Origin of the sequence: Enterococcus sp. AZ048 (assembly GCF_051715125.1) — a bacterium.
Taxonomy (GTDB): Bacteria; Bacillota; Bacilli; order Lactobacillales; family Enterococcaceae; genus Enterococcus_A; species Enterococcus_A gilvus.
In genome coordinates this window covers 1,428,700-1,544,042 of the sequence record NZ_JBIOTD010000001.1, presented here as the reverse complement: position 1 = coordinate 1,544,042, position 115,343 = coordinate 1,428,700, and the positions used below count along the sequence as shown (strand labels likewise).

General features: G+C 40.9%; 103 protein-coding genes and 2 riboswitches (2 of these 105 only partly in view). Of the genes, 71 read left to right on the top strand and 32 right to left on the bottom strand.

What is annotated here, in order from left to right; all coding sequences use genetic code 11:
* Positions 1-445, bottom strand: partial view of a magnesium transporter CorA family protein gene (locus tag IGI66_RS07555; RefSeq protein ID WP_438848324.1) — the start only. The gene continues 473 nt to the left of window position 1, outside the view; only the first 445 of its 918 coding nucleotides appear in the window; it begins with the start codon at positions 443-445; the stop codon falls past the left edge of the window.
* Positions 446-690: 245 nt separating this feature from the next.
* Positions 691-788, top strand: a riboswitch (purine riboswitch).
* A 76-nt stretch (positions 789-864) separates the two neighbouring features.
* Between IGI66_RS07555 and IGI66_RS07550 the strand changes: the two genes are divergently transcribed.
* The 5 genes from IGI66_RS07550 (at position 865) to purB (ending at position 5,951) form a co-directional block, all read left to right on the top strand.
* Positions 865-1,446, top strand: coding sequence for a xanthine phosphoribosyltransferase (locus IGI66_RS07550; RefSeq protein ID WP_010780670.1), 582 nt, complete (start codon positions 865-867; stop codon positions 1,444-1,446).
* Between the two features lies 1 nt (position 1,447).
* Positions 1,448-2,734, top strand: coding sequence for a nucleobase:cation symporter-2 family protein (locus tag IGI66_RS07545; protein WP_438848322.1), 1,287 nt, complete (start codon positions 1,448-1,450; stop codon positions 2,732-2,734).
* Positions 2,735-2,977: 243 nt separating this feature from the next.
* Positions 2,978-3,466 (top strand): 5-(carboxyamino)imidazole ribonucleotide mutase, encoded by a 489-nt coding sequence (gene purE, locus IGI66_RS07540; RefSeq protein ID WP_438848320.1) that lies wholly within the window; start codon positions 2,978-2,980, stop codon positions 3,464-3,466.
* Positions 3,459-4,580, top strand: a complete 1,122-nt coding sequence (purK, locus tag IGI66_RS07535; RefSeq protein ID WP_174293644.1) for a 5-(carboxyamino)imidazole ribonucleotide synthase — start codon at positions 3,459-3,461, stop codon at positions 4,578-4,580. Before purE ends, purK begins: the two co-directional genes overlap by 8 nt.
* A 75-nt stretch (positions 4,581-4,655) precedes the next feature.
* A complete protein-coding gene (gene purB / locus IGI66_RS07530) occupies positions 4,656-5,951 on the top strand; it encodes an adenylosuccinate lyase (protein ID WP_086303735.1) in 1,296 nt (431 codons plus the stop codon).
* A 37-nt stretch (positions 5,952-5,988) separates the two neighbouring features.
* Here purB and IGI66_RS07525 read toward each other — a convergent pair whose 3' ends face one another.
* Entirely contained in the window at positions 5,989-6,360 is a 372-nt protein-coding gene (locus IGI66_RS07525; RefSeq protein WP_438848317.1) for a hypothetical protein, read from the bottom strand.
* A gap of 257 nt (positions 6,361-6,617) precedes the next feature.
* On the opposite strand from IGI66_RS07525, the gene purC reads away from it, so the two are divergent.
* From purC to nifJ, 40 genes are all read left to right on the top strand, one after another.
* Positions 6,618-7,334 (top strand): phosphoribosylaminoimidazolesuccinocarboxamide synthase, encoded by a 717-nt coding sequence (gene purC / locus IGI66_RS07520; RefSeq protein ID WP_086303737.1) that lies wholly within the window; start codon positions 6,618-6,620, stop codon positions 7,332-7,334.
* 2 nt (positions 7,335-7,336) lie between these two features.
* On the top strand, positions 7,337-7,591 hold the full coding sequence (gene purS / locus IGI66_RS07515) for a phosphoribosylformylglycinamidine synthase subunit PurS (protein WP_010780677.1): 255 nt from the start codon (positions 7,337-7,339) through the stop codon (positions 7,589-7,591).
* Between the two features lies 1 nt (position 7,592).
* Entirely contained in the window at positions 7,593-8,273 is a 681-nt protein-coding gene (purQ, locus tag IGI66_RS07510; RefSeq protein ID WP_301516324.1) for a phosphoribosylformylglycinamidine synthase subunit PurQ, read from the top strand.
* On the top strand, positions 8,273-10,492 hold the full coding sequence (purL, locus tag IGI66_RS07505; RefSeq protein WP_438848315.1) for a phosphoribosylformylglycinamidine synthase subunit PurL: 2,220 nt from the start codon (positions 8,273-8,275) through the stop codon (positions 10,490-10,492). The genes purQ and purL overlap by 1 nt, the downstream gene beginning before the upstream one ends.
* On the top strand, positions 10,477-11,916 hold the full coding sequence (gene purF, locus IGI66_RS07500) for an amidophosphoribosyltransferase (protein ID WP_010780680.1): 1,440 nt from the start codon (positions 10,477-10,479) through the stop codon (positions 11,914-11,916). The genes purL and purF overlap by 16 nt, the downstream gene beginning before the upstream one ends.
* Positions 11,917-12,021: 105 nt before the next feature.
* Positions 12,022-13,065 carry a phosphoribosylformylglycinamidine cyclo-ligase gene (gene purM, locus IGI66_RS07495; protein ID WP_438848312.1) on the top strand — a complete coding sequence of 348 codons (1,044 nt, stop codon included), beginning with the start codon at positions 12,022-12,024 and terminating at the stop codon, positions 13,063-13,065.
* A complete protein-coding gene (purN, locus tag IGI66_RS07490; protein WP_438848310.1) occupies positions 13,062-13,634 on the top strand; it encodes a phosphoribosylglycinamide formyltransferase in 573 nt (190 codons plus the stop codon). The genes purM and purN overlap by 4 nt, the downstream gene beginning before the upstream one ends.
* Positions 13,635-13,803: 169 nt before the next feature.
* Entirely contained in the window at positions 13,804-15,336 is a 1,533-nt protein-coding gene (gene purH / locus IGI66_RS07485; RefSeq protein WP_438848308.1) for a bifunctional phosphoribosylaminoimidazolecarboxamide formyltransferase/IMP cyclohydrolase, read from the top strand.
* 15 nt (positions 15,337-15,351) lie between these two features.
* On the top strand, positions 15,352-16,599 hold the full coding sequence (gene purD, locus IGI66_RS07480) for a phosphoribosylamine--glycine ligase (RefSeq protein ID WP_438848306.1): 1,248 nt from the start codon (positions 15,352-15,354) through the stop codon (positions 16,597-16,599).
* 211 nt (positions 16,600-16,810) lie between these two features.
* Positions 16,811-17,239 carry a DUF3788 family protein gene (locus IGI66_RS07475; RefSeq protein WP_314580739.1) on the top strand — a complete coding sequence of 143 codons (429 nt, stop codon included), beginning with the start codon at positions 16,811-16,813 and terminating at the stop codon, positions 17,237-17,239.
* Between the two features lie 276 nt (positions 17,240-17,515).
* Complete coding sequence (guaC, locus tag IGI66_RS07470) at positions 17,516-18,493, top strand: GMP reductase (protein ID WP_086303744.1); 978 nt, start codon at positions 17,516-17,518, stop codon at positions 18,491-18,493.
* Positions 18,494-18,609: 116 nt separating this feature from the next.
* Entirely contained in the window at positions 18,610-20,031 is a 1,422-nt protein-coding gene (locus IGI66_RS07465; RefSeq protein ID WP_438848304.1) for a PLP-dependent aminotransferase family protein, read from the top strand.
* On the top strand, positions 20,032-20,763 hold the full coding sequence (locus tag IGI66_RS07460) for a nitroreductase family protein (protein WP_010780689.1): 732 nt from the start codon (positions 20,032-20,034) through the stop codon (positions 20,761-20,763).
* Positions 20,764-20,800: 37 nt separating this feature from the next.
* A riboswitch (M-box (ykoK) riboswitch) is annotated at positions 20,801-20,965 on the top strand.
* Between the two features lie 530 nt (positions 20,966-21,495).
* Positions 21,496-24,102 (top strand): magnesium-translocating P-type ATPase, encoded by a 2,607-nt coding sequence (gene mgtA / locus IGI66_RS07455; RefSeq protein ID WP_438849283.1) that lies wholly within the window; start codon positions 21,496-21,498, stop codon positions 24,100-24,102.
* Between the two features lie 392 nt (positions 24,103-24,494).
* Positions 24,495-25,604: a pyruvate dehydrogenase (acetyl-transferring) E1 component subunit alpha gene (gene pdhA, locus IGI66_RS07450; protein ID WP_010780691.1), complete on the top strand. Its 1,110-nt coding sequence runs from the start codon at positions 24,495-24,497 to the stop codon at positions 25,602-25,604.
* Positions 25,605-25,606: 2 nt separating this feature from the next.
* Positions 25,607-26,584 (top strand): alpha-ketoacid dehydrogenase subunit beta, encoded by a 978-nt coding sequence (locus tag IGI66_RS07445; protein ID WP_010780692.1) that lies wholly within the window; start codon positions 25,607-25,609, stop codon positions 26,582-26,584.
* Positions 26,585-26,719: 135 nt separating this feature from the next.
* Positions 26,720-28,375 carry a dihydrolipoyllysine-residue acetyltransferase gene (locus IGI66_RS07440; RefSeq protein ID WP_438848301.1) on the top strand — a complete coding sequence of 552 codons (1,656 nt, stop codon included), beginning with the start codon at positions 26,720-26,722 and terminating at the stop codon, positions 28,373-28,375.
* A 7-nt stretch (positions 28,376-28,382) separates the two neighbouring features.
* Positions 28,383-29,789: a dihydrolipoyl dehydrogenase gene (gene lpdA / locus IGI66_RS07435; RefSeq protein ID WP_010780694.1), complete on the top strand. Its 1,407-nt coding sequence runs from the start codon at positions 28,383-28,385 to the stop codon at positions 29,787-29,789.
* Positions 29,790-30,022: 233 nt separating this feature from the next.
* Complete coding sequence (locus tag IGI66_RS07430; protein ID WP_288226287.1) at positions 30,023-30,292, top strand: UPF0223 family protein; 270 nt, start codon at positions 30,023-30,025, stop codon at positions 30,290-30,292.
* A gap of 74 nt (positions 30,293-30,366) precedes the next feature.
* On the top strand, positions 30,367-31,122 hold the full coding sequence (locus IGI66_RS07425; RefSeq protein WP_438848298.1) for an inositol monophosphatase family protein: 756 nt from the start codon (positions 30,367-30,369) through the stop codon (positions 31,120-31,122).
* 120 nt (positions 31,123-31,242) lie between these two features.
* A complete protein-coding gene (gene typA, locus IGI66_RS07420) occupies positions 31,243-33,084 on the top strand; it encodes a translational GTPase TypA (protein WP_010780697.1) in 1,842 nt (613 codons plus the stop codon).
* Between the two features lie 288 nt (positions 33,085-33,372).
* Positions 33,373-33,762 (top strand): hypothetical protein, encoded by a 390-nt coding sequence (locus IGI66_RS07415; protein WP_438848296.1) that lies wholly within the window; start codon positions 33,373-33,375, stop codon positions 33,760-33,762.
* A 48-nt stretch (positions 33,763-33,810) separates the two neighbouring features.
* Positions 33,811-34,830, top strand: coding sequence for a DUF2922 family protein (locus IGI66_RS07410; RefSeq protein WP_438848294.1), 1,020 nt, complete (start codon positions 33,811-33,813; stop codon positions 34,828-34,830).
* A gap of 454 nt (positions 34,831-35,284) precedes the next feature.
* Complete coding sequence (locus IGI66_RS07405) at positions 35,285-35,587, top strand: YlaN family protein (protein ID WP_010780700.1); 303 nt, start codon at positions 35,285-35,287, stop codon at positions 35,585-35,587.
* Positions 35,588-35,590: 3 nt separating this feature from the next.
* Positions 35,591-36,781, top strand: a complete 1,191-nt coding sequence (locus IGI66_RS07400) for an FtsW/RodA/SpoVE family cell cycle protein (RefSeq protein ID WP_086303753.1) — start codon at positions 35,591-35,593, stop codon at positions 36,779-36,781.
* A gap of 5 nt (positions 36,782-36,786) precedes the next feature.
* Positions 36,787-40,209, top strand: coding sequence for a pyruvate carboxylase (locus IGI66_RS07395; protein ID WP_316406699.1), 3,423 nt, complete (start codon positions 36,787-36,789; stop codon positions 40,207-40,209).
* Between the two features lie 21 nt (positions 40,210-40,230).
* Entirely contained in the window at positions 40,231-41,340 is a 1,110-nt protein-coding gene (locus tag IGI66_RS07390; RefSeq protein ID WP_438848291.1) for a CAP-associated domain-containing protein, read from the top strand.
* A gap of 1 nt (position 41,341) precedes the next feature.
* Positions 41,342-41,767 carry a YlbF family regulator gene (locus IGI66_RS07385; RefSeq protein ID WP_010780704.1) on the top strand — a complete coding sequence of 142 codons (426 nt, stop codon included), beginning with the start codon at positions 41,342-41,344 and terminating at the stop codon, positions 41,765-41,767.
* Positions 41,754-42,101 (top strand): YlbG family protein, encoded by a 348-nt coding sequence (locus tag IGI66_RS07380; RefSeq protein ID WP_174293652.1) that lies wholly within the window; start codon positions 41,754-41,756, stop codon positions 42,099-42,101. Before IGI66_RS07385 ends, IGI66_RS07380 begins: the two co-directional genes overlap by 14 nt.
* 138 nt (positions 42,102-42,239) lie before the next feature.
* On the top strand, positions 42,240-42,794 hold the full coding sequence (rsmD, locus tag IGI66_RS07375) for a 16S rRNA (guanine(966)-N(2))-methyltransferase RsmD (RefSeq protein WP_316406697.1): 555 nt from the start codon (positions 42,240-42,242) through the stop codon (positions 42,792-42,794).
* A 1-nt stretch (position 42,795) separates the two neighbouring features.
* Entirely contained in the window at positions 42,796-43,290 is a 495-nt protein-coding gene (gene coaD, locus IGI66_RS07370) for a pantetheine-phosphate adenylyltransferase (RefSeq protein WP_010780707.1), read from the top strand.
* The gene (locus IGI66_RS07365; RefSeq protein WP_044926157.1) at positions 43,280-44,323 is read left to right on the top strand and encodes a SepM family pheromone-processing serine protease; all 1,044 of its coding nucleotides are present in this window, start codon (positions 43,280-43,282) and stop codon (positions 44,321-44,323) included. The genes coaD and IGI66_RS07365 overlap by 11 nt, the downstream gene beginning before the upstream one ends.
* 121 nt (positions 44,324-44,444) lie before the next feature.
* Entirely contained in the window at positions 44,445-45,053 is a 609-nt protein-coding gene (locus tag IGI66_RS07360; RefSeq protein ID WP_314580767.1) for a helix-hairpin-helix domain-containing protein, read from the top strand.
* Positions 45,054-45,082: 29 nt separating this feature from the next.
* Positions 45,083-45,571: a ComE operon protein 2 gene (locus IGI66_RS07355; RefSeq protein ID WP_010780710.1), complete on the top strand. Its 489-nt coding sequence runs from the start codon at positions 45,083-45,085 to the stop codon at positions 45,569-45,571.
* 68 nt (positions 45,572-45,639) lie between these two features.
* On the top strand, positions 45,640-47,796 hold the full coding sequence (locus tag IGI66_RS07350) for a DNA internalization-related competence protein ComEC/Rec2 (protein WP_438848288.1): 2,157 nt from the start codon (positions 45,640-45,642) through the stop codon (positions 47,794-47,796).
* A 128-nt stretch (positions 47,797-47,924) separates the two neighbouring features.
* Positions 47,925-48,953 carry a DNA polymerase III subunit delta gene (gene holA, locus IGI66_RS07345; RefSeq protein ID WP_438848287.1) on the top strand — a complete coding sequence of 343 codons (1,029 nt, stop codon included), beginning with the start codon at positions 47,925-47,927 and terminating at the stop codon, positions 48,951-48,953.
* Between the two features lie 405 nt (positions 48,954-49,358).
* On the top strand, positions 49,359-49,808 hold the full coding sequence (locus IGI66_RS07340) for a flavodoxin (protein WP_010780713.1): 450 nt from the start codon (positions 49,359-49,361) through the stop codon (positions 49,806-49,808).
* Positions 49,809-49,837: 29 nt separating this feature from the next.
* On the top strand, positions 49,838-50,674 hold the full coding sequence (locus tag IGI66_RS07335; RefSeq protein WP_438848285.1) for a sulfide/dihydroorotate dehydrogenase-like FAD/NAD-binding protein: 837 nt from the start codon (positions 49,838-49,840) through the stop codon (positions 50,672-50,674).
* A complete protein-coding gene (gene gltA, locus IGI66_RS07330) occupies positions 50,667-52,076 on the top strand; it encodes an NADPH-dependent glutamate synthase (RefSeq protein ID WP_438848283.1) in 1,410 nt (469 codons plus the stop codon). Before IGI66_RS07335 ends, gltA begins: the two co-directional genes overlap by 8 nt.
* An 11-nt stretch (positions 52,077-52,087) precedes the next feature.
* On the top strand, positions 52,088-55,621 hold the full coding sequence (gene nifJ, locus IGI66_RS07325) for a pyruvate:ferredoxin (flavodoxin) oxidoreductase (protein WP_438848281.1): 3,534 nt from the start codon (positions 52,088-52,090) through the stop codon (positions 55,619-55,621).
* Between the two features lie 84 nt (positions 55,622-55,705).
* Here nifJ and rpsT read toward each other — a convergent pair whose 3' ends face one another.
* The 5 genes from rpsT to IGI66_RS07300 all read right to left on the bottom strand — a co-directional run bounded on the left by rpsT (position 55,706) and on the right by IGI66_RS07300 (position 60,686).
* Positions 55,706-55,960 (bottom strand): 30S ribosomal protein S20, encoded by a 255-nt coding sequence (gene rpsT / locus IGI66_RS07320; RefSeq protein ID WP_010780717.1) that lies wholly within the window; start codon positions 55,958-55,960, stop codon positions 55,706-55,708.
* Between the two features lie 207 nt (positions 55,961-56,167).
* A complete protein-coding gene (locus tag IGI66_RS07315) occupies positions 56,168-58,051 on the bottom strand; it encodes a heavy metal translocating P-type ATPase (RefSeq protein ID WP_438848279.1) in 1,884 nt (627 codons plus the stop codon).
* A 319-nt stretch (positions 58,052-58,370) separates the two neighbouring features.
* Positions 58,371-59,204 carry an undecaprenyl-diphosphate phosphatase gene (locus tag IGI66_RS07310; protein ID WP_010780719.1) on the bottom strand — a complete coding sequence of 278 codons (834 nt, stop codon included), beginning with the start codon at positions 59,202-59,204 and terminating at the stop codon, positions 58,371-58,373.
* A gap of 127 nt (positions 59,205-59,331) precedes the next feature.
* Positions 59,332-60,036, bottom strand: a complete 705-nt coding sequence (locus tag IGI66_RS07305; protein WP_010780720.1) for a histidine phosphatase family protein — start codon at positions 60,034-60,036, stop codon at positions 59,332-59,334.
* A gap of 23 nt (positions 60,037-60,059) precedes the next feature.
* A complete protein-coding gene (locus tag IGI66_RS07300) occupies positions 60,060-60,686 on the bottom strand; it encodes an MBL fold metallo-hydrolase (RefSeq protein ID WP_010780721.1) in 627 nt (208 codons plus the stop codon).
* Positions 60,687-60,993: 307 nt separating this feature from the next.
* Here IGI66_RS07300 and IGI66_RS07295 point away from each other — a divergent pair, with 307 nt between their 5' ends.
* A complete protein-coding gene (locus IGI66_RS07295; RefSeq protein WP_438848276.1) occupies positions 60,994-63,345 on the top strand; it encodes a helicase C-terminal domain-containing protein in 2,352 nt (783 codons plus the stop codon).
* A gap of 150 nt (positions 63,346-63,495) precedes the next feature.
* Here IGI66_RS07295 and IGI66_RS07290 read toward each other — a convergent pair whose 3' ends face one another.
* Complete coding sequence (locus IGI66_RS07290; RefSeq protein WP_010780723.1) at positions 63,496-63,987, bottom strand: YajQ family cyclic di-GMP-binding protein; 492 nt, start codon at positions 63,985-63,987, stop codon at positions 63,496-63,498.
* A gap of 257 nt (positions 63,988-64,244) precedes the next feature.
* Between IGI66_RS07290 and IGI66_RS07285 the strand changes: the two genes are divergently transcribed.
* The 5 genes from IGI66_RS07285 to IGI66_RS07265 all read left to right on the top strand — a co-directional run bounded on the left by IGI66_RS07285 (position 64,245) and on the right by IGI66_RS07265 (position 67,182).
* Entirely contained in the window at positions 64,245-65,144 is a 900-nt protein-coding gene (locus IGI66_RS07285) for a YitT family protein (RefSeq protein ID WP_114524454.1), read from the top strand.
* Positions 65,145-65,239: 95 nt separating this feature from the next.
* Positions 65,240-65,581, top strand: a complete 342-nt coding sequence (locus IGI66_RS07280) for a metal-sulfur cluster assembly factor (protein WP_010780725.1) — start codon at positions 65,240-65,242, stop codon at positions 65,579-65,581.
* Between the two features lie 74 nt (positions 65,582-65,655).
* Positions 65,656-65,877, top strand: coding sequence for a hypothetical protein (locus IGI66_RS07275; RefSeq protein ID WP_314580808.1), 222 nt, complete (start codon positions 65,656-65,658; stop codon positions 65,875-65,877).
* 86 nt (positions 65,878-65,963) lie between these two features.
* Complete coding sequence (locus tag IGI66_RS07270) at positions 65,964-66,869, top strand: helix-turn-helix transcriptional regulator (RefSeq protein ID WP_438848273.1); 906 nt, start codon at positions 65,964-65,966, stop codon at positions 66,867-66,869.
* A gap of 13 nt (positions 66,870-66,882) precedes the next feature.
* Positions 66,883-67,182 carry a YciI family protein gene (locus tag IGI66_RS07265; protein WP_431380595.1) on the top strand — a complete coding sequence of 100 codons (300 nt, stop codon included), beginning with the start codon at positions 66,883-66,885 and terminating at the stop codon, positions 67,180-67,182.
* A 31-nt stretch (positions 67,183-67,213) separates the two neighbouring features.
* Here IGI66_RS07265 and IGI66_RS07260 read toward each other — a convergent pair whose 3' ends face one another.
* Entirely contained in the window at positions 67,214-67,780 is a 567-nt protein-coding gene (locus IGI66_RS07260) for a hypothetical protein (RefSeq protein ID WP_431380594.1), read from the bottom strand.
* Positions 67,781-67,905: 125 nt separating this feature from the next.
* Here IGI66_RS07260 and IGI66_RS07255 point away from each other — a divergent pair, with 125 nt between their 5' ends.
* From IGI66_RS07255 to IGI66_RS07230, 6 genes are all read left to right on the top strand, one after another.
* Entirely contained in the window at positions 67,906-69,441 is a 1,536-nt protein-coding gene (locus IGI66_RS07255) for an ABC transporter permease/substrate-binding protein (protein ID WP_010780730.1), read from the top strand.
* A complete protein-coding gene (locus IGI66_RS07250) occupies positions 69,442-70,395 on the top strand; it encodes an ABC transporter ATP-binding protein (protein WP_010780731.1) in 954 nt (317 codons plus the stop codon). It abuts the gene before it with no gap.
* Between the two features lie 4 nt (positions 70,396-70,399).
* Entirely contained in the window at positions 70,400-71,725 is a 1,326-nt protein-coding gene (locus tag IGI66_RS07245) for a dihydrolipoyl dehydrogenase family protein (protein WP_438848270.1), read from the top strand.
* Between the two features lie 74 nt (positions 71,726-71,799).
* Positions 71,800-72,486, top strand: a complete 687-nt coding sequence (locus IGI66_RS07240; RefSeq protein ID WP_438848268.1) for a hypothetical protein — start codon at positions 71,800-71,802, stop codon at positions 72,484-72,486.
* Positions 72,487-72,490: 4 nt separating this feature from the next.
* Positions 72,491-73,408 (top strand): sce7725 family protein, encoded by a 918-nt coding sequence (locus IGI66_RS07235; protein WP_438848266.1) that lies wholly within the window; start codon positions 72,491-72,493, stop codon positions 73,406-73,408.
* Positions 73,392-74,051: a GNAT family N-acetyltransferase gene (locus tag IGI66_RS07230; RefSeq protein ID WP_438848264.1), complete on the top strand. Its 660-nt coding sequence runs from the start codon at positions 73,392-73,394 to the stop codon at positions 74,049-74,051. The genes IGI66_RS07235 and IGI66_RS07230 overlap by 17 nt, the downstream gene beginning before the upstream one ends.
* Here IGI66_RS07230 and IGI66_RS07225 read toward each other — a convergent pair.
* Complete coding sequence (locus IGI66_RS07225) at positions 74,031-74,573, bottom strand: guanylate kinase (RefSeq protein WP_438848262.1); 543 nt, start codon at positions 74,571-74,573, stop codon at positions 74,031-74,033. The genes IGI66_RS07230 and IGI66_RS07225 overlap by 21 nt on opposite strands.
* A gap of 67 nt (positions 74,574-74,640) precedes the next feature.
* Between IGI66_RS07225 and pbp4 the strand changes: the two genes are divergently transcribed.
* The 7 genes from pbp4 to IGI66_RS07190 all read left to right on the top strand — a co-directional run bounded on the left by pbp4 (position 74,641) and on the right by IGI66_RS07190 (position 84,648).
* On the top strand, positions 74,641-76,665 hold the full coding sequence (gene pbp4, locus IGI66_RS07220; RefSeq protein ID WP_438848260.1) for a penicillin-binding protein PBP4(5): 2,025 nt from the start codon (positions 74,641-74,643) through the stop codon (positions 76,663-76,665).
* A gap of 55 nt (positions 76,666-76,720) precedes the next feature.
* Positions 76,721-76,903: a hypothetical protein gene (locus tag IGI66_RS07215; RefSeq protein WP_010780738.1), complete on the top strand. Its 183-nt coding sequence runs from the start codon at positions 76,721-76,723 to the stop codon at positions 76,901-76,903.
* A gap of 204 nt (positions 76,904-77,107) precedes the next feature.
* Entirely contained in the window at positions 77,108-78,145 is a 1,038-nt protein-coding gene (locus IGI66_RS07210) for a DUF1002 domain-containing protein (RefSeq protein WP_010780739.1), read from the top strand.
* A 216-nt stretch (positions 78,146-78,361) separates the two neighbouring features.
* Positions 78,362-79,210, top strand: a complete 849-nt coding sequence (locus IGI66_RS07205) for a hypothetical protein (RefSeq protein ID WP_314580834.1) — start codon at positions 78,362-78,364, stop codon at positions 79,208-79,210.
* A complete protein-coding gene (locus IGI66_RS07200) occupies positions 79,211-80,239 on the top strand; it encodes a hypothetical protein (protein ID WP_316406674.1) in 1,029 nt (342 codons plus the stop codon).
* Between the two features lie 233 nt (positions 80,240-80,472).
* Complete coding sequence (asnB, locus tag IGI66_RS07195; protein WP_438848257.1) at positions 80,473-82,353, top strand: asparagine synthase (glutamine-hydrolyzing); 1,881 nt, start codon at positions 80,473-80,475, stop codon at positions 82,351-82,353.
* 402 nt (positions 82,354-82,755) lie between these two features.
* The gene (locus tag IGI66_RS07190; protein WP_438848255.1) at positions 82,756-84,648 is read left to right on the top strand and encodes an endonuclease MutS2; all 1,893 of its coding nucleotides are present in this window, start codon (positions 82,756-82,758) and stop codon (positions 84,646-84,648) included.
* A 38-nt stretch (positions 84,649-84,686) separates the two neighbouring features.
* On the opposite strand, the gene IGI66_RS07185 is transcribed toward IGI66_RS07190, so the two are convergent.
* The gene (locus tag IGI66_RS07185) at positions 84,687-86,786 is read right to left on the bottom strand and encodes an LTA synthase family protein (protein ID WP_086303786.1); all 2,100 of its coding nucleotides are present in this window, start codon (positions 86,784-86,786) and stop codon (positions 84,687-84,689) included.
* Positions 86,787-87,039: 253 nt separating this feature from the next.
* Here IGI66_RS07185 and IGI66_RS07180 point away from each other — a divergent pair, with 253 nt between their 5' ends.
* Positions 87,040-87,429, top strand: coding sequence for a tautomerase family protein (locus tag IGI66_RS07180; RefSeq protein WP_438848253.1), 390 nt, complete (start codon positions 87,040-87,042; stop codon positions 87,427-87,429).
* Between the two features lie 30 nt (positions 87,430-87,459).
* Positions 87,460-88,257 carry an ankyrin repeat domain-containing protein gene (locus IGI66_RS07175; protein WP_438848251.1) on the top strand — a complete coding sequence of 266 codons (798 nt, stop codon included), beginning with the start codon at positions 87,460-87,462 and terminating at the stop codon, positions 88,255-88,257.
* A gap of 501 nt (positions 88,258-88,758) precedes the next feature.
* Here IGI66_RS07175 and IGI66_RS07170 read toward each other — a convergent pair.
* A complete protein-coding gene (locus tag IGI66_RS07170; protein WP_438848249.1) occupies positions 88,759-89,379 on the bottom strand; it encodes a hypothetical protein in 621 nt (206 codons plus the stop codon).
* 160 nt (positions 89,380-89,539) lie between these two features.
* Positions 89,540-90,163 (bottom strand): NAD(P)H-binding protein, encoded by a 624-nt coding sequence (locus tag IGI66_RS07165; RefSeq protein WP_438848248.1) that lies wholly within the window; start codon positions 90,161-90,163, stop codon positions 89,540-89,542.
* Between the two features lie 196 nt (positions 90,164-90,359).
* Here IGI66_RS07165 and IGI66_RS07160 point away from each other — a divergent pair, with 196 nt between their 5' ends.
* The 3 genes from IGI66_RS07160 to IGI66_RS07150 are packed head-to-tail and all read left to right on the top strand — an operon-like array spanning position 90,360 to position 92,207.
* Positions 90,360-91,157, top strand: coding sequence for a bifunctional hydroxymethylpyrimidine kinase/phosphomethylpyrimidine kinase (locus tag IGI66_RS07160; RefSeq protein ID WP_438848246.1), 798 nt, complete (start codon positions 90,360-90,362; stop codon positions 91,155-91,157).
* Positions 91,154-91,648 (top strand): ECF transporter S component, encoded by a 495-nt coding sequence (locus tag IGI66_RS07155; protein ID WP_438848244.1) that lies wholly within the window; start codon positions 91,154-91,156, stop codon positions 91,646-91,648. Before IGI66_RS07160 ends, IGI66_RS07155 begins: the two co-directional genes overlap by 4 nt.
* Before the next feature lie 16 nt (positions 91,649-91,664).
* Positions 91,665-92,207 carry a TIGR01440 family protein gene (locus IGI66_RS07150; RefSeq protein ID WP_438848242.1) on the top strand — a complete coding sequence of 181 codons (543 nt, stop codon included), beginning with the start codon at positions 91,665-91,667 and terminating at the stop codon, positions 92,205-92,207.
* Positions 92,208-92,266: 59 nt separating this feature from the next.
* Here IGI66_RS07150 and IGI66_RS07145 read toward each other — a convergent pair whose 3' ends face one another.
* From IGI66_RS07145 to IGI66_RS07070, 16 genes are all read right to left on the bottom strand, one after another.
* Positions 92,267-94,498 (bottom strand): AAA family ATPase, encoded by a 2,232-nt coding sequence (locus tag IGI66_RS07145; protein WP_438849282.1) that lies wholly within the window; start codon positions 94,496-94,498, stop codon positions 92,267-92,269.
* Between the two features lie 23 nt (positions 94,499-94,521).
* Complete coding sequence (locus tag IGI66_RS07140; protein WP_010780753.1) at positions 94,522-95,001, bottom strand: DUF6530 family protein; 480 nt, start codon at positions 94,999-95,001, stop codon at positions 94,522-94,524.
* Positions 95,002-95,159: 158 nt separating this feature from the next.
* Entirely contained in the window at positions 95,160-96,005 is an 846-nt protein-coding gene (locus IGI66_RS07135) for a DegV family protein (protein ID WP_438848241.1), read from the bottom strand.
* A 79-nt stretch (positions 96,006-96,084) separates the two neighbouring features.
* Positions 96,085-97,284, bottom strand: a complete 1,200-nt coding sequence (locus IGI66_RS07130) for an LCP family protein (RefSeq protein WP_438848239.1) — start codon at positions 97,282-97,284, stop codon at positions 96,085-96,087.
* A gap of 96 nt (positions 97,285-97,380) precedes the next feature.
* The gene (gene pheA / locus IGI66_RS07125) at positions 97,381-98,229 is read right to left on the bottom strand and encodes a prephenate dehydratase (RefSeq protein ID WP_438848237.1); all 849 of its coding nucleotides are present in this window, start codon (positions 98,227-98,229) and stop codon (positions 97,381-97,383) included.
* The gene (locus IGI66_RS07120; protein ID WP_010780757.1) at positions 98,229-98,738 is read right to left on the bottom strand and encodes a shikimate kinase; all 510 of its coding nucleotides are present in this window, start codon (positions 98,736-98,738) and stop codon (positions 98,229-98,231) included. The genes pheA and IGI66_RS07120 overlap by 1 nt, the downstream gene beginning before the upstream one ends.
* Before the next feature lie 73 nt (positions 98,739-98,811).
* The gene (gene aroA / locus IGI66_RS07115) at positions 98,812-100,083 is read right to left on the bottom strand and encodes a 3-phosphoshikimate 1-carboxyvinyltransferase (RefSeq protein WP_438848235.1); all 1,272 of its coding nucleotides are present in this window, start codon (positions 100,081-100,083) and stop codon (positions 98,812-98,814) included.
* 4 nt (positions 100,084-100,087) lie between these two features.
* The gene (locus IGI66_RS07110) at positions 100,088-101,161 is read right to left on the bottom strand and encodes a prephenate dehydrogenase (RefSeq protein WP_438848233.1); all 1,074 of its coding nucleotides are present in this window, start codon (positions 101,159-101,161) and stop codon (positions 100,088-100,090) included.
* A 16-nt stretch (positions 101,162-101,177) separates the two neighbouring features.
* On the bottom strand, positions 101,178-102,338 hold the full coding sequence (gene aroC / locus IGI66_RS07105) for a chorismate synthase (RefSeq protein ID WP_438848231.1): 1,161 nt from the start codon (positions 102,336-102,338) through the stop codon (positions 101,178-101,180).
* Between the two features lie 3 nt (positions 102,339-102,341).
* Positions 102,342-103,400 carry a 3-dehydroquinate synthase gene (gene aroB / locus IGI66_RS07100; protein WP_314580903.1) on the bottom strand — a complete coding sequence of 353 codons (1,059 nt, stop codon included), beginning with the start codon at positions 103,398-103,400 and terminating at the stop codon, positions 102,342-102,344.
* A 16-nt stretch (positions 103,401-103,416) separates the two neighbouring features.
* Positions 103,417-104,457 (bottom strand): 3-deoxy-7-phosphoheptulonate synthase, encoded by a 1,041-nt coding sequence (gene aroF / locus IGI66_RS07095; RefSeq protein ID WP_438848229.1) that lies wholly within the window; start codon positions 104,455-104,457, stop codon positions 103,417-103,419.
* Between the two features lie 21 nt (positions 104,458-104,478).
* On the bottom strand, positions 104,479-105,357 hold the full coding sequence (gene aroE / locus IGI66_RS07090; protein ID WP_438848227.1) for a shikimate dehydrogenase: 879 nt from the start codon (positions 105,355-105,357) through the stop codon (positions 104,479-104,481).
* A gap of 477 nt (positions 105,358-105,834) precedes the next feature.
* A complete protein-coding gene (locus IGI66_RS07085; RefSeq protein ID WP_114524425.1) occupies positions 105,835-106,617 on the bottom strand; it encodes an ABC transporter ATP-binding protein in 783 nt (260 codons plus the stop codon).
* 4 nt (positions 106,618-106,621) lie between these two features.
* Positions 106,622-107,503 (bottom strand): ABC transporter permease, encoded by an 882-nt coding sequence (locus IGI66_RS07080; protein WP_086303802.1) that lies wholly within the window; start codon positions 107,501-107,503, stop codon positions 106,622-106,624.
* A gap of 4 nt (positions 107,504-107,507) precedes the next feature.
* A complete protein-coding gene (trpX, locus tag IGI66_RS07075) occupies positions 107,508-108,521 on the bottom strand; it encodes a tryptophan ABC transporter substrate-binding protein (protein WP_010780766.1) in 1,014 nt (337 codons plus the stop codon).
* A gap of 454 nt (positions 108,522-108,975) precedes the next feature.
* On the bottom strand, positions 108,976-109,536 hold the full coding sequence (locus tag IGI66_RS07070; RefSeq protein WP_438848224.1) for a hypothetical protein: 561 nt from the start codon (positions 109,534-109,536) through the stop codon (positions 108,976-108,978).
* Between the two features lie 173 nt (positions 109,537-109,709).
* Here IGI66_RS07070 and IGI66_RS07065 point away from each other — a divergent pair, with 173 nt between their 5' ends.
* Entirely contained in the window at positions 109,710-111,377 is a 1,668-nt protein-coding gene (locus IGI66_RS07065; RefSeq protein ID WP_010780768.1) for a phosphoenolpyruvate carboxykinase (ATP), read from the top strand.
* Between the two features lie 91 nt (positions 111,378-111,468).
* Positions 111,469-113,172: a fibronectin-binding protein EfbA gene (gene efbA, locus IGI66_RS07060; protein WP_438848222.1), complete on the top strand. Its 1,704-nt coding sequence runs from the start codon at positions 111,469-111,471 to the stop codon at positions 113,170-113,172.
* Here efbA and IGI66_RS07055 read toward each other — a convergent pair.
* From IGI66_RS07055 to pyrF, 3 genes are all read right to left on the bottom strand, one after another.
* Positions 113,169-114,200: an AI-2E family transporter gene (locus IGI66_RS07055; RefSeq protein ID WP_438848220.1), complete on the bottom strand. Its 1,032-nt coding sequence runs from the start codon at positions 114,198-114,200 to the stop codon at positions 113,169-113,171. The two genes, efbA and IGI66_RS07055, sit on opposite strands and share 4 nt — an antisense overlap.
* Before the next feature lie 163 nt (positions 114,201-114,363).
* Entirely contained in the window at positions 114,364-114,993 is a 630-nt protein-coding gene (pyrE, locus tag IGI66_RS07050) for an orotate phosphoribosyltransferase (RefSeq protein WP_288227817.1), read from the bottom strand.
* Positions 114,994-115,343, bottom strand: partial view of an orotidine-5'-phosphate decarboxylase gene (gene pyrF, locus IGI66_RS07045; protein WP_367377929.1) — the 3' portion only. The gene runs 367 nt beyond the window's last position; the window shows 350 of its 717 coding nt (coding positions 368-717); its start codon lies off the right edge, out of view; the stop codon is at positions 114,994-114,996.

Below are 115,343 nucleotides of genomic sequence, written 5' to 3'. Positions count from 1 at the left end.
CGATGGTTTTTCGTTGTTCCTTCAAAAATGTCAGATAGTGCTGGTTGATGGTTTGCAGCAAGTGAAGGATCAGCCCAGCCTTAGTAAAGATTTCCGATTGATAGGCCTGCAATACTTCATCCATCAGCGATTGTTCACTCACGGTGATCAAGACATCCGAAGTGAGGAACACAGTAACGGTCGAAGAGAGGGATTCTGGTTCGTCGATAGACTCAATATTAACAAACAGCATCAAGCAGAGAGGGGTATCATTTTCTGTCTGGAATTTCTTGAAAAAGGACACATTGGAATACTTTTCACCCAATGAGAAAAAGTTTCCAGGCAGGTTATAATCCTTCCGCAAACGGTTTTTTTCTTCGTCTGTAGGATTGGAGACAGATAACCAATTTTTTTCGGTGGTACTTTCTTGTATGCCTTTATTTGAAATGGAAAAGAAATTAATCAATGGAAAAGCCTCCTTGTCTCTTTCTGATAGTGATCTAATCATCTCAAATTGAGGAATGAATGCCAATTATTTTGAATCGATTCCTTGTTTCACTCGTCTTTCTTCCATCAAAGAATAGGAAAATACTTTTTTTAAAGTGAGACAGTCATGGAATTCAACTATCAATCTTCTCATTTAAAGCAATTCCAGTTTACAGATCGTTTCAATCTGCTATAATATTTTCATATTTCATAAACTTCAGTGAAAATTTTCATTAGAAGTGAACTTATATATCGTCATAATATGGATGACAGTTTCTACCTTGTGCCGTAAACGCAAGACTATAAGTAAAAATCGTACGGTTACGTACCTTTTTTGCTTTGCAGATGAGGTGCGTTTTTTGTATTAATCAAAAAACGACAAGAAAAGGAGAAATAATAATGAGAGAATTGACAGATCGCATCAAGGAAAATGGCCGCGTTTTAGGTGAGGGCGTATTGAAAGTGGATGAGTTTGTGACACACCAAGTTGACCCTGAATTGATGGATGCCATGGGCAAACGTTTAGCAGAAGTGTTTGAAGAGAAAAACATCACTAAAGTAGTGACGATCGAAGCTTCAGGGATCGCACCTGCTGTATACGCCGCTCAAGCATTAAAGGTGCCAATGATCTTTGCTCGCAAATCGAAAAGCTTGACGATGGATGAAGAGCTGCTGACAGCCTCGGTTTATTCATTTACAAAACAAGTAACCAGCACGATTTCGATTTCTCGTAAATTCCTTTCTGCAGAGGACAATGTCTTATTAGTCGATGATTTTTTAGCCAACGGACAAGCCGCTAAAGGATTGATTGAACTGTGTCAACAAGCTGGAGCAACTGTTGCCGGAATTGGTATTTTGATTGAAAAATCCTTCCAAGACGGCCGTCAGCTGATTGAAGACATGGGCATCCCAGTTGTTTCCTTAGCGAGAATCGCTTCCTTACATGACGGTAAAGTAACGTTTATCGAGGAGGACGCATAGAGTGACAAGTGAAACAGGAAATGGAAAATCAGCAGTTTTAGGTTTGCAGCATCTTTTAGCCATGTATGCTGGCGCGGTCGCAGTACCCCTTTTGATCGGAACAGGTTTGGGATTCAATGAAGCCCAAATGACGTATTTGATTTCGATCGATATTTTTATGTGTGGCGTAGCAACGCTCTTACAATTAACAGTCAACAAGTTTTTTGGGATCGGCTTACCAGTTGTTTTAGGATGTGCGATTCAAGCAGTTGCGCCGTTGATCCTGATTGGTCAAACACATGGGGTAGGAACGGTTTACGGATCGATCATCGCCGCAGGGATATTCGTTGTTCTAATTTCCGGTTTCTTTTCAAAGGTAGAAAAATTATTTCCGCCAATCGTGACGGGTACGGTCATTACGACGATCGGGCTAACATTGATTCCCGTAGCAATCACTAAAATGGGCGGCGGCGATGCTGCGGCGAAAAGTTTTGGCGATCCGACAAACTTGATTTTGGCATTTGTAACGATCCTATTGATTTTAGCCGTGCAAGTCTTTGGTCGCGGATTTATCCGTTCGATCGCTGTATTGGTGGGATTAGTCGGAGGCAGTGTTTTAGCTGCGCTGTTAGGTCAAGTGGACCTGACAGCTATCGGACATGCGCCGATGTTCCATGTTCCGCAACCTTTTTATTTTGGCACACCCAAATTTGAGCCATTTTCTATTTTATTAATGATTATTATTTCAATCGTAAGCATGGTTGAATCAACTGGGGTGTACTTTGCATTAGGAGATATCGTCGGGAGAGAAGTAAAAGAAGACGATTTGAAACGCGGCTATCGTGCTGAAGGATTGGCTGTCATTTTAGGTGGGTTATTCAATACCTTCCCGTATACAGGCTTTTCACAAAATGTGGGATTGGTTCAATTGTCTGGCATCAAAACACGACGTCCCATTTATTTCTCCGCCATCTTTTTAATTATCTTGGGACTATTCCCGAAAGTCGGGGCATTAGCTCAAATCATCCCTGAGCCTGTTTTAGGCGGGGGCATGCTGGTCATGTTCGGTATGGTAGCTGTTCAAGGAATGAAAATGCTGTCGAAGGTCAATTATAATGATGAAAAAAATCTCTTGATCATCGCCATCTCCATTGGATTCGGCTTAGGCTTCAACGCTATGCCAATGCTGTTTTCAAAACTCCCTGAAACAGTTCAAATGTTTACTGGGAACGGCATCGTGATGAGCAGCGTATCTGCCATTGTTTTGAATTTGCTCTTTCATGGCTACAAAAGAGAGAAAAACGACTGAATAAAACACAGCTTCGGCTGTGTTTTATTTTATCCGATAAAAACACGAACAATATATTAAAAAACTCTATTAATATTCGAATTGTCTTTTGACTTCATACATTGGACTTGCTAGAATAAACGTGAATAATAAAAGAACAATTGCTCATCGAGTCTCTTATTTTGATCTGTCAGGAAAAGTGAATGACAGAACTTGAAGTAAACAGCTCGGAGCAGGTAGTTAGTGACTAGAAGGGAGCAATTTATGAAGCCGGAAATTGCAGTTATTATGGGGAGTACCTCAGATTGGGAAACAATGAAGCACGCGTGTGACAGCTTAGATGAATTGGAGATCTCTTATGAGCAGCGTGTTGTTTCAGCGCATCGCACACCCGACTTAATGTTCGACTTTGCGGAAAAGGCACGAGAACGCGGCATCAAGGTGATTATTGCTGGAGCAGGGGGCGCCGCTCACTTGCCAGGAATGGTCGCTGCAAAAACAACCTTGCCAGTGATCGGTGTGCCGGTTCAATCGAAGGCGTTGAACGGATTGGATTCCTTATTGTCTATTGTTCAAATGCCTGGAGGCGTCCCCGTGGCTACCACAGCGATCGGAAAAGCTGGTGCAACAAACGCAGGACTACTTGCGGCTCAGATGCTTTCAATGTATGATAAAAAAGTAGCTGATCGTTTAGAAAAAAAACGTCAGCAAATGACAGAAACTGTATTGGAAAGTAGTGAGCAACTTGGTTAAATCGTTAAAACCAGGCTCTACGATTGGTATCGTAGGCGGAGGACAATTAGGCCGAATGATGGCTATCAGCGCAAAGGAAATGGGCTTTCGCACAGGAGTGATCGATCCGACGGAGGATTGTCCGGCTGCGCAAGTATCCGATTGGCACATTGTGGCCGATTATGATGATCAGATGGCATTGGAAGAAATGGCCCGCAGATCACAGGTAATTACGTATGAATTTGAGAATGTGGATGTGGATACGATCAACCATATTCAACATTACGCAAACATTCCTCAAGGGACAGATTTGTTAGCGATCAGCCAAGATCGTTTAATGGAAAAATCCTTCTTGGAAAACAACAATATCGTTATCGCACCGTATGCAACAATTATTAGTCCGACAGATATTCAAGATGCCATCGAAGGGATCGGCTATCCTTGTGTCCTAAAAACGACGCGCGGAGGATACGACGGCCATGGACAATATGTCTTAAAAAGTACGGCCGATTTGGCTCCTTCAATGAACCTTTTACGTCAAGGAACCTGCGTCTTGGAAGCGTGGATTCCTTTTGAAAAAGAATTGTCTGTCCAGGTAGCAGGAAATAATATTGGCGATTACGTCACATTTCCAGTAGTTGAAAATGTCCATCGAAACAATGTTCTCCATGAAACGATCGCACCGGCTGGGATCGATGCAGCCGTTGCAAAAGAGGCGAGCCGGATCGCGAAAGTAATCGCTCGTGGGGTAGATCTTGTAGGAACGCTTTGTGTGGAGTTTTTCTTGACCAAAGCAGGCGCGTTGTATGTAAATGAAATCGCCCCTCGTCCACACAATTCAGGACACTACACGATTGAAGCTTGTACCATGAGCCAATTCGATGCGCATATTCGCGGGATCTGTGGGTGGCCTTTAAGCGAACCAAAATTATTATCAAACGCTGTAATGGTCAATGTCTTAGGCGAGAATCTCTTGAAAACCTATGAATTGATCGATCTATGGCCAGACTGGCACTTTCATTATTATGGTAAAGCCATGCCGAAAAAGGGTCGTAAAATGGGGCATGTCACTATCTTGACTGAAAGCATCCAACGAACACTAGACGATATCAAGAAAACGGAAACGTGGGATTAAACCAGTTGTAAAAGGATTACGAACGTTACGTAAAAAAAGTATCGAAATAACAAGTATGTTAAAAGGGAGAATACAATGATAGATCGCTATACAAGAGCTGAAATGGGAAATATCTGGAGTGACGAAAATCGCTATAAAGCATGGCTGGAAGTTGAAATCTTAGCCGACGAGGCATGGGCAGAGCTTGGTGAGATCCCGAAAGAAGATGTTGAAAAGATTCGCGCAAACGCGGGGTTCGACATTGATCGTATCTTAGAGATCGAGCAATCGACAAAACATGATGTCGTTGCCTTCACACGTGCCGTTTCGGAAACATTGGGCGAAGAACGGAAATGGGTTCATTATGGATTGACCAGCACCGATGTCGTGGATACGGCGTATGGGTACTTGTATAAACAAGCCAATGATATTTTACGCCAAGATTTGCAAGACTTTTTGACTATTGTCGGCGAAAAAGCGAAAGAGAACAAGAACACAGTAATGATGGGACGGACCCACGGTGTTCATGCCGAGCCAACTACGTTTGGTCTGAAATTAGCGACGTGGTATTCAGAGATGAAACGCAATATCGAGCGCTTTGAGCATGCGGCTAAAGGGGTAGAAGCTGGGAAAATCTCAGGGGCTGTAGGAACATTCGCGAACATCCCGCCTTTTGTTGAAGAATATGTCTGTGAAAAATTAGGTATTCGTCCGCAAGAAGTATCGACTCAGGTATTGCCTAGAGATTTACACGCGGAATACTTTTCAAGCTTAGCTTTGATCGCTACGTCAATTGAGCGCTTTGCGACAGAAATTCGTGGTCTGCAAAAATCTGAAACCCGTGAAGTGGAGGAATTTTTCGCAAAAGGACAAAAAGGTTCTTCTGCTATGCCTCACAAGCGCAATCCGATTGGTTCTGAAAACATGACTGGGTTGGCCCGTGTTGTAAGAGGTCACCTGATCACTGCCTTTGAAGACGTGGCTTTATGGCATGAACGAGATATTTCACATTCATCAGCAGAACGGATCATTACTCCAGATACAACGATTCTTGTGGATTATATGCTGCATCGCTTTGGCACGATCGTTAAAAATCTGACCGTGTTCCCAGAAAATATGAAGCGCAACATGCAGGCGACATTCGGGTTGATTTATAGCCAACGCGTGCTATTGAAATTGATCGATAAAGGAATGACTCGAGAAGAAGCCTATGATCTAGTGCAGCCGAAAACAGCTTACGCATGGGATCATCAAGTGCAATTCCGTCCGTTGCTTGAGGAAGATGAGAAAATCACGAAGGTATTGTCCGAATCTGATTTAGACGATGCATTTGACTATAATTATCATTTGAAAAATGTCGATAGCGTATTTGAACGTGTAGGTCTTAAATAAAAAAAATCTCTTGCCGAAGGGCAAGAGATTTTTTGTTTCACGCATAAGAGTAAACATCTACGAAACAACTTTCATGAAGTTCCTGTAATAAGCAATCCACCAACTGATACTCATAAGAATGGGTGTTTAATAGAATCTCGATCCGATAAGAATTCTTCAAAAACGAATGATCCTTAAATTGTTTGATCACTAAGGTATCTTGTGCTTGATTAGAGAAATTTAAACATTGCATCGCTTGAGATTGCTTTGGATGCAACATTTTTTTTAAATTTCGGTATGAGTAAAAACTGGTTCCTTGATTGAGATTGTGTGTAGTATCTAGTCCCAATAAGACATTAAGCAATTGTTGTTTTTCTGTTTCTTCCATTGAATTAAGAAATGTATGAGCTGCTGCACCCGCGTCTAGCATAAGCGATTCCTCCATCTAATTCATTCGAGTTTAATATAGCATCATTTGCTTAAAATGTAAACGTTATCTCTTAGTGGTTAAGATAATTCCAAGTGATAGGATCAACTAAAACACGAACGTTATACAGTTTTTATGGTTATAATATCCGATAAATCGTTGAAAAAGTGAGGGGCAGTTGTTACACTAAAGATGAAGTTGATAAACGAACGATTTAAACATTATGTTTCATAATGTTCAGAAAAAAGGGGCGCACGAACGTGGAAAAAACGACTTTATTGTATGAAGGCAAAGCAAAAAAATTATTTAAAACAGACGATCCAGCGATTGTTTGGGTCGAATACCTCAATCAGGCAACTGCTTTAAACGGTGCAAAAAAAGATCAAATTAGCGGTAAAGGCGAACTTAATAACCAAATCACTGCTCAAATTTTTAATTTTTTAAAAAGTAAAGGAATCAACAATCACTTTATCGAACTACTGTCGGAGAAGGAACAATTGATTCAGACGGTCGAGATCATTCCATTGGAAGTAGTGGTAAGGAATGTTGCAGCGGGAAGTTTTTCAAAACGATTGGCGATACCAGAGGGAACCCCACTGAATAGACCCATCGTAGAATTTTATTATAAAAACGATGCGCTGGACGATCCAATGATCATTGAGGACCATATTGAATTCCTGCAACTTGCAACGACGGATGAGATTGCCCAGTTGAGAAAAATGGCTTTAGAAGTCGACGAAGCATTGACGGCGCTATTTGACTCGATGGATATTACGCTGATTGACTTTAAATTAGAGTTTGGTCGTCAGAAAGATGGGTCGATTTTACTAGCAGATGAAGTTTCTCCGGATACTTGCCGTTTATGGGACAAGAAAACGAAGGAACATTTAGACAAAGATATTTATCGTCGTGACTTAGGAGATATTATCCCGGTATACCAAGAAGTACTAAATAGATTAGAAAAGCGAGGAGAATAAGAATGTATTTTGTGAAAGTTTATGTTACGTATAAGGATTCTGTGTTAGACCCCCAAGGAGAAGCAGTAAAGGGTGCGGTTCATCGTTTAGGCTATGATGAGATCGAAGAAGTACGTATCGGGAAATATTTTGAAATCAAAGTGGCGAAAAATGACCGCCCTGTAGAAGAAATGATTGAAGAAGTTTGTGACAAATTATTAGCCAACGTAAACATGGAGACGTATCGCTACGAAATTTTGACAGCGGAGGAAGTGTAGCATGAAATTTGCAGTCATTGTATTTCCCGGTTCAAATTGTGATTTGGATATGTACTGGGCAATGAAGGAAATCATGGGAGCAGATTGCGAGTATGTTCGATATGATTCCGACAGTCTAGAAGGGTTTGATGGCGTATTGCTTCCAGGCGGATTCTCTTATGGAGACTACTTACGCTGCGGTGCAATCGCTCGGTTTGCGTCGATCATGTCGGAGGTTATTCGGTTTGCTGAAGAAGGAAAGCCTGTTTTTGGGACCTGTAATGGGTTTCAGATCTTGACAGAAGCTGGTCTTTTACCTGGTGCGCTGCGTCGCAATGATTCCTTGAAATTTATCAGCAAGATCACACCACTCACTGTTGTGAATAACCAAACAAAATTTACTTCTGAATATGAAGCGAATGAAACGATCCAAATTCCTGTTGCCCACGGTGAAGGAAGCTATTATTGCGATGAAGAAACTTTGGCTGAGCTAAAGGCGAACGATCAAATCGTCTTCACTTATGAAGGTGAAAACATCAACGGAAGTGTCGCAAATATCGCAGGGATCACGAACAAGGCAGGAAATGTCTTAGGGATGATGCCGCATCCAGAACGAGCAATGGAGACATTACTGGGTTCTGATGACGGAAAGAAATTCTTCGCTTCAATACTAACTAATTTTGGAAAGGTGACTGCAAACTAATGATGAAAGTTGAACCTACAGCTCAAGAGATCAAAGATCAGCGCATTTATGCTGGATGGGGGTTGACTGATGAGGAATATCGCCTGATTTCCGAGGACATCCTTGGCCGCCTTCCAAATTATACAGAAACGGGCTTATTTTCAGTTATGTGGAGCGAGCATTGTTCGTATAAAAATTCGAAGCCTGTATTACGCAAGTTCCCAACAGAGGGGGCGCAAGTGTTGCAAGGACCCGGAGAAGGTGCTGGGATCGTAGATATTGGTGATGGACAAGCGGTTGTTTTTAAAGCAGAAAGCCACAATCATCCTTCCGCAGTCGAACCATATGAGGGGGCAGCAACAGGTGTTGGCGGGATCATTCGCGACATTTTCAGTATGGGTGCCCGTCCGATCGCTATTTTAGATTCATTGCGTTTCGGTGAGTTAACTACCGCACGTACGAAGTATTTATTAGAAGAAATCGTTGCAGGAATCAGTGGTTATGGAAATTGTATCGGTATTCCGACTGTCGGCGGAGAAGTGGCATTCGATGCTTGTTATGAGGGGAATCCATTAGTCAATGCGATGTGTGTGGGCTTGATCGACCATAAAGATATCCAAAAAGGCCAAGCAAAGGGCGTTGGCAATTCGATCATGTACGTTGGGGCTAAAACGGGTCGAGATGGTATTCATGGCGCAACGTTTGCTTCTGAAGAATTTGTTGAAGGGGAAGAACAACAGCGTTCAGCCGTTCAAGTTGGCGATCCCTTCATGGAAAAACTTTTATTAGAGGCATGCTTGGAATTGATCTTAGAGCATTCGGATATTTTGGTCGGAATCCAAGACATGGGAGCGGCCGGCTTGGTTTCTTCCAGTTCAGAGATGGCTTCAAAAGCCGGCTCTGGGTTAAAACTGTATTTGGATGATGTCCCGCAGCGAGAAACACAGATGACCCCTTACGAAATGATGCTTTCGGAATCACAGGAGCGGATGCTGATTTGTGTGGAACAAGGACACGAAGAGGAAGTTGTGGCATTGTTCAAACGCTATGAGTTGGATGCAGTGACTATCGGTGAGGTAACGGATGACGGGATGTACAGCTTGTATCATCACGGAGAGGAAGTCGCGAATTTGCCCGTTGATGCATTGGCTGAAGATGCGCCTGTGTATGAAAATGAAAAACGCGAACCCGCACGTATCCAAGAATTCGCAGCGATGGCTGATTTTAAACCAGAGGTTTCCGATGGGACAGAAACATTATTGGCGTTATTGCAGCAGCCGACGATTGCTTCAAAGAGAATGATCTATGAGACCTATGATTCTCAGGTTCGAACAAATACGGTTGTCAGACCCGGGAGTGACGCCGCTGTTTTACGGGTTCGTGGAACAAATAAAGCCTTGGCGATGACGACTGACTGTAATGCCCGGTACTTGTATTTGAACCCTGAAGTAGGCGGTCAAATCGCAGTTGCAGAAGCGGCACGTAATATTATTGCTTCTGGCGGACAGCCTCTGGCGATCACAGACTGTTTAAATTACGGTTCTCCAGAAAAACCAGAAGGCTTCTGGGAATTGTGGACTTCGGCAGACGGTATTTCAGCGGCTTGTCGTACATTGAATACACCAGTTATTTCAGGAAATGTGTCTATGTACAATGAGACGAACGGGAAAGCGATTTACCCAACACCAATGATTGGTATGGTGGGCTTGATCGAGGACTTAGCTCACATTACGACTCAGGAGTTCAAGAATGCGGACGACTTGATCTATATTATTGGCGAAACAAAGGCCGATTTCAATGGAACTGAAATTCAAAAAATGCAAACAGGAAAAATTGAAGGAAAATTGATGGACTTTGATCTCGCTGTCGAAAAAGCAAATCAAGACTTCGTTCTTGCTGCGATCAAAGCGGGTCTCATTGAAAGTGCTCATGACTGCGCAGAGGGCGGATTGGCAGTAGCCATCGCTGAGTCAGCATTCACGAATCATTTAGGTGTTGAGATTACTGTAGATATGCCTATCGAAACTCTTTTTGCAGAAACTCAATCTCGTTTTGTTCTATCGGTAAATCCAGAGAAGCAAGCGGACTTTGAGGCTTTAGCAGGGAAGAAAGCTTTGAAGGTCGGCAAGGTGACGAATTCCGGGAACTTATGCATGAGCGCTGTGGGCGGTGAGATCACAGTCGCTACAGAGGAAGCTGAAAAATTATGGGAGGAAGCCATTCCATGTCTAATGAAGTAAAAAGTTTAAATGAAGAGTGTGGCGTTTTCGGCATCTGGGGTCACCCAGATGCTGCACGCGTCACTTATTTTGGCTTGCATAGTTTGCAGCACCGTGGTCAAGAAGGTGCTGGAATCGTTAGTAATGACAGCGGCAAATTAATGAGTACTCGTGGTCTAGGATTGTTGTCTGAAGTCTTTAAAGATGAGCGCCAGTTAAACCAGTTAACAGGGCAAGCAGCGATTGGTCATGTGCGCTATGCGACGGCAGGAAACAGCAGTGTCGATAATATCCAGCCTTTTTTATTCAATTTCTATGATGGGGATTTTGCGTTAGCTCATAATGGAAATTTGACCAATGCAAAAAGTTTGCGAAAGGAATTGGAAATTGATGGAGCTATCTTCCATTCAAACTCTGATACTGAAATTTTGATGCACTTGATTCGCCGCAGTCAAAAGGAAACGTTGTGTGAACGAATGAAGGAGGCCCTGAACACGGTCAAGGGCGGCTTCGCTTACCTGATGCTGACAGAAGAATCGATGGTGGCGGCACTTGACCCTAACGGCTTTCGCCCGTTGTCTATTGGACAAATGGTCAATGGCGCGTATGTCGTAGCATCGGAAACGTGTGCGCTGGAAGTCGTTGGGGCCACGTTTATTCAAGATGTGAATCCAGGCGAGATCATCACGATCAACGATGAAGGCCTAAAAGTCGAACACTTTACGAAAGAGACACAACACGCCATTTGTTCAATGGAATATATTTATTTTGCCCGTCCCGATTCAAACATTGCTGGCGTGAACGTTCACAGTGCGCGCAAAAACATGGGGCGCATTTTGTCACAGGAAGACGGCATTGATGCAGATATGGTGGTGGGTGTCCCAAATTCATCCTTATCAGCGGCAAGCGGCTACGCAGAAGAGTCAGGCATCCCTTATGAAATGGGGTTAGTAAAAAATCAATATGTCGCCAGAACGTTTATCCAGCCAACTCAAGAATTGCGGGAGCAAGGGGTGCGGATGAAGCTTTCAGCTGTCCGAGGTGTCGTTGAGGGGAAACGAGTTATTATGGTGGATGACTCGATCGTCCGCGGGACAACGAGCCGCCGCATCGTAAACTTATTAAAAGAAGCAGGTGCGAAGGAAGTTCACGTGCGCATTGCTTCGCCTCCTTTGCGCTATCCTTGTTTTTACGGGATTGACATACAAACCCGCAAAGAACTGATTGCGGCCAATCATTCAATTGAAGAAATTCGCGAACTGATCGGTGCAGATTCTCTTTCTTTTTTAAGTGAAGAAGGACTGATCAACGCTATTGGGTTACATTTTGACGCACCCTATTCAGGGTTGTGCATGGCCTATTTTAACGGAGACTATCCGACACCGTTATACGATTATGAGGCACATTACCAAGCAACACTGAAGGAAAAGACTTCGTTTGTCTAAAGCGGCTGATATCGAAGGGCCAGGCGCATGATAGATGCGGTAAAGGGTCTATAAATTTTCTGTTTTTCTAAATGAACCAACTAAAACGAATAAGGGGCGAAACGAGTGGGAAATGCATATTCCAGAGCTGGTGTAGATGTTGAGGCCGGTTATGAAGTAGTGGAGCGTATCAAAAAGCATGTGAAAAGGACCGAAAGATTAGGCGTCATGGGTGCCATCGGCGGATTTGGCGGCTGTTTTGACTTGAGCCAATTCGATGTAAAAGAGCCTGTTCTAGTCTCAGGAACAGACGGGGTCGGAACAAAATTGATGGTAGCGATTCAGGCGGACAAACATGATACGATCGGGATCGATTGTGTCGCTATGTGTGTGAACGATATCGTAGCACAAGGAGCAGAACCGCTATACTTTCTAGATTACATCGCAACAGGAAAAAATGTACCTGCGCGATTGGAACAAGTGGTTGCTGGTGTTGCGGAAGGCTGTGTGCAAGCAGGAGCAGCCTTGATCGGTGGAGAAACTGCTGAGATGCCGGGAATGTATGGTGAAGACGATTATGATCTTGCAGGGTTTACAGTGGGAATCGCTGAGAAAAGCCAAATGATCACCGGCGAGAAAATTTCGGAGGGCGACATCTTAGTTGGTTTGCCTTCTTCAGGAATTCATTCAAATGGCTACTCCTTAGTTCGGAAAATTTTCTTTGAAACGAATCATTTTTCATACGACGAGAAGCTGCCGGAGCTTTCTGGCACTCTCAGCGATGAAATTTTGAAACCAACAAAGATTTATGTTGACGCAGTAATGCCTCTGATCAAAAAGAAATTAGTGAATGGGATCGCCCATGTGACGGGTGGCGGCTTTGTAGAAAATTTACCAAGAATGCTGCCGGACGCATTGGCTTGCGAGATCCACTTAGATGCGTGGCCTGTTTTACCGATCTTTGACGCGCTGGCAAAGTATGGAAAAATTCCTGAAATGGAAATGTACGAAATTTTCAATATGGGCATTGGAATGGTCTTGGCTGTTTCTCCAGAAAAATTAGACGCTGTCAAAGCAGATCTCACTGAACGAAACGAAGCCTTCTTTCTAATCGGCAAAGTGACGAAAAAAGAGGAAGCAGCGATTCTTTTCAAAGGGAAAAAAATATGAGAATAGCCGTTTTAGCTTCAGGAAATGGGTCGAATTTTGAAGTGATCGCTCAGGCCGTCAAAGATAAAGAAATCCCGGCCGAGTTGGTTTTGTTGTTTTCTGATCATCGCGATGCCTATGTGTTAGAACGAGGTAAGAAATTTTCGATTCCTTGTGAGAGCTTCGAGTTGAAAGAGTTTCCTGATAAGAAAAGTTACGAGGCAGCCCTGTTAAAGGAATTGAAGGCTTACGAGGTTGAATTGGTCGTATTAGCGGGGTATATGCGCATTATCGGCGAAGACTTGTTAACAGCATTTCCGAATCGGATCGTCAATATCCATCCAGCCCTGCTCCCTGATTTTCCAGGTTTACACGGGATCAGAGATGCCTATGAGGCAGGGGTAAAGGAAACAGGCGTGACGATTCACTATGTCGATCGCGGCGTGGACACAGGACCGATCATTGCTCAAGGAAAAGTATCTGTCGCTGAAACAGACAGCTTGAGTGATTTAGAAACGAAGATCCATGCAGTTGAACACCAGCTTTACCCTCAGATTTTAGCAGAAATTGTAAAAGAATCTGACAACTGAGAAGTTTACACATACTAAGCGAATCGCTCTAAAACTTTACAAATGTAAAGAAAAAGCGAGAAAAACTTTTCAATTGAAAAGTCCAATGCTTAATTGCTTGGTATTCGATACACGTATTTAATCGTTCACAAACAAAATGAATTCATTACTATGAATAAGGAGAATCATAATGACAAGAGCATTGATTAGTGTTTCAGATAAAACCGGAATTGTAGAATTTACTAAAGGATTGATTGACGCAGGGATTGAGATTATTTCTACTGGCGGGACTAAAAAAGTACTAGACAATGCCGGACTATCGACCTTGAGTATTGACGAAGTTACTGGTTTTCCAGAAATGATGGACGGCCGCGTGAAGACGCTGCATCCAAAAATCCATGGTGGGTTATTAGGCCGCCGCGATCTAGCAAGTCATTTAGAGGCAATGCAGGCGCAGGATATTCTGCCGATTGATTTTGTTTGCGTAAATCTCTATCCATTTAAAGAAACGATCTCTAAAGCAGACGTCACGGAAGCAGAAGCGATTGAGAACATTGATATCGGCGGGCCAAGCATGCTTCGTTCCGCTGCGAAAAACTTCGCATCGGTAACGGTCGTTGTTGATCCAGAAGATTATTCACTTGTGTTAGCGGAAATGCAAAGCAATCAGGTGACTACGTTAGAAACGCGGAAACGTTTAGCGGCGAAAGTTTTCCGTCACACTGCGGCCTACGATGCCTTAATCGCAGAATACTTAACGAATCGTGTAGAAGAGCTGGAACCAGAAAAAATGACGTTGACCTATGAGCTGAAGCAAACGCTGCGGTATGGGGAAAATAGTCATCAAACGGCTGCTTTTTATCAAAATGCCCGACCGGTTCCTTATTCGATTGCCAGTGCGGAACAATTACACGGGAAAGAATTGTCCTACAATAATATTAAGGATGCCGATGCGGCTATTCGTATTGCCAGAGAATTTTCCGACCCTACTGTAGTGGCACTGAAGCATATGAATCCATGTGGGATCGGTAGCGGCCGAACGATTGCAGAGGCGTATCAATTTGCATATGAGGCAGACCCTACTTCTATCTTTGGCGGTATCTTAGTCGCGAATCGTGAAATCGACGTAGAAACAGCAGAAGAAATGCACAAGCTATTTTTAGAAATCATTATTGCTCCAAGCTTCAGCAAGGAAGCCTTTGACGTATTATCAAGCAAGAAAAACCTGCGTTTAATGACGTTGGATTTCAGCAACACGAACAGCGATCAGCAAGAAGTGGTGTCTGTTCTAGGCGGCTTGCTTGTTCAAGAGCAAGATGTTGTGACAGAAATTCCAGAAGAATGGGAAGTAGCCACAGATCGGAAACCAACAGACGAAGAGCTGAAGGCATTGGCATTTGCTTGGAAAGCCGTGAAGCATGTAAAATCGAATGCGATCGTTGTCGCAAACGCTCATCAAACCGTCGGCGTTGGTGCAGGTCAAATGAATCGAGTAGGCTCCGTAAAAATTGCTCTTGAAGAGGCAAAAGGCCGGATGGAAGGGGCAGTTTTAGCGAGTGATGCTTATTTCCCAATGGATGACAGTGTAGAATACGCGGCACAGCATGGAATCAAGGCGATCGTTCAGCCGGGTGGAAGTATTCGTGACAAGGATTCAATCGCGATGGCTAATAAATATGGCGTAGCGATGGTCTTCACGGGCGTTCGTCATTTCAAACATTAATTTGAGGAGGATTCAATGAAGGTATTAATTATTGGCAGCGGCGGACGTGAACATGCGATTGCGAAAAAAATGCTGGAAAGTCCGCAGGTAACAGATGTCTTTTGTGCAAAGGGCAATCCTGGCATGAAAAAGGACGGGATTCAGCGCGTCGATATTGCAGAAGATGATCACGAAGCGCTGATCGCATTTGCAAAAGAACAGGGCATCGCTTGGACCTTTGTAGGACCTGAGATTCCGCTATTAAATGGGATCGTGGATGATTTCCAAAAAGCTGGATTAAAAATATTTGGTCCGAATAAAGCAGCCGCAATGATCGAGGGTTCCAAGGAATTCGCGAAAAAACTCATGGTGAACAATCAAATCCCGACAGCGGAGTATGAAGCCTTTACTGACTATGAGGCAGCGTGCGCGTATGTCAGAGAAAAAGGCGCACCCATCGTCATTAAAGCGGATGGGTTGGCAGCGGGCAAAGGCGTTACTGTTGCACTCACCTTAGACGATGCGCTGCAAGCATTGAAAGAAATGATGACGGATCATCGCTTCGGTGAGAGTGGTGACAAAGTCGTGGTGGAAGAATTTTTAGCGGGGGAAGAATTTTCACTACTCGCATTTGTAAAGGACGAAGAAGTCTATCCAATGGTCATCGCTCAGGACCACAAACGTGCTTATGACGGCGATCAAGGTCCAAATACTGGTGGGATGGGGGCCTATTCACCAGTCCCGCAAATTTCTTCAGAGATGGTAACGTCTGCGTTAGAAAAAATAGTCAAGCCAGCCGCTTTAGGAATGATCAAAAACGATACGCCCTTTACAGGAATCTTATATGCTGGACTGATCGCGACAGAAAAAGGGCCAAAAGTCATTGAATTCAATGCTCGCTTTGGTGATCCTGAAACACAGGTTGTCCTTCCTCGACTGACAAGTGATCTTGCACAGATCATTGATGATTTGCTGAACAATCGTAAGCCAGAGCTGACTTGGAGCGAACGAGCGTCAGTGGGCGTCGTATTGGCGGCAGAAGGCTATCCGAATGACTATAAAAAAGGGATGGACATACCAACCTTCAATGACCAAGTGACCGTCTATTATGCAGGAGTCGCTGAAAAGAATGAGGCAACCGTGGCTTCAGGCGGACGAGTACTCTTAGTAGAAGCAGAAGCCGACACGATTGAAGCAGCGCAAAAGAAAGTATACCAAGCGTTGGATGAAGCTACTACCAAAAACTATTTTTATCGCCGGGATATTGGTGATAAATCAAAATAATTAAAAAAGGCCGACGGGTCTTTTTTTTTGGTTATAGGAGTAACCGGATTAAAAAAATGACAGTTTTCATTAAAAATGGTAAACTGAATATGAAAAAAACGTTAAAAGAATATATGAAATTGAAGAAAAATAAAAAGAATTTAACTCATACAACCATTGCATTAGTTAGAATTATTTTTCGTTCCACAGCGTATTGAAAGAGGCGAGGACTATGGAAAGAAAACGATCCAAGGCTGATGATGAAAAGAGAGAACTCCAGACGATCTTATCAGGATTGCCAAATTCCCAATATCTAAAAATCTTATTAGCTCAGATCATGAGACATTATGATCCGAAAATCACATACATATTCCAAAAAAAATCAGGCTGGCAATTAGTGATCGAGCAATACAACGGTCTACTTTGTCAAATCAAGATCCATGAAAACTATTTCTCCGTGAGCACTCCCTTCCCAGACTTTGGTATAAGCTATTTGACTCCGATGGTAAAGGTGATGTCGAAGGAGTTTAAGGAAAAATTTGAAGACGTGTCAAAAAACACGCAGAAAATCGAAATGAATGTGACAAACGAAGAAGAAATGGAAGATGTTATCTTTTTAATCAGTCTACAAGCGAAAAAATTAAGAAGTGCTTTAGTATAAAAGGTAATGTTCGTGTTTTTTGCGATAAAATTTAAAATCAGCTTGCTTTTTAACCGGATATGTTGTAAATTACATAGGGCGATACTGCCCTATGTTTTTTTATTGTTCGCGATTTACACGTATCAGGTACTGTTAAGAGGGCATGTATGCATCGACTGACAGTTGTAACGTTTGTTTTGTGTAAAGCTTCGCGCGACGAGAACACGGTCATTTTTCATAAGTAAAAAAATGACGAGAATAAAACGAGATAGCTAAGTTATCCATTGGAGGCCATTTATGAAAGTATTTGATTATGAAGATATTCAGTTGATCCCCAACAAATGTATTGTGAACAGCCGATCAGAATGTGACACGACTGTTAAACTAGGGAAATTCAGTTTTAAAATGCCTGTTGTACCAGCCAATATGCAAACGATCATCGATGAAACGATTGCTGAATTTTTGGCAGAAAATGGGTATTTCTATATTATGCATCGTTTTTATGAAGAGGAGCGAATTCCTTTCATTAAAAAAATGCAAGCGCGCGGGTTGTTTACATCAATCAGTGTCGGCGTCAAAGGCTACGAATATGATTTTGTAAAACAGTTAGCTGAAGAGAAGTTGAACCCTGATTTTATCACGATCGATATTGCTCATGGTCATTCAGATGCGGTCATCAATATGATCAAACACATAAAAACATACTTGCCGGAAACCTTCGTTATCGCTGGAAATGTCGGCACGCCAGAAGCTGTACGTGAATTGGAAAATGCCGGAGCCGATGCGACAAAACTAGGAATTGGACCGGGAAAAGTATGTATTACTAAAATTAAAACAGGCTTTGGTACGGGCGGATGGCAGTTAGCTGCGTTAAGCTGGTGTGCTAAAGCAGCGCGGAAACCAATTATCGCAGATGGCGGGATTCGTACACATGGCGATATTGCGAAATCTATTCGCTTTGGTGCAACGATGATCATGATTGGTTCTCTATTTGCTGGACACGAGGAATCTCCTGGGGAAACAATGGTGGAGGAAGGCGTTGTATACAAAGAATACTTCGGTAGTGCTTCTGAATTCCAAAAAGGCGAAAAGAAAAACGTGGAAGGCAAGAAAATTTGGATACCTTATAAAGGTTCTTTAAAAGACACTTTAGTAGAAATGCAGCAGGACTTGCAATCCTCTATCTCCTATGCTGGTGGCAATGACTTAGAAGCCTTGCAAAAAGTAGATTATGTTGTCGTTAAAAATTCGATTTTTAATGGCGATACCATTTAAAAGATTTTAAAAAGACTCCTGTCGTTTGGTTGGCAGGAGTCTTTTTCTTTGTGCAATTGACATGAAAATAGAATTGGATTAATGTTAAATCATCCAATTATAAACGGGGGATGACCATGTGGGAACTAGCAGAAAATAAGTCTACGCCGATTTATCAACAAATCATTGAACAAATTATTACGTATATCCAAGAGGGAACCTTGAAACCAGGCGATAAATTACCGGCAGAACGGAAGCTGGCAGAACATTACCAAGTGAATCGGTCAACCGTCGTTCACGCACTGGATGAGCTGGTCAGTCTTGGCTGGATCTTGCGTCGGCAAGGCAGTGGGACAGTGGTGAATGAAGGAAATTGGGGACGCAGTACGACTCCCCGGGTCGATTGGCGCCGACTATTCACGCAGGAATCGCACCCTAAAGAGTCTTTTCTAGATAAAATCCAGCCCTTATTGTCTGATCCTGAGGCAATTGATCTTTACTCAGGAGATCTGCCCCTCAATTTGATCCCTGATTTTCGATTTCCCTCATACACGTGGGAAGAGTTACTGTTAGAGGAGCAAAAACAAAGCCCTCTTGGCTACCGGCCGTTGCAGCAGATTATTTGTCAGCGAATTAAACTAGAACAAAAAATCGACGTTTCGGCAAATCAAGTCTTGATTACTTCTGGCGCACAACAAGCGATGTTCTTATTGCTGCAGGTGATGTTACAAAGTGGTGATAGCGTGGCGATTGAGGACCCTTCTTTTTTATACTCACTGCCGATCTTCGCAAGTGCCGGTGTTAAATTGTATGGCGTAGAGATGGATCAAGAAGGGATGCGTATCGATAAGCTGGAGCAGCTCATCCTGACTAAGAAAATAAAATTGATTATTCTGAACCCAACCTTTCAAAATCCGACTGGGACGACCATGTCAGAAAATCGACGAAAAGAATTGATTGCACTTAGTCATAACTATCAGATACCGATCGTGGAAGACGAAGTGTTTAGCGAAATGAACTTTATCGATCTGCCGCCGTCTTTAAAGGAGCTAGCACCGCATCAAGTCATCCACTTGGGTTCACTCTCTAAATTGTTGGGTTCGTCCATCAAAATTGGCTGGGTCGTTGCTGATCAAGATCTGATTCAACGGTTGTCCGAGGCAAAACAAATGATGGATTTTTCGATCAGTATTTTCCCCCAAGTAATTGCTCATACAGCATTAACAGACGCGCACTTTGAAAAAAATCAGGAAGCGCTCGTGACAACCTTGAAGCAAAAGGCTCATGACTTCGCTGCGGCATCGGATCAGATCGCAGACGATTGGGCAATATCAAAAATCGATGGCGGCATCTATGTGTATTTGACCTGGAAACATCAGCGTTTGACGAGAAAAGATTGGGAGATTTTTCTAAGAGAAAAAATAGCGATAGCCCCCGCATTCCTTTTTAGTAATGATACAATGGCAATGAGGGTGAATTATACTCGGCTGACGAAAAAAACACAGAAACAGTTTTTTGATCAGTTAAAACGTATTTCAAGAGAATTAAGGAGGAGTTAAATGGAAGCATTGGAGATTTTAAATCAGCACCGGACCTATCGAAGCTTTGATGAAACGTATCAATTATCAGAGGAGGAACTGCACAAAATCCTAAACGCAAGTCGACAAGCGCCTAGTTGGATGAACGGTCAAATGTATAGCATTGTCGTAATTAGAGATCAAGAAATAAGAAAACAACTGGTAGCGATGAATCCCGGAAATCCTCATATGCTCCACAGTTCGGCCTTTTTAGTTTTTGTAGCAGATTTAAAACGCACGGAGAAAGTTGCGCGCCATTATGGCACCGATTATCCTATTGATTCCGGCTTAGACCCATTGATAACGGCGGTCACTGATACAGCATTGGCATTAGAAAATGCCGTGATCGCAACAGAAGCCTTGGGATTGGGATCTGTTGTTGTCGGCTCCATCCGAAAAGATATTTCAGAAGTCAGTAGACTGTTAAACTTGCCTGATTACGTGATGCCTGTGGCTGGACTAAGTATCGGAAAGCCAAATGTAGAGATGAGAATCAAACCACGTTTACCGGAAGAGGCAGTTGTCCATTATGACACTTACCAAGAATACGACTATGGATTGATCGAAACCTATGATGATACGATGGAGAAATTCGCGGAAGCTCGCGAAACAAAACGTTGGAGTAAAAAATTCGCCGACTATTTTGGTGCTGCACCTAATAAAAAAGTAGATGAATTTCTGAAAATGAACAAGTTTTTTCAGCCAAATATTTGACACTTCGTTTTAAGTACCCTATAGTGAGAATGTAAATAAGAATAATTGTTAGGTGAGGCTCCTATATGGACACAGGCTACTGCCCAAAAATGTCGAGAGACGCCAATGGGTAGAACAGGGATCATCGTGAAGGTGATTCATAACGTAGCTGACAACTTTTGTCTACGCCCTATAGTGCTAAAGCTCGACGATGAACATGAATGATTTTTCGCGCGTGCTCATTTTCGAGCACGCGCTTTTTGTCAGTTTTTCTTCCTGCGTTAGCAGGTTAGAAAAATGATAAGCGTACGAAGATAAACGTATTTTTCTGCTCTTTGAAAAATACGATCCATAAATATGAGCAAGCAGCGAGTTCGACCACAAACTTCAGCGCGTTAGTAGAATCGTATGCGTACGAAAATAAACGTATTTTTCGCTCTTCGAAAAATACGATCCATAAATGTGAGCAAGCAGCGAGTTCAACCACGTATCATAGAGCGCGTTAATTTCAGTGAAAGAATAAAATCCTTCACGCAGTCTTACTATAGAAGCATTTGTAATGGATGAACAATTATTGCGCACATGGACATGGCTGCGGCAGCTAGTCAAAATGTTGAATCTCTATACGTTTCACTTAGACAAAAATATAAGATCGAAAGGATGTGAGGAAGATGGATCATGAGGATAGTCGACCGAAAAGCAAATACGATAGGACTACTTCGATTGTCCTGAATTTTAGGAGGAACCATTATGATGAACAAAAAAAACCTTCTTGCTCGCAAAATCAATAAAGATCAAGAATTAAAAAAACTAGCAATTTTACCTGACCGTGACCTTTTTCTAAACTTGCGAACATCTTTACAGGGCTTATCCGAAGAAGATGCGAAAAGTCGTTTGGAAGAATACGGTCCAAATGAGGTTTCCTCACAAAAGCCGACGCCTGGCATGTTATTATTCCTTCAATCCTTTAATGATCCATTTGTCTACGTACTGGCGCTATTAGCAATTGTTTCTTTACTGACGAATGACCTAGAAGCCGCAGTTGTAATGACGATCATGATCTTGGCCAGCGTCTTGATAACCTTTATTCAAGAATACCGTTCGCAAAAAGCGAGTATCGAATTAAAAGAAATGATTGAAAACACCGCAGCAATCACGCGGAACGGAGAAACAAAAGAAATTCCGATGGATGAAATCGTACCTGGTGACATTTTGACGTTAGCGACTGGCGACATGATCCCAGCAGATGCCGTGTTGATTTGGACGAAAGACCTTTTCGTCAACCAATCATCGTTAACGGGAGAATCAATGCCCGTTGAAAAATACCTTGCAGAAGAAAACGAAGTAACAGAAGAAACAACGGCATTGGACTTAACGAATCTGGTATTTATGGGAACAGATGTGTTGAGTGGTCAAGGGAAAGCAATTATTTTAAAAACCGGACAACAAACATTTTTTGGAGATATTGCCAGAAACGCGACCTCAAAGCGTGGAAAAACGTCCTTTGATATTGGGTTAGCTAAGGTCAGCAAGCTGTTGTTACGGATGGTCATGGTTTTATTCCCGCTTGTTTTCTTGATCAACGGTTTAACAAAAGGGGATTGGAGCAGCGCCTTCTTCTTCGCGATTGCCGTAGCTGTCGGTTTGACTCCTGAAATGCTGCCAATGATCGTCAGCTCTAACTTGGCTAAGGGTGCTTTGACACTTTCGAAACACAAAGTGATCGTAAAAGAATTAGCCTCTATTCAAAATTTAGGAAGCATGGATGTTCTCTGTACAGATAAGACAGGGACGATCACTGAGGATCGCGTGGTTCTTGTAGAGCATCTTGATCCATTGGGAAATGAAAATGAACAAGTCTTAGATTTAGCATTCATGAATTCCACCTATCAAACAGGTTGGAAAAATCTGATGGATATCGCTGTTATTAATTATTTTGAAGAACAAGACCGTCAATTGCCGTATCAAGCGGTTCAAAAGATCGATGAAATTCCCTTTGACTTTTCGCGCCGTCGTTTAACGGTTGTCATGAAAACAGATGATCATCAATTAATGATCACTAAGGGTGCCGTGGAAGAGATGGCGGAGATTTGTAAATATGTAGAAATTAATGGAGAGATTTTGGAGCTTACTTCTGAGATTCGCCACCAATTGCAAACGGTGAATGAAAAGATGAACCGTCAAGGAATGCGGGTCATCACTGTGGCTGTTCGTCGTGACGCACATGATGAAGCTATCTATTCTACTGAAGATGAAAAAGACATGATCTTGATCGGCTTCATGGGATTTCTGGACCCAGCGAAGGCTTCAGCAAAACCAGCCATCAAATCCCTTCATCAGCATGGGGTAGTGGTGAAAGTCTTGACTGGAGACAACGCGATCGTCGCGCAAAAGGTTTGTCAGGATGTAGGGATCTCAGCAGATGATTACCTATTAGGAAACCAAATAGACGACATGTCGGAAGATGAATTATATCAAGCCGCAGAAAAAATCAATTTATTTGCGAAACTAAATCCTATGCAAAAGTCTCGGATCATTGAATCGTTGCAAAGTAAAGGTCATACTGTGGGCTTTATGGGAGATGGAATCAATGATGCTCCCGCTTTAAGAAAAGCGGATGTAGGGATCTCAGTAGATACAGCGGCGGATATTACAAAAGATGCCAGCTCGATCATTTTACTAGAAAAAAGTTTGGGTGTTCTTGAGAATGGTGTCATTGAAGGCCGCCGTGTCTTCAGTAATATGATGAAATACATCAAGATCACGATCAGCTCGAACTTCGGGAATGTGTTCTCTATTCTGATCGCAAGTGCCTTCTTGCCATTCTTGCCTATGCTGTCGATCCAATTGCTATTGCAAAATTTAATCTATGATTTCGCGCAATTGACGATTCCTTGGGATAATGTGGACGAGGAAGAATTGCAAGTACCAACGAAGTGGGAAACAAAAGGTCTCCTGAAATTTACTGTGTGTATCGGTCCGATCAGTTCCGTTTTTGACATCATTACGTTTTTAGTTATGTGGTTTGTTTTTGGTGCCAATACAGTCGGGACACAGAACCTGTTCCAAACAGGATGGTTCATGATCGGGTTAACGACACAAGCATTGGTCGTTTTGATGGTTCGGACGAGAAAAATTCCATTTATCCAAAGTCGGCCAGCGCCACAAGTGTTCATTAGCTTACTGATGGCAGTAGTTGTAGGAATACTTGTCGTATTAACCCCGATCGCTGAACAATTTGATTTTGTACATTTGCCAACTAGTTATTGGTTCTGGTATGTCGGAATCGTGATCGTTTATATGCTAGCCACGCAATTAGGAAAAGTTCTTTATATCAAACTTGCTAAAGAATGGATCTGAACTATAACAGAATAGCCTGTGTTGCTATTCTGTTTCTTTTATTGTGAAAAAAGGCAACAATCCCAAAGACTTGAGGAGCGATCCTTGAGTCTTTTTTTGACTTTTCAGACAGGAAGTATCGACTGATCGACCAAGAATTGCTGTTCTTTTGGAGTATCCAACTTTATTTGAAAATTATAAGAAGAAAATCCGCTTTAAACAGGCTGAATGGTCTTTCACATGGCTAAAAGGTGAAACGCTTCAATTCGTTCAAAACCAGTGAGCAAGTTTGTTGTCATTTGACTATAAAAATGCTAATTTAGAGAAGAAGGGGCAATAGCAATAATACAGATTGACTTGCTGTTGCACTGATAACAAGACTGAATTTACTTAAGAGAGGAAAGTGTGACACCATGGCAGAAAAAAAGTTAACGATTGATTTTGAAGCCTTACTAAAAGATGTAAACGCGGATTTCCCCGTGTACCAAGCGCTAGATGAAGACGGAAAGATTGTGAATGAGAATCTAGTTCCTGACTTGTCGGATGACGAACTTGTTGAATTAATGACTTCAATGGTTTGGTCGCGTGTTTTGGACCAACGTTCAACGGCATTGAACCGTCAAGGGCGTTTAGGATTTTTCGCTCCAACCGCTGGACAAGAAGCCAGCCAATTAGCGAGTCACTTCGCATTTGAAAAAGAGGATGTTTTATTACCAGGGTATCGTGATGTGCCTCAATTGATCAAACATGGTCTGCCGCTAGCAGAAGCCTTCTTATGGTCTCGTGGTCACGTTGCCGGGAACAACTATCCTGCTGAATTGCAAGCATTACCACCACAAATCATCATCGGAGCTCAATATGTACAAGCTGCCGGTGTCGCATTAGGATTGAAAAAGCGCGATAGTAAAAATGTTGTTTTCACATATACAGGTGATGGCGGTTCTTCACAAGGTGATTTCTATGAAGCAATTAACTTTGCAGGGGCCTATCATGCAAACGCTGTATTCTACATTCAAAACAATGGCTTCGCGATCTCAACACCTCGTGAAAAACAAACTGCTGCGAATACATTGGCTCAAAAAGCAGTTGCAGCCGGAATTCCTGGTATCCAAGTGGATGGAATGGACCCATTGGCTGTTTATTATGTATCTAAGAAAGCACGTGAATGGGCAGCAAACGGCAATGGTCCAGTATTGATCGAGACATTGACGTACCGTTATGGTCCACATACTTTGTCTGGAGACGATCCAACACGTTACCGTTCAAAAGAAATGGATGACGAATGGACAAAGAAAGACCCATTGGTTCGCTTCCGTAAATATTTAACTGAAAAAGGTTTATGGTCAGAAGAACAAGAAGAAAAAGTTATCGAAGCGACAAAAGAAGAAATCAAACAAGCGATCACAGATGCTGACCGTGTACCGAAACAAAAGGTTTCTGATTTCTTGAAAAATATGTATGAAGTACAACCTCAAAACATTAAAGAACAAGTTGAATTCTATGAAGCGAAGGAGTCGAAATAATCATGGCACAAAAAACAATGATCCAAGCAATCACAGATGCCTTAGCTCTGATGCTTGAAAAAGACAAAGAAGTTTTAATTTTCGGTGAAGACGTTGGTAAAAATGGCGGAGTATTCCGTGCAACTGAAGGTCTTCAAGAAAAATTCGGCGAAGATCAAGTGTTCGATACACCGTTGGCTGAATCCGGTATCGGCGGTTTGGCTTTCGGACTTGCTTTACAAGGCTTCCGTCCAGTTCCAGAAATCCAATTCTTTGGATTCGTCTTTGAAGCGATGGATGAGATCGTCGGACAAATGGCTCGTACACGTTACCGTATGGGAAATACACGGAATTTACCAGTAACGATCCGCGCACCGTTTGGTGGTGGTGTTCATACACCAGAACTTCACTCAGACAACTTAGAAGGCTTGATGGCTCAATCTCCAGGCTTACGCGTGGTGATTCCTTCAAATCCTTACGATGCAAAAGGTTTGTTGATTGCATCAATTCGCAACAATGACCCAGTTGTATTCTTAGAACACATGAAATTGTACCGTTCATTCCGTGAAGAAGTACCAGAAGGAATTTACGAAGTACCATTGGATAAAGCTGCCGTTACAAAAGAAGGCTCGGATGTTTCGATCATTACCTATGGTGCGATGGTCCGTGAAGCGATCAAAGCAGCAGACAACTTAGCAAAAGAAAACATCAATGCAGAAATTATTGACCTACGTACTGTAGCGCCGCTTGATGTAGATACGATCATCAAATCTGTTGAAAAAACAGGACGTGTAGTCGTTGTCCAAGAAGCACAAAAACAAGCAGGTGTCTCTGCACAAGTAATCTCAGAAATTTCTGAACGTGCGATTCTTTCATTGGAAGCGCCAATCGGACGTGTTTCTGCTCCAGATACGATTTTCCCATTTGGACAAGCAGAAGGTATCTGGTTGCCGAACGCAGCAGATATTGAAGCAAAAGTAAAAGAAATCGTAGCATTTTAATTGTCAGTTTTACGAATCAATTTTAGTAGATTCGTAAACGGGCATGCATATGAGACTATTGAATTTTATATAAGGAAAATTCATTACTAGCAAGCTAGCTTAAATGCTGGCAAATAGAAATAAGGAGCGAAAAACATGGCTTACCAATTTAAATTGCCTGACATCGGTGAAGGCATCGCTGAAGGCGAAATCGTCAAATGGTTCGTCCAAGCTGGCGACACAATTAATGAAGATGATACATTATTAGAAGTACAAAACGATAAATCAGTGGAAGAAATTCCCTCTCCAGTAACTGGAACGGTTAAAAAAATTATTGTAGACGAAGGAACAGTAGCGAACGTCGGTGACGTATTAGTCGAAATCGATGCGCCGGGACACGAAGACAATGAAGGTGACGCAGGCGTCGCAGCAGAATCTCAAACACCAGAAGCACCAGCAGCAGAACCAACTGTGGAAAGCGGATCAAGCGAAAGCAATAGTTCTGACAATGGCGGCGGCGTTTTCCAATTCAAATTACCAGATATCGGTGAAGGAATTGCAGAAGGTGAGATCGTTAAGTGGTTTGTTAAAGCCGGCGATACGATAGAAGAAGACGATACATTGCTAGAAGTACAAAACGATAAATCAGTAGAAGAAATCCCTTCTCCAGTAACTGGAACAATCAAAAAAGTCATCGTAGACGAAGGTACAGTCGCTAATGTTGGCGATGTATTGGTCGAAATCGATGCACCTGGACACAATGATGCCAGTGCTTCTTCAAGCGAAAGCTCTGCACCTGCAGAAGCGCCAAAAGCAGAAGCAAACAATGATTCTTCCGTCGTTGAAGCAAGCAACCCTGACAAACGTGTGTTGGCTATGCCATCTGTTCGTCAATATGCTCGTGAAAAGGACGTTGATATCTCTCAAGTAACAGCTACTGGTAAAGGTGGACGTGTGACAAAAGAAGACATCAACACGTTCGTTTCTGGCGGCGGGCAAGCTGCACCAGCAAAAGCAGAAGAAAAACCAACAGAAACAACGACGTCAACTTCAGGTGCTTCAGCGAAAGCAGAAAAACCTGCGCAAGCATTTAGTTCAACTATGGGCGAAATGGAAACTCGCGAGAAATTGACACCAACACGTAAAGCTATTGCCAAAGCAATGGTCAACAGCAAGCATACAGCTCCTCATGTAACGTTGCATGATGAAGTAGAAGTGTCTAAGCTTTGGGATCACCGTAAGAAATTCAAACAAGTGGCTTTGGACAATGGCACAAAATTAACCTTCTTGCCTTACGTCGTTAAAGCGTTGACTGCGACTGTGAAGAAATACCCAGTATTAAACGCATCGATCGATGATGCAGCACAAGAGATCGTTTATAAAAATTACTACAATATCGGTATTGCAACGGACACCGATCATGGATTATATGTACCAAATGTGAAAAATGCTGACACTAAAGGCATGTTCAAGATCGCTGATGAAATCAACGAAAAAGCGGCCTTGGCACATGATGGTAAATTATCAGGAGACGATATGCGTAATGGGACTATTACGATCTCAAATATCGGTTCAGTGGGCGGCGGCTGGTTCACACCAGTCATCAACTACCCTGAAGTGGCGATCCTTGGCGTTGGTACGATTGCGCAACAACCAATCGTCAATGACGAAGGCGAATTAGCGGTTGGCCGTGTGATGAAACTTTCATTAAGCTTCGACCATCGCATCGTTGATGGGGCGACAGCGCAAAAAGCGATGAACAATATCAAACGTTTATTAGCTGACCCAGAATTATTATTAATGGAAGGATGATAAAATCATGGTAGTTGGAGATTTCGCCATTGAATTAGATACAGTTGTAATCGGTGCAGGACCTGGCGGCTACGTAGCCGCTATCCGCGCCGCAGAAATGGGACAAAAAGTAGCGATCATTGAACGGGAATATATTGGTGGCGTTTGTTTGAACGTCGGCTGTGTACCCTCAAAAGCCTTGATTTCTGCTGGACACCATTACCACGATTCACTTGACTCGACAATGTTCGGCGTGACAAGCGAAAACGTGAAGTTAGATTTTGCTAAAACGCAAGATTGGAAAGAAAACGAAGTCGTTAATAAATTAACGACAGGCGTAAAATTTTTACTGAAGAAACACAAAGTGGAGATCATCGAAGGTGAAGCGTTCTTTGTTGATGATCAAACATTACGGGTGATTCATCCAGATTCAGCACAAACGTATTCATTTAACAACGCCATTGTCGCAACAGGTTCTCGTCCAATCGAGATCCCAGGCTTCAAATTTGGCGGACGTGTGTTGGACTCTACCGGCGGTTTGGCTTTAGAAGCTGTACCAGAAAAAATGGTTATTATTGGCGGAGGGGTCATCGGTGCGGAATTAGGCGGCGCATATGCGAACCTTGGTGCGGAAGTGACGATCCTTGAAGGAACGCCGCAAATCCTGCCAACCTATGAAAAAGACATGGTTCAGCTTGTCGAAAAAGATTTCAAACAAAAAGGTATCAAGGTCGTGACTTCTGCAATGGCACGTGAAGCTGTAGATAACGGCGACAGTGTTACAGTACGCTATGAAGTAGACGGGAAAGAAGAAACGATCGATGCAGACTACGTGATGGTCACTGTCGGACGTCGTCCAAACACGAATGACATGGGCTTGGAACAAGCCGGTGTTGAAATGACGGAACGCGGATTGATCACTGTAGACAAACAAGGACGTACGAATATCCCTAGTATCTATGCTATTGGCGATATCGTTCCTGGCGCAGCGTTGGCCCATAAAGCTAGCTATGAAGCGAAAATTGCCGCTGAGGCGATTTCTGGTAAAAAAGTAGCGGTTGATTACAAAGCAATGCCGGCTGTTGCCTTTACTGATCCAGAATTAGCTACAGTAGGTATGACGATCAAAGATGCGAAGGAAGCGGGTCTGGAAGCGAAAGCATTCAAATTCCCATTCTCTGGTAACGGTCGTGCCTTGTCATTAGGCAAAACAGAAGGCTTTATCCGTTTGGTTACAACAGTCGAAGACAATGTGATCATTGGTGGGCAAATTGCCGGTGTTGGTGCTAGTGATATGGTTTCTGAGTTGGCGTTGGCCATCGAATCAGGAATGAACGCGGAAGACATCGCATTGACGATCCATCCGCACCCATCATTAGGTGAAATTGTGATGGATGCCTCTGAGCTAGCTTTAGGGATGCCGATCCATATTTAAAACGATGTTTTTAAAAGCCAAAATCCTCTAAAAGGGATTTTGGTTTTTTTTTGAGTAAACTTCACACAGGCTATAAGAAATCTAAAAGTCATTTAATGCTAAAAAGCAGGAAAATAAGAGGGAGACAAGGTATCGTTTACGACATTTTCCGACTAAAGAAACGTGTTTGTGAATCCAAAAAAGCGGGTAAGAATCATTTTATGTTAAACTGTTTTTGAATGGAGCGTGGGAAAGTGGCAAATTATAGTTATCCAATCGATGAAGACTGGTCACACGATGAAATTACAACCGTGATAAATTTTTTCAATTTAGTCGAAGAAGCTAATGAGAATGGAATAGACAAAGAACGATTTCTAAATGGCTACAAAAAATTTAAAACAGTGGTTAAAAGTATTGGCGAGGAAAAGCGATTAGGGCGAGAATTTCAAGAAGTGAGTACGTATTCGATCTATCATACAGTCAAGAAGGCCAAAGAAACGCCGTCTAAGCGGTTTAAAATGTAGTCAGTGTATCATTGCTTCTGGCGGGACAAAAGCGCTATAAGTACAGCGAGATCGATTTTTAAGGAGAGATGAAGATGGAGAATGAGATCATTCAATGGATTTATGAAGCAGCGAGTAAAATCAGGACAGGATTGGGCGATGCCTTGAAGGTCGATCAGAAAAACGGTCGCACCGATTTAGTAACGAACGTAGATAAAGAGGTACAGGATTTCATCGTCAAAAAAATCAACGAATATGATCCAGAGGCGCTGATATTGGGCGAGGAAAACGGGCAGGATCAGACACCGATCGACAAAGGGCGCGTCTTTGTGATTGATCCGATCGACGGGACATTGAATTTTGTGATGCAGCAGGAAAATTTCTGCATTATGATCGCTGTTTATGAAGAAGGCGCTGGCCAGCTTGGTTTTATTTATGACGTGATGCGGGATGAGCTTTTTTGGGGTGGCCCAAAAGTCGGCAAGGTCTTCTTTAATAAGAAGGAAATCGACGCGCCTGAGAACACCTCTTTAAGAGCAGGGCTGATCGGAATGAATGCGGCTCTTTACCGAAAAAATGCGTTTCATGCACAGGAGATCGGGCTTGAATCCATGGGCATCCGTGTTTTAGGCTGTGCGGGATTAGATTTTATCGCTATTTTGAAGGGGACTCAAATTGGGTATATCAGTATGCTCAGTCCGTGGGATTATGCTGCCGGAACGATTATGATGGATCAATTAGGAATGGTCAGCTATGGGGCGAATAGGCAGCCGCTGACTTATCAAGGAAGAGAATTTTTCATTGGTGCGACACAGGCAGCAATGGCGGAGATTCAAGCCTTTGACCAGTAAAATCCTTAAGAAAAAACTTTTTCTGAAAAAATGAAAATGTTTTACTAACACTCTTAGGGATTTTCTGTTATAATTGTCAATCGAGTGAGTCTCGCGTTACAAGAAAAGGAGCAATTAAAATTGAATTACAGAGAAGATATCCGCAACGTGGCTATTATTGCCCACGTCGACCATGGTAAAACAACATTAGTAGATGAAATGTTAAAACAATCCGATACCCTTGATAGTCATGTAAACCTACAAGAACGGGCAATGGATTCAAATGCATTAGAAAAAGAACGTGGTATCACGATCTTAGCGAAAAATACCGCAGTAAACTATAAGGATTACAAAATCAACATCATGGACACTCCAGGGCATGCTGACTTCGGTGGTGAAGTAGAGCGTATCATGAAGATGGTTGATGGCGTATTGCTTGTTGTAGATGCCTATGAAGGTACGATGCCGCAAACGCGTTTCGTATTGAAAAAAGCCTTAGAACAACATTTAACACCAATCGTTGTTGTAAATAAAATCGACAAACCTTCTGCACGTCCAGAAGAAGTGGTAGATGAAGTATTAGAATTATTTATCGAATTAGGAGCAGATGATGATCAATTGGATTTCCCAGTGATCTATGCTTCAGCAATCAATGGAACATCTAGTTTATCGGATGACCCTGCGGAACAACAAGAAACAATGGCTCCTGTTTTTGATACGATCGTTGAAAAGATTCCAGCTCCCGTTGATAACAGTGACGAACCGCTGCAATTCCAAGTATCATTACTAGATTACAATGACTATGTTGGACGTATCGGTATCGGCCGTATCTTCCGTGGAAAAATGAAAGTCGGCGACCAAGTTTCTGTTATGAAGCTTGACGGTTCGATTAAAAACTTCCGTGTAACGAAGATCTTTGGTTTCTTCGGCTTGCAACGTTTGGAAGTTCAAGAAGCAAAAGCCGGCGATTTGATCGCTGTTTCTGGGATGGAAGACATCTTTGTTGGGGAAACAGTAACACCTATCGACCACCAAGACGCATTACCAATCTTGCACATCGATGAACCAACATTGCAAATGACATTCCTTGTAAACAATTCACCGTTTGCTGGTCGCGAAGGTAAATATGTGACTTCACGCAAAATTGAAGAACGCTTGATGTCAGAATTGCACACAGACGTTTCTTTACGTGTTGAAAATACAGAGTCTCCTGATGCGTGGACTGTTTCTGGTCGTGGCGAATTGCATTTGTCGATCTTGATCGAAAACATGCGTCGTGAAGGCTATGAATTGCAAGTATCACGTCCAGAAGTTATTGAACGAATGGTTGATGGCGTTAAATGTGAACCGTTTGAACGAGTACAAATCGACACTCCAGAAGAATACATGGGCAGCGTGATCGAAGCTTTAGGTCAACGTAAAGCAGAAATGCAAGACATGATCCATTCTGGTAACGGACAAGTTCGTTTGGTCTTCTTAGCTCCTGCCCGCGGCTTGATCGGATTCACTACTGAATTCTTATCAATGACTCGCGGATACGGCATCATGAACCATACATTTGACCAATACTTGCCAATGATCCAAGGCGTGATCGGCGGACGTCGTAACGGCGCGTTAGTTTCTGTTGATACTGGTAAGGCTACCATGTACTCAATCATGAGTGTAGAAGAACGTGGAACTGTCTTTGTTGAACCAACTACTGAAGTATACGAAGGCATGATCGTTGGTGAAAACAGCCGTGATAAAGACTTAGGTGTAAATATCACGAAGGCAAAACAAATGACAAACGTTCGTTCAGCCAATAAAGACCAAACGTCTGTAATCAAAAAACCACGTATTCTGACTTTAGAAGAATCTCTAGAATTCTTGAACGATGATGAATATTGTGAAGTGACACCCGAATCTATTCGTTTGCGTAAACAGATCCTAAACAAATCTGAACGTGAAAAAGCAGCGAAAAAACGTAAAGTTGCAGCAGAATAATTTGTACTTCCAGACCTCACTGATGATAGTGAGGTCTTTTTTTGTTGCATGAGCGATCGTTGATAGAAGGAATTGTCTGGTTGTTCTTCTTTGTTAAAAATTATTATCTGATGTTTTTAAGTTATTTTTACAAGGAGTAAGCAGGATGATTCGGCGATTATTAAACTATTTGCTTATTATAATTTATTTTTTATGAACAATTCGGATTGGACTTTCCGAAAGAATAGCAGTAATTTTTTCGTGTAGATATCTGATAAGAATTCTTATCAAAAGGAGGAACCATGAGCGATGGAAGAATACGGATTAACTAGACAAAAACTATTTACTTTAAAACGTGGGACCCTAGAGAAACGCCTGCGCACTTATTATTATGAAACTAAAAATGAAAAGGCTGCCATCGAGATGCTGATCGCGCTGCAAGTCAGAGATGAACTAACGAGTGAAGCAGATAATTTTTCTCATATGCTGAGAAGCGTTGTGTCTCGTATTTTTTTGCATAGACGTACGACGAAAGCGATGCGTCGTTTTTATCATTATTTTACAGAATACTTTAGCGAAAAAGACTGGCAATCATTAGTAACGAAATTATTTCCAGTATTGACTTATAACGAGGAAACAGCTGAGGAATTCGTCTCGCAAACGTCCGGGGAATATATTCTAGGAGTTGCGGAGTCATGATTGACTGAACCAAAAAGAACAATGAATGGGTGGAAAGGGGAGAGTGAGATGGATACAAGCACAACGATCTTATTGGATGCTAAATTTATGAAAAGCAATGGGAAAAAGCATCATTTCCGCATGAAGGGCTTTGATCCAACCAAGCCAGCGGAAAAAGTAAAAGCAGCACTGAAAAAATTAACCAAGCTGGATATTTTTGAAAAAGACGGCGTTGGCCTATATAAAGAAGTTCTGGAAGCAAAAATGGTAGAAGTTAAAAAGACGGTTCTTTTTAAGGACCATCAGAAGGATAAACCCAAAAAGGAAGAAAAAGACTTATATACGCAAATCACAGAAATGGCGTCTGCGATGGGGTACTCGCTGGATGCGTCCTTCGACATCTTAGATATCCTCAAACTGCCAGAGGAGTTAACGATCATAGAAGAACGACCGAATGCTGAGACACTGATCCAGTTGATCCAACTGCCTAGCGGATTCGATCCAACGGAGTTGTCAGAACAGCAAAATTATCGTGTGGTTGCGTCCTGTTTGCCAAAAAATGCGACGTTAAAAGATATTTACCTCGATGATGAAACGACACCTGCCAAACTGCTTGCCGTTTCAACAATCGAAGTGAAAAAAGAGGACACGTCAAGTGCCGCTTCAAAGGCGTTGGCAGCAATCAAGTTGCCAGAGGATTTGACGATTATCGAAGAACGGCCGAATCCAGAAACCTTGATTCAAAAAATTGGATTGCCAAAAGGGATTGACCCAGTAGCGCTGTCGGATAAGGACAATTATCGGATCGCTGTGTCTTGCTTGCCTGAGAACAGGATATTAAAGGAGCTTCTCATTGACGATGAGACAACGCCGGCTAGATTACACTCGGTGTCAAGAGCAGCTAATACTGCTCCACCGATCCCCTTGATCGAGAATGCGAGCGCAAAACCAAAAGAGAGCATAGAACCAAGGCCAGTTTCGGCCAGCCCGCCGAAACGAACAGCAGGAGAAAGTCCGCCCAAGCCATTAAAAATAACCAGCCATAAGCGGCGTCACCGACTGATTGAACGTATAAGAAGTCGGGAATAACGAATTTGAATGGTTAAACAAATCTAAATCCAACGTTGGTAAATTGAACTGTTCTTATACAAAATATTTTTATAGAAAATAATAGCTCGCTTAAATCAGCGGGCTATTTGTCGTGAGTGGAGATAAGTGGTCCATAAAGGGCTAGATAAGGAGCGATGAAAAAGGATGCTCACATTTTTAATGAAGAGGCGCGTCAGGGATCGATGAGTAAATTATAGAAAAACGTTATGTTTCATATTTCCTATTTGTTTCACGGCGCAACTGTTCAAAAGGATTGATTTTCTGCGTTTTTATCTAAAGTTTTTGGTTTGTAATCTTTATGTAATATTCGATCAGCTGTGTAAAAGTCAAAACCCGAACGAAGTGTTTAGAAAAAGCTTAGTCTCACGTATTTTTTCACTTTTTGAAATTTTTCTATGTTATAATGTTGGAATCAAGATAGGAGGGAAGCAAAATGGAAAATATTTCTTCTGATTTTGCCGTTAAAGTGTTGCAAGAAGATGCTGACAGGATTAAATTGTTGATTCGTAATCAAACAAATAGTCTGTGTATCTCTCAATGTAAAGCTTTTGAGGAAGTCGTTGATACACAAATGTATGGCTTCTCACGTCAAGTATTCTTTGCTGAAAAGGTAGGTATCTTGAAGCGCGGAGAAGGACAGCAAATGCTTAGCGATCTAGAAGCTGAGTTGAATCGTTTATATACGGAATTGTACGAAACTCGTCAAGATTTGACGGATGCCGGCTGGGAGGCTTAACCCTTGCCAACGAAGATAAAAAAACGTCATTTTTTAGATTATAGTATTTTGATTCCTTATTTGATTTTGACCGTGATTGGTTTGATCTTTGTTTATAGTTCAACATCTTATCTATTAATTACGAATGATATAAGCCCAACAAGTCTGGTGATGAACCAGGGAATCTTTTGGGTTTTAAGTTTGATCGTGATTAGTTTGATGTATAAGATGAAGACAGATGTATTGAAGAGTCAGCAATTGATCATTTTTGCTACATACCTCATTTTTATTCTGCTCATTGTCGTCATGTTCATCGGTGATGAGATCAATGGGGCCAAGGGCTGGATTCGAATTGGTTCCTTTACAATGCAGCCAGCCGAATATTTGAAAATAATGGTCGTCTGGTATTTGTCTTATATTTTATCGAAGCGTCAAGAAACCATCCAAGACAATTTCGTGAATGACATGAAGCGCCCCTTAATGCTGGTTTTCGCCATGATCTTTCTGGTTGCGATCCAACCGGATATGGGGAACGCTGCGATCATTACCTTATTAGCTGTCATTTTGTTGTTAGCAAGCGGGGTTAATTGGTTGTATAGTTTGATCATCGGCGGGACAGGTATAGCAGGTAGTTTCTTAGCAATTGAATTTATGACTCATTTCGGTGAGGCGATTTTGCCTGAAAGGCTGCAATACATTACTAGCCGGTTTGAAAGTTTTAAAAACCCCTTCAAATATGAATTGGATCAAGGCCATCAAATGGTCAACGGCTATTACGCCATGTTCAATGGCGGTTGGTTTGGCCGGGGATTAGGAAACAGTATCGAAAAAAAAGGATTTTTAAGTGAAGCTCATACCGACTTTATTTTCTCTATCGTAATAGAGGAAGTTGGTTTGATCGGCGCTTTAATTATATTAGCAGTATTGATTTTTATGATCGCGCGAATCTTCTTAGTTGGGATTCGTTCGAAAAAACCTTTCAATTCATTGATATGTATCGGAATTGGAAGCCTGTTGTTATTACAAGTTTTTATTAATCTTGGTGGTATTTTAGGAATTATTCCATTGACAGGGATCACATTCCCATTTCTGAGTCAAGGAGGAAATAGCTTACTTGTGTTGTCAGTAAGTGTCGCCTTTGCATTGAATATCAGTGCGGATGAGAAGCGAACGAAACTTGCAATCGAGTATGAATACTTAAAAAGTCAGGAGTGAAGTGCATGAAAAAGGTATTGGTAGCAAATAGAGGTGAAATTGCAACGCGGGTGTTCCGTGCGTGTAGTGAGTTAAACATTAAAACGGTAGCGATTTTTGCAGAGGAGGATCAATACTCCGTACACCGTTTCAAGTCAGACGAAGCTTATTTGGTCGGCAAGGGAAAGAAACCGATCGACGCATACCTGGATATTGAGGACATTATTCGTGTGGCGAAAGAGGCGAACGTGGATGCCATTCATCCAGGTTATGGGTTTCTTTCAGAGAATTTAGGCTTTGCGAAGCGTTGTCGCGAAGAAGGATTGATCTTTGTCGGTCCTGATTTGCACCATCTAGATATTTTCGGCGATAAAATCAAAGCGAAAGCAGCAGCATTGGAAGCGGGGATTCCGTCAATTCCTGGTTCAGATGGTCCAGTAGACACGATCGAAGGTGTACTGGAATTTGCAGAATCACATGGCTATCCGATCATGATCAAAGCAGCGTTAGGCGGCGGGGGTCGTGGAATGCGGGTTGCTCATGATGAAAAAGAAGCACGTGAAGGGTATGATCGTGCGAAAAGTGAAGCCAAGGCCGCTTTCGGAAATGACGAAATTTATGTCGAAAAATATGTTGCCAATCCTAAGCATATCGAGGTCCAAATTTTAGGAGATACTCATGGAAATGTTCTGCACTTATTTGAGCGCGATTGTTCTGTTCAACGTCGTCATCAAAAAGTTGTAGAAGTCGCTCCATGTATTTCTTTAAACGACGAACAACGGGAAAGAATTTGTCAAGCAGCGGTTCAATTGATGAAACACGTGGGCTATGTGAATGCCGGAACAGTGGAGTTCTTAGTGGAAGGGGATAACTTCTACTTTATCGAAGTCAATCCGCGGGTCCAAGTAGAACACACGATCACTGAATTGATTACGGGTGTTGATATTGTTACGTCACAGCTTTTGATCGCTCAAGGCAAAGATTTGCATAAAGAAATCGGCTTGCCAGAACAAAAGGATGTCCAAATGTCTGGTGCCGCGATCCAATGTCGTGTCACAACGGAAGACCCATTGAATGGCTTTATGCCTGATACAGGGAAAATCGATACGTACCGTTCACCGGGTGGTTTTGGTGTGCGTTTAGACGTCGGAAATGCTTATGCAGGAGCGACGGTAACGCCTTACTTTGACTCATTGCTGGTAAAAGTGTGTACCCATGCATTGAATTTTGATCAAGCCATCGAAAAAATGCAGCGTTGTTTGATCGAGTTTCGTATTCGCGGCGTTAAGACCAACATTCCGTTTATGCACAACGTGATCAGCCACCCTGTCTTCCAAAGTGGAAATGCAAAGACGACGTTTATTGATAATACGCCTGAGTTATTTGAATTCCCTCGTGTCCGCGATCGTGGAAATAAAACGATGCGATACATTTCTGAAATCACGGTAAACGGCTTCCCAGGCATCGAAAAGCAAGAAAAACGTTATTTTGAAACACCACGTGCACCAAAGATTGAAAAACGTGAACTTCTTACTGCTAAAAATGTTTTGGACAACGAAGGCCCTGACGCAGTCTCAAAATGGGTGAAGGCGCATGATTCTGTCTTATTGACAGATACGACCTTCCGAGATGCGCATCAAAGCTTACTGGCTACACGAGTGAGAACCCATGATTTATTAAATGTTGCTCAAGCAACGGGAGAAGGAATACCAGAACTATTCTCAAGTGAGATGTGGGGCGGTGCAACCTTTGACGTGGCCTATCGTTTCTTAACCGAGGACCCTTGGAAACGATTGAAATTATTGCGTAAAGCAATGCCGAACACATTGTTACAAATGTTGTTCCGCGGCTCAAATGCAGTAGGCTATTCTAATTATCCAGATAATGTACTGGAAGAGTTTATAAAAGAAGCGGCGCATTACGGGATCGATGTTTTCAGAATTTTTGACAGTTTAAACTGGATTCCACAAATGGAGAAAAGCATTCAATACGTACGTGATGCAGGGAAAATCGCTGAAGGAACGATTTGCTATACCGGCGATATTTTGGACCCAGATCGTACAAAATACAATGTACAATACTATAAAGAGATGGCGAAAGAATTGGAAGCTATCGGAGCACACATCATTGCGATCAAGGATATGGCTGGTTTATTAAAACCGCAAGCCGCATTCCAATTGATCAGTGAACTAAAAGAGGCGACAGATCTGCCTATTCATTTACACACCCATGACACGGCAGGAAATGGGATCATTACTTTATCTGCTGCTGTAAAAGCGGGAGCAGATATTGTGGACGTGGCAACAAGTGCCATGAGTGGTGCAACTAGTCAGCCAAGTATGAGCAGCTTATACTACGCATTGCAATATGGCGATCGTACACCTGAACTGAATTTAAAAAATGTGCGTCAGATCAATCACTATTGGGAAGATGTACGACCATACTATGCCAGCTTTGAGAATGGCATCATGGCTGCGCAGACGGAAGTTTACGATCATGAGATGCCTGGTGGACAATATTCGAATCTGCAGCAACAAGCAAAAGCGGTTGGCTTAGGCGACAAATGGGATGAAATCAAAGAAATGTATCAAACGGTCAATTTGATGTTTGGCGACATTGTTAAAGTAACCCCATCTTCTAAAGTTGTTGGTGATATGGCATTGTTCATGGTTCAAAATGATTTAACAGAACAAGATATCTATGACCGTGGAGATGAGTTAAGTTATCCAGACTCCGTAATCAGCTTTTTCCAAGGCGAATTAGGGCAGCCTGTTGGCGGATTCCCTGAAAAACTGCAACAGATTATTTTACAGGGTCGTCCAGCGATGCAGGAGCGTCCAGGTAAGTTTGCGGAACCAGTGAATTTTGAAAAAGTAAAACAAGAGCTGCAAGAATTGATCGGCTTTGAACCGAGCAAAACAGATGTCTTAAGCTATTTGATGTATCCGCAGGTATTCTTGGATTATCAAAAATCGTATGGACAATTCGCAGATGTAACATTGCTTGATACGCCGACCTTCTTCTCAGGTATGCGTCTTGGTGAAACGATCAATGTTCAGATTGAAAAAGGGAAGACATTGATTATTCGTTTAGATGAAATTGGCGAAGCAGATGTCGAAGGAAATCGTACCCTGTTCTTCAACTTAAATGGTCAACGTCGTGAAATCGTCGTAAAAGACGCATCGATCAAGAGTGCCGTGCAAACAAAACGCAAAGTAGAACCAACAAATCGCGAGCAAATCGGCGCGACAATGACGGGCTCTGTTTTGAAGGTATTAGTTAAAAAAGGCGACCATGTTGAAAAGGGGCAACCATTGCTGATCACTGAAGCGATGAAGATGGAAACATCGATTGATGCTCGATTTGCAGGAGAAGTCGCTCATTTATATGTTGAAGAAGGAGAAAGCATTTCTTCTGGTGATTTATTGATTGAAGTGAAAGAAAAATAGTAGTTGTAGGAGCGTTGCCGTGTGAAAAGAGTGATCGGATTTTTTAGTATCTTGTTTTTGGTTTTGGTTGGTTACTATTTACAGCCGGTTCTCTTTCCACCTGCGCAAAAAAATATCCCTATTGAGCATAAAGATCAAACGGTTCGCCACAAGGCGTTAAAGCATCAAACAATCAAGGCGGAAGGGTATGCGACTTATATTTCCCAGCCCATCGAATCCTTTGAAGAGAAGTTTGGTCAACCGACTAAGATCGAGGAGAGCGGATTTTTCTTTCAAACGCGGGATTATGCATTGGAACAGGGATTATTAGAAGTGAATGTTGAATCCGGCAAAGTCAGTACCATCAAAGTAATGGCGAAGAAAAATACTGAAGCAAAGCCATTCAAATTTGGGATGACAAGCAAGCAGCTCTCCGATCAAATTAATTTATCCGCGGATTTTGCTTTGGCTTATGATGAAGAACCGGTAGCAATTGAATTGAGCGAGAATGACATGCGTTTTCGTCCATTAGTCGCATTCGATAACGGGACCTTCGCAATGCTCTTTTTTAATGGTGACAGTGAAAAATTGATCGGTACTGTTTATTTGGACATGGAAAACCTGCTGCGGCTGATGCCTTATCAGATCAACAGCGGCAATCCGTTGGCAAATCGTGTCCAAGAAAGCAATCTCGATTGGAATTTATTGAATCAGCAAAAGCAGACTAGAATGATTGAAGCGATTAATCGCTACAGAAGCTTGCAAAAATTGCCCGTTCTTTCCACGTCGATGAAAAGCTCAGAGAATGGCGAAAAGCTATTAAAAAGTTTTTTAACGACGCCTAAAAGAGTTCTGTCAAATGAGCGTTTAGAAGAATGGCAGACGGATCAAGGGGCTCACTTGAGTAATTTATCTTTTGAATTATCTGACACAGAGTTCAAAGATCTGGCTAAATCTGAGAAGATCGATTATCAGGAAGGCTTCTTCTATTTTCCTATGGTAGACCCTTTGTTTAATTTATTTAATTGGATCAGTCGCGATCATTTGAACGAGCTTTTTGATGGGCCTAAATCAGAGCTCGGCGTTGCAATCAATCAAGAAAGTGTGCTAGTCTTGTTACAAGAACCTGAAAAAACAAAGGATAGTGACTAACTTGATTATTAATGATGCTTTCTTTCAGTTGGAAGATCAGAACCAGATCTTGGTTCAAGCGATATTAGCGAGTCAATGCTATAAAAACTATCTGCAGGCGAAAGCACAGATGAATGCTTGTGATGACGTGGCTAAACTGAAAAGAAATTTTCAAGCTGAAAAAGAAAAGTTTGAGCGAATCGCTGCATATGGCGAATACGCGCCAGATTACCGTCAGCAACAGCGGAGTGTCCGCAAGAGCAAGCGTGCGCTTGATTTAAATGAAAAGGTGGCCGCTTTTCGTGTAGCAGAGACAGATTTTCAACGATTATTGGATGATATCGGGCAACGATTGGCAAATACCATTTCTTCAGATATCAAAGTTGATGCTGGAAATCCCTTTTTTGAAACAGGGAATCATAGTTGTAAGGGGAATTGTCATGGATAATACAGAATTTGTAATGCAACATAGACGAGGAATGATCGTTTGGGTCTATTCGTTAAAACAATTGAAAACGTTGAAACGCTTTGGATTGGTTCATTTCGTTTCTAGAAAAATGAAATACGTCGTCTTATATGTGAACGAAGAGGCCGCAGATGAAACTGAAGAAAAACTTCAAGGACTTCATTTTGTGCGCCAAGTAGAACGTTCATACCGACCAGATATTGAAATGAATTTTGCGGATCGCATTGGAACAAAAGCCGCTTATCAGGTGAAAGACGAGGAAGAATTGGATGTTCTTGAGGCCAATACGAAGATTCGTTTAGCGGAAACCGTTTAATTAAGGTGAAAAATGTCTGATTTATTCAAACATTTTTCATCTTTTTCTTTGATAATAACGATATAAATCTCCTTTTTTGCTAGCAATGATCGTTTATCATTCGCAAAACTGGAAGCATTTAGAGAGGGGCATGCACTCATGCGGGTAGTCGCAGGCGAATTCGGAGGTAGAAAATTAAAAACATTAACGGGAAGCAATACGAGACCGACAACCGATAAGGTAAAGGGAGCGATCTTCAATATGATCGGCCCGTACTTTGATGGAGGGAACGCACTAGATTTGTTTTCTGGCAGCGGATCGTTAGGCATAGAAGCAGTTTCGCGGGGAATGGACCAGGCTGTTTTAGTGGAAAAAAACTATCGAGCGATGGAAATCATTCGGGAAAATGTCGCCATGACTAAAAAGGAAGCGGCTTTTCAACTTATGAAGATGCCTGCCAATCAAGCAATCCAGCAGTTAACAGATAACGGACTGCAATTTGATTTGGTTCTGTTGGACCCGCCCTATGCGAAACAAGAGATCGTCAAACAGATCGAAATGCTGCTGCATAATGACTTGTTAACGTCTCGTGCGACAGTTGTCTGTGAAACAGATAAAGAAGTAATTTTACCTGAAAAAATAGGGACATTAAAAGAACGTAAACGTCAAGATTATGGTATCACCGCCATAACGATTTATGATTGGGAGGATTAAGATGACACGCATTGCGCTTTTTCCCGGAAGTTTTGATCCATTAACGATGGGGCATTTAGATACAATTGAACGGGGCGCGAAATTGTTTGATGAATTGATCATCGGCGTTTTCGTAAATACAAATAAGAAAAGTTACTTTACCTCTGAAGAAAAATTAGCTATTGTGGAGGAGTCTGTAAAACACTTGTCGAATGTTCGGGTGGTGGGTCAAGAAAATGAATTGACCGTCAACGTGGCCGAAAAGCTCGGCGCAACCTTTTTGCTACGGGGAATCCGAAGCGTGAAGGATTATGAATATGAAAAAGAGATCGCCTTGATGAATCATCACTTAGACCAGGGCTTGGAATCAGTCTTTTTACTAGCAGATCCGAAATACAGCCACATTAGTTCATCGATTTTGAAGGAAGTCTGGACGTTCAATGGAGATATAAAAGAATACTTGCCTGAAGCAGTCTATCGGGCATTGGAAGAGAAGCGTGAGAATAGTGAAAAATAATAAACTTGTCAAACGATTACTGCTTATTTTTTTAGCCTTAATAGTCGTCGCCTGTATAATTGTGCCGATCCCTTACTATATTGAACAGCCCGGCGAGACCATCAACTTAAAGGAATTGATCACGGTCAATGATAAGAAGGACGAGCATAAAGGCTCCTTCAGTCTAACCTCTGTTGGAATTCGTCGAGCAACAGTATTTACGGCGTTACGATCAAAAATGGAACCCTTTAATGAAATTATTTCTGCAGATGAATTGACTGGCGGTGCCAGTGATGATGAATACATGCAGATTCAAAAGTTCAATATGGAGACATCGCAAAACTTTGCGATCGAGCAGGCATTGAAACTTGCGAACAAGCCTTATAAGATGGAATACAAAGGTGTATATGTGCTAGGTGTAGAAAAAAATTCAAACTTCGCTGGAAAAATAAATGTTGGCGATACCGTAACCAAAGCGGACGGCAAAACTTTTACCAGCAGTGAAGACTTCATGAAATATGTCAAATCTCAAAAAGTAGGTCAAGAAATGAAAGTGACCTATGTCCATAATGGCGAGACCAAGGAAGCGACAGAGAAATTGATCAAGCTTCCGACTGACAAGAAGCCGGGGATCGGTATTACACTGACGGACCACACAGAGATCGATTCACAGGAAAAAGTGAAAGTCGATGCAGGTGACATTGGCGGTCCTTCCGCAGGCTTGATGTTCACATTAGAAATTTACGAACAATTGATCGATAAAGACCTGCGTCATGGCGAAAAAATTGCCGGAACCGGGACTATAAACGCCAATGGCGAAGTTGGCCGGATTGGCGGGATCGATAAAAAAGTCGCCAGTGCAGCCGCAGATAAGAATAAGGTTTTCTTCGCTCCAGACGATGAGATCACGAAGGAAATGAAAGAAGCACAGCCAGGAATCAAATCAAACTATCAAGAAGCAAAAGCTGCGGCTAAAAAAATAGACACAGAAATGAAAATTGTTCCTGTAAAAACAGTAAAAGACGCCTTGGATTATTTAGAGACGATGAAATAAAAAAAGCTGAACGTGTCCGATTGAAAAATCGGGCACGTTTTTTGTATTTCATAGAAAAAAAGAGAAGCAGCCATGCTATTTCTCTTTTTTGTTGCGTATGTTAAACGAAAAGGAGGGTGTTATGAAAGATTATTTGAAAAAGTATCCTATTTTGTTTGCTCTGCCTCTCGTACTGCTTCCGATCGTTTTTTTCTTTCTTACAAGAGAACCTGACAATGAAATCTCAGACCCAGCATTGTTTTCTACAGAAAGCAGTGCGTCGCTAGACACGAGTGAATCCAAAGATCAAGAATGGTATGTTGACGTAAAAGGCGCAGTAAAAAAAGCAGGAATGTATCGTATTAAGGAAGGCATGCGTTTGATGGATGTGATCGATTTGGCCGGCGGGTTTATGGAAGAGGCAGATCAAAACCAACTAAACTTTTCAAAACTAGTAATGGATCAGGAAATAATTTATGTTCCTAAAGTTGGAGAAGAAATCCCAACTATTCAAGAAGAACCTTCAGAAGGGGGCTCAGGAACTGCTGAAGCAGAAACAGCAAAAGTCAATATCAACACAGCAGATGCAACCGAATTGCAGCAATTGAGCGGGATCGGAGAGAAAAAAGCAGCAGATATTATCAAGTATCGTGAAGAAAATGGCAGTTTTCGCGCGATCGAAGACTTGACGAAAGTATCAGGAATTGGTGAAAAGACGCTTGAAAATTTAAAGGACTCGATTACAATATAAGAAAGATCAAAAGAGAGGACGAATAATGGATGACTGAAAGAATCCCTTGGGATCAATATTTTATGGCGCAAGCCGTTTTATTATCATTAAGAAGTACCTGTACACGTTTAGAAGTAGGAGCAACGATCGTGCGGGATAAGCGAATCATCGCTGGAGGGTACAATGGCTCAGTCAGCGGAGATGTTCATTGTATGGATGAAGGCTGCTATGTGGTCGATGGTCACTGTCTTCGGACGATTCACGCGGAGATGAATGCGCTGCTGCAATGCGCAAAGCTAGGGATCGCAACAGATCAAGCGGAGGTCTATGTCACTCATTTTCCGTGTCTCGCCTGTACAAAAGCATTGCTGCAAGCAGGGATCAAAAAGATCCATTATTTGAAGGATTATCACAATGATCCGTATGCGATCGAGTTGATCAAGCAAGTAGGTGCTAGCATGCATCAAGTACATCTCGAAAGTAAATACTTCACTAAACTACAATTAGGAGAAGATGCTGCCACATTGCCTGAAGGATAGCTGCTGTTCGCAACTACTTAATTTTACCGATCTTGGTTGCTGTATTATCAGGAAGTCTGATCTATCAAATGAATTTATGGCTTCTAGTAATTCTTATCGTTTTGTTTTTACGGATTCTCTGCATGAAAAATCATCGGCTGATACTGCTGGTCTTTTTGTGCAGTTTTTTTCTTGGTTTACGAACGTATTATTATGTAAACCAAAATCAATCATCACCAAAAGAATTCACGAATCAAACGATCGAAATACAACCCGATTCAATAAAAGTTGATGGCGATTTTTTAAAGTTTACAGGAAAGATGAAAAAGAAAAAATACTTACTTTATTATGTGCTGAAAACGCCAGCAGAAAAAGCTCTTTGGACGAAAAGAAACGTGCCGGATACGGCCGTGATCAGTGGAGAAACTGCTTCGTTTGAAGGCCCGCGAAACCTGAACGGGTTTGATGAAAGAAAACAGTATAAAAGTTTGGGATTTAATCAAAAAATCCAAGTTGAGTCTATGAAGCCCTATAGACAGAATAAAGTGTCATTAAGCCTTGTGCGCCAGAAATTGATCTGGAAAGTCGATCAGCGCTACTCCAAACGTCTAAGCAGTTATGTAAAGGCGTTAGTGCTGGGGTATAAGGATGAGCAGTTCACGGAATACACCGCTGCCTACAAGACAACCGGATTGCTGCACTTGTTTACACTGTCTGGTTTGCATATTCAATTTTACCTCGGGGGTATTCACTTGCTGCTTAAACGTCTGGGGCTGATAAGAGGAACACGCTTGTGGGTACTTACTTTGGTGGGATTGCTTCTAGTATTTTTAACAGGCGGCAGCTATAGTACCATCCGAGCGGTTATCAGTTTCTTACTTGCGTTTGGTTGTCTCACGTTTGAGCGATCATTATCTAAGCTGGATCAATGGAGCCTCATGCTTTATATCTTAGTCTTTTGCTTCCCCTTGGTTTTTTGGTCAGTGGGTGCTCAATTAAGTATTTATTTTGCTTTGATGCTCCTCTTTCTTAATGATCTGTCTTTTAAAAACTGGCAACAAATGTTCATGTTTTCAGCACTGGCATTGCCTTTGCTGATCTATAGCTTTAGCGAGTGGACCGTTGTTGGAGGGCTACTCACATTGTTGTTGTTTCCATTATTCGAATGGCTGATTTTACCAGGTTCGGTGGTATTATTTTTTGGTTGCTTCATTCCTGTTTTATCACTGCCTGCACCATTGTTTGACGGACTGTTTAGCCTCTTGGAAAAAGGGTTGGCCCTTGTCGCCTTTCCCAATATAGTCATTGGTCACCCAAGCTTTTTAACGTTGCTGTGCCTCATCCTATGTGTTCTTTTCCTGATCGACCGCTTGGCCTATCAGCAGCCGATTTATTGGCTCGTTTGCGTGTCCCTATTCCTTTTAGCAACGACTGCTTTTTCTGTGAATGGCCTAGTGGCGTTTGTCGATGTTGGACAAGGAGACAGTATCTTCATCAAACTGCCCTTTAAGCAAGAAACATTTTTGATTGATACGGGTGGACGATTGCATTTTAAACGAAAGAAGTGGCAGACGCGACAACTGAAGAATCCCTCTGATTACAATTTAGTGCCTTTTTTAAAGTCTGTGGGATGCCGCTCGATCGACCATGTAGTGATTACTCATAATGATGCGGATCATATGGGGGAGTTAGGTCATCTATTAAATGAGATAACAGTAAAAAATCTCTATCTAGCCAAGGGGTCACAAATGGAACTAAAAAAGATTCTTCAGCCTATCAATGACACAGCCATCCATTTAATAAAAAGAGGGGATACGGTTGGCAATCACTTGAAGCTTCAAATACTCTCTCCCGAAACAAGCCAAGGAAAAAATGATGACTCGGTAGTGGCCTATTTTGTGGTAAACAAGCAACGCTTTTTATTGACGGGCGATTTGGAAACAACAGGGGAAGAAAAAATGGGTGCCTATTATCCGAAATTAACAACCGATTTTTTAAAAATAGGGCATCATGGAAGCAACACCTCGACTGGAGAAGCTCTGTTAAAGCAACTGCAACCTAAATATGGGATTATTTCTGTCGGGAGAAGAAACCGATACGGCCATCCCACGGTGGAAACATTGGATAAATTAAAAAAATATCAGACCAGGACTTATCGAACAGATCACCAAGGAATGGTTTATTATCAATGGTCTGCACTATCAAAAAAGGGAAAAATCAAAGTCTTAATAGATTTTCCTGAGTAATCGTGGTAGCATGAAGAGTCAATGTGTCAGGTGATTTTGGCAAAGACCCTACGTATACCATTCCCCATGAGGATTAGTGATATACTATAGAAATTCAACTTTAATTACTACTGAATTAGGAGTATGACATGAATACACAAGAAGCCCTTCAACAGATTAGAACTGCACCGCTAAAACCGGTTTATCTAGTGACAGGAACAGAAGATTATCTGATTCAAGAAATCCGGCAAGCATTTATTGACCGGATGAAAAAAGATGACCTCGAAGAATTGAATTTCATGTCTTTTGATATGGAGGAAAGCGGTCTAGGCGCAGTCATCGACGAGGCAGAAACGATGCCCTTTTTTGGTGATTACCGGCTCATTTTTGTTGAGAATCCTTACTTTTTAACTGGAGAAAAGAAAAGTAACACGCCAGAGCAGGACACGGATGGTTCGGTGGAGTACCTCAAGCGACCGTTAGACACCTCGATCGTCGTTTTTTGGGCGAATTATCCCAAGCTGGATGCCCGCAAAAAAATCACAAAGGCATTAAAGAAAACCGAGATCATCGATGCCGCTCCGCTTCAAGAGCGAGAATTGCGTAATTTTTTGCAGCGCTATATCAGCAATGAAAATGTAAAAATATCAAAAGAAGCATTTGACTTATTTTTACGATTAACAGATTTTGATCTTTCAAAAGCAATGAATGAAATTGAAAAATTATTGTTACTTGCGGGTGATGGAGGGACAATCACCCTTCAATTAGTCCAAGATTTGGTTCCAAAAACCTTAGAGCACAACATCTTTGAACTGACGGAACAAATTTTAAAAGGCGACACGGCAAAAGCTTATCAAACATATGAAGAGCTGCATTTGCAAGGGGAAGAAACGATTAAATTGACCGCGATTTTGATTGGTCAGATTCGTCTGCTGCTACAAACCAAAGTCTTGCAGAAAATTGGCTATCAGCAGGCCAATATCGCGGAAACATTAGGAGTCCATCCATATCGAGTGAAATTAGCGATGCAGCAGGTTGCGAAATTTCCACTCAATCTACTTGTCTCAATGTATGATGAATTAGTCGAAAATGATTATGAAGTGAAGACGGGTCAAGCCGATAAGGAGATCAACTTTCAGCTATTTATCTTAAAAACAACAGAAAAAATAAAAAAATAGTTTTATTATTGAAAAGAAACCATCGGATAATCGCGTATTCGATGGCTTTTTTTGCGTTTGCGAAATAAAATTCCAGAAAATCGATTAAAAGCGACAAATTAGTTGAGATGGAAAAACAAAGTTAGAAAAACAACTATTACCGACTTGTTCAAAAAAATTAGGATAAAAATTTCTCAGCAATGTTTAATAATTCACATTTTTGAGGTATGATTAAACAAAGGTGTTGAATACCTAAAAATAAGCTTGTTAAGCGCTTCATAATAAAAATAAACACCTTTAACCGTGTACTCATTTTACTATTTTTAAAATGCTGCGTGTAATTTTTCTCAATCGATAATAGTCAGCGTCGCTGGCTTTATATATGCAACAAAAATGTATAAAACCATAAAAGAAAGGATGAACAAAATGACATTAGCAAAGATCGTTTATGCAACAAACACAGGAAACACAGAAGGAATCTCTGAAATTCTGGAGGATGCTTTTGAAGAAATCGGGATCGACGTTGAACGCGTGGATGCGGATGAGGCAGAAGCAGATTTTTATGAAGATGCGGATATCTGTGTCCTAGCTACTTATACTGATGGAGATGGGGAATTGCCTTTCGATTTGGAAGACTTGCATGAAGAATTACCTGAGGAAGATCTATCAGGAAAAATCTACGGTGTCGTAGGAAGTGGCGATAGCGAGTTATATCCAGACTATTTCTGCCATGCAGCGATCGCATTTGATGAAGCTTTTGCCAAAACAGGCGCTAAAAAAGCAGCGGAAACTGTGAAAATCGAAAATGAAGCAGATGATGAGGATGAAGAAGTATTGAAAGCATTTGTGAAAACTTTGGTAGAAGCAGCGGAATAAGGATTACCTTGGAGGAATGGAGTGAGATTTTGTTTAAAGTATTGGAACGCAAGGAACTGGCGCCAACGGAGTATGAAATTTTAGTAGAAGCGCCGCGAATTGCCAGCAAGGCACAGCCAGGGCAGTTTGTGATCTTGCGAATCGACGAACAGGGTGAGCGGATTCCGTTGACAGTCGTCGATACAGATAAAGAAGCGGGTTGGGTACGCTTAATTTTTCAAGTAATCGGAAAGTCGACCGCGCAACTGGCCACCGTCATGGCTGGAGAAGGGTTGTCAGATATCGTTGGTCCTCTTGGAAAAGCAACAGACATTGAAAATTATGGTACCGTTCTCCTCGTTGGAGGCGGTGTTGGGATAGCTGCTTTGTTCCCGATCGTTAAGGGATTGAAAGAAGCCGGAAACCGTGTAATTACCGTTCTTGGTGCAAAAAACAAAGAGTTATTGATCTTAAAAGAAGAGTGTGCTGAGTATTCGGATGAGCTGATATTGATGACAGACGATGGTTCTGTCGGCCAAAAAGGATTGGTCACACAAGCAATGGAAGAGGTCTTTCAGCGTGAAACGATCTCGATGGCTTGGGCTATCGGACCGAGTATCATGATGAAGTTTTGTACTCTGACTGCACAAAAGTATGACGTGCCAATCTACGTCTCATTGAATCCTATCATGATCGACGGAACAGGCATGTGCGGCGGCTGCCGAGTGACTGTTGACGATTCTATCAAATTTGCTTGCGTGGATGGACCAGAATTCTTAGGCGAAGAAGTCGATTGGAACGAATTTGTCAATCGAATGCAGCAATATCGACCAGAGGAAGTACTGGCCAACGAAAGATACGAAAAGCAGGTGAGTTCAAATGGCTAAACGCAGTTATACGAAAACTCCTATGAAGGAACAAGCGCCGGAGGTTCGCAATCATAACTTTGATGAGGTCGCTTTAGGCTACACGCTAGAAGAAGGACAGTTGGAAGCAAGCCGCTGCCTTCAATGCAAAAATGCGCCGTGTATCGAAAACTGTCCAGTTATGATCGATATTCCTGGATTTATCAAAGCAATTGAGGATGGCGAGATGCCATTAGCTTATGAAATTTTAAGCAAATACAGCAATCTGCCAGCCATCTGTGGACGAGTGTGCCCACAGGAGAAACAATGTGAGATGGTTTGTCGATTGGGACGATCGAAGAAATTCGAACCGGTTGCCATCGGAAAGCTCGAACGTCTTGTTGCAGACTGGGCGTTGGAACAGCCATTTGAAGCAAAGGAAGCTTCAGGAGAAAAAGGCCGTGTGGCAGTTATTGGTGCCGGTCCTTCTGGACTTACTGTCGCAGGAGATTTGGCGAAATCAGGCTATGATGTCACTGTTTACGAAGCGCTGCATGCGCCAGGCGGCGTATTGACCTACGGGATTCCAGAATTCCGTCTGCCAAAGCGCATCGTTAAAAAAGAGATCGATCGGATCGTCGCACAAGGCGTGAAAATCGAAACGAACGTGGTCGTCGGAAAAACGATCACGATGGATGAGATCATCAGTGATTTTGATGCCTGCTATCTTTCTGTAGGCGCGGGTGCACCAAGATTCCAAGGAATCAAAGGGACTTCATTAAATGGGGTCTATTCTTCCAGTGAATATTTAACGCGTGTCAATTTGATGCACGGGTATGAGTTTCCTAAATACGATACACCTATTCAAAAATCAAAAAATGTCGTTGTTATCGGCGGCGGGAATGTTGCGATGGATGCAGCACGTTCTGCTAAGCGTTTGGGTGCTGAAAAGGTATCGATCGTTTATCGTCGGTCATTAGAAGAATTGCCTGCCCGAGAAGAAGAGTATCACCATTCGGTAGAAGAGGGCATCGAGTATCACTGGTTGACGAATCCAATCGAATATATGGACGATGGTGCCGGCCGCCTAAAATCAGTTAAATGTGTTCAAATGGAATTAGGGGAACCGGATGATTCAGGTCGTCGTCGACCAATCGTGATTCCAGGCAGCGAATTTATTATCGAAGCAGACACAGCGATCGAAGCAATCGGGCAAGGGGCCAACAAAGTGCTATTAGATACATTCCCTGAGTTGGCTCTGAATAAATGGGGGTACATTGATGCAGATGAAGAAACCTGTGCAACGTCGATACCAGGAGTGTTTGCTGGAGGAGATATCGTAACGGGTGCAGCAACAGTCATTTTAGCAATGGGCGCTGGGAAAATTGCAGCAAATGAAATTGATCAGTACATTCAAAAGACAAGACAGGAGCAATTGGTTTAAGCGAGGTGCAAATGATGAAAACGATGAAGACAATGGATGGAAATACTGCAGCAGCACATATATCTTACGCATTTACTGAAGTTGCAGGTATTTATCCGATCACCCCTAGCTCAACAATGGCAGAAGTCGTTGATGAATGGGCAGAACAGGGCCGCAAAAATATTTTTAATGAGACAGTAAAGGTAGTTGAAATGCAATCAGAAGCAGGAGCCGCAGGGACCGTGCACGGGTCATTAAAGACCGGTGTATTGACCACGACGTATACCGCTTCGCAAGGACTGCTTCTCATGATTCCAAATATGTTCAAAATCGCGGGCGAATTACTGCCGACGGTGTTTCATGTAGCAGCGCGTGCAGTTTCTACGAACGCCTTGAGTATTTTCGGCGACCACAGTGATGCGATGGCTGCTCGACAAACAGGATTTTGTATGCTCGCTGAAGGCGGCGTACAGGAAGTAATGGATTTGTCCGCTGTTGCCCATTTGGCGAGCATCGAAGGCAAATTACCATTCATGAATTTCTTTGATGGCTTCAGAACCAGTCATGAGCTGCAAAAAATTGAAGTTCTTGATTATGATGACCTAAAAGCGATGGTGAATTGGGAAGCGTTGGAAGAATTCCGTAAACTTGGGATGAATCCAAATCGTCCGAATGTATCTGGAACGGCTCAAAATCCAGACATTCATTTCCAACAAAGAGAAACAGTCAATCGTTATTACGACGAAATGCCGGCGATCGTTCAAAAATATATGCAGAAAATCAACGATCTCCGTGGAACCAATTATGATTTAACGAATTATTATGGAGATCCAGAAGCGACAGAAGTGATCATTGCGATGGGATCTGCTTCACCAACGATCCAGCAAACAGTGGATTACTTGAATGCCAATGGCCGTAAAGTCGGTTTTATTGATATTCATCTATACCGTCCTTTTCCTGCTGAAAATCTATTAGAAAAATTACCTGCAACCGTTGAGAAAGTAGCAGTACTTGATCGTACGAAGGAACCAGGATCAGATGGCGAACCGTTATTATTGGATGTACAAAGTGTACTGTACCGTCACACGAACCGTCCAATCGTTATTGGCGGCCGTTACGGAATTGCTTCTAAAGATGTTACGCCAGATCAAATCGTGGCTGTTTTTGACCATCTTTTAGTACCGACAAACGAAATGAAGCAACGGTTTACGATCGGGATCAACGACGATGTGACAAATCTGTCCTTACCAATGGGTGAAGTATTGGATTTGACACCGACATCTACCTTCCAAGCGAAGTTCTGGGGACTTGGTTCTGATGGTACAGTGGGGGCGAATAAGCAAGCGATTAAAATAATCGGGAACAACACGGATTATTATGCGCAGGCGTATTTCTCCTATGATTCTAAAAAATCAGGCGGCTTGACGAATTCCCATTTACGTTTTGGTAAAGAACCGATTCTTTCAATCTATAACGTGGAAGCTGCTGATTTTGTGGGATGCCATAACAGCGCCTACATCCACCAATATGATTTAGTTAAAGGGTTAAAAGATGGCGGGACATTCTTGCTTAATACGGTTTGGACAGAAGAAAAAGTCAAACAGTTATTACCAAGCAGAATCAAACGCTATTTAGCAGAACACAAGATCAATTTCTACATTATCAATGCAATGGAGATCGCGCAAAAGACAGGCCTTGGCGGACGGATCAACCAAGTAATGTCCACAGCCTTCTTTGAATTGACAGATATTTTGGATCATGAGACGTATTTGCCACTGCTTAAAGCAGAAGTAGATGCCGCTTATGGTAAAAAATCTAGAACGATCGTTGAGCGCAATTGGCAGGCGATCGACGCGACAGTCGCTGAGTTGAAAAAAGTAGAAATACCGGCTGAATGGGCAGAGATTGAAGTAAAACCGCTGTTTAATAAGGAAGATCAAGAGAAACCTGCCTATATTCGCAATATCTTAGAGCCAATCAACCGTCAAGAAGGCAATGCGCTTTCTGTCAACGACCTGATTGAAAATGGTATGTTGGGCGGCGTGATGCCTTCAGGAACAGCAGCGTATGAGAAGCGCGGAATTGCACTGGAAGTGCCTGAATGGATTCCAGAAGCCTGTACGATGTGTAACGAGTGTGCCTTTGTTTGTCCTCACGCAGCGATTCGTCCATTCCTTGCGGACGAAGAAGAGATGGAGGCGGCGCCAGAAGGCTTTATTACTCGTGATATGCGTGGAAAAGACGGGTTCAAATACCGTATCCAAGTATCGTTGGAAGACTGTACAGGATGTGGGCTTTGTGTAGAAGCGTGCCCTGCTAAAGAAAAAGCGTTAGTTATGAAATCCTATGAAGATCAGAAAGATCAAGCAGTTAATTGGGCCTTCGCGATGACGTTGCGTCAAAAAGCCAATCCAGCCAAGAAATTTTCTGTTAAGGGCTCTCAATTTGAGCAGCCATTATTGGAATTCTCAGGCGCATGTGCGGGCTGTGGGGAAACACCATATGTGAAGCTATTGACCCAATTGTTCGGGGACCGCATGATGGTGGCAAACACGACTGGATGCTCTTCTATTTGGGGCGGTTCTGCACCAGCGACACCATATACTGTGAACGAAGATGGCAGAGGACCTGCATGGAGCAATTCACTTTTTGAAGACAACGCAGAATACGGTCTAGGTATGCACATGGCAAACCAAACCAAACGAAATCGTTTAGCTAATAAAGTTATGAAGGCTTTGGAAAATGGCGTTGGGTCAGAGGATACAAGGGCCCAGTTACAGGACTGGATGAACCACATGTTAGATGGTGAAGGCAGTCAACAGCGTGCGGCAAAATTACGTGCCGTATTAGGTGAAGAAACAGACGAAGACTTGCGTTCAATTCTCGCAGATCATGAGATGTTTGCGAAACCTAGTCAATGGATCATCGGAGGCGATGGATGGGCCTATGATATCGGCTTCAGCGGTATTGACCACGTCTTAGCTTCTGGTGAGGATGTCAATATTTTGGTTATGGACAATGAAGTCTATGCAAATACCGGAGGTCAGATGTCCAAAGCAACCCCTTCAGCAGCTATTGCGAAATTTGCGGCCGGCGGGAAGAAAACGAAGAAAAAAGATTTGGGTATGATGGCTATGACGTATCGGGATGTTTATGTCGCTCAAGTCGCGATCGAAGCCAATCCGACGCAGGCATTGAAGGCAATCCAGGAGGCAGAAGCCTACCCGGGACCATCATTGATTATTGGGTATACACCGTGTATCAATCACGGGATTCGAGGTGGAATGAGTCAATCGATCGAAGAATCGAAAGAAGCCGTTGAATCAGGCTATTGGCCGCTTTATCGCTACGATCCTGTACGTGCACAAAAAGGCAAGGACCCAATGCGGATCGACTTTAAGAAAGCAGATTTCAGTAAAATGAATGCTTTCCTTGAAGGTCAGACACGTTTCTCTGCATTGCACAACATCAAAAAAGATGATGAGCTAGTAGAAGAGATGCTAACACAAACCGTTGATGATATGGAAGAACGGGCGAAAAGTTATACGGAATTGACGAACAAATAAAAAATAGCGTTGATACCAATGGTATCGACGCTATTTTTGTATCCAGAGGACAAAATAAAAAACCGATCAAACGATCGGTTTTTATTATTTCGCTAATTTTTTAGCAAGACGCGCTTTGTCGCGGTTTGCTTTGTTTTTGTGGATCAAACCTTTTGATTCAGCCATATCGATTGCTTTAGCAGCTTCTTTATAAAGGTCGTTCATATTTTCAGCGCCAGCATCAGCAGCCTCTTCAAATTTCTTAACAGTAGTACGCATTGCGCTCATTTGTGATGAGTTTTTAGCGTTAGCAGCTTCGCTAGTGCGAACACGTTTGATTGCAGATTCAATGTTTGGCATGGATTTCACCTCCGAATTCAGTCTTATACGGTTATTTCCGTACAATTCAACATTACTCATTATACATAAAGCCGCTTTTCAATGCAATAAAATCGTGACAAGTTTTTTTCCTTAACAGAAAATAAATATATAGGAAGGCAACAGCGTTGATTCATGTGCCCGATTCTATTTTTATGAACAGAAGGGTATACCCGTCCGATCCGATTCTTAATTGGCTGATTTGTATAATGGGCAAGCCGTGCATTTTGTCTCATCCAAGTGTTTCGGTTCTTTTAGAGGTAGGAGCATCCGCAACCCATTTATAATCACAAGTATCGTACTTCCTTCATGTCCGATCACGCCAAAGGGAAGAGTGAGAAATTGTAAGAAATTGCTCGCGATCAGCAAACAAATGACGCTTAAGGAAAATAGGATATTTTGTCGAACGATCCGCTTCATTTTTTTTGCTAGACGATGACTGTACATTAATTTGGTCAAATCATTCTTCATTAGAACCATATCGGAAACTTCCATCGCAACATCGGTTCCTTCGCCCATAGCAACCCCGATGCTTGCAGTCGCCAAAGCGGGAGCATCGTTGATTCCATCGCCAACCATTGCGTTGACGTGAAACGCCGTTTGCTGCTGTTTGACTAATTCTGTTTTATCAGCGGGCAGACAGCCGCTGTGATAATCATTTAATCCCAATTGATGGGCAATGTAACTGGCTGCTCCATAATTATCGCCGGTGAGCATGACGGTTTGCACATCTTCCTCCTGAAAATAGTGGATGACCTCTTTCGTGTAGGGCTTAGGCAAATCCATCAATCCTACTAATGCGACAATCGTCTCATTGTTACTGAGGACGACCACGGTCTTTCCCTCATCATGCCACTGCTTGATCAAAGGATGCCTCTGCCCGTCTGTCGGTTTGCCCAATTGCCACCGTTCATTTTGATAACTTGCTTCTAAACCGAAGCCCGCCCGTTCTTCAATGGAGAGGTCGAGTGTCTCTTCATTTTTGAAAAACTTCGTAATAGCCGCTGCCAGCGGATGAGCAGATTGGCGTTCCATAGAATAGAAGAGCTGAGGAATCACTGGGTCTTCGTACAATGTATGGTAATCCGTAACACGCGGTTTTCCTTGTGTCAGAGTTCCCGTTTTATCGAAGGATATGGCCCGCAAATCGGCGAGTTTTTCTATTGTTTTGCCAGATTTAAATAAAATCCCTTTCTTCGCTCCATTAGAGATCGTTGCCAACGCTGCGGGAGTGGCAGAAGCGACTAACGCACAGGGGGAGGCTACGACTAATAACACCATGCCGCGATAAAAGCTCTCTGTCATACTCCAACCCAATACGAAATGGGTCAGTAGAATCATTACTGGTACGGTAATAAGAACAATTTTGACGTATACATTTTCAATTTGTTCAATGAATGTCGCTGTTGCACTTTTCTCATTTTGAGCATTTTCGACTAATCGCAATATTTGAGCGAATAACGTATTATTGCTTGTTTTTGATACTTCCAATGTAAATGGCTGACCTAAATTGATGGTTCCGCCAAAGGCATCATCATTGACCGCTTTTTCAACCGGAACAGATTCACCAGAGATAGCAGATTCATCGATTGACGAGGCATCGAGCATTCGACCATCAATCGGTACAGCTTTCCCCTTAGGCACAAACACAAGATCTCCCACTTGTAATTCTTCCACGGGAACTGTGAGGTGCTCACCCTCAACAATTTTCAACGCCTCATTGGGGGCAACATTCATTAGCGCGGTGATTTCTTTTGTGCTTTTATTGGTCGCATATTCTTCCAGGGCGCCACTCAAACAAAAAATAAACGTCAACATCGCACCCTCAAACCAATTACCGATCAAACAGGCACCGATTGCTGCTAAAGCCATTAATAAATCGACGTTTAATGTGCGATCCTGTATGAGCTCACTGAAACCTTCAAAGGTTTGCTTCCATCCACCACAGATAATTGCCAAAACGAAAAAGAGGGGAGAAACAGGCAGGGAGAAGCCGCTTGAAATTTTTCCAATCATCAAAAATACGAAACAGAAAAGGGTAGAGAGAAAGGCATTACGTTCTTCTTTACTCATCACTTTTCCTCCTTTCTAAATACAAAGAAATCTATCAGAACCAATCACTCACAACTGATGAGATGTGTGGGCACTGTTTCTTTCAATTTCATAGTATCATAGCAATCGGCATAATTGATAATTTAAATCGCTAATTGAGAACGAAAGTAATTATCAATTACCGTTGAGAATGACTATCATTAGCTGTTAAAATGTTTTTCCGCAGTATACCAACAAAAAAATGAAAATAAACGACAGTAATCCTTATTTAGAATAACTATCGTTTATTCAAGTGTCAGAAATAAATTTGCAAAAAAAAAGACCTGCAAAAATGCAGATCCTACATAGCGATCAGCCAATAGCCGATCAAGATGATACCCAGAACGATTCGATACCAGCCAAACACGGTAAAGTCATTTCGTTTAATATAATCCAATAAGAACTTAATAGCAATGATCGATACTACAAAGGCAGTGACCATGCCCACCAATAATACGATAATTTCTGAAGCACCAAAAGTGTTTCCATGCATCAAAAATTTAACGATTTTTAATCCACTGGCCCCAAACATGACGGGAATTCCAAGGAAGAAAGAAAATTCTGTTGCAACATAACGGGAGCTTCCGATAATAATTGCTCCCAGGATCGTTGCACCCGAGCGGGAGGTCCCAGGAATCAAAGAAAGTAATTGAAAGCCACCCACGATCAATGCGGCTTTATAGGTGAAATCATTTAAATTCGTGCATTTCGGTGTTTTATTTTTATTCATCCGTTCCACCACGATGAAGGCGATCCCGTAAACAATCAACATGATAGCAACTGGTAGAAATTTATGGAAATGTTCATCTAGAAAGTCATCTAACGGCAAGCCAATGACTGCTGCGGGTAAGCAGGCAATAATGACTTTGAACCACAATGTCCATGTTTCCTGTCTCTCTTTATGATTTTTACTAGGAGCGAAGGGATTCAATTTGCTGAAAAACAAGACAACTACGGCTAAAATCGCCCCCAATTGAATCACCACGTTGAACATTTCAATAAAGGCAGGGCTCATATTCAGCCGGATGAATTCATCCGCTAAGATGAGGTGTCCTGTGGAAGAAATTGGCAACCATTCGGTGATTCCTTCGACGATCCCAAGAATAATTGCTTTAAAAATATTGGCAATAAGCATGAAGTTATACGTCCTTTCAAGTTAATAACAATAATCAGTATACCGTTTCAGCTTTGAAAAGACCATCTAAAAATGGCTAAGCTTTTTTAAAGAAAAAAACTGCCAGCGCTTGCTGACAGTTTGCGAACTATGCTTCTGAATGATCAGAGATCGATTTTCCACGTTCCATATAGCTGATATCATTGATGGCGCGAATGGAGAATTCTCCATTTTCATAACGCAGACGATTGATACTGCCGTTCAACAAGTTGGCACGTACCGGCTGTTTTGAATCAATCAAGCTTAACAAGAAGGCGATCGTCAAACCATGGGAGACGATCAAAACATTTCCTCCGCCTTGTTTTTCACGGCTTTGAGCGATGTCTTCAAAACCATTCCATACACGATCACGCAATGTTGAATAAGGTTCGGCCCAATTTGCGGTATCCGCTCCTTCGATCGCATTGGCGATTTCTTCAAAGCTGACATCTGTAGCAAACAGGTCATCTTCTGTTTTAAAATTCAGTACACGTGGCAAAACGCCCCACATTTCTGCATCGTAGGCGCCTTCTAAGGAGCCAAAGCACCATTCACGGATACGAGGATCTACGTGATAGGGAATATTTTTTCCTTCAGGGTGTTCATTTAAAAGAATTCGCATCGTTTCGATCGCTCTCCCAGAATCACTGGAGTATGCCTCTTCGAACTTTGTATCTTGCAAGCCCAAGCCGACGTAATGAATCCCGTCACGTCCGCTCTTTGTTAGTGGTGTATCACACCAGCCCTGCACACGAGCTAACGTATTGAACATTGTTTTACCATGTCGAACAATATAAAGATTTGTTTCTGCCATATTTATAACCTCCAAAAAGTTGATTAATTAAAGAATGGGTTTGTGTCGACCTCGCGACCGATCGTTGTTGCCTCACCATGTCCTGGATAAGCCGGGAGTTCATGGGGAAGGGTAAATAGGTACGTTTTGATACTGTAGAGCAATTGTTGCATATCCCCCGTATACAAATCTGTGCGACCAATACTGCCTCGGAAAAGTGCATCCCCTACAACGACAAAGTCATCAAAGATGAAACTGACACTGCCAATCGAATGACCAGGTGTCGGAACCACTTGAAAAGTCATGCCGCCGATAGTGTATTCCTTCATTTCAAATTCGTATTCTGCTGGCTGAAGGATTAAATCCGGCATATCGTCATGACGTCCTAAACCAGAAAGATTTAAGATGGGATCGCCTAACCATTTTTGTTCTAGCGGGCTTACATACACAGGAATGTTGTAGTTATTCCGAATCTGTTCGACCGCCCCAATGTGATCGTAGTGAGTATGTGTTAATAAAATCGCTTGCGGTTTTTTTCCGATACGGTCGATTTCTTTTACAAGTCGATCACCCTCTGAACCTGGATCAACGACCAACAAGTTTTTTTCATTATGAATCAAATAGCAATTTTCTTGCGCGATTCCGGTAACAAAGCCCTCGATTTGAATCATTATTTTCCTCCCTGAAGCACTAAAAGTAGTTTTCATTGCCGTGATTTGTTTTACTAAAAGTCTCAAATGATTCTTTTCTATCAGTAATAAAACGCACGATCACTTAATTCTTCTCTATTATACCTTAAAAGTAAAAAAATTGTGGTTTCCCTGAACGATTTTGGCGATTCTGGTTTCTGCTTGTTATGGAAAGCTAGGATTGCCCAGCGTGGACTAACACTTGACGAGCTACCGAAAATCTTCTATGGTGAAAAAGCAAAACGATTTTAAATGATCGCATATGCAGATACAAGAACGAGGTGAGAAGGTGGCAGTAAAAAGAATCGCGATTCGTGAGTTAGTTGAATTCATCCTGCGCAGCGGGAGCATCGACGAAGGAAAGAATAGCAATCACACACCTCAAGAAGGTGCACGAATCCATCGCCAGCTACAAAAAGAAGGCGGTTCTGGCTACCAGAAAGAAGTCTGGTTGAAGAAACCCGCAGAAATTGCCGATACAGCCGTTCAAATCGAAGGACGTGCCGACGGTATTTATATAGAAGAAGATCGCGTGTTTGTTGACGAGATCAAAACATCAGAGACACCCTTTGAGGAGCTGGAAGAAGGGATCATTGATCTTTATTTTTATCAAGCAATGGTTTATGCCTATATTTATAGTGAGCAAGAGGATCTCGCTGAAATCGGTACACGGTTAACCTATTTTCAAACAACAGAGGAGAAGATCACGCGACAAATTCGAACGTTTACTTTCGAAGAATTGGACGCTTTCTTCAACGATTTGATCAAACGCTATGAAAACTGGCTGGTATTTCAGTTAGAGTGGCGGGAAATACGAAACAATTCTCTAAAAACCTTAGAATTTCCTTTCGATACGTATCGTGCAGGGCAAAGAGAGTTGGCTGCCGCAGTATACAAAACGATCCACGCGCAACAAAAGTTGTTTGTCGAAGCCCCCACCGGTACAGGGAAAACGATGTCCACCCTTTTCCCTACGTTTAAAGCAATGGGAGAAGGGTTGGGTGAAAGGATCTTTTACCTAACAGCAAAGACGATCACGCGCCAAGTGGCCGAAGAAACGGTTACTAAAATTACTAAAAACGATGCACGGGTAAAAAGTGTGACGTTGACCGCCAAAGACAAAATTTGCTTTTTGACGGAACGAAATTGTACTCCTGAGCACTGTCCTTTTGCGAAGGGCTACTATGATCGCGTCAACGATGGTCTATGGGATATGCTGAATAGTGAGGACCAGTACACACGCCCAGTAATTGAAAAATACGCGAGAAAGCATGAGCTTTGTCCATTTGAACTTTCGTTGGATGTGAGTCGTTTCAGCGATCTTGTTGTCGGTGACTATAATTATTTATTTGATCCAACCGTTTATTTGCGTCGTTTCTTTGAGGAAGAGAATAAATCAAATCTAGTGTTAGTTGATGAAGCTCATAACTTAGTCAATCGCTCGAAAGAAATGTACTCTGCCAGTATCTCAAGGGAGTCAATCGCTCAGATGCAAAAAAATTTGGACACCTCTTTTAAAAAATTGCACAGAGCATTTACGCGAGTGGACAATGAATTTGAATTGATCCACCAATCATTGGATGGAGAAGCCTACCATCACCAGCAGGCAGCACCTGAAAATTTGATCAATAGTTTGTTCAAATTACAGGAGCAAATCAAAGAATGGCTAGCAGAGAATCCAGACAATCCGGCGCAACAGAAGATGCTGCCTGTTTACTTTGAAATTATACGCTTCACTCGTATGAGCGAATTTTATGACGATCATTATCAGACAACTGTTGAACATAAAAGCTATGATCTGATTGTCAAAGAGTATTGTATTGATCCGTCTTGGTTTTTAGAGCAGACCATGGATAAAGTTGGGAGCAGCATTCTCTTTTCCGCAAGTTTTTCACCATTGGATTATTACCAAGAAGTCTTAGGCGGAGGGGAAGAGAGTCTTACTTATCGTCTTCCGAGTCCTTTTCCAAATGACAATCGCCTAGTGATGGTGGATGCCAGTATTCAAACAACGTATCAAAGGAGAACGCAAAGTATTCCGAAAATCGCTGCCTCTATTGAAGGGTTGGTTAAAACGAAAACGGGTAATTACTTAGTCTTCTTCCCATCATTTCAATACTTAGATCAAGTAGCAGACTATTTCCATGAAGTATATCCAGAATATGCGATTCAAATTCAAGGATCAAAATTAAACGAAACAGAGCGAGAGGATTTCCTAGCTGCTTTTGTAACAAATCCAAAGAAAACATTGATAGGTTTTTGCGTATTGGGAGGGATTTTTTCTGAAGGGATCGATTTAGTCGGTGAACGATTGATCGGTACAGTCGTGGTCGGAGTAGGACTGCCTCAGGTAAATCACGAACAAGAGCTGATTAAAGAATATTATGACGAAAAACGCAATCAAGGATTCAGTTATGCCTACCAATTGCCAGGAATGAACAAGGTGATACAAGCAGCAGGGCGTGTGATCCGTACGATGGAAGATCGAGGGATCATTCTTCTCTTAGATCAACGCTACACAAATCCTCATTATCAAAGTCTTTTACCCGTTAATTGGTCAGACCGAAAAGTGATTTATGGACCAAATGAAGTGGAACGAATGGCAAATGAATTTTGGCAACAAGAAGTCAAAAGTAAATAAGAGATAGAAATATCGCAAATGAAATGTTTGCCGCAACTCCTACTAAACTACTAAATAAATAGGCTGAATGGTTCAATTACTATCGATAAAAACAGTAAAGAATCATTCAGCCTATTTTTTGTATCTTGTAAAAAATTTATTTCTTTATTACTATCGGTAGTTGATAAACTGAACATCGATCGGTAAATCGATTTCTTTTACCAAAGCAATTACTTGTTGGAGGTCATCTCTATTTTTTCCAGTAATTCTTAATTGGTCTTCTTGAATTTGCGCCTTTACTTTTACTTTGCTGTTTTTGATAGCAGTTGTAATTTTTTTGGCACTTTCTCTATCAATCCCGTTTACAAGTTCAGCTTGTTGTCGGGCGTTTCCTCCTAAGGCGTGCTCAGAAGTAGAGAATTGGATATTTTTTAACGGCACACCACGTTTGATCAGTTTACTAAACAGCACATCTTTCACTTGTTCGATCTTGTAGTCATCTTCAGCTTTAATCACTAATTGATTGCCTTCTAATGTAATGTCGAAGGTACTTCCCTTAAAATCAAAGCGATTTTTCAATTCCTTCAGGGCGATTTGAACCCCATTTTTGACTTCTTCCTTGTTTAACTCTGAAACAATATCAAAGCTCGCATCTTTTGCCATAGACATTCTCCTAATTTACTCCAAATACAGAATCATTCAACGCAATAATTTACAGGAAAACGTGTTTTTGTTTTAGAAAACAAATCCCTTCAGCAAATTAGGATGAATAAAATCAGTATCCGAAAGCTTTTTCTTTAGTTTATCAAAAAATGCTAAGAAAGCCATGATTATTCTCAAATAAGTGATTGAAAACGATTGATTAATATTCATGGAACCTGTTACTCTATTATAGGTTTGAATTAAAGGGGGAATATCGGATGCAGAAGGTTATGAATTATACATCCAAGGATTTGGCAAAAAAAGTCCTTGTCATTTTATTTACTGGTTTGACCGGAGCGGTTGGTTTAAATCTTTTTTTGATCCCAGCAAATGTCTTTTCAGCAGGGATGACCGGGATTGCCCAAATTGCCGAGCACTTATTATCAAATGTAGGTTTATCTATCGACACCGGAATATTGATTTTTCTTCTGAATGTTCCAGTATTCGTCTTAGGATTCATAAGACTTGGAAAATCAGCAATGATTTTGAGCTTTGCAAATGTAATTTCCATGTCTTTTTTTACGACATTGGTTCCGGTCGGTCAAGTGACTGATAATGTGTTAATGAATGCGATCACCGGAGGGGTCATGCTCGGAATCGGTGCGGGCCTTTCGTTAAAATTTGGGTTTACGACGGGCGGCTTAGACATCGTATCCTTATTATTATCTAAAACAACAGGGCGTACAGTTGGAAACTATATGATGCTCCTAAATGGTGTGATTGTAATAGTTGCTGGTTTCTTTTTTACTTGGGAGAGCGCGCTTTATACGATCATCACGATATTCACAATGAGTACCGTTGTCGACTATGTCCATACGAGTCATCAAAAAATGACGGCGTTCATCAATACTGGAAATAGTGCAGTCATGATTGAAGTCCTGAGCAGAGAATTATTGCGTGGGCTGACGGTAATTCCTGCGCGAGGAGGATTTAGCTCTACTGAACGAGAAGTCATCATGGTTGTTTTTACTCGTTATGAATTGTATACATTAAAACAAGTCGTCGCTGACGTAGATCCGAATTCATTTACTAATATCGTTGCAACAGATTCAGTTGTTGGTTCATTCTTGACGCAAGACGAACAGAATTTATTGAAAAAATCACAAATCGCTAAATAATAGTTCTTAAATGAGAATAAGAGGGATTCAATTCTCATTTACAAACACTAAAAGATAGAGTAAAATACTCTTGAAACTCGAAAGGAGTGGAACAAGTGGAAGAGAACACACAAAAATGGTCCGATGCAGAAGTAGCAGAGATTAAAGAAACTATTTTAACTGCTTTAGAATCAGTCATTGACCCTGAGTTAGGAATCGATATCGTTAATCTTGGTTTGATCTATGAAGTAGATTTTGAACAAACAGGAAACACGGTAATTAAAATGACATTGACGACTATGGGATGTCCATTGGCAGATATCTTAACTGATAATATTCAATCCGCTTTAGGTGAGATTCCAGAGGTCACGAATGTAGAAGTGAAGCTTGTTTGGTATCCAGCATGGACGACCGATAAAATGAGCCGTTATGCACGGATTGCTTTAGGTATCCGTTAATTAAATAAGATTGTAGTCTCCTCTTTCATTAAGAGGAGACTTTTTTGTATAATAATTGAAAGGAGTTGTTTAGGTTGGATAACTATGGACTAGCTGACTATTTAGCTGCAAAGAAATCGTTACTGTCAACATTACACAAAATTGAGAAAGCGCTTATTTCGTTAGAAGAAAAACAATCTCTTGGGAAAAATAGAAAAGCACAAATTACCTTATCTGAAGAAAGAATCAAAGCATTGAAGCTCTCCTTGGTATTGATAGATAAGGAAATCAGTAAACTGTCGCAAAACGAAGTGTAACTATTGATTTCCTATTTTCTTTTTTTATATGACAGCTTGTTGTCGTATTACTGTTGATATAGTAGTCATCGAAAGGAAACAGGAAAATGCAGATCGAACGATTGATTAAACTGATTTTTTATCTTGTCAGGCACAAACGAGTCACTGCCAAAGAATTGGCAGAATATCTTGGTGTGTCGACACGAACGATTTATCGAGACATTACGACGTTATCATTAGCGGGCATTCCAATTCTTTCAAAAAAAGGATTCGGAGGAGGGCTCTCGTTGATGGATGGGTTTACCTTAGATGAATCGTTCCTGACATCTGATGAAAAAATGTACGTCTATCAAGGACTTCAGATTCTCAATGCAGCAAACTATCCTGAGACGGAGCATGTATTAAATAAAATTGGCGCATTATTTAATCAGCCGCCGACAGAGGAATGGCTAGAGATTGATTTTAGCTACTGGGGCAGCGAAGAAACGGAAAAAGTAACACTTTCCGAATTACGAAAAGCGATCACTGAAAAGCATCTTTTGACATTCGATTATTTTAATTCTGAGTTAACGAGTTCTAAACGAAATGTAGAGCCGTTGCGCTTACTATTTAAATCTCATGCCTGGTATATTGTTGGTTACTGTCATAACAGTCAAGCGATCAGAATTTTTCGGTTATCTCGTATGAAAAAAATAATCGTTTTATCAGAGACGTTTGAACGGTCATTACCTAATGATTTTTTCTTAAACACTAGGAAAGATGATACGGAGTGGATAAATTTTACGTTGCTTTTCTCAAAAAAAATAGCCCATCGATTGTTTGATGAATTTCACGAGCATCAAGTTCAACAGCTTTCGAATGGAGGGTATTTAGTAAATGTTCAGTATCCATTGAGCGAATGGACGTATCTTAGGCTGTTGTCTTACGGTCCCTACGTTGAGGTTCTTGAACCTAAAGAAGCTCGTGAAGAATTGAGAATGCGGGCATTAAAAATCACAAAAATATATGAATAAAAGGAGGAAATGCATGAACGAGTGGGTATACGTCATGATGATAAAAAAAACAAAGGAGTACCGGCGCTTAAACAAAGCTGGTGTCATTGAGCACGTTGAAAATTTGAGAAGTTTAGACGAGGAAAACCATATTGAGCTCGCTGGAGCATTCAAGGGGTATCCCGGAATGGCAGGTATGTTTGTTTTTAAGGCAGCTAGCTATGAAGAAGCAGAGGCACTTTGTCAAAAGGAACCATTGGTTGTCTTAGGATATGCTACGTATGAGTTGCATCGCCTACAACTAGCCACGAAGGAAAATAATTATCTATTATAAAAAAGAAACGACTTTACCAGTCGTTTCTTTTTTAAATGGCTTGAAAAAGGGCCAGCATGTTTTCAGTTCGAGTACGAGAGCGTGCATTCATTGCACTTAATTCTTCAGAAATCTCATCGTGTGATGCTTCTTTTAGCAACAGTAAACGATAAATCAAACGCAAATCTTGGCGACGAACTTTCGGGAAATGCTGCATCAATACTTGATTAAAATCAGCATTCATTTGATTGATACCAAGCAATGGATCTTTTTGAATGGTGTAATTGATCAAATAGCGTTCAAAATCCTGTAATGCGGAGGCGGCTTTTTCAGGGACGAAACCGTTAGCCCAACTTGCTGTCAATAAGATAAAGCTATCTTCGTCAGATAAATCTTTTTGAAACCCAATAATTGTGGCATTCAACACGTTTTCTTGCAATGCTTCAAAAACTGCGGGTTCATTTTGTTTGATTCGTAGGAAATAATTGGTAAACCCATCACTGTTTAATAGATTTAAGTCAATTGCCTTAAACCAATTGTAATGATGAGAATTTAAATAGGAATAGGTTTTTTCTTGCTTTTTTCGTTGGATATTTTCCAATTCTTTCATTGTTTTCATCTTTTTATCGCTTCCTTTACTAAGAGATCCTTATTATTATACTACTTTTACTCAAGCCAATCTTTTTGTCTCCCTTTTTGATTAAGTTATACTGAGAACAGGTCATACTATTGAGAGGATAATTTATGAATGAATTAATCAATACATTTAGTGAAAGAAAAGAAGAGCTATTATCAGCAATTTTTGAACATTTAGCCATTTCTTTGAGTGCATTGTTGATTGCGATCGTCATTGCTATTCCATTGGCGATCTTGTTGAGTCAACGAAAAAAAATGGCGGAAGTTGTGTTACAGATAACAAGTATTTTACAGACGATTCCATCCCTTGCGTTACTGGGATTGCTGATCCCTTTTGTTGGAATCGGTACAGTTCCAGCATTGATTGCATTGGTCGTTTATGCGCTACTGCCGATCTTCCAAAACACGTATATCGGTCTAGCAGAAATTGATCCTTCTATTGAAGAGGCTGCAGACGCTTTTGGAATGTCTCGTATGCGCAAATTGATGAGAGTAGAATTACCCATGGCAATGCCGGTCATTATTTCTGGTGTACGTACAGCACTAGTACTAATTATCGGGACAGCGACATTGGCTGCCTTGATTGGTGCCGGGGGTTTGGGTACGTTTATTTTACTTGGGATTGATCGAAACGATCCGAACTTGACTCTTATTGGAGCCATTAGTTCCGCATTACTTGCGATTATTTTCAGTACGCTGATCCGCTTTTTACAAAATCGAAGTGGGAAAGTGACTTTGATTACTCTTGGAATCATTTGTCTAAGTATTGGCGGCATTTTCTTTGCTCAAAGGAACCCCATCGGAACAGAAACAGTCACCATTGCCGGAAAACTTGGTTCCGAGCCAGATATTCTGATCAATATATATAAAGAGGTCATTCAGGATGAAGATTCTTCGGTCAATGTAGATTTGAAGCCAAACTTCGGGAAGACAAGTTTCTTGTTCAGCGCGGTAGAAAGCAATCAAATTGATATTTATCCCGAATTTACTGGAACCGTCTTAGAAAGTCTAGTTAAAGTACCTAAGAATATGCCAGATGAATTGTCACCTGAGAAAACATATCAAGAAGCAAATAAATTATTGGATGCTCAATTCGACATGCGCCTATTGAAACCTATGGCTTATGAAAATACGTATGCTTTAGCGATGAAGAAAAGTGAAGCTGAAAAACGCGGCATAACGAAGATTTCCCAACTACAAGCGCAACAAGATCAACTAAAAGCCGGATTTACATTAGAATTTATTGACCGGCAAGATGGGTATCGCGGGATTCAAGAAAAATATGGAGTGAAGTTAAGCTCTGTACAAAGTATGGAACCAGCCTTGCGCTATCAAGCCATCAATAACGGGGATGTCGATGTGATCGATGCCTATTCAACAGATAGTGAGATTAAACAATATGACTTAGTGACACTAGAAGACGATCTGCATCTTTTCCCACCTTATCAAGGAGCACCTTTGATGAAAAAAGATTTCGCTGATGAACATCCAGATGTTGTTAAGGCGTTGAACCGATTGTCTGGGAAAATCACCGAAGATCAAATGATCGAAATGAACTACCTAGTCAATGTGAAAAAAGAGCAGCCTGCGAAAGTTGCCCATGACTTCTTAGTGAAAGAGAAAATCATTGGGGAGGAGAAATAGATGGAATCGATTATAGAGTTTAAAGACGTAAGTAAAGAATTCGAAGGAAATGTTGTTCTAAAAGATTTAAATATCTCTGTTAAAAAAGGAGAGATATTTGTATTAGTTGGTCCATCTGGGAGTGGGAAAACGACTTCCTTAAAAATGATCAATGGATTGATCGAACCAACGAATGGCGATTTGTACTTCAAAGAGAAGCGGATCAAGGATTACAATATTCAAAAATTACGTTGGCAGATTGGCTATGTCCTTCAACAAATCGCGCTGTTCCCAACGATGACTGTCCGAGAAAATATCGAAGTCATCCCTGAAATGCTTGGATGGGATAAAGGTCGTCGTACGAAACGAGTGGATGAGCTGCTGAAGGAAGTCGATATGGACCCAGAATTGTTTAGAGATCGGATGCCTAGTGAATTATCAGGTGGACAACAACAACGAATTGGGATCATCCGTGCGCTTGCTTCAGAACCAGACATAGTTTTGATGGATGAGCCCTTCAGTGCACTTGATCCGATTTCTCGTGCAAGTTTGCAAGATCTTGTTTTGGAACTACATCGGAAATTAGGGAATACCGTGATCTTCGTTACACATAACATGAAGGAAGCAATGAAAATCGGCAGTCGGATCGCTGTCATGCATGAAGGAAAACTGATTCAGTGTGATACGCCTGAAGAGATTCAGAAACATCCTGCGAATCAGTTCGTGGAAGAATTCTTTGATGAAACCACCGACGAAGTGTATACCCAAACCTTAGAAGCGCTGTATAACGGCGGCTATTACCAGCAATCAGAGGTGGCTGATCCTACACTCACGGCATTGACCGTTGATACTAGCTTGAGCGAAGTTTTTGACTTGTTAGCTGGCCATGATGCTTTCGCCATGAAGCGAGAAGGAAAAATAATTGGGATAATCAATCGGAGTGATGTCTTCCGATTCTTGAGTCAGGAGGGATAAGGAAATGGAAAACTATGAAGTAATCGTGATCGGCAGCGGTCCAGCAGGAAATACGGCCGCCTATGCGTTAAAGGAACAAGGAAAAAAAGTTGCCATCGTTGAGTCTGATTTGTGGGGAGGAACTTGTCCGAACCGCGGATGCGATCCAAAGAAAATGCTAATGAGCGGTGTTGAAGCACAAAAAAGAATTGAAACAATGATCGGAAAAGGGTTCGAACAAACACCTAAAATCGTTTGGGAAGACTTAATGACTTTCAAGAGGAGCTACACCGACTCTGTTCCGCAAAATACGAAAGAGGGATTGGATTCGGCAGAAATTACACGTTATCAAGGGCAAGCTAGTTTTATTGATGCGCATAAAATCATTGTTGATGACCAAACCTTAACAGCAGATCAATTTCTGATTGCTACCGGGCAGCGGCCAGCAGTTTTGCCGATAGATGGACAAGAGTTATTGCAAAGCAGCACAGATTTCTTAGAACTCGAGCATCTGCCTAAACGAATTGCTTTTCTCGGTGCTGGGTACATTGCTTTTGAATTGGCAATCATCGCAAGTGCAGCCGGTTCAGATGTTCACATCATTCATCACAACGATCGTCCGTTAAAAGGCTTTGATCAAGAACTAGTCAGTGACCTGGTCGAGCATATGAAAGCTGATGGGATAACGTTCCATTTTAACGTGGACACAAAAGCAGTAGAATTGATGCATCCGAACTATCGTGTTACAGGAGAAGATTTTGAATTAATCACGGATATGGTGATCGGTGCTACCGGACGTATTCCAAATGTCGAAGGATTGAATTTAGAAAATGCCGGTGTCGAATATGACAAACGAGGCATAAAAGTCGACGATCATTTACGAACAACACAACAAACGATTTTTGCTTGTGGCGATGTTGTAGCAAAATCCCAGCCTAAATTAACGCCAGTTGCTGGCTTTGAAGCAGGATATGTCGTCGGCGCGATGAGTGATGAGCAAAATGCCATCGAATACCCATTGATTCCTACCATCGTTTTCGGAGATCAGCGCTTGGCAAGGGTTGGTTTGAGCGAAAAGGAACTTGCTGATCATCCAGAGAAATACCATTCACAGACCACTGACTTGTCTAGCTGGTATACGTATCACCGGATTAACGATCAAGGAGCAAAAATAAAAATCGTTTACGATGAAGAAGAAAATATTGTAGCGATTAGTTGTCTCAGTCAGTTGGCAGATGAAGTGATCAATTATCTTTTAGTCATTTTAACGAAAAAAATGACACATGAAGAAGTTGAAAAATACATTTTTGCTTATCCGAGTCCAGCTAGTGATCTTTCATATTTTATTTAAAACAGAGGGTACCCTCTGTTTTTTTTTGTAGAGTTATGCTAAAGTTTACGAAAATACGTTCCCATGGTGAGAAAATGAAAACAACATTGACACAAAAAATCGAAAACGCACTTTACTATTATTGCATGGATCTTGGCGGGATTGTCGTTGAAGAAGTGACCATGCCTGATGAACAAGGAATCGTGGATACGCTGGCTTGTTTTTTTAAACCTGGTGAGATGGAATGGCGCTGTTATGAGCTAAAAATAACTAAAGCTGATTTTTACTCTAAGGCAAAATTGTCTTTTATTGGACACTATAATTACTTCGTTTTGACTGAAGAGCTGTATCAGAAAGTCCAAGACGATATCCCCAAAGAGATCGGCGTTTTAGTCTATCGTCCCTATACTCAAGCAGAAGACCTACCCGCTGATGGAACATTTATTATCGCCAAAAAGCCAATGAAACGCGCGCTTCAGGTAGAGGAATCGGCATTAACGCAACGATTCATGGCCTCTTTGTTCCGAGAAGTCCGAAAAGCAAAACGGATGTCTTATGGGACAAGCTTTTTCTCAACGGAGCAGCTGTATAAGGAATTACGACGCCGCTTGGATGAAAAGGATAGTTTACAGGAAAACAATTATTATCAGCGTTTCATCGAGGATGTCCAACAGGAGCGAATTGAAAGTCTTGAAGAGGAATTACGGGCATTAGAACAGGATTATGAATTTTTACGCCGAGAACGTCATGTTCGAAGTCGGCCGACTGAGCCATTGGAGTGAGTGAATGTACTATCCATACTTAAGAGGGAAACAGTTTGATTTATTAGCGGTCTCTACATTGATCCAGGAGAAACGTTGGTCGAGCAGAATCCGACCGATCATTGAACCTGTTAGAGATTCCCCTACACTGAAGAAAACACTTGAATTATTCGATAAAAAAAAGCTGATTTGTTATTTGATCATGAATCCGCAGGTTGGCACAGCAAAATTATTTGAGGAAAAAAGATTCGATTGGCCGGTACAGGAAAATTCCAGCGTTAAAAAGGCAGAAATTATTACACAGGATAATCTTTTTCAGGGGGAACTGTATCTATTTAATAGTCATTCACCAAGAAAGATCGAAAAGCTAAAAATTAGCGACGATGCGTTATCTATCATACCTGATCAGGGCAGATTTAGAGTTTTAGAAGTACCAAATAAAATATTACTCAGAGAAGCCTTTCAATCACAAAAAAATGTTGCAGATTATGGAGAAAAGATAGATGATTTTTATAGTGACGAGCATCTCTATTTAAGAACAAATTCAAAAGGTTTTAGTGATTATACTATTGAGGGCAGCCGCTATTTTGATAAAGGTGGACCTAGTCGTGCGATTGCTATACACATAAGCTATTTTGATGCGTATCTTAATTTAAGAGTAAAGCATTTTGTATCCGATAGTAATGAGAATGCACAAGATCAGGCAGGGAAGTTTTTTGAAGCATTGGAGAAATTTTCAGAGTGGTATTCGAGAAATCAAGATCAGTTGTTACTGACTTTAGGAATGGAAGAATTATTGCACTATCGGGAAATGAAAAAATTTCCGGGATTGGGCACAATTAAAAAGTGGTCCTTGGCGCATCACTTGGAATTGGTTGGTGCCTTTTTGGAAAAAGGAGAACATTGGCAGAGGGGATGGAAAACATATGGGATACGAAGATGAAGATTTTATTGTTAGACAAGCAAAACAAATGGGAGAACTCTTAGGTGGGTTTTTAGGAAAAAAAGATGCCGAAGCGATTTTGTCGTTTGGCGATGAAACAAAGACAGATGAACCAACGCATCCCGCGTTTGTTTTGCGTCCAAGCACGTTGGAAGACATTCCTGCGATTAACGCAATCATTCAACAGGCAAAGGACTATTTGAAAGATCAGGGGTCACCTCAATGGCAAGATGGTCATGAGCCTCATGAAGCTGTAATACGTGAAGACATAAGAAAAAAAGCCAGCTATGTACTGACTTTAGAGGAAGAAATCGTTGGTACTGTCGCATTAATTGCTGAAAAAGATCCTATTTATGAAGCAATTGAAGGCGAGTGGCAAGGAAACACCCCTTATGTTTCTTTGCATCATGTAGCGGTCACTCAAAAATATCGCGGAATGGGACTGGGGAAAGCGTTATTGGATTCAGCAATTAAACAAGCGCAATTTCTAGGTTATGGCGATGTTCGCATTGATACCTATCCAGCTAACCAGCCGATGCTGCGGTTGATCGAGAAGTGCGGATTTACCTATTGTGGAATGATCCATTTCCCATTTGAACATGGAGAACGAAAAGCATTTCAGTTACTTCAACGCCTGTCTTAATTGGCTGAGCATACTATCTAGTGAGGTTTCGCCATCAATTTCAATTAGATTGGGAAACTTTTTTAAACGTTCTAAACTTTCCTGATCCTCTTGGAAAATCGCTAAACGACGTTCTAAGTCTCCGACGGAAGCTCTTTTTTCTAGGCGAGTAATCATGGTTTCTCTAGAAATATTGATCCAAATTGGGACCATTTGTTCACCAAATACACGATATAAATTAATAAATCCTGTCGTTGTGATGGGATCGTAGCAGTCACCAATCGCTAAAGCCTCGCTTAACGTTGACTTGGCAATGCCGTAAAAGTGGTCGTCATAAACATCATATTCAGCAAATTGATCGTGATTGACCATTTGCTTAAATTCTTTTTTAGAAACAAAATAATAGTCGCGGCCGTGTTCTTCATTTTCACGAGGAGCACGTGTAGTGTAAGAAATAATTTTTTGCTCAGGATGAAAGGCTTTTTCGGCTAATGTGGTTTTTCCAGAACCACTTGGTCCAATAAATAAGTAACAATGATTCATAAAGTAACACGTCCTTTTTTACAGTATAAAGAAAGAGGACAAAAGATGCTAGGGAGGGAACTCTTTTATGGAGAGAAGCACACGTAAGAAACAGAAAATGAACAAATGGCCAATCATTATTATCAGTATCCTTGTATTACTCGTAGTTGGATTTTTTGGAGCCCGCGCCTACCAAGCGAGTCAAGTGAAAAAACAAGGCCAAGAAACAGTAGAGGCTTTTGTTAAAGAGTTAAAAAAAGGGAATTATAAAGAGCTAACAAACAATTTAAGTGCGGATTCACTGAAAAATAGTGGTTATACAAAAAAAGAAGTAGAGGAAAAATACCAATCGATTTATTCGGGAATCAATGCGTCCAATATTAAAATGAATGATCTGAAGGTAGAAAAAAAAGGCGGGGCTCTTCAATTTTCTTATAACTTATCCGTTAATACTGGATTTGGACAATTAAAAAACCAACAATATTCTGGAACATTAACAGACGGTGGAAAAGAGATCAATTGGAAGCCAAACTTAATTTTCCCTGGTATGTCTGGTAAGGATAAAATCAATTACTCAGTTGATCCTGCAAAGCGTGGTGAAATTTTAGATCGGAGTGGGCAAGGTCTTGCGACCAACGGGACAGTGTTCCAATCAGGGATCGTGCCTAAAAACCTTGGCAGTGGAGAAGAACGTACTGCGAAAATTGATGCGATCGCTAAAAGCTTAGACCTAACTGCTAAAGATGTTGATGCCGCTTTATCTCAAGGGTGGGTGCAGGAAGACTTTTTTGTCCCTTTGAAAACGACTGCGGAGGCGCCTAAAGAAACGCCGGATGGTTTAGAAGTCAAAGAAACGACCGGCCGTACGTATCCGTTAAAAGAGGCCGCAGCTCAATTGATTGGCTATGTCGGCAAGGTTACCGCAGAGGATATGAAGAAAAACGATGATCTTGCCAGCGATAGTTTGATTGGTCGAAGCGGATTAGAAATGGCCTTGGATAAACAGCTAAGAGGAAAAGATGGCGGCTCTTTGGCAATTACAGATAAAGAGGGAAAAGAAAAAAAAGTGCTGCAGACAATTGAAAAGAAAGATGGCGAGAACATCAAACTGACCATCGATAGCCGTGCACAACAGATTGCCTACAACGGATTAAATGGTCATGCAGGTTCAAGCGTTGTTATGGCACCGAAAACAGGCGATCTATTGGTTGCTGCCAGTTCGCCAAGTTTTGATCCTAATAAAATGACAAACGGTATTAGTCAATCGGATTATGATGCGTATAGTAATGATAAGAATCAACCTTTTATGAGTCGCTTTGCCACGGGGTATGCACCTGGGTCAACATTTAAAACAATCACGGCGGCGATAGGATTGGATGCTGGAACGTTAAATCCTAATGAAGAATTGGCGATTAACGGATTGAAGTGGCAAAAGGACAGCTCTTGGGGCTCTTATCAAGTCACACGGGTCTCAGATGTTAGTCCTGTGAATTTAAAAACGGCATTGACTTATTCTGACAATATTTATATGGCTCAAGAAACACTAAAAATGGGCGAAAAAACATTCCGTGAAGGCTTGAATAAATTTATCTTTGGAAAAGCGTTAGATGTACCGATCGCCATGGATAAAGCACAGATTTCCAGCAAAGAGAGTTTTGACTCAGAAATATTATTAGCAGATACAGGGTATGGACAAGGCCAGTTGCTATTGAACCCTATTCAACAAGCGGCTGCCTACTCCGTCTTCCCAAATAAGGGAACGATGGTGTATCCAAAGCTACTTGCTGATAAGGAAACGAAGAACGAGAAGGATGTCATTAAAGCAGAGTCGGCAGAAACGATTACAGGAGACATGCAAGCCGTTGTAAGTGATCCGAATGGGACAGCTCATAGCTTGGCAGCATTGAATATACCGTTAGCAGCAAAGACTGGGACTGCTGAAATTAAGCAAAAGCAAGATGAAAAGGGACAAGAGAACAGCTTCTTATATGCTTTTGACCCCGAAAAGCAAAATTATTCTGTGGTGGAATTTTTAGAGAACAAACCAGAAGGTACTTCCGCGACAGATCTTTCTAAAGACTTGTTGACTTACTTAAACCAAACCTATCAATAAAATACTTGTCTGAATGACCGATGCTTGGTAAGATATCCAAGAAGGACGGTGTCTTATGAACAAGCGACAACGAAAAAAACAAGCCTATAAACAATACATTCGGGCAATTTTCGAAGGGTATGAAAAAATGCTGGAGGATTCTAGTATTAAGGAATTACACTTCACTTATTTAAAAGAAACGACATACTTAGAACGTGACGATCAGGACAAGATTCATTTCACGACTAAGGAAAAATAGTTTTTAAAGAACTTTCCAATCATTTGTGTTGGAAAGTTCTTTTTTGTAAAGCATAACTAACCGGCAGATGCCTCCTACCTTAGACTGAGTAAAATATTAAGAGAGTTTAAGGTTGGTAAATAATTGCTTAAAGAAAAGGTTCTGATTAAGCAAAAGAATGAAAATCAGCTAGAATATGACTATCAAGATACAGGAGGCACGATAATGAAATTATATAAATACGCAATATTAGCAGGCATAGGACTATCATTGGGCGTTGGAATGTTCAAGCAAACAACTGCCCACGCAGAATCCAATGATGGTGCAATCAATGAGCGCTGGGGCAAACCAACCTTTGTGGCCGGAGCTGGATTAAATCAACAACAACTAAATGAAACAATGAATAAACTAAGCATCAATCAAACGAACGTGAAGATGGAAACTGCCACAGGAGCAGATTTAGTCAAATACTTAGGCTATGGCAGTGGAGATGACAGCGTGATGTTGAGCTCGGTAGTCGTCAATCGCGAGGATCAAGGGAAAGGAATCGATGTTCAAATTTTGACCCCGCAAAACATCACACAAATTACGGCTGATCAATACAAGAATCCTCTGGTTACAGCAGGGATCACTGATGCGACCGTTAAAGTAGCCAGTGTGGTAAAGGTAACGGGAGAAAGTGCTTTGACGGGCGTTTATAAAGCCTTTGAGTCAAATGGGGAAACCGTTGATCCGCAACGTGCTCAGCTGGCACAAACTGAATTGGATACGACCTCGGATGTTTCACAATCTGTCGTGAATAAAGCCAATGAGCAAAGCCAAAATCAAAACTTATCAGACAGCGAAAAGGAAAAGGCCGATGAAGCGTATAAGGCGCAATTAAATCAGACGTTGGTCGATATAAAAAAAGAGCTTGCTGATTTGAAAGAGAAGCAAGGGGAATTAGCGACAAAAGCCGATGTTGAAAAAATCGTCAATGATGCACTGGAAAAAAATAATTTGTCTCAATACGTCACAAAGGACGACATCAATAAATTGGTTGGATTGGCTCAAAAATACCAAACAACAGACGGTGTCTTAGATAAAGAATCTATCGAACAATTGGACAAGATCAGCAGCGATTTTAAAGGAACAGTCAATAAAGTATCGGATCAATTAGGGAAATTTGGAGATTCCTTAAAGGGGACGTTGGAAGACAATCAAGGATTCTTTACAAATCTATGGCAACAAATCAAAGGATTTTTTAGTGGATTAACAAATTAATTAAAAAGATTGTGTCATTTTTTAACAAGGACACAATCTTTTTTTACTTTCTCTAACAGTTTATACTTATCATTACGGTCATGCTAGGGTAAAATGGAGGAGTGGGTTTCAATTCTAACATGAAAATGGCGCTTCATTTCTGTTTCGAATTGAATCAAGAATAAATATGGTAATATTTATTATATTATTAATCAAAAAAATAAAGGAGGGTCTTAGATGGAGACTCCAGAAAAACAGGAAGAACTTCAAACTGATACATCCTTCGATTCAGTGAAGGAATCTGCTTCCGATGTGTTAGGTGGGTTGATGGGGCAGATCAAGCGATTAGAAGAGGCAATGAAAGCCGAGCACATGGGCGATGTGTATCAAATATATTGGAATGAACTGCCTCCTGCAATTCAACAATCAAGCAATGCCAATCATGAAATTGATAATTTCTTGACAAGTAAATTGGATCAGGAGATTCAACGGACGTTCCCATTTATGATCATGCGGGATGTCGTCTCTCCTATTTTGTTAAATTATCAAATGGGCAGTTACTATCGAGATCGTGCGGTACTGCAAGTAGATGCCACACAACCGACGATTAAAATACTCCCTGAAATTCGCGAACAATGGGAACGCGTTTTAAAAGGAGAGTACAAAGAGCGCTTAACTGAGCTTGAAAACCAACAAGATGATTTTGATGCAAAAACGATCGCTGCGCAATCCGAATTGCGAGAATTGAGCGGAAAAATTGCGCATCAGGAAAAACTTAAAGCAGAGCTAGAAGAATCAAAAAGCTTCATGAACCGGAAAAAGATCGAAGAAGAGATTGACGAGATCAATGATAAGCTGGTTGATTTAAAACAGCAACGCGGTCAATGGACACCGTTTGTTGGAGATCAATTGTCCGGAGAATCGAAAAAAATCGAAATTAAAAATCGAATTGCGGACCTTTCTTTAGAACAAGCTATCGCACTAAAAGAATTGCGTATAATCAAGAAACGATTTGGTGGATTAGAAGAAATGGATGCTGCATTGGAGAACTTTATCCATGATTTTTTAACTAAGGGGGCGGAATAAATGACTGAAGAAAAAAACAAAATCAATCAAATTTATGACACATTAGTCGATTCCGAGGAGCCCGGGTTGAATATTAAAGAAAAAGAGATTCTCCATCCTGAAGACAGCAACGGTGAAGCAGCCGAGGAATTTAAATCCTCGCCTCAAACGAAGCCTATGAGCGATTCATCCTTGAATTATTACGATAACCGTGAAGAAAATTATCAAGATCTATTGAACTTGATCGATGATGCGGAAAAAGAGATTGCTGATTTGAAATTCAGAAAGGTTTTGATGGAATCTGATTTTCCTACATTACTTGATTATTTTAAGAAAATCTTTATTGAAGAATCACTTTCTGCTTCAGCGATCGCTAAGGGCGCGCTGTTAGAATATTTCACCTTTGAATTGATCAAACCGTTGCAGAACCATGAATTGCATCTTTCCACAAATGAATTTTCAACTTGGGAAAGTAAGCATTTTAATCTTTCTTATCGGTTGACCAGTACAAATGAAATCAATTTTAGTTTCATGATGCCGACGTCTGATGGCAGATTCCGCAGTGAAAAGATCAAATTGATGGAAGTATATCCCGCGACCATGAGCGTTCGCGTTCTTAATGATGCGGTTTTAACTTTACTAAAAGATTGCTACAACAAACATATTTATACGAGTGGTCAAAATTCAATGTTCAGTCGTGAGATGAACGATGTCATGGCTCATATGAAGGACCTCGGGTTTGATTTTGACGAAAATCTATTAGACAACAGTCAGCCGCTAGATGTTGCTGTAGATCTTCACCATATGACACCGACCGATGTATTGGACAAAATTTTCATTACTACGATGAACAATGAAAATTATGATTTCAAAAAGATCGATGAAGCCAGTTACTTGATTGTTTTAGATGGCAATCAGACAGTAACGATCAATCAAAACAATGAAAATCAGGTGAGCAGTTTGAAATTGAATACCGACCGAAAAAATAAATCCTTGATTGAGTTTTTTGGAAGCTATCCGTTCTTAGTTCCGTTGACGATCACTGATTAAATCGAAATGAAACAACGAGTGTTGCGCCAAATAAAAATTGGTGCAGCACTTTTTTGTGTTTCTCTTTTATAAAGAGTGAGAAATAAGTATTTCCCTTTGGAAAAAATTAATTTTTAATGGTGTTTTTAAAGGGAAATTGCGTCAACTCGTGAAACTAATTTAATCCTATGATATACTTTGAAAGTTGATATGAAAGAGTATCAGTTTACCATGTTTGAAAGAGGGTAGAGATTGTGTGTGGAATTGTAGGATTTATTGATCGTTCAAATACAACGCAAAAAGAACAAATTGTTAAAAATATGATGGATACGATTGTTCACCGTGGACCAAATAGTGCAGGACAATTTATTGATGAAGGGGCCGCTCTGGGTTTCCGTCGTCTGAGCATCATTGACCTTGAAGGTGGGACGCAGCCAATCAAGAATGAAGATGAGACGAAAATCATCACATTCAATGGTGAAATCTACAACTATCAAAGCATTCGTGAAGATCTGATTGCTAAAGGACATATTTTTACAACGCATGCTGATACAGAAGTATTATTACATGGGTATGAAGAATACGGAGTGGATTTATTACAAAAAATCCGTGGAATGTTTGCCTTCGTGATCTGGGATACTAAAAAACAAGAACTTTTCGGTGCCCGTGATCATTTCGGGATCAAGCCGCTTTATTATGCTTTGATGAATGGTACGTTTATGTACGGTTCTGAGATCAAGAGCTTTTTACAACATCCAAATTTTGTGAAGGAACTAAATAAGGAAGCTTTGAAGCCATACATGACCTTCCAATATTCTGCTTTGGATGAAACTTTCTTTAAAAATGTTTACCGTATCAAAGAAGGACATTACTTCATTTATAAAGATGGAAAATTAGATATTCAACAATATTGGGATGTGAAAGAACAAGAAACGACTATGACGCTGGAAGAAACGGTTGAGTTGATTGATGACACGGTTGTGAAATCAGTCGAAGCCCATCGAATCGCAGACGTTGAAGTTGGCTCCTTCTTGTCTTCAGGTGTTGATTCGAGTTATGTTACTGCTGTCTTGAGACCAGAACATTCCTATTCGATTGGTTTTGGCGACAAGTCTTATAATGAATCAATCGAAGCAAAGAAATTAGCTGATTTGATTGATTTAAACAATACGTCTCGCGTCGTTACTGGAGACGAAGCGTTTGAATACTTCCCATTGATCCAATATCATTTGGATGAGCCAGACTCTAACCCTTCGTGTGTCCCATTGTATTTCTTGGCAGAACTTGCTAGTCGAGATGTACGTGTCGCACTAAGTGGTGAAGGGGCAGATGAATTATTTGCTGGTTATCAGGCGTATGGGATGAATACGAAGTCAAAAGCAGTGAAAGTCGTTGCTGAAGGCTTGAAAAAATTACCAAAAGGCATGCGCTACTCGATCGCTAAGGGATTAAAAGGCAAAACCTTTAAAGGTGCGTTGCACTTGTATACCTCTTTAGCACCGGCTGAAGAATTCTTTATTGGTCAAGCCAAAGTTTTTGAAGAAGATGAGGCAGCGGCATACTTGCAACCAGAATTCCAGCAAAGTCCTACGATCAAAGACATCGTGAATGTGCATTATGAAAAAGTTCAGGACATGTCTGAAATCAAAAAAATGCAGTATCTAGATATGCACCAATGGATGCCAAAAGACATTTTATTGAAAGCTGATAAATTATCCATGGCTAGCTCTTTGGAAGTTCGGGTACCATTATTAGACAAAGAACTAATGAAGGTATCTGAAATCGTTCCTACAAAATATTTGATCAATGCTGAAAATACAAAATACGCATTCCGTCAGGCTGCTGCGCGTCATTTACCAGAAGAATGGTACAATCGTGAAAAACTTGGCTTCCCAGTTCCTATTAAAGACTGGTTGCGTGAAGAGAAATATTACAAGGTCGTACGTGACGTATTCACTCAAGAGTTTGTAAAAGAATTCTTCGATCAAGAAAAAATCGTGAAACTATTGGATGACAATTTTGCTGGAACAGCGGATGGTCGTCGTAAGATTTGGACGATCTATACCTTCTTGACATGGTACCAAGTATACTTCATCAATGATGGGGTAAAACCAGTACCGGCAACGATCGTGTAAAGCTTCAGCCAATTTGACAAATTTAATTTGTCACGTTAGACTGATTCTAAGGAAACTTAATAATCATTATGAGGTGTCTTGGTGAGTGTAATTATTTAATTTGGAGTAACTTAATAGCGAAAAATTTCTGTTCGTACAGGTTTATTTCGCGTGCCAAATTAGATGATACCTATCAACGCTGCTGATATTGAACTCAAGCTGTGAAGAGGAATCTTCACAGCTTTTTTTGCGACTTCCGATGTGCGTTCTAGCATATCCAATGGGATCGTTAACGTAAGAGGATGATGAAATCTTCACGTTAGAAGAATTAGTTGCTTTTAAATGGAGTGCTCAGTTCAATAATATTTCTTATTAAGTTTCCTAGCTGGAATAGGTATCTCTTCGATCGAAAGGAAGAGACGAATGACAAACGAAACATACATTAAAACACAATTTACCGATATTAAACATCAACTAAGCAGTTACGCCATCAGCAGCTTTGGGAAAAGACGAATTGCTGACACGCAGCCGCATTCAAAGTTGTCTGTTGTAGAAAAAAGATTGACGGAAACGACGGAAGCTAGGCAATTGCTTGATAGTAATCTTCACGTGCCATTTATGGGACTGCAAAGCATCGAACATGTGACCAATCAACTTGAAAAAGGGTTTGTTCTTACGCCACAGGAGCTTATGGAATACGCAGATTTTTTACGCAGTCTGCGCTTGATTCGGCAATTCTTTGAAAAAAATCAAAGCATTGCTCCGCTGTTAAATCGTTATGGTCAAGGACTGAATGACTTTCATGAGATTGAAGAAGAGATCTATCAGGTGATTCGAAATGGTCGAATCATTGATGACGCAAGCAGAGAATTACGAAGAGCACGACGCGATATTGCTGAAACGGAAGACAAAATTCAGGACCTGCTGAAAAAATTTGTTCGCCAAAATAAAGAAAAATTACAAGAAGCAATCATTACAAAACGAAATGACGTATTCACTGTACCGATCAAATCTTCCTATAAGAAGCAAGTTAAAGGAACCATTGTTGAGCTTTCTAGTAAAGGGACTACGGCATATATAGAGCCTAGCAGTGTTAGTCGCTGGAATGAGCAATTGGTTTATCATAAGATGATAGAAGAATCCGAAGTTTATCAAATCTTAGCAACGTTAACAGGCATTCTGTCAGAAGCTTTGCCTGCGATTCATCAAAATATTGAGATCATTGCAGAGTTTGACCACATTTTTGCTCGAGGAAAATTCAGTCGAGAATTAAAAGGGATCACGCCTAAACTAAATGACGAGGGCTATATTCATTTACGTGCGGCAACTCATCCATTAATTGAGAAGGCTGTGCCTCTTGATTTAACGATTGGGAAAACATATCGCGGCTTAACGATCACTGGTCCGAACGCAGGGGGAAAAACGGTCGTATTAAAGACTGTTGCACTCATGAGTCTGATGACGATGATCGGCTTGCAGATCCCGGCAAAAGAGGGCACAGAAATCGCAATTTTCGATCAACTATTCGTTGACATAGGCGACGCCCAGAGTATAGAAAATGCTTTAAGTACATTTTCTGGTCATATGCAAAACATCTCTGAGATTCTTCGATCGACTCGAAAAAATAGTTTGATCTTATTGGATGAGCTGGGCAGCGGAACAGAACCAAACGAAGGGGCTGCACTCGCGATTGCGATCATGGAAGAGTTCTATCAAAAGGGCAGCATATTGATCACGACGACGCACTATGGTGAGATTAAACGATTTGCAGAGCTGCACCCAGATTTTATTACAGCAGCTATGGATTTTGACGCAGAGCATTTAACTCCGAAGTATCGGTTATTGATTGGCCAAACGGGGGAAAGCAATGCGCTATGGATTGCGAAAAAAATGGCTATTTCCGATCAAATTCTCGGGAAGGCACAACGTTACTTTTCAGATCGTACGTATGATCTGAATAAAATAAGCGTGAAAAAGAAACGTAATGCTAAAAATGAAAAATCAGAGACCGTCGAAAAAAATTATTACAAAGGAGACAAGGTATTTTTATTAGAAAAACAAACATCTGCGTTAGTTTATCAGGAAATACCTCTCTCGGAGAACGTAAAGGTGTATCTCGACGGAGAATTTATTGAGGTTCCAAAACGACGAATCGCACTTGAATTTCGAGCGGCAGAGCTTTATCCGGCAGAATATGACCTTGAAACCCTATTCGAAGATTTCCACGTTCGGAAGGAACGACGAGACATTGATCGTGGATCAAAAAAAGCACAACGCAAATTGAGAAATGAAGCGCTGAAAAGACAACAAAACTAAAAAATAGACCTCCAATAAAATTTGGAGGTCTATTTGTATTATTCGTATTGCTGATAGGTTTTCGTCTTATAAAGACCAACCGTTGACTTTTGATTGTTTTCACTATACAGACTAGAAGAATTTGCTCCCTTTTGGCGCTCGATTTCTTCTAATCGGGCCTTTTGATCACGGTAGTCAAAGTCATTTGGATTAATAGAGGTCAATCCGCTATCTTGATAATACCTTAACAGATCACCATTCGTGATTTTATCAGAAGTGATCAATTGCTGATCAACATCTTGATTGAGCTCGACAAATAATTTCTCCTGCTCAGGTGTTGGTTCGCTAATGACTTGAGCGGTTTGATTGTCATACACTTTGCCGCCATAGAATGTATATTCAGGGGTAACAAAATCACCATCACGAAAAGCAACGACCTGCTTGTGGTCTGCCGAGAATAAATCTTGCCCTAATTGCAAATAATTTTTCGAATCAAGCCCTAATAAATGAAGCAGAGTAGGGAGAGCATCTACTTGGCCGCCATAAGTATGATTGATACCGCCATTTGTCACACCAGGTACATGAATCATAAAAGGAACACGCTGCAATTGCGCATTGTCATAATCAGTCCACGTATCTGAATCTTTTCCTAATAACGGCGCCAAATCTTTATTTCGTGTGTTAGAGATTCCGTAATGATCGCCATACAGTACAAAGATCGAGTCGTCATATAGACCGCTGGCTTTCATGTAATCAAAGAATTCCTTTAACGCTGTATCTAAATAGTTGGCTGTAGCAAAGTACCCATTGATCGTTTCATCCTTCGTATTCGCTAACGGGAAGCCGTCTTCTTCGTTTTTAAAGCGAGAATAAGGATAGTGATTTGAAACCGTAATAAATTTGGCATAAAAAGGCTGCTGTAGATGCTCTAAATATTGAACAGATTGATTCAAGAATGGTTTGTCATGCATACCATATTGAAACGAATTGTCATCGTTGATATCGTAATAAGAAGAATCAAAGAAATAGTCGAATCCTAAATGCTTGTATGTTTTGTCGCGGTTCCAGAAAGAAGCTGAATGACCATGGAACACGGCTGACGTATAATCCGCTTTTTGTTTTAAAATATTCGGTGCTGCTTCAAAAGTATTTTTATCGCCCATTTGCGTAAATAATGCCCCTTGGTTTAGACCAAACAAGGAATTTTCCATCAACGTTTCAGCGTCAGATGTTTTGCCGGCTTTGACTTGATGGAAGAAATTATCAAAGCTATAGGTACTTTCCCCGTGATAAAGACTATTTAAGAAAGGGGTCACTGTATGATTGACGCCATTTTCATCCGTAAGCTGATAATCCAGTAAAAACTGCTGGAAGCTTTCCAGATGGATGTAGACAACATTCTTTCCCTTAGCAACGCCGAACATGGAATCATTCGGTTTTGCATAATGGTCTTTCACATAACTCTGTACTTCCTTCAAATCATTTGGGCTAGCTTCTGCGCGGATTTGGTTATTTTGATATGTTTGGTAACTGTCATAAAGGGTAAAGGCATTTACACCTAAGTATTTTACTAAATATTCACGAGAAAATTGCCGACTCAGCAGGCCAGAGCGATCGATCTCGGCTAAGAAAATATTTCCACTTCCGATCAAGAGAGAAAGGGCTGATAAAGCCGCCGCCTGTCGAAATCTTGGATAATCGTCTGCTATAGGAATCTTCTTTTTGAACAACAGAAGTGGGATTACAATCAAATCTAAAATGTAAAACACATCATACCAACGAAAGAGACGAACAGCACTTTCACCTAAACCGGTGGAAACCTGACCCGCGCCCAACATCGTATTGATCGTAATGAAATCTGTAAATTCACGGTAATACACTGCATTTGAAAAGAGCCAAATGGTCAGCAGCGCATAGATGACAAAAAGGGTTCCATACGCGACTTTCGATCGTTTGATAAATAGGCCAATGCTGAGCAATAACATAGAGACGCTCAATGGATTTACAATCAAAATAATAAATTGCATAAGACTTTGTATGCCTAAATGAAAATCAATGACATAGGCAAACATATTTTTCAGCCATAATAAACCAAGCAATAAACTGAAAAAACCAATTCGTGTTTTAATAAACTGACTATATTTTTTTAAATGAGACATTTGCATGCTCCTTAGAGTTATTTTCCATATTCTTAAATAGTTTATCGGTTTTTCGAGCGAAGGTCAAACTGAACCCAGTCAAAAATGCTGATATACCAATATCCCAAACAGATTTTAATCCGAATATAAATAATTCTTAAGAATCAATGACTTTTGAAGAATTTCTTTAGTCTTTTGAAGGTGAGAGCTTCCATTTCACTGAACGATTTTCAAAATGATATAATCAGCGAATACAATAAAGGGGGAAGCTCTAATGCCGTTAATGAAAATCGATATGATCAAAGGACGCACAGATGAGGAGATCAAAGAAATCCTGGATATCTCTTATCACGTGATGTTAGAAACGTTTCACGCACCATCAGGGGATCGCTATCAGATAGTTACACAGCATGAACCTCACGAAATGCAAATTTTAGACACGGGGTTAGGGTTCGATCGGACGAACCAAGTACTTGTTTTCAGCTTGACGACTCGACCACGAACAACAGACGAGAAAAAAGCCTTCTATTCAGAATTAGTTCGGGAATTAAATGAGCAGGTCGGAATAAGGCCTGAAGATGTCATGATCAATTTGACAGTCAACTCGGATGAGGATTGGAGCTTCGGTTTTGGAAGGGCTCAATTTTTAACAGGTGAATTATAAACAAATTATTTATAGAGAAGGAGGAGGCTCTTGAAAAAAATACTAGCACTTGCAGCTTTATTATTCGTTTTGAGTGGCTGCCAACGAGCATCACAAAATAATAACGCAGCAAATAGCTCATCATCTGCTGAAAAAGCAGTTTCTGAAGCAACAACAACGAAAGATTCTACTTCGTCACTCGTTTCTTCGACGAACACAACACAATCAAAGGAGGAACAGTCAATGACAAACGTACCAGGAAGCCTGATTCAATCCGTATCAGCAAATGATACAGCAAAAGTGACCGAAATCTTAAAATCAAGCCCAAATATGATTGATGAAGTGAACGCGAATGGAGAAACCCCTTTACTGATTGCGGTTCATAATAATCAAATCGATCTCGCAAAACTCTTGATAGACGCTGGAGCTGATGTCAACAAGCAGGATGCTAAGAAAGACAGCGCGTATCTTTATGCTGGCGCAGAAGGTAGAACTGAAATTTTGTCATATATGTTGTCACATAGTCAGCCGAATCAACAAATCACAAATCGTTTTGGTGGCAATGCGTTGATTCCAGCTGCTGAAAAAAGCCATCTCGAGAATGTAAAATTGCTGTTAGCGGATGGAAATGTGAACATCAATCATCAAAACAACTATGGATACACAGCATTGATTGAAGCTGTTGCATTAAGAGACGGTTCGCAAGTTTACCAAGATATTGTCTCAGAATTACTTAAACACGGTGCAGATCCAGATATCAAAGATAATTATGGCAAATCCGCAAAAGATTATGCCCATGAGTTGGGTTATGGCAATATGTCCAAGATGCTGCAAGAAAACAAACGATAAACGGATTCATTTCTATTACTAGATTTAAAGCAGATTAAATTCAGTCAGCTTTAAATTTTTTGTTTTAGTTTACATAATATACATTAAACAAAGTTATATAGTATAAAACTATCAGTTCATATCTAATTAAGCTCCTGATTCAATCGATTTCCGACTCCAGATCATTTTAGTCTTCTTTTGAGTTTTTACATGTATTTTTTAAGTTTCAATCATTTTTTACTTCTTGTTACTAGATTTTTCTAAATGACTCTATTTAGATTCGATCGATATTTAATCGTTGCTGGATTTTTTATCTTTGATTCATTTACTTATTTTTTAAAGTGATCGTTGATCACTTTGATAATGCCATTTATTTTAGATTAGATCGCATCATGAAAATTCTTGAGTTAAGATTTTGCCGTCATGTGAAATTTAAAACAAATCCTCTGCATGATTACTTATACTAATTATTAAAATGACAAAACAAAAATAGCCATATACGCGTTCATTCTGCGCAATTGGCTATTTTTTTATTTTTGAGCGCAAGGCTCTTATCTTTTCTAGTGAAAGTATTTTTGGCTGTTCTTCTACTGGATGTTCCGCTGCTTCTTCTTTTTGCTGTTGGACAAGTTTGATTCCTCGATACTCAGCCCGAAAAATGGTGCGCTTGATTTCTTCGACCTGCGCCAACTTATCTATTGCATCGGGAGCATGTTTCAACAGCTCGGTGGTCTTCTTTATATGGATACGTTCAGTAACTTTTTCATCAAAATAGCTTGCTATTGCCAGATTAATAACTAAACCGATCAATAAAAAATTATCTGTCACACTGGAGCCGTTTATATAGCCATTATTGAATAACCATAAAACAAAACAAATCAAAGCGATCGTACTGAAGACTTGATAAACTCTCAACGCTTTTTCTTTTCTGCTTCGATCAGCGAACAAAGGCTTGGCTTCATTGAACAAAGCAAGGTATGTATTGCGTGCTTGAACAAATTCAGGTTGTGTTTTTTTCGCTGTCTCGTAGGCTTCTTTTTTAGAAAAACCCTGTTCCTTCATATAGTATTTCGCAATTTTTCTTTTTCGAATCATTTGAACCCCCTCTTCGATCGTGGAATCATGGATATGTTGAAGATTCATAAGGCCTCTCCTTAATCAACGAATTCTAGTTTTAGCAGTCTCTATTTTATCATTAAGTTAATAGAAAAACTAAGAAATTATTTAATATTTTTCGCCTCGTCTGAATAATGCAAAGAGAAAACCACTCAGATAGGCATTCCGTCTAAGTGGTTTTATTTCTTTATAATGATTCGATGGCTTCTTTAATGGGTGTATTTCCGTCCCCCATCAAAATTACTTTTTTAAAGGTGTTTTCTTGTTCAAGCAACTCTGCTAAAACCGCCGATACATTTTCAATGGCGTTTTCGGTTACTTCTTTGACATCGGTAGTTATTTTTCCGCTGCCAGGAATTTCTTTTAAGCTGCCTGGTTGTAAAATCGTGTAGTTCAAGTTTGTTTTGTCGATCAACCAGTGGTCAGAGAAAAATTTTGAGATATTATAGTCAGTCAATGAACCGCTCCATTTGTCAGGTTGCAAAGCGAAAAGCGAACTCAAATGAATGTAGCGTTTGATCCCCTTTTGCTCCACGGCTTGCATTAATTTTACAGCGCCGTATAAATCAGTTTGAAGCAGATCCTTTCCTCGTGATCCAGCGACGAAATAGACGACTTCTGCATCTCCCAAGGTATCGGCGATTTCATCAACACTACCGTGTAAATCTAAATGAACGGGTTTTACAGAAGTGCTGTCATCAAGCGTTTCCGCATGACGTGCCCCCGCATAAATAAAGTGTCCTTGTTTCACTAAATAGTTGATTAATTCTTCGCCAACTCTACCAGTGGCGCCAGCTACAAATATTTTCATAAACATGATCCCCTTTCTCATCCACATGCTAACGTATTTCTTTTCGCGGAACAACTATTTACACTTAAAATTGGATGAGACAATAAACAACCAATTGGCTGTTTATTTTTGACCTCACCCCTTTATAATTGAAATCATTAACGATGTCCCTTTAAGCGGCATACCAATAATGACAAAAAACATAAGGAGCTATTCTATGACAAAAACCGTGTTGACTATTGCAGGGTCAGACACGTTAGCTGGCGGCGGCTTACAATCTGATCTAAAGACATTCGAGAATTACCAGCTATTTGGGTTGACAGCGATCACTTGTATAGCAGTCGAAAAAGATGGGCACTTTGAGATAAATGATCTGCCATCTGAATTGCTCCGTGATCAGTTACAGTCAATAGAAAAAAACGTTGCATTGAACGGTGTGAAAGTAGGTCTAGTTCACCAGTTGGAATCTTTAAAAATCGTGAAGGCCTTTCTGCGTACCTTCGATGGACCAATTGTTTTAGACCCTGTAATGGCTTTTAAGGAAACCGACGATGTTTACAATGGCAGTTATCGAGCGAAGTTAATCGAGCTCTTCCCTTTTGCCTCCATTGTTACGCCGAATTTGAGGGAAGCAGAACTATTGAGTCAGCAAACCATTCGAACCTTGGAGGATATGAAGCATGCAGCAAAAAAAATTCTTTCCTTAGGTGCACACTCAGTGGTGATCAAAGGTGGTGAACGTTTTTCTGGAGCGTTTGCGTCAGATTTATTTTATGATGGAAATGAATTCCATTCCTTCACTAAAGCTAAATTAATCACTCCGACTATTAATGGCGCCGGGTGTACATTGGCCTCTGCCATCACAGCGAATTTAGTGTCAGGTAAACCAATGATCGAAGCGATTGAAAATAGCAAAGACTATGTGTATCAAGGAATCAAAAAAGGCCTCCCCCTAAAAAACGGTGAAGGAAATGTCTGGTTCGGAGAGCGCATTGAAACGGAGGTCTTCACATGAAAACAAAAGAGCTCACTAAGCTTGCGATGATGATTGCATTGACGGTCACTCTCTCACTACTATTCATCATTCCAATTCCTGCTACAAAGGGATTTGTGACACTTTGTGAGGTGGGAATTTATGCTTCTGCCTTGCTTTTCGGACCGAGTGGCGGTTTTCTAGTTGGCGCCCTGAGCGGTGGTCTGATCGACATGATTTCAGGTTATCCAGAGTGGGCAATTTTTTCAATTATTATTCACGGTCTTCAAGGATTTATCTTAGGGTACCTCTATAATAAATACCCGAGTAAAAAAAGCCTTGCAATTGGATTTTTATTGGCGAGCGTATTTATGATTGCTGGCTACGCGTTCGCTACGGCTCTCTTATTTGGCTGGCCTGCTGGATTGGCTTCGATACCAGGAAATAGTATTCAGAATATCTTCGGTATTGCAGTGACGGTTCCCCTTTACCATACCTTACAAAGAGTCTTGCGTCATCCTCAATTTAAATAGAAAGAAGTTATCTAAAATGAAAAAAGAAAGTATTCAACAGCAACTGAAGACAATTACCAATGATGTGCTTGATGCTGCGAATCTAAGAGCTGGCGATACCTTCGTGCTAGGCTGTACTACAAGTGAGATCGTTGGCGGAACAATTGGAAAGAACTCAAGCCAAGAAGTGGGCCAATGGGTCATTGAAGCTTTAAAAGAAGTTCTTGATCCTAAGGAAATTTATTTAGCGGTGCAAGGCTGCGAACATATTAATCGATCGGTGGTTGTCGAGCGTGCGCTTGCCGATAGAAAAGATTGGGAGATCGTTTCAGTTAAGCCGGCATTGCATGCTGGCGGCTCTTGTTCTGTCGCTGCTTTCGAGCAATTCAAGGACCCGGTTGAAGTGGAGCACATCGTTGCACAAGCAGGAATTGATATTGGCGACACCTCTATCGGCATGCATGTAAAATATGTACAAGTTCCTGTTCGTCCATCGATTAAGGAATTAGGCGGTGCGCACGTGACAGCTTTGCGGAGTCGACCTAAGTATATTGGTGGGCCACGCGCCACTTATGAATAAGCCGCAACATCAAAAATAACACAACGAGTACCTAATTCACTCGTTGTGTTATTTTTTTATTATACAAATCGGGCGATCAATTGAAGAAGTTGTTGCGGCAATGTCGAAATATCAGAAATATCGACGAAATGGTTGTCGCCGTACAGATCTCTTAATTGTTCCTTATCTTCACCTATCGCACAGGCAATGAATAAGATGCCCTTTCGTTCATAGTCGTCTAATACGTCTTGAATATCCTGCTTCGCTTTATTTCCTGTATAATCAGGCAATGCTTTCGGTTGCCCATCACTGATTGAGAGCAGCACTTTTGTATCGGCAGATTGGTGACTTAATTTTTCTGCTAATACTTTTAAAGGGACACCATCGCGGTTGTTTTGCCGCGGCTTCATAGTGGAAATTTTAGCGGCCATAAAGTCATAGCCATCATCAAACTCTTTGTATGAATAAATGGATGTTTTTTCTCGTTGACTAAGGTCTGCCGAATCACCATAGAGCATCAAAGGAATCTTCGTTCTTTCAGCGAAAAGACTTAGAGCTACAGCAGCCAACTTCGCATTTTCGATCCGGTCATCACGCATCATTGATCCCGATTCGTCTACTCTGACCGCTAAAGCCAACGAAGGTTGCTCATTGGGAGGATTCTTCTTATCAAAATTACGTAAATCACTATAAGCCACGTGACTAGCGTTGAATCGCGACCCATAATACTTGTTGCTGGCATAATCATTGCTGACCTCTTTATTTAATAAATCATTGATTACACGGCTGAGGCTATCGACTTCAGGCAAGACCTGTTTCGTTAATTCTTGTCCTTGTTGGATCGCTTCCTGATTGATTGCTGGGCGGTGAAGAATCGTTCCTTCTTTTGCGTGAATTGTCTCTTTTAAACTTTCACGAATCTCACGATTTAGTTCTTTGCGTTTGTTCTTATCTATCTCTGCCATTTCTTCAAGCGACATTGCAGAACCTATTTTTTCTTCCTCATCCATTGAAGCAGTTGTACTTTGGGCTTCCGTATTCTCACGTTCCGCCTCTTCGGCGATCGTTCCTGCCTCTGGTTGCTCTTTTTCAATAGAAGCTATTTCTTCCGCTTGCTCTATTTCCGGCTCTTTAGGAAGTGACGTTTCTGTAGGCTCACTTGTCAGTGTTGTCTCTTCCGCTTCTTCTAAAATATTCCGTTGTTCCGCTTCGGATTGACTGATTTTTCGCCCTTTTGTCAATTTTTTTTGATTCTTAACTTGCTGCAGTTCTGTTAAAAGTCTGCTTTGTTCCAAGGCCTCTTGTAAAATTTTTAACTCTGTTTCGTCCGTTGTTAATTTGTAAAGTACTTTTGGAAAAATACTTTCTAATGGATCTTGTCCTTGTTTTAAGCTATTGACCCAAAAGAAATAAGAGCGCATACCCGCGACGCCTTTGATTGCATTCGCCTTTGCTGTTTCATCCAGCAAGCGAATGATTTCCGCCATAATTTCTAAATAATCCTGGTCTGCGAAATTGGTTTTGGCGATCGCCCGCGCAATCATTACCTCAATGGACGGCAGATCCATTTTTTCTGCGTGTTGCATTCGGTCTCTTAGCGATTCATTTAATGGACGATTTCCTTGATAATTTCGATTTGTCGTAATAACGACAACACAATCAGAGTGTCTGCGAATGATCCCTGTAGGAATATTCAATAGCCCATTTGGCTCTAATGCGGAATTCAAAGCGACTAGCACAGAAGCATCCCGTATCACTGTCGGTTCTTGAATTTCTAACAAATAGCCTTTTTGCATCGCACGAACGATCTCAGAAGGATAAAATTTGTACTCCACAGTGGTCGAGCTTTCTACATGATCTATTCGTTCAATCAATGTACTTAATCGCGCTCTTGCTTGATCGCTGTCAATTTGAAAATGTTTTTCAATGACAGACAATACTTCTTGCAATGAATCCGTTTGATAAATTGCTTCTAACAACTCTTGATCGTCCTCATCATCACTTCTCACAACAGGCAACAAGGCACCGAAAACATCTGTCTTATCCATATCCGCAAAACAAGTTACTTTTGTGTAAGGCAACTGCAAATCATCCGAAAGCGCGCGTGCAAGCTGTGTTTTACCAGAACCCGCATCTCCTTCTAACAAAACATTCATAATTTTCATTTCAGGGTCAAGCCAGTTCAGCTTGATTTCCGAAGCAATTCGCAGTTCTTCTTGGCTAGTTTTATGACTGGCTGGTTTGCGCCAGATCATTTGCTTTTCGACTTTAGTGAATCTCCGTCCTTCTGTTATTACAAAAGGCATTTCCATCATAACTCACCTCATTGTTTGATTTAGTAACCCAATTCGTCTAATAAACGTTTCAATGTACGATAACGTTGAGCTATCAGGTCGCCGTCTTTGTTCATCGTGTCATTGAATAAGACGATGTCTTCATCAATTTTAGGATTTTCAGTATCCACTTTTACTTCCATTCGTCCGCCTTGAAGTCCAAGAATCTCTACTTTTGGATTTTCTGGATCATAAAATTTTTCATAGCGATACGCATCCTGAAGATAAATGCTGGATTGAGCAACTAAGATAGCCAGGTCTAATATACGGGTAATAGGTAATTCTTCTGATTGACGTGACCATTTTTCCCCTGTGTGACGCCAGACTTTCCCTGAGATATCCACGCGACCACGGTCGTTCCACTGTGCCAATCCTAATGTAAGACCCTTGGCATCACTGTCCCAGGCATTGTGTCCATCTATTTTATCGTAATCCTCCACGAGAAAAACAGGTTTATGCTTCAAATTTGTTGGTATTTTCATACGATATCCTCCTCACGATAAGTACTCGTTTAGTAAATTACTAAACTACTAATGATGCCAGAATACGCAATTCTTCTCATTTTTGCAACTAACTTACATTCAAACACTTGCTTACTGGCTGTAAAAAAACTCACTAAACAAAGTTAGTGAGTTGATCGCTATTTCGCTACGCCAAGGGCAATAGCCTTATCTCCTAAATGAGTCCCGATTACCGGCCCAAATGTACCGATATCAATACTTGCTTCAGGATATTTCTGACAAAGTTTTTCATATTCTTGTTGTGCGAGCTCGGGGTTATTCCCGTGGATCACGAAAATACGCAGCTCTTTTTCATTTTCTTGACGTCGTTCTTCAATGATCTCTTCTGTACGTTGCAAGGCTTTTTTCAAAGAGCGAATTTTTTCAGCAAGAACGATTTTTCCATCTTCAAAAGTCAGGATCGGTTTGATTTTTAATAATCCACCAATGATCGCCGCACCATTCGTTAGGCGTCCGCCACGAACTAGATTGTCTAAATCATCCACGATAATATAAGCGTTGGTCGTGTCGCGGATCTCATCGATTGCTCTCAGTGTTTCCTCCAAAGATTCGCCATTATCGCTCATTTCCAGCGCTTTTTCCACCATATAGCCCATTGGAACACTGGTGATTTTTGAATCATAAGGAATAACTTGCAGACCTTTAATATCTTCTTTGATTGCGGTCAATGTACGGACAAAGCCTGAAATCCCTTCAGATAAATGAATACTAATAACTGTATCATAGCCTTGTTCTTTTATGGAGCGGTATAATTCATAAACTTCTCCCAAAACAGGTTGCGAAGTTTTAGGAAAATCTCTGCTGCTTTTTAATTTTTGATAAAACTCTTCGTAGCCGATATCAATGCCTTCTTCAAAAGGCTGCCCGTCAATAATGACAGGAATCGGGATAACAAATAAGTCTTTATGATTGCGGATGCGTTCATTCAGATAGGCGGTACTATCTGTCACGATCGCTAATTTCATAATCGTTTCCTCGTTTCAATCAAAATTTACAATAATTATAATATAGCATACTCTCAGTTTCATTGGAATTAGAATTGTGTTACTTACCTAAAAACTCCTGAGCCTTTTGCGCATTTACAGCAGTATCGACAGCTAACGCACTCCCAGCGTTACTCGTATCGATGTAAGACCATGAGCCATCAACGGGCAGTGTCAACCGATCAATTCCGCCAACAGCCTTCGCGAAATTAAAGAGATTTCCCAACACAAACGTATTTGACATATCTGTTGATAAATATCCCCAAATTTTCCCTGCAGCGTATGGTCCACGTAATAAAACTAACGGATTAGCCACTTGACCAAAGACAGATTGCATAACCTGCTGTTGCCTGCGGACACGACCAAAATCTCCTTCTTCGTCCATACGGAAACGCGCATAATTTAGTAGCGTATGCCCGTCCATTCGTTGAGGTCCTTTACTAATTGGCGCATCAATATAGGAGCTCATATCTTTTTCGGCATCAATGGATACACCACGAGGAAATAGCGCATCTACCCCTTTTTCAAAAGTCTGAAAATCAACCATGGCATAATAGCGGCAGTCAATTCCAAAATTTTGCTTTAAGGTTTGTCGGACCAAATCGGCTCCGCCATAAGCATAAGCGGCATTTAATTTATTTTGACCGACTCCGGGAATGTCCACGTACATATCTCTCATGAAGGAGACTAGTTTAGGCTTTCCCCAACCGCCCAATTGCAGAACCATCATGGAGTCAGAACGCCCGCTGATGTTATCACGTGTGTCACTGCCTAAGAGCAAAATATTTTTCTTTCCATTTTCCGAAGTCGCACCATTAAATTCCTGTGTATCCATTTTCGGCATAGAAGAATCATGCGTTGCGGCAAAATTTCCTACGCCAAAAGCAACGACAGAATAACCAAAAATAGCAACCAAAAGAATGACAATGATACGACGCCAGCTTTTTCTTTTCTTCTTCTTTGGCTGCTGTTCATAGGAATCTGTTGGATATTTTTGTTTACGTTTGAAAGGATTTTTCACCGTCGGAAATTTAATACTCAATCGTTTCTTTTTAGGCTCTTGATAACGATCTTCGTAATAAAACTCCTCCTCAGGTGTATAAGAGGAGTTTTGGGGTTCCTCATTGAAGGTTTCTTGATGATTGGACCGGTTCGATTCGACGGGGTGGTCCTTTTTAACCTCACGACGAAAGCCCAAAGGTTTTTTCTCTTCCTTTTGACTTTCATCGTGAATCTTTTTATATTTATCCATTCGGCTCATAACGCACCTCTTCATCTCATTACTATTAGTATAAAAATAGCAAATCCTCTACGCTTTGTCTTATTTTTCTCAAAAAAAATTAGAAAACCTTAACTACTAAGATTTTCTAACTTTCGGAAGGTACGTCGGATAGTCGCCAATCAGCGTCACTTTAAACTGCTGCCTCGCTAGTTTTCCCAGTACATTAGTCAATTTTGGTTCTTTCGGAGTTACAAAATCGATGATGAAAAAATATTCACCCAATTTTGTTTTTTGTGTACGGGATTCGATTTTTGTTAGATTGATTTCTTCAGCAGCAAAAATTTCTAGGCATTGATACAAAGCCCCAGGATGGTCTGAAGCTAAATCGAAAAGTATCGTCGCCTTATTAGGCCCCTTTGGTAGTATGCTAGACAATGCGTTTTCGCCAAGTACCCAAAAACGCGTTTCATTTTCACTGATTGATTGCACGTTTTCTTGAACAACGACTAATCCGAATTGCTCTGCTGCTGCTTTGGGCCCAATCGCTGCATATTTTTTATCAGGGTTCTCTGCAACCTTCTGAGCGCCTTGCGCAGTGGAGCCAATTTGCTCGATATCAACTGTCGGAAAATGATTCATTATAAAAACTTGTGATTGTGCCAATGCCTGCTGGTGGCTGCAAATCAGTTCTATTTCTCGCCAGGCATTTTTATGCGCAGGATGAACCATCAGCTGCTGCTGAATCGGTAAGACTATTTCCGCTTGAATCGTCGGCAACGTTTGAAAGATCACATCTAATGTTGGCAGCACCGACCCCTCAATCGTATTTTCAATCGGTACCACACAATAATCCAAAGCCCCTTTTCGCTGTGCTTCTAATAATGCAGTCAACGATTCGTAAGGAAGCAATATCTCTTCCTTAAAAAAATTGACAGCCGCACTGTAGGTAAATGAGCCGCGCGGTCCTAAATAGCCAACTTTCATTAGGAAGCGACCTCTACCTGATGGATAATTTCATTGACGATTTCCGCAGGTAATTTCTGAGAAGTATCTACTGTGATCTTCGCCAATTTCTCGTATAATTTCTCTCTAGAGAAGAATAGGCGTTTTAAGTCACCGTCATCGTTCTTGATCGCCAATGGGCGGACATTTACTTTGTCTTCCCGAATACGTTGGACTAATACATTGGCATCTGCCTTTAAGTAAACGACTAGCTTATCTGATAACACATGCTGATTTTCTTTTTGCAAAATGACGCCTCCACCTGTAGCGATAATGGATTCTTCATTCAATGCTTCTTTTAAGAGATTGGTTTCGTGTTGTCGGAAAGATGTTTCCCCATGTTCATCAAAATAATCGCTGATTGGCTGACCGATCCGTTCAACTAACACATCATCCATATCCACCACACGGGCATTTAACGTAGCGGCAAGTTCTTTACTAATAGTAGTTTTTCCAGCTCCCATGAAGCCGATTAAGACGATTGATTCCATTAGACATTCTCCATTCATTTTTTAATTTTTATTAATAAGTAAAAATCCCGATTTTTTCTAATCATAGAAAAGGTTAAATTAAAGACGCTAGATCAGTGAAAAAGTTTGGATAAGAAATATTGATTGCTTCTGGATTGGTTAATTCAACAGTCTCTTCTGTTAATAACGCAGCGATTTGAAGCATCATTCCAATCCGATGATCTCCGTGACTATCTACAACACCGCCATGTAATTTGGTTGGCCCATGAATAATCAAACCATCCTCTGTAGGCTCTACATTAGCCCCTAATTTATTCAACTCTTGGGCAGTCGCATCAATACGATTTGTTTCTTTCACTTTTAGTTCTTGCGCATCGCGAATGACAGTCGTTCCCTGTGCTTGAGTTGCTGCTAAAGCAATAATGGGCAATTCATCAATCAATCGAGGAATGATCTCGCCACCGATTGCAACACCCTTTAGCGGTGCTGCTTTAATTGCCAAGTCTGCCGCTTGATTTTTTTGATCAATCGCTGTTTCTACGATATCTGCTCCCATTTCTTTTAAAACATCTAAAATTCCTGTACGAGTAGGATTGACTCCAACATGCTTTAAATGAAGGTCACTGCCGACTATCAAACTGGCTGCCACAAGGTAGAAAGCTGCTGATGAAATATCTCCTGGGACAGTTACTTCTTGTCCTGTAAGCTGTTGTCCACCGGGTACAGTGATTGTTTTATCATTAACAGAAATAGTGCCGCCAAATTGTTTGATCATTTCTTCAGTGTGGTTTCGTGATTTTTCTTTCTCAATAATCTTTGTTGTTCCCGCTGCTTGTAGTGCTGCAAAAAGGATCGCGGATTTTACCTGCGCACTAGCAATCGGCATTTCATAGGTAATCGATGATAGCTTTTTTCCTTGTATATCAATAGGTGGAAATTCACTGCCTTTTTGTCCTTGGAGCTCCCCTCCCATTGATCTAAGAGGCCCCATGACACGTTCCATCGGGCGCCGATTCAGCGAAGCATCTCCAGATATTTGTGAGTGAAAAGGCTGACCCGCTAAAATACCTAAGACTAAACGCATCGTTGTGCCGGAATTTCCAGCATCTAAGTTTTTATTCGGTGCTTTTAGCTGTTGAAAGCCGACACCCTCAACATGAATATCTTGTCCAATTTCTCTAATCTTAACACCCAGTTCTTTGAAAACGGCGACAGTACTCATACAATCCTCTGCCCTCAAAAAGTTGTGGATCGTTGTTTTCCCATGACTAATCGCTCCAAACATGATACTGCGATGAGAGATCGATTTGTCTGCGGGGACAGTTAGCGTCCCCTTTAAGCCTGCTTTTGTTTTCAGTAGTTTCATTTGTTTAGCTCCTTCTGCGACAACGAAAATCTGCTTGTTCAATTAATCTTTGCCCTTTTTCCAAGTCTTTTTGATTTTTAAAGGATAATTCTAAAACGCCAAAAATATCTTCCCTTGTTTCTTGAATCTTCAAGTTAATAATTGAGATATCCGCCTCGCTGATGATTGTCATTACCTTCGCAATTGCCCCAGCAATATCAGGAATATCGATATAAAGATCATAGAATGCTGGAATAACACCCTGATTTTTTGTTGGTAACGTATCTCGGGATTGTTTCGCTTGGCTGAAGAAGTCATAAATTGCTGGCTGGTCTTCTTCTATTAAACTTTTTTGTATCTGAGACATTTCCTCTTGCCAACCAGTCAGCAAGTCCAACAAGGTAGAGCGATTGGTCAGTAAAATATCGGTCCACATTTGTGGATCTGAGGAAGCAATTCGCGTGATATCTCGAAAACCGCCTGCAGCAAGCTGTGTTGCTCGAGGATGGTTGTCAGATAATTGATCACTCATTCTCACCAAACCTGATGCCACGATATGAGGCAAGTGGCTCAATACGCCAACGATCTCATCATGAGAGTCAGGTTCGATCACAACAAATTTTGCTCGAGTCGGTTGTAGTATCTCCATCAATGGTTCAACATTTGTTCCTTCTGCTGGTGTCAAAATGTAGTAAGCTTCTTCAAAAAGATTTGGATTGCCTGCTTTTACACCTGATTTATGCGAGCCAGCCATAGGATGCCCGCCAATAAAAGTAAAAGGGAGCGTTTTAGCTAGCTTCATTACTTCATGTTTTGTACTTCCAGTATCTGTAACGATGACAGATTTTTTTAAAGGCAAACGTGCTAATTCATGTAAGTAATGCAAGGTAGATAAAATCGGGACGGCCAAGATAATGATATCCATCTCAGATGCTCTTTTAATAGAAGCAATGTGATCAACCAACCCAACTTTGCAAGCAATCTCTCGAGTTTCTTCTGAGTAATCCCATCCGTATAACTCGATCGACGGATTCTTGATTGCTTTGCAAAGGGACGCGCCGATTAATCCTAGTCCTAAGACGAACACTTTTTTTCTCATATACGTCCCCTCTTCCTTAAAAATTTTTAACTGCTTCACGGTATTCTGCCACTGCTTGTTTTAATTCATCCATTGTATCAGATGAAAATTTTTCTAGAATTTCTTGAGCTAGAACTGTGGCAACGACATGTTCTGCAACAACTGAAGCTGCTGGAACGGCCGTGCTGTCAGAACGCTCAACGCTTGCTTTATAGGGTTCCTTTGTATCGATGTCTACACTCATCAATGGCTTGTACAATGTCGGGATCGGCTTCATGACCCCACGAACGATAATCTGTTCACCGTTAGTCATCCCACCTTCGAATCCTCCAAGATGATTGCTTGTTCGACTGTATCCTTCATCCCAAACGATTTCATCCATAACGGTTGATCCAGGCTGACGAGCAGCTTGGAAGCCCATCCCGAATTCCACCCCTTTAAAGGCATTGATGCTCATCATAATTTGAGCAATTTTCCCGTCCAGTTTGCGGTCCCATTGGACATAGCTGCCTAGCCCAGCTGGCACATTGTCTGTCCGCACCTCTACGACTCCGCCTATGGTATCTCCTGCTTTTTTTGTCTGATCAATCAAGTTCTTCACGTCTTCTTCAATCATTCCATCAACCATGTTGACTTCCGAAACAGACGTTTTCTCTTTAATTTCATTAACACTTAAATTCTCAGGCACCGAAGCTTCCAAGCCTCCAAGTATTACAACATGACTTGCAATATCAATATCTACAGCTGCTAAAATTTGTTTAGACAGTGCGCCCACTGCAACGCGCATGGTTGTTTCGCGAGCGGATGAACGCTCTAAGACATTTCTCAAATCGCTATGGTGGTATTTCATCCCGCCAACTAAATCAGCATGGCCTGGCCGTGGTTTTGACACTCTGCGTAATTTTTCAGCTTTTTCTTCTACTGCCTCCACAGACATTACTTTTTGCCAATTTTTCCAATCACGATTCTCTACGATCATAGTGATTGGCGAGCCTAACGTTTTGCCATGACGCACACCGGAAGTAATACGTACTTGATCTTTTTCAATCTTCATCCGTCCTCCTCGACCGTATCCGCCTTGTCTGCGCGCTAATTCTTCGTTGATTTTGTCAACAGAGACTATTAGTCCTGCGGGAACCCCTTCGATGATCGTGGTTAATTCTGGTCCGTGAGATTCTCCAGCTGTTAAGTAACGCATAAACTACTTCCCTTCTAATAAAAAGTCTTTGATTTCTGATAACTCAATGTTCTGAATGTAGGCTTTTCCGATTTCTTCAAGTAAAACAATATTCAAATGACTGCCTCGTGCTTTCTTATCATGAGTAATCGCAGCATAAAATTTTTCAGTTTCCCAAGGTTGGTATGCGATAGGTAACTGGTATTTTTGATTCATGTTTTTGATTTTTTCAGTAAGACCTACGGGTGATAAGCCTTTATTTTCAGCTACTTGTGATATCTGTGCCATTCCTATCGCTACTGCCTCACCGTGGCTGATTTTTCCATAGCCGGCAGTATTTTCGATCGCGTGTCCAATCGTGTGTCCGAAATTTAATAATAATCGCGAACCATTATCAAACTCGTCTTCTTCAACGACTGCTTTTTTTACATTTAGTGCTTTTGTGATGATGCTTTCACTATGTGTTAAGAGATCTTGGATTCCTGTTAGTTTCTCAAGGTCTTCCCATAGTGAAGCATCACTTATCGCACCGCATTTGATGATTTCTGCGACCCCTTCACGTACGCGAGCGTCTGGTAGAGTAGATAATGTTTCTGGATCAATCAAGACACCATCCGGTTGAGCAAATGTTCCGATCATATTTTTAGCTCTGCTTGAATTGACCGCCGTCTTACCACCAATGCTCGAATCGACTTGTGCCAACAAAGAGGTGGGAATTTGCACAAATGCAATTCCCCGCATATAGGTTGATGCGACGAAGCCAGCTAAATCACCGACAACGCCACCTCCTAAAGCAATAATCGCATCACTGCGAGTAAACTGATGATCCGCTAAAAATTCATAAAGGACAGTTGCCATTTCCAACGATTTGCTGCTTTCTCCTGCTGGCACGTTGTAATGACAAACCTCATACGCGGTTAATTGTTGCTGGATCTTTTCTCCGTATAGCGGGAAGACATTTTCATCACTGATAATCGCGATTTTTTTATTTTTCCAAAGTGAAGCGATCCACTCTCCAACGGAATCTAGTGCATTTCGCTTCACAACGATCTCATAAGTTTTATCTGCCAAAACAATTTCCATGAAAATTCCTCCCGATTTAGATAAGTGAAGGTTCTTTAGTTCCCTCATTGATTTTTTTCATCGCTTCGACCATAATCTCCACTTCACTCATCATCGTTAAGTAGTTTTTCTCATTTAATGATTGTTCGCCATCAGACCATGCATGCAAGGGATCAGGATGAATCTCAACGATCATACCATCAGCTCCAGCAGCAACCCCCGCACGAGCCATTGGCGCAACTAGATCCCATACACCCGTTCCGTGACTTGGATCAACAATGATTGGGAAATGACTCAATTTCTTGATCAATGGAACAGCGCTTAAGTCAAATGTGTTTCGTGTGGCGGTCTCGTAAGTACGAATCCCTCGTTCGATGAAAATGATATTCGAATTGTCCTGCACGGCGATGTATTCTGCCGCATTCAACCATTCTTGGATCGTTCCTGAAATGCCGCGTTTTAACCCGATTGGTAATCCTGTTTTCCCAACAGCCTCTAGTAAACGGAAATTTTGCATATTCCTTGCGCCAATTTGAATGATATCTGCGTATTGAGAAACGACATCAATATGGGCTTCATCCATTACTTCAGTAATTACTTTTAACCCATGAGCATCTGCTGCTTTGCGCATGATTTTTAACCCTTCTTCTCCCAATCCTTGGAACGCGTATGGGGAAGTGCGGGGTTTGTATGCCCCGCCGCGTAGGATTTTTGCGCCACCAGCTTTTGCCATCCGAGCGGTTTCCATGATCTGTTTTTCTCCTTCAACAGAACAAGGACCAGCCATTGTTACAAAACTACCGTCACCAATCTTTACTCCGTCGACATCCACAACAGTATCTTGTGGGTGGAATTCTCTTGATGTTAGCTTGTAGGTATTTGAAATAGCAACTGCCCGTTCAACAACACTGTATGCTTGGAAAGGGACATTTTGAATGATTTTAGGATCTCCTAACAATCCTAAAACTAGACGATCTTTCCCATGATTGATTTGTACGCCTAGCCCCTCTTCTTTAATGCGGGATAAAATGGGTGACAATTCTGACTCTTGAATTCCTTTTTTTATAATTAAAATCATCGTAATAACTTCCTTCACTTTTTATTTTTTGATTGTTTCTTCCAATAACGGTTGGATTTTTTCAACAGGCATTTCTTTACCTGTCCATAATTTGAAAGCTGCGGCACCCTGATATAGCAGCATGTCTAAGCCATTGATTGCTTTTGCTCCAGCTTCTTTTGCATCTTTTAATAATTTAGTCTCACTTGGGTGATAGATCACATCGAAGACAGGTAAGTCGTGTCTTAATAGCGATGCTTTAGGTAGTGGCGACTGCTCTGTTTCAGGAGCCATTCCAATTGTTGTCGCATTAACCAATAAGTGACTGACCGCTAAAGAGCTACTTAGTTGTTTTTCATCTGCCAAGTCATGCAGGTGGATCTGACAATGGGTTTCTTTTGCGATCATTGCTAACTTGGGTTCTATTTTTTCATAAAACGCATCTTTTCTATTAAATACGTCAATGATTTTTACGCCATCAATTGCTGCTTGTGTAATAATTGCAGTTGCTGCGCCACCGGCTCCCAGAATCGTCATTCTTTTGTCGATGATCCCAATCCCATTCTGTTTTAAGCTTTCCATACAGCCGATCCCATCTGTAATATGTCCAACCAACTTTCCATTTTGATTTACGATAGTGTTGATTGCGCCAATCAAACGCGCGGCTTGACTTAACTCATCGACATACTTGGTGGCTTCCATTTTGTGAGGCATCGATAAATTGATTCCTAACATTTCAAGATCTCGAATCGCTTGAATACTTTGTTCCAGTCTTTCTGGTTGAACATCAAAACTTAAATAGACGGCATCAACCCCCGTTGCTTGGAACGCTGTAGTATGCATCAATGGTGAAAAGCTGTGCCTGGCAGGCAAAGCATACAAACCAGATAAACGCGTTCTTCCTGAAATTCCATTTTTCATCTTTCCTCACTCTCCTTCTTCATCTTCATTTTTTGTTACCAGGTAAAACCTGCAGCTATCTCTAATAGAGAATAGGGATAAACTGCAATAAGTTGGACTAACAACTGCCTTTTGAAATATTCGACTTTTAATGAAAATAGAAGTCGAAAAAAGGCCCACTGTAGAAAATCTACAATGCGCCTAGTCTCCTCCAAAAAATATCAAAAGAAAAAGCCACTATAGATTTTCATCTATGTGGCGTTAAGTCGAACTTAAAATCCTTAGCCATCATAGATACAAACTGGTGTCGTTTGCATCCATGAACCATGAATACAAACCTATCTAAAATAGCTAAAGTAATAGTTATTCAGTTGTGTGTGCGTACTCTTCATTGTGTTCATAAAAACCGCTCCAAACTGATTTAAGATTGAACTAAGTATAGATTTGTTTTTCTGATAAGTCAACCCACTATTTTATTTTTCTGTAAAAAAAATTTATTTACATTACTTCAGCTACTGTCTCACCCTCTTCGAAAAGTAGGAATAGATCGGCCAACGTCATATGTTTCTTCTCGTCGCCGCTGATATCCTTAATGATCTCTCCCTTTGACATCACAATGACTCGGTCACCATAATGCAAAGCATCCTCCATTTTGTGAGTGACCATGAGACATGTGAGATGCTCTTCTTTGATTCGCTGGTCTGTGAGCAGCATTAGCTGTTTGGCTGTTTTTGGATCAAGTGCAGCTGTATGTTCATCCAGTAATAGTAAATCTGGCTTAGTAATTGTTGCCATTAATAGACTCAACGCCTGCCGCTGCCCGCCAGAAAGAAATCCTGTTGGTGTATCTAAATGATTTTCCAAGCCATTACCAACTAATCGGCAAAGCTCTTGATACATTTCTTTCTTTTGGTGGAGCTGACGTTGACGCAGACGCCGCTTCTGTCCACGTTTTTCTGCCAACCCTAAGTTTTCTGCAACAGTCAGTCGTGGAGCCGTGCCCATTTTTGGATCTTGGAAAACTCGGGAAATTGATGTCGCCCGCTGTTCTTCAGAAAGCTTAGTCAAATTTTTCCCCATTACAGACACGGTGCCGCTATCTAACTGAAGACTGCCAGAAATACTATTGAAAAGTGTACTTTTACCAGCACCATTTCCTCCAAGTACCGTGACAAATTCACCAGGAGCAATCGTTAAGTCAACATGATTTAAGATTCTACGCTTATCGTTGATCCCGTTTTTAATGGTTTTACTAGCTTTTTTTACTTCTAAAGCATTCATACACTTACTCTCCCTTCTCCAATCCAGTCTTCAAGTTCAACGTTTCCTTTAAACGAGGAATCATCAAGCACAATGCTAAAATGATCGAAGAGAAAATCTTCAAATACGTCGTATCCAACCCAGCTTTGATAATAATCAAAATCAATAATTGATAAATAATGCTGCCTAAAACGATTGCCACCAACCGTTCAACAAAGGTTACTTCCCCGTATAGGACTTCTCCAATAATGATTGATGCCAGACCAATGACGATAACACCGACACCTTTTCCGATATCTGCATAGCCGTCATTTTGTGCAATCAACGCACCAGACAGAGCAATAACACCATTTGATAGCGTCAAACCAATGACTTTCATGCGGTCTGTATTGATTCCGATAGAACGTGCCATGTTTTCATTATCACCAGTAGCAATGTACGCTTGTCCAAAATCAGTAAAAAAGAAAAACAACAGCAAACCAATAATAATTAAGATAGCAATCAAGCCTAACAGGACAATATCAAAATGATTCGGCAAGTTAAGATTTGTAAAGAAATCTTGGATCTTTGGTTGTTTTAGTAATGAAAGATTCGGTGTTTGCATGATAAACAGCATCACCGAGTTCAGGCCTGACATAACGAGAATTCCAGCTAGGATTACTGGGATTTTTCCTTTTGTATAAAGCATGCCCGTGATAAATCCAGCGCACATGCCCGCGATGATCCCTAACATTGTTGCGAATACAGGAGACACGCCGTTAGTAATAGCTGTCACACAGACGGCTCCTCCTAAGGGAAATGATCCCTCTGTTGTCATATCTGGAAAATTTAAAATTCGGTAGGTCATGAAGATTCCTAACCCTAATATCCCCCATAAAAAGCCTTGTCCTATTGCTGAAATGATCATCTGTCTACTCCCCTTTAATTACTTCTGCTTTTTCTTTGATTTTATCTGGAATGGTAATTCCTAATTCTTTCGCTTTATCCTCATTAATAATCATATCTCCATAGTCGACGACGTTAACAGGTGTATCTGCTGGTTTGGATTTCCCACTTAAAACATCTGCGGCCATTTTTCCTGTTTCTACGCCTAAGTCAAATTGATTTTGACCCACAGTGGCAATCCCACCTTCTTTAGCCATATTATCTACTGAAACGAAAACGGGTGTTTTTGTTTTATCTGATTCGCTGATCAATGTTTGAAACGCACTGGCGATCGTATTGTCTTGCGGGATATATAAGAAATCAGATTCTCGGCAAGCTTGTTGTGTTACCGCGGAAATATCATTGCTCGAAGTAATCGCATAGGTTTTCACTGTTAGACCATCTTTAGTGGCTCTTTTTTCAGCACGCGCGACTTGCGATTTTGAATTTTCTTCCGAAGACGAATACACAATTCCCATTGTTTTTGCATCTGGGAACATTTCTTCAGCCATGTCTAATTGTTGATCGACCGGTGTTAAATTGTTTACGCCAGTGACATTGCCTCCCGGCTTTTTTAAGTCCTTTACTAAGCCAGCACTGACAGGGTCGCTGATTGCTCCCATGATCACAGGAACATCTGAAGTTGCGTTAGCTAATGCTTTTGCTGCCGGTGTTGCCACACCAACAAGGACGTCTGATTTTTTTTCTAATAATTGTTGGCTCATACTATTAAATTTACTTTGATCTCCTTGGCCATTAAGAAATTCAATCTTGATGTTTTTTCCGTCTTCATAGCCTTCTTGCTTTAATCCTTCTACGACACCATCCTTAATTTGATCTAAAGATGGATGACTGATGGTCTGCAAGATTCCTACAGTCTTTACTTCTTCTTTTTGCTCAGTTGCCGCACCGGTTTGACGCGAACCCATTTGATAAGCAAAAACTCCGATTAAAACAACAGCTAAAGCGATAATTGATCCAATAATTCCCTTATTTTTCATGATTGATTCCTCCGATTTTTGTTTTTAGTGGTATTAGTATGTTGGAAATTCATTTACTAAAGATAGGTGAACTTTTCCTTAGGAATAAACGAAAAAAGACATAAATTGCAAAAAAAAGACAACTACCCAAATGTTCACGGTAGTTGTCAAAAGAAAACAAAAACCGCATAGATGGTCTCTATGCGGGAATAAGCATGAAAAATATCCAGCATAGATACAAAATTTAGAAGTTGTCTAAACGTTGTATCTATGAGTGAATTCATAAATACAACTTATCTACGCCAGTTTTGCCAGCTATTCAATTGATTAGATAAGTTTACTTGTTTCATGAATGTCACTCCTTCTACATTTTTAAGAACTTGTTTTTAGTGTTGACGTTAGTTTATCGAATAAAAATTCGACTGTCAACTCTTTTTATTAAAAAAAACTCATTTATTTTATTCGAAATCTCATTTTACCTTTTGAGATTCCACATCGGCAATCTATTAAGTTCAGGGATAAATTCATTGTTTAGGTCTTTCAGGCTTTCCACAACAAAGCGGTTCTTTTCCTTGCCATTGTGAAAAAAGATGAACGTTACTTGGCGTGGATCAAGATTATATTTATCAGCAATTGTTTCACTGTCGTAAACAATCGGATAATAATAAAATTTACGATTTAACATCGTCCTTTGGTTGGGGTCGTCTAAAACGGTCATAACATTTTTAAAGGATGTCCCGTTTGGTTGACTAAACATGATCGAGATTGCTTTTGTATCTTTTATTTTTTGATCGACCATTTGATAATTCAATGGTATCAAATGGTCTGATTTTAAAGAGTCAAAGACTAACTCATCTAATTGATCTTGACGTATGGTTCGTTGAGCCATGACAGCCGAGGCTGAAAAAAGAAAAACAAAAACTACTAAACTCGCAGCAATAATCAAGGTGCGCCGCTCATTTTCAGAAGCGATAGTTATGAACCTTCGCCAAAATATAAGTATTTTATTTTTCACAATCGTTAAATATTGGTCCATAATCACGCCTCCTTCTTATCATTATATTATTTATATCTTAAAATCGCTACCATCAAGATATTTAATTGATTTTTTACAGTGTTACGTGAACCAAATCATGTTCTGTAATTGATTGTTCGTGTTTTGTTTTAATGCTATTATAATGATGAGAACTTATTTAAGGAGGTTTTTTGATGAGCAGTATTGAACATTTTCCACGTCAAGAGATAACAAAATCGAATCGGTTGTTTTCCAGCATTCGTAGTGTCATTGAGACAGCATTTTATGGAAACAATGTCTCACGAATACGTCACCTTACTGATGCTTACGCTTTAGCCAAAGCTAGTCCAGGAACAATCACGACAGATCTGGATGTCGCTTATACGAGTCGACTTCAATTGCCCACGGATGCAAAGGTATTGGTAACAAATGATGGAAACATCGTCGGACGGACTGCTGCCGCTCGTCGTATCATTGGACAAGAAGGTATTGATAGTGCTTTTTACAGCGAGCTATTAAGGGAAGCTGTTTTTAATGCGCGAAGGAAAACATTTTATTCAGGGGAAGTTATCGTTGGCCTTGATGAAGAGTTCACTATCAAATCGCATCTTATGCTGCCTGAAGAATATAGCCCTAATCTTTACTCCTATCTGTTAAATTTTCAAATCGGCGATGCAAAACATCTTTTTTACCAACAATCAGACAGTATCCATACAGGAGACATCTTTATTTTCGCTGATCCTGATTGGAAACACCCAGACTTTCCTGACGGTGTTGTTGTTATTGATCCTTTGCATAATTGTGCCGGCATTTTGGGATTGCGTTATTTTGGTGAGCTGAAAAAAGCTACGCTCACTTTGGCCTGGGCTACTGCTCATCGGAATGGATTTATTGCCTGTCATGGTGGAATGAAGCAATATTTATTAGAAGAAAAAAAATATACGATGGCCGCTTTCGGGTTATCAGGGTCTGGAAAATCGACGATCACCTTGGCGAAGCCAAAAAACAAAGGTGATGTTCATGTGCTGCACGATGATGCTTTTGTTATATCAAAGAAAAAAGGCTCTACTACTGCTTTAGAACCAGCTTATTTTGATAAAACACAAGATTATCCTATGACAAGCGAACAGATAAAATATATTGTGACTGCGCAAAATGTTGGTGTCACACTAGATGATGAGAATAAGAAAGTATTAGTCACAGAAGATATCCGCAACGGGAATGGTCGAAGTATCAAGAGTCGTTACGCAACACCGAACCGAGTGGATCATATTGAAGAAAAAGTTGACGGACTCTTTTGGATTATGAAGGATGATAGTCTTCCCCCATTGATCAAAATCGAAGATCCGTCATTAGCCGCTGTATTCGGTGCAACGTTAGCAACAAAACGTTCAACGGCAGAAAATGTGGTCGGTGAAGTAAAGGATCAATTAGTTATAGAACCGTTTGCTAACCCATTCAGATGCTACCCATTACAAGAAGACTATCAAGATTTTAAAGATTTATTCCAAAAGCAAAAAACTGCCTGCTATATATTGAACACTGGAGAATTCAAAGGACGAAAGGTCACACCAGATGAAACGTTGGGGAGTATCGAACAAATCGTTGACGGTACGGCAAAATTTAAATCGTTTGGACCGTTGAAAAAAATTACCTACTTACCTGTGAAGAAACATGAACCGGATTTTAACAGCCATCACTACCTGCTCCATTTGATAACTCGACTTGAAACGCGATTGGCATTTGTACAGTCCCGCAAAACGTATCAAGGAGGATACGACCGTCTGCCAAACGAAGCCGAGCAGCTACTGTTGCAGTTGCTTGATGAATTACACATTTACCAAGAATCCTTAAGCGTTTAATTCAATTTCTCTTACTTCAGTGACTTAGTTTGGTCATTGGAGTTTTTTTGTTTATAATGAACATATTATGAATAGAAATGAGGGATAAAACATGTCCTTTGACGGAGTTTTTACCCATGCCATGGTACGGGAATTAAAAGAACAACTCGTTACCGGAAGAATATCAAAAATCCATCAACCGTATGAAAATGAAGTTGTGTTAGTTATTCGAGCGCAGGGAAAGAACCGACGCTTGCTTCTTTCGGCGCATCCTAGTTATGCACGTATTCAATTAACAGAAATTGCTTATAATAATCCTGACAATCCGCCGAATTTTGTGATGATGCTGCGGAAGCATTTGGAAGGTGCTATCTTAGAAGATATCCATCAAGTAGAAAATGATCGTGTCGTTCATTTTACCTTTACTAAGCGAGACGAGTTAGGCGATTTGCAAAATATTGTTTTGATTGTTGAGCTGATGGGCCGTCACTCCACGATTGTCCTGCTTAATAAGCAAACTGGAAAAATACTGGATGCTATTAAACATATTGGTCATTCGCAGAACACCTACCGTTCTATCTTGCCAGGCAGCGAATATGTCGAACCTCCAAAGCAAGAACAACTGAATCCTTTCCATGTATCTAAAGAACAAGTATTTAACATTTTATCTACTGCTGAAACATTAGATGGACGTTATTTGCAGCAAAATTTCCAAGGATTAGGACGCGATACTGCGGAAGAATTAGCTTTTCGCTTCTTAGAACGGCAAAATGAAAAAATGGGCGTTTGGAACGACTTTTGGCAAATGATCCAAGAACAATTAACTCCAACTATTGGTATTAAAAATAACAAGGAGTTCTTTGCGCCTCTTGTCTTTGATACGTTTGAAGAGACGATGACTTATGAAAGTTTGAGTCAATTATTAGATACGTATTATGGAGAAAAAGCGGAAAAAGACCGAGTGAAACAATTGGGCAATGAATTGATTCGTAAAGTCGAGAATGAAATTAAGCGGAATCAAACCAAATTGGCAAAGCGCGAAAAAACGCTCCGAGATTCTGAGAGTGCGGAAGATTTTCGTCGCGATGGCGAATTGTTAACGACTTTTATGGCACAAGTTCCTCGTGGAGCAGAACGCGTTGAGTTAGAAAACTATTATGAAGAGAATCGCCCAATCACTATTAAACTGAATCCAGCATTAACGCCTAATCAAAATGCGCAGAAATATTTCCAAAAATACCAAAAATTAAAAAATGCAGTAAAATTGATCTATGACCAAATTGCAGAAGCGAAAGAAGAAATTGCCTACCTTGAATCTGTGTTAGCACAATTAGAAATTGCTGGTCCGATGGACATCGAAGTAATCAAAGAAGAACTTATTGCCAGCGGATATTTAAAGCAAAAACGCAGCAAAAAAAATCGCAAACAGTCCCCTTCAAAACCTGAACGCTTTGTTGCGAGTGATGGTACAGAGATTTTGGTTGGAAAAAACAACCTGCAAAATGATCAACTGACATTGAAGCAAGCACGTAAAACAGATATCTGGCTTCATGCAAAGAATATTCCTGGCTCCCATGTCATCATAAAAAATGAAGATCCAAGTGAAGAAACCTTGTTGGAGGCCGCTGAATTAGCCGCCTACTTCTCAAAATTTCGACAGTCCGCACAGGTACCCGTAGACTATGTAGCAGTCAAGCATGTCCATAAACCAAACGGTGCTAAACCGGGATTCGTCATTTATGAAAACCAAAAAACTTTATTCGTAACCCCTGAAGAAGAAGTTGTAGAACAATTACGAAAAAACGGAACAGCCTAATCCGGCTGTTCCGTTTTTTTTGTTTTTTTGGTAGCTATTTTTACACCTAAGATTTCTAAAAAGAAATTGAAGATCGGGATACCTACGATTAACCCCCACACGCCAAGAAACTTTTCACTGACTAGCAAAATCACGAACGTATAGAAGATCGGCAGCTTCGTCCGACTCGACATGAATTTCGGATTTAGGATGTATGCCTCGACGCAGTGAACGATCACAATCAGAATTAAAACATAGATAACTGTCTGAATACCGCCTGTTGAATAAGCAATCAGAGTTAACGGGATACAAGAAAAAATCACTCCTGCAACAGGAATCAGACTTAAAAAGAAAATCATAATTGCTAGGGTTGGCAATTGAGTGAAACCAATGAACCCCAGTCCTATGGTAGTAATAACCGTATTAACGATAGCTATTAGTAGTTGTACCTCTAGCACGACACCAAACGTATTCACAAATACTTTCCCAAAATAAAATAAATCTTGGAAAAACCACGCATAGCTGCTGCTTAGAAAATTCTTTGAAAACAATACGGTCTTTTCCTTTTCTACCATAAAGAAAAAACTCAAAATAAAGGAAACGACAAAGGCGACTGCCAATCGTCCTACATTTTGTAGTTGTTCTAAAATAATCCCCGCACCACTCTCGACTTTGTCTTGCCAATTATGATTTTTAAAATAGTTAGAAATAAAATTAGTCACTAGATCCGAATCGAAATCTTTGTGCTGATAAAAATGAACGATCGAGTTATATGTCGATACGACCTGATTAATCAGTATCGTCGAATATCTGGAGATCAATAAATACAAAAGCCAAAGTTCTACGATATATAGAACCGTCGCCAGTAAGAAGGTTGGTAGTTTAATATATCTTTGAGTGAACTTGACGATTTTGACAGAAATCAATGTAAAAATAAATGTCAGCAATATAGGAGTCATAAAATCTTTAATTAAAAATAAAACAAAGATAACTAATGCTAAAACTGTGAATCTTCTCAAACGGGTATTACTTAAAAAATTCTCATACATTTTATAGCCTCTTTTCAAAAAAACTTCTGAAAATAATATACCATTAAAAATCCTTTTCGGCTTCTAATATACTTCTTTAAAGACAAATTTTTTTCACTAAAAAATAAACCCTTGACTATTAGAATATTTCTAACAAACAAGGGTTTATTTATTCGAATGATTTTTAATTATTCAGCCAGTTTTCAGGATCTTTGCGCCATTTTTTTAATAATTCAAGTTGCTCATGATTGATATAGTCTTCTTTCAACGCAGCTTCAATCAAGGTAGAATAATTTGTTAAAGTTATTAATGGCATCGCTGCTGCCTCAAAATTATTTTTTCCTTTAGCCAACTCGTAAGTAAAGATTGCTGCGACGCCTAAAACGTCTGCTCCTTCACGCGTTGCCGCTTCGGCTGCTTCCAATACGCTTCCGCCAGTTGAAATTAAATCCTCGATCACAACCATTTTCTGCCCTTCTGTAATCCGACCTTCGATTTGATTGCCGCGGCCGTGATCTTTGGCTTTGCTGCGGATGTAAACCATTGGCAGATCAAGAATTTCTGCAACCCAAGCTGCATGGGGAATTCCTGCTGTTGCTGTTCCAGCAATAACCTGTACATTTGGGAATTCTTCTTTAATTCTCGTAGCTAGCCCTTCTGCAATTGCGCGACGAACTTCTGGATAGCTCATGGTTACTCGATTGTCACAGTAAATCGGTGACTTCAAGCCGCTAGCCCACGTAAATGGTTCATCAGGACTCAAGGAAACTGCTTCAATTGATAATAAATCTTTAGCGATTTGTTCTGCGATCATTTATGCTTCACCGTTCCATTCTTGTTTGATTTGTAAATAGCTCTGGTAAGGGTCCTCTGCTTGAGTGATAGGTCTTCCAACTACGATATAATTTGAACCAATTTCACGCGCTTTTGCAGGAGTCATTACGCGCTTTTGGTCCCCTACGCTAGTGCCCTGTGGCCGAATTCCTGGTGTTAGGCAGATAAACTGTTGATTGGTTTTCCCATGGATTTTTTCCACTTCATGCGCTGAGCACACGACCCCATCCAATCCTGCTTTTTCTGCACATTCCGCGTAATGAAGAACGCTCTCTTGCAGACTAACGCTGATCAATTGATCTTCATGCATTTGTTCTTCACTAGTAGAGG

Bases quoted from the DNA above. Each gene is read 5' to 3' on its own strand.
- IGI66_RS07550 (WP_010780670.1), top strand. From the start codon at position 865: ATGAGAGAATTGACAGATCGCATCAAGGAAAATGGCCGCGTTTTAGGT.
- purE (WP_438848320.1), top strand. From the start codon at position 2,978: ATGAAGCCGGAAATTGCAGTTATTATGGGGAGTACCTCAGATTGGGAA.
- purB (WP_086303735.1), top strand. From the start codon at position 4,656: ATGATAGATCGCTATACAAGAGCTGAAATGGGAAATATCTGGAGTGAC.
- IGI66_RS07525 (WP_438848317.1), bottom strand. From the start codon at position 6,360: ATGCTAGACGCGGGTGCAGCAGCTCATACATTTCTTAATTCAATGGAA.
- purS (WP_010780677.1), top strand. From the start codon at position 7,337: ATGTATTTTGTGAAAGTTTATGTTACGTATAAGGATTCTGTGTTAGAC.
- purQ (WP_301516324.1), top strand. From the start codon at position 7,593: ATGAAATTTGCAGTCATTGTATTTCCCGGTTCAAATTGTGATTTGGAT.
- purL (WP_438848315.1), top strand. From the start codon at position 8,273: ATGATGAAAGTTGAACCTACAGCTCAAGAGATCAAAGATCAGCGCATT.
- purF (WP_010780680.1), top strand. From the start codon at position 10,477: ATGTCTAATGAAGTAAAAAGTTTAAATGAAGAGTGTGGCGTTTTCGGC.
- purN (WP_438848310.1), top strand. From the start codon at position 13,062: ATGAGAATAGCCGTTTTAGCTTCAGGAAATGGGTCGAATTTTGAAGTG.
- purH (WP_438848308.1), top strand. From the start codon at position 13,804: ATGACAAGAGCATTGATTAGTGTTTCAGATAAAACCGGAATTGTAGAA.
- purD (WP_438848306.1), top strand. From the start codon at position 15,352: ATGAAGGTATTAATTATTGGCAGCGGCGGACGTGAACATGCGATTGCG.
- IGI66_RS07475 (WP_314580739.1), top strand. From the start codon at position 16,811: ATGGAAAGAAAACGATCCAAGGCTGATGATGAAAAGAGAGAACTCCAG.
- guaC (WP_086303744.1), top strand. From the start codon at position 17,516: ATGAAAGTATTTGATTATGAAGATATTCAGTTGATCCCCAACAAATGT.
- IGI66_RS07465 (WP_438848304.1), top strand. From the start codon at position 18,610: ATGTGGGAACTAGCAGAAAATAAGTCTACGCCGATTTATCAACAAATC.
- IGI66_RS07460 (WP_010780689.1), top strand. From the start codon at position 20,032: ATGGAAGCATTGGAGATTTTAAATCAGCACCGGACCTATCGAAGCTTT.
- mgtA (WP_438849283.1), top strand. From the start codon at position 21,496: ATGAACAAAAAAAACCTTCTTGCTCGCAAAATCAATAAAGATCAAGAA.
- pdhA (WP_010780691.1), top strand. From the start codon at position 24,495: ATGGCAGAAAAAAAGTTAACGATTGATTTTGAAGCCTTACTAAAAGAT.
- IGI66_RS07445 (WP_010780692.1), top strand. From the start codon at position 25,607: ATGGCACAAAAAACAATGATCCAAGCAATCACAGATGCCTTAGCTCTG.
- IGI66_RS07440 (WP_438848301.1), top strand. From the start codon at position 26,720: ATGGCTTACCAATTTAAATTGCCTGACATCGGTGAAGGCATCGCTGAA.
- lpdA (WP_010780694.1), top strand. From the start codon at position 28,383: ATGGTAGTTGGAGATTTCGCCATTGAATTAGATACAGTTGTAATCGGT.
- IGI66_RS07425 (WP_438848298.1), top strand. From the start codon at position 30,367: ATGGAGAATGAGATCATTCAATGGATTTATGAAGCAGCGAGTAAAATC.
- IGI66_RS07415 (WP_438848296.1), top strand. From the start codon at position 33,373: ATGGAAGAATACGGATTAACTAGACAAAAACTATTTACTTTAAAACGT.
- IGI66_RS07410 (WP_438848294.1), top strand. From the start codon at position 33,811: ATGGATACAAGCACAACGATCTTATTGGATGCTAAATTTATGAAAAGC.
- IGI66_RS07405 (WP_010780700.1), top strand. From the start codon at position 35,285: ATGGAAAATATTTCTTCTGATTTTGCCGTTAAAGTGTTGCAAGAAGAT.
- IGI66_RS07395 (WP_316406699.1), top strand. From the start codon at position 36,787: ATGAAAAAGGTATTGGTAGCAAATAGAGGTGAAATTGCAACGCGGGTG.
- rsmD (WP_316406697.1), top strand. From the start codon at position 42,240: ATGCGGGTAGTCGCAGGCGAATTCGGAGGTAGAAAATTAAAAACATTA.
- coaD (WP_010780707.1), top strand. From the start codon at position 42,796: ATGACACGCATTGCGCTTTTTCCCGGAAGTTTTGATCCATTAACGATG.
- IGI66_RS07360 (WP_314580767.1), top strand. From the start codon at position 44,445: ATGAAAGATTATTTGAAAAAGTATCCTATTTTGTTTGCTCTGCCTCTC.
- IGI66_RS07355 (WP_010780710.1), top strand. From the start codon at position 45,083: ATGACTGAAAGAATCCCTTGGGATCAATATTTTATGGCGCAAGCCGTT.
- IGI66_RS07350 (WP_438848288.1), top strand. From the start codon at position 45,640: ATGAATTTATGGCTTCTAGTAATTCTTATCGTTTTGTTTTTACGGATT.
- holA (WP_438848287.1), top strand. From the start codon at position 47,925: ATGAATACACAAGAAGCCCTTCAACAGATTAGAACTGCACCGCTAAAA.
- IGI66_RS07340 (WP_010780713.1), top strand. From the start codon at position 49,359: ATGACATTAGCAAAGATCGTTTATGCAACAAACACAGGAAACACAGAA.
- gltA (WP_438848283.1), top strand. From the start codon at position 50,667: ATGGCTAAACGCAGTTATACGAAAACTCCTATGAAGGAACAAGCGCCG.
- nifJ (WP_438848281.1), top strand. From the start codon at position 52,088: ATGATGAAAACGATGAAGACAATGGATGGAAATACTGCAGCAGCACAT.
- rpsT (WP_010780717.1), bottom strand. From the start codon at position 55,960: ATGCCAAACATTGAATCTGCAATCAAACGTGTTCGCACTAGCGAAGCT.
- IGI66_RS07315 (WP_438848279.1), bottom strand. From the start codon at position 58,051: ATGAGTAAAGAAGAACGTAATGCCTTTCTCTCTACCCTTTTCTGTTTC.
- IGI66_RS07310 (WP_010780719.1), bottom strand. From the start codon at position 59,204: ATGCTTATTGCCAATATTTTTAAAGCAATTATTCTTGGGATCGTCGAA.
- IGI66_RS07305 (WP_010780720.1), bottom strand. From the start codon at position 60,036: ATGGCAGAAACAAATCTTTATATTGTTCGACATGGTAAAACAATGTTC.
- IGI66_RS07300 (WP_010780721.1), bottom strand. From the start codon at position 60,686: ATGATTCAAATCGAGGGCTTTGTTACCGGAATCGCGCAAGAAAATTGC.
- IGI66_RS07290 (WP_010780723.1), bottom strand. From the start codon at position 63,987: ATGGCAAAAGATGCGAGCTTTGATATTGTTTCAGAGTTAAACAAGGAA.
- IGI66_RS07285 (WP_114524454.1), top strand. From the start codon at position 64,245: ATGCAGAAGGTTATGAATTATACATCCAAGGATTTGGCAAAAAAAGTC.
- IGI66_RS07270 (WP_438848273.1), top strand. From the start codon at position 65,964: ATGCAGATCGAACGATTGATTAAACTGATTTTTTATCTTGTCAGGCAC.
- IGI66_RS07265 (WP_431380595.1), top strand. From the start codon at position 66,883: ATGAACGAGTGGGTATACGTCATGATGATAAAAAAAACAAAGGAGTAC.
- IGI66_RS07260 (WP_431380594.1), bottom strand. From the start codon at position 67,780: ATGAAAACAATGAAAGAATTGGAAAATATCCAACGAAAAAAGCAAGAA.
- IGI66_RS07255 (WP_010780730.1), top strand. From the start codon at position 67,906: ATGAATGAATTAATCAATACATTTAGTGAAAGAAAAGAAGAGCTATTA.
- IGI66_RS07250 (WP_010780731.1), top strand. From the start codon at position 69,442: ATGGAATCGATTATAGAGTTTAAAGACGTAAGTAAAGAATTCGAAGGA.
- IGI66_RS07245 (WP_438848270.1), top strand. From the start codon at position 70,400: ATGGAAAACTATGAAGTAATCGTGATCGGCAGCGGTCCAGCAGGAAAT.
- IGI66_RS07240 (WP_438848268.1), top strand. From the start codon at position 71,800: ATGAAAACAACATTGACACAAAAAATCGAAAACGCACTTTACTATTAT.
- IGI66_RS07235 (WP_438848266.1), top strand. From the start codon at position 72,491: ATGTACTATCCATACTTAAGAGGGAAACAGTTTGATTTATTAGCGGTC.
- IGI66_RS07230 (WP_438848264.1), top strand. From the start codon at position 73,392: ATGGGATACGAAGATGAAGATTTTATTGTTAGACAAGCAAAACAAATG.
- IGI66_RS07225 (WP_438848262.1), bottom strand. From the start codon at position 74,573: ATGAATCATTGTTACTTATTTATTGGACCAAGTGGTTCTGGAAAAACC.
- pbp4 (WP_438848260.1), top strand. From the start codon at position 74,641: ATGGAGAGAAGCACACGTAAGAAACAGAAAATGAACAAATGGCCAATC.
- IGI66_RS07215 (WP_010780738.1), top strand. From the start codon at position 76,721: ATGAACAAGCGACAACGAAAAAAACAAGCCTATAAACAATACATTCGG.
- IGI66_RS07210 (WP_010780739.1), top strand. From the start codon at position 77,108: ATGAAATTATATAAATACGCAATATTAGCAGGCATAGGACTATCATTG.
- IGI66_RS07205 (WP_314580834.1), top strand. From the start codon at position 78,362: ATGGAGACTCCAGAAAAACAGGAAGAACTTCAAACTGATACATCCTTC.
- IGI66_RS07200 (WP_316406674.1), top strand. From the start codon at position 79,211: ATGACTGAAGAAAAAAACAAAATCAATCAAATTTATGACACATTAGTC.
- IGI66_RS07190 (WP_438848255.1), top strand. From the start codon at position 82,756: ATGACAAACGAAACATACATTAAAACACAATTTACCGATATTAAACAT.
- IGI66_RS07185 (WP_086303786.1), bottom strand. From the start codon at position 86,786: ATGTCTCATTTAAAAAAATATAGTCAGTTTATTAAAACACGAATTGGT.
- IGI66_RS07180 (WP_438848253.1), top strand. From the start codon at position 87,040: ATGCCGTTAATGAAAATCGATATGATCAAAGGACGCACAGATGAGGAG.
- IGI66_RS07170 (WP_438848249.1), bottom strand. From the start codon at position 89,379: ATGAATCTTCAACATATCCATGATTCCACGATCGAAGAGGGGGTTCAA.
- IGI66_RS07165 (WP_438848248.1), bottom strand. From the start codon at position 90,163: ATGAAAATATTTGTAGCTGGCGCCACTGGTAGAGTTGGCGAAGAATTA.
- IGI66_RS07160 (WP_438848246.1), top strand. From the start codon at position 90,360: ATGACAAAAACCGTGTTGACTATTGCAGGGTCAGACACGTTAGCTGGC.
- IGI66_RS07155 (WP_438848244.1), top strand. From the start codon at position 91,154: ATGAAAACAAAAGAGCTCACTAAGCTTGCGATGATGATTGCATTGACG.
- IGI66_RS07150 (WP_438848242.1), top strand. From the start codon at position 91,665: ATGAAAAAAGAAAGTATTCAACAGCAACTGAAGACAATTACCAATGAT.
- IGI66_RS07145 (WP_438849282.1), bottom strand. From the start codon at position 94,498: ATGGAAATGCCTTTTGTAATAACAGAAGGACGGAGATTCACTAAAGTC.
- IGI66_RS07140 (WP_010780753.1), bottom strand. From the start codon at position 95,001: ATGAAAATACCAACAAATTTGAAGCATAAACCTGTTTTTCTCGTGGAG.
- IGI66_RS07135 (WP_438848241.1), bottom strand. From the start codon at position 96,005: ATGAAATTAGCGATCGTGACAGATAGTACCGCCTATCTGAATGAACGC.
- IGI66_RS07130 (WP_438848239.1), bottom strand. From the start codon at position 97,284: ATGAGCCGAATGGATAAATATAAAAAGATTCACGATGAAAGTCAAAAG.
- pheA (WP_438848237.1), bottom strand. From the start codon at position 98,229: ATGAAAGTTGGCTATTTAGGACCGCGCGGCTCATTTACCTACAGTGCG.
- IGI66_RS07120 (WP_010780757.1), bottom strand. From the start codon at position 98,738: ATGGAATCAATCGTCTTAATCGGCTTCATGGGAGCTGGAAAAACTACT.
- aroA (WP_438848235.1), bottom strand. From the start codon at position 100,083: ATGAAACTACTGAAAACAAAAGCAGGCTTAAAGGGGACGCTAACTGTC.
- IGI66_RS07110 (WP_438848233.1), bottom strand. From the start codon at position 101,161: ATGAGAAAAAAAGTGTTCGTCTTAGGACTAGGATTAATCGGCGCGTCC.
- aroC (WP_438848231.1), bottom strand. From the start codon at position 102,338: ATGCGTTACTTAACAGCTGGAGAATCTCACGGACCAGAATTAACCACG.
- aroB (WP_314580903.1), bottom strand. From the start codon at position 103,400: ATGGAAATTGTTTTGGCAGATAAAACTTATGAGATCGTTGTGAAGCGA.
- aroF (WP_438848229.1), bottom strand. From the start codon at position 104,457: ATGATTTTAATTATAAAAAAAGGAATTCAAGAGTCAGAATTGTCACCC.
- aroE (WP_438848227.1), bottom strand. From the start codon at position 105,357: ATGAAAAATGGAATTTCAGGAAGAACGCGTTTATCTGGTTTGTATGCT.
- IGI66_RS07085 (WP_114524425.1), bottom strand. From the start codon at position 106,617: ATGAATGCTTTAGAAGTAAAAAAAGCTAGTAAAACCATTAAAAACGGG.
- IGI66_RS07080 (WP_086303802.1), bottom strand. From the start codon at position 107,503: ATGATCATTTCAGCAATAGGACAAGGCTTTTTATGGGGGATATTAGGG.
- trpX (WP_010780766.1), bottom strand. From the start codon at position 108,521: ATGAAAAATAAGGGAATTATTGGATCAATTATCGCTTTAGCTGTTGTT.
- IGI66_RS07070 (WP_438848224.1), bottom strand. From the start codon at position 109,536: ATGGACCAATATTTAACGATTGTGAAAAATAAAATACTTATATTTTGG.
- IGI66_RS07065 (WP_010780768.1), top strand. From the start codon at position 109,710: ATGAGCAGTATTGAACATTTTCCACGTCAAGAGATAACAAAATCGAAT.
- efbA (WP_438848222.1), top strand. From the start codon at position 111,469: ATGTCCTTTGACGGAGTTTTTACCCATGCCATGGTACGGGAATTAAAA.
- IGI66_RS07055 (WP_438848220.1), bottom strand. From the start codon at position 114,200: ATGTATGAGAATTTTTTAAGTAATACCCGTTTGAGAAGATTCACAGTT.
- pyrE (WP_288227817.1), bottom strand. From the start codon at position 114,993: ATGATCGCAGAACAAATCGCTAAAGATTTATTATCAATTGAAGCAGTT.